Consider the following 108,298-nt stretch of genomic DNA (forward strand, 5'->3'; position numbering starts at 1 on the left):
AAGCCGCTGGCAAGGATCACCCCAGGAGGTCCTTGCCGCGCATCTGGCCGGCGCAAGCGCCGGGCGAGGATCAGAAGTCGATCGCGCTGTACGCCTGGAGCTTGGCGAGCTGGTGCTCCGAGGTCACCTTGCGGATCGTGCCCGAACGGCTGCGCATCACCAGGGAGTCGGTGACGATGGCGCCGTGGGGGAGGTACTGCACGCCCCGCATCAGGTCGCCGTCGGTGATGCCGGTGGCGACGAAGAAGCAGTCGTCGCCGGTGACCAGGTCGTCGGTGTGCAGCACGAAGTCGGGGTCGAGGTTGTGGCCGGCGTCGAGGGCACGCTGGCGCTCCTCGTCGTCCTTGGGCCACAGCCGGCCCTGGATGGTGCCGCCGAGCGCCTTCATCGCGCACGCGGCGACGATGCCCTCGGGAGTGCCGCCGATGCCCATCAGCAGGTCGGCGCCGGAGCCGGCCCGGGCGGCCGAGATCGCGCCGGCGACGTCGCCGTCGACGATGAACTTGATCCGGGCGCCGGTCTCGCGGATCTCCTCGACCAGCTTGTCGTGGCGCGGCCGGTCGAGCACGATCACGGTGATGTCGGAGGCCTTGGTGTCCTTCGCCTTGGCCACCGCGGCGATGTTCTCGGCGACGGGGAGGCGGATGTCGACGACGTCGGCGGCCTCGGGGCCGGTGACCAGCTTCTCCATGTAGAAGACGGCGCTGGGGTCGTACATGCTGCCGCGCGGGGCGACCGCCATCACCGCGACGGCGTTGCTCATGCCCTTGGCGCACAGGGTGGTGCCGTCGATCGGGTCGACGGCGACGTCGCAGTCGGGGCCGGTGCCGTCGCCGACGTCCTCGCCGTTGTAGAGCATCGGGGCGTTGTCCTTCTCGCCCTCGCCGATCACGACGGTGCCGTTCATGGCGACGGTGGAGATCATCGTGCGCATCGCGTTGACCGCGACGCCGTCGGCGCCGTTCTTGTCGCCGCGACCCACCCAGCGGCCGGCGGCCATCGCCGCCGCCTCCGTCACGCGCACGAGCTCCAGGGCCAGGTTGCGGTCAGGAGCGGTGGGGGCGACGCCGAGCGGCTGGGTGTCGTTCATAGGGGTCAATCTATCCGCCGGGCGCGGTGGAGCGGCCACGGTGTCACTTGATCGATCCAGAGACAAGCCTCACAGCAAAACCCGACTGCGGGTCGTTCAGAACCTGCTCGGTGGGGCCGTCCTCGACGATGCGACCGTGCTCGATCACCACCACCCGGTCGGCGAGCGCACGGGCGTCAGCAGCGTCGTGGGTGACGATGATCGCGGTCCGGTCCTCGAGGGCGGTACGCAGCGTCTGCCGCAGCGCGGGACGTACGTCGACGTCGAGCGAGGCCATCGGCTCGTCGAGCAGGAGCAGCTCGGGGTCGGCCGCGAGGGCTCGGGCCACCGCCACCCGCTGGGCCTGACCGCCGGAGATCTGCGTGGGTCTGCGCCCGGCGAGCATCTCGGCGCCGACCTCGGTGAGGTGGCGGGTGGCGAGCTCGTTGGCCTGGCGGCGGTGTAAGCCACGGGCCCGGGGTGCGAAGGCGACGTTGGCCAGCACCGACAGGTGCGGGAAGAGCAGGGGGTCCTGGGCGAGGAGCGCGATCCCGCGGGCGTGCGGGGGAGTGCGGTCGAGGATGCGGTCCCCGAGGCGTACCTCTCCTTCGTCGGGACGCAGGAGACCGGCGATCACGCCGAGGATGCTCGACTTCCCGGCGCCGTTGGGGCCGGTGAGCGCGACCGTCTCGCCGGCGGCCACGTCGAGGGTGACGTCGATGCCGCGCTGGGGGATCACCGCACGCAGATGAAGTTTGCTCATAGGGCTCTCCCATGGCGGGCGAAGCCGATCACGGCGACGGCGACGACGACCAGCACCAGCGAGAGGGCGACCGCCGCGTCCGGGTCGTCGACGCGGAGCAGGTAGACCTGCAGCGGCATCGTGCTGGTGACCCCGGGCAGGTTGCCGGCGAAGGTGATGGTGGCGCCGAACTCGCCCAGGCAGCGAGCGAAGGCCAGGACAGACCCGGAGAGCAGGCCGGGGCCGACCAGAGGGAGGGTGACGCGCCGGAAGACGGTGGTCGGGCGGGCGCCGAGGGTCGCCGCGACCGCCTCGTAGCGGGTGCCACTGGTGCGCAGCGCGCCCTCGAGGCTGATCACCAGGAACGGCAGCGCGACGAACGTCTGCGCCATCACCACGGCGAGGGTGGTGAACGGGATCTGGATGCCGACCAGGTCCAGCGACTGTCCCAGCAGCCCACGGCGGCCGAAGGTGTAGAGCAGAGCCAGCCCGCTGACGACCGGGGGCAGCACGAGCGGAAGGAGCACCAGCGAGCGCACCAGCCCCTGACCCCGGAAGCTGGTGCGGGCGAGGACGGTGGAGAGAGGTACGCCGAGGAGGATGCACAGCGCGGTGCTCGCCACCGAGGTGCGCAGGCTGAGCCAGAGCGCCTCCAGCGCGGACGGCGAGGTGATCAGCGCCGGGAAGCTCGCGAGGTCGACGCGGAGGATGATCGCGGCGAGCGGAAGGATGATGAATGCCGCTGCCAGGGCCGCCGGGAACCACAGCCAGCGTGGCATGCCGACGGACGGACCGACCCCCCTCTGCCGGTCCGTCCGCCTGGCGGTCCCGAGAAGATCAGGGCTGGCTGAAGCCGGCATCGGTCAGGACCTTCTGTCCGGTCGCGCTCAGCACCAGGTCGACGAACTCCTGCGCGAGGTCGGCGTCATCGGAGCCGTCGATGGTGCTGATCGGGTAGGTGTTCACGACCTGGTCGGACTCCTCGAACTCGACGCCCGTCACGGTGTCGCCGGCGGCGGTCACGTCGGTGACGTACACGACCCCGGCATCGGCGTCACCGGAGGTGACCTTGGCGAGTACGTCGCTGACCGACTGCTCCTCGCTGACCGGCTCGATGTCGACGCCGGTCTCCTCCTCCATCTGCGCGGTCGCGTTGCCGCAGGGGACCTCGGCCGCGCAGACGACGACCTTGGTCCCGGCCTTGGCGAGATCCTGGAACCCGGTGATCTTGGCCGGGTTGCCCGGCGGCGTAGCGATCTCCAGCGTGTTGGCGGCGAAGTCCTGCGGGTCGGCGGCCAGGTCGCCGAGCTTGTCCATGTTCTTGGTGTCGGCCGAGGCGAAGACGTCCGCCGGGGCGCCGTCCTCGATCTGGGCCACCAGGTCGGAGGAGCCGCCGAAGCTGGTGGTCACCTTCACGCCGGGGTGGTCATTCTCGAACTGCTCGGCCAGCTCGGTGAACGTGTCGGTCAGCGAGGCCGCCGCGAAGACGGTCAGCTCGCGGTCCTCCGAGCCTTCGCTCGAGCTCCCGCAGCCGGCGAGCGCGAGGGTGGCCGCCACCGCGACGGCAGCACCGATTCCAGGGTTCTTGATCATGGGCGCTCCACGACGACGTTGGTCGACTTGATGGATGCGACCGCGCTGACGCCGGGCTCGAGACCCAGCTCGATGGCGGCCTCGGCGCTCATCAGCGAGACGATCCGGTAGGGCCCGCAGACCATCTCCACCTGGGCCATCACGGTGTCCAAGGTGGTCTTGGTGACGATCCCGAGCATCCGGTTGCGGGCACTGACCGCCTTCGCCCGGTCCGGGTCCGGGGCATCGGCCAGCTCCGAGGCCAGCTCGGCCAGAACGATGCCGTCGATGACCGCCCGGCCGTTCTCCGTGCTCGCCTCGATCCGTCCCGCGTCGATCCAGCGGCGCACGGTGTCGTCGCTGACGCCGAGAAGGCCGGCGGCTTCGGCGATACGGTAGGTGGTCACGAGAGGAGTATCGCATCTGCGGCGAAATCCTGCGCGAAGTGTCCTCATCTGCGGAACGCGTGGACCCGGTGGTCGAGCTTGTCGAGACCACGATTCGAGGGAACATCGACCGAGTGGGACCATGGAGGGCGTGAGCGACACCGATCAGCAGCAGCCCGCCCAGCCGTCGAATCAGCCGGCGGGCGAGCAGCCGGAGACCCCGGCGCGCAGCTACCCACGCACGTTCGGTGCCCTGATCGGGTCGATGATCTTCCTGCTCGTCCTCGTCGTCCCGATCGTGCTGATCGTGCAGTGGCGCGGCAACCTCGAGCGCGAGGTCAGCGGAGCCAACGAGACCTACAAGGCCGACTGGGCCGAGGCCGTACGCAGCGCTCAGGTCGCCGACCTCGACGTCGTCTACCCGCGCGAGCTGCCCTCGGGCTGGTACGCCAACACCGACCCGTCCTACAAGGGCGGCGAGGAGCCGTCGTGGACCATGTCGTTCGTCAAGGGCGAGACGTCCTACGTCGGCCTGGAGCTCTCGACCCGCTCGGCGCAGGCGCTGGCTCAGAAGAACGTCGACACCCAGGCCAAGGAGGGCGACGAGGTCAGCATCGACACCGACGTCGCCGACACCTGGACCGAATGGTCCGACTCCGACGGCGACACCGGCTACTCCGCCGAGGTCGACGGCCAGACCCTGATGCTCTGGGGCCCCAAGGACGGCGACGTACGCGACTACCTCGCCCTCATCACCACCGAGCCCCTGAAGTAGGGCCCGCCGCTGGTCGAGCCGCGAGCGCCAGCGAGCGTGTCGAGACCAACACGGTCCCATCGAGCGCCGAGGGGACCGTGTTGGTCTCGACACGCCTCCGCGTAGCGGCTCCGGCGGCTCGACCAGCGAGGTCAGTCCTGGATGGCGGCGTCGATCTTCTTCCGTGCGCCGTCGAGCCACTCCTGGCACAGCGTGGCCAGCTTCTCGCCGCGCTCCCACAGGGCCAGGGACTCCTCGAGGGTGATGCCGCCGGCCTCGAGCTTGCGGACGACCTCGACCAGCTCCTCGCGGGCCTGCTCGTAGGACAGGTTCTTGTCGTCGTCAGTCATCGGCTACGTCCTTCGTGGGCTCAGTCTTCTCGATCGAGGTGATGGTCGTTGTCAGGCGGCCGTCGGCGAGGCGGATGCTGACCGCCTCGCCCTCGGCGGCGTCGGCGACGCTGGTGAGGACGTGTCCGTCGGCATCCTGGGCGACGGCGTACCCCCGTCTCAGCGTCTCCAGGGGTGAGAGCGCGCGGGCGCGGGCGCGATGGTGGCCGATGTCGTCGGCGGCCCGGTCGAGGGCATGCCCGACGGTGCGGCGGGCACGGTCGCGCAGCGAGGTGACCTCGTCGCGCCGGGCGTCGATCAGGGAGCGCGGGTCGGCCAGCACCGGCCGCGAGCGCAACGCGTCCAGGAGCGTCAGCTCGCGGTGGATCAGCGCGGCGATCCCGCCGCGGAGCCGGTCGCGTCCGGTCGCCACGATCCGCTGCTCCTCGACCACGTCGGGTACGACGAGCTTGGCGGCATCGGTCGGCGTCGAGGCACGTACGTCGGCGGCCAGGTCCAGCAGCGGCGAGTCGGGCTCGTGGCCGATCGCGGAGACGACCGGGGTGCGGGCGGCGTGCACCGCACGGATCAGGTGCTCGTCGGAGAACGGCAGCAGGTCCTCGACCGAACCGCCGCCGCGGGCGATGACGATCACGTCGACCTCGGGGTCGCGGTCGAGCCGTTGCAGCTTCTCGACGACGTCGGCAGCGCTGCGCGCCCCCTGCATCGCGGCGTACGCCACCTCGAACCGCACCTGCGGCCACCGCCGCTTCGCGTTCTCGAGCACGTCCCGCTCGGCCGCGGAGTTCGCGGCGGTGAGCAGCCCGACCTTGGTCGGCAGGAAGGGGAGCGGGCGCTTCAGCTCGGCAGCGAAGAGCCCCTCGGCCGCCAGCAGCTGCCGGCGCTGCTCGAGCCGGGCGAGCAGCTCACCGAGCCCGACCGGACGGATGTCGCGGGCCTGCAGCGACAGGGTGCCGCGGTTGGCGTAGTAGGACGGCTTCGCATGGATGATCACCGAGGCGCCCTCGACCAGCGGCGGATTCAGGCTGTCGAGCAGGAACCGCGTGCACGTCACCGGCACCGAGATGTCGGCCACCGAGTCGCGCAGGGTCAGGAAGACGGTCTGCATCCCCGGCCGCCGGCTCATCTGGGCCACCTGCCCCTCCACCCAGACCGCACCGAGCCTGTCGATCCAGCCGCCGATCGCGTTCGCGATCTGCCGCACCGGGGCGGGCGACTCGGGGGAGGTGTCCAACGCCATGCCGCCAACCCTAGAGCGGGCCACCGACATTAGAGGTGTCACGCCACGGTCTCTAGACTGGAGCCATGAGCATCGACCTCGGCACCCCACGCCTGATCTCCGACGACGAGAAGGCTGTCCTCCTCGCGGAGCCGCGCGGCTATTGCGCCGGGGTGGACCGGGCTGTGATCACCGTCGAGGAGGCGCTGGACCTCTACGGCGCGCCGGTCTACGTGCGCAAGGAGATCGTGCACAACAAGCACGTCGTCGACGATCTGCGCAACCGCGGCGCGATCTTCGTCAACGAGCTCGACGAGGTGCCCTCGGGCGCGACCGTCGTCTTCTCCGCCCACGGTGTCTCCCCGGCGGTCCACGCCGACGCCGCCGTGCGTGAGCTGAAGACGATCGACGCGACCTGCCCGCTGGTGACCAAGGTCCACCTGGAGGCCAAGCGGTTCGCGCGCGAGGGCTACAGCATCCTGCTGATCGGCCACGCCGGTCACGAGGAGGTCGAGGGCACCATGGGCGAGGCGCCGGAGGCGACCACGCTCGTCGAGGGTCCCGGTGACGTACCCGGCCTCGAGGTCGCCGACCCCTCCAAGGTCGTCTGGCTCTCCCAGACCACCCTCTCGGTCGACGAGACCATGGAGACGGTCGCCGCGCTCCGGGCGAAGTTCCCCGAGCTGCTCGACCCGCCCAGCGACGACATCTGCTACGCCACCCAGAACCGCCAGCAGGCGGTCAAGGAGATCGGCGGGGCCAGCGACCTGGTCATCGTCGTCGGCTCCGGCAACTCCTCCAACTCGGTCCGCCTGGTCGAGGTCGCCCTCGAGGCCGGCGCCAAGGCCGCCTACCGCGTCGACGACGCCAGTGAGATCGACGAGTCCTGGCTCGAGGGCGTACGCAGCGTCTCGGTCACCTCCGGTGCCAGCGTGCCCGAGAAGCTGGTCGAGGGTGTCGTCGAGTTCCTCAAGGAGCGCGGCTTCCCCGACGCCCTGGCACACAAGAGCGCCGAGGAGTCGTTGATCTTCGCGCTGCCCACGGAACTCCGCAAGGACCTGAAAGCCGCTGCCGCGAGGGGTTGATCCCCGACCCATGATGGGCGTTAGGGTCGAGGGGTGGCCCGATTTCTCGACGTACACCCTGACAACCCGCAGTCCCGTCTGATCAGCCAGGTCGTCGATGCCCTGCGTGACGACCAGCTGATCGCGTACCCGACCGACTCCGGCTACGCGCTCGGCTCGCGGATCGGCAACAAGGAGGGTCGCGACCGGATCCTGCGGATCCGCGGTCTCGACGACCGCCACCACTTCACGTTGATCTGCAAGGACTTCGCACAGCTCGGCACGATGGTCCACGTCGACAACAGCGCCTTCCGGGCGATCAAGCACGCGACGCCGGGGCCATACACGTTCATCCTCCCGGCGACCCCCGAGGTGCCGCGACGGCTGATGCACCCGAAGAAGAAGACCGTCGGCGTACGCATCCCCGAGCACGCCGTCGTGCAGGCGCTGCTCGAGGAGCTCGGTGAGCCGCTGCTGTCCTCGACGCTGATCCTGCCCGGCGAGACCGAGCCGGAGGTCTTCGGATGGAACGTCAAGGAGGCGCTCGACCACCAGGTCGACATCGTCATCGAGGCCGGTGAGACCCCGGCCGAGCCGACCACGGTCATCGACTGGTCCGACGGCGAGCCCGAGGTCATCCGTGAGGGTGCCGGCGACGTCTCCGGGTTCTTGGCGCTGGACTGACCGGGCGTGTCTCCTAAAGACACGGCGGCCGCGAGCGGCGTTTCGGGCCGATCTGGCAAGGCGGCGCTGCGAAGGCATCCTGGAGGCTGTCGAGCGGCGCCAACGCTGCCAGATCGGATGCGAAACGCCGCGTAGCGGGCGTGGATTTGGGAGACACGCCCTAGGAGGCGAGCGCGCGTTCGCGCTCGACCTCGTCGCGGGTCTCGATGCGCTGTTTCAGAACCCGGCGGCGCATCACCAGGCAGCCCAGGCACAGGGCGTAGCCGATGAAGAGGCTGATCGCGTGGTGCCCGAGGCCGCTGACCACGGCTTGGACGAAGCCGTCCCCGGCGTCGGCGATCGACCCGGGCTGGGTCGCGGCCAGCAGGATGAAGATGCCGAGCATGATCAGCGGCGGGAGCACGCCGACCACGAAGAAGTCGCTGGGTCTGACGATCAGCGCGAGCGTCAGCGCGATCGCCACGAAGGTGAAGTCGAAGAGCAGGCCGATCTGGTCATCGATGAGCAGATCGACGAAGGTGACCGTCAGCGAGGTGGCGGATCCGAGCGCGACAACATGGCGGCCGGACTCGCGTCCTTCCTCCCAGATGGTGCGCTGACTCATGCCGCCGCCTCCGTCGCGCAAGCGCCATGATACGGACGCGACGGCCTGAGGCTTATGGTCGCTCGCTGGCGCTCGCTCATGGGGTCACGATCTCTCGAATGCAGCCTGTGTATCAGAACCCACGGTAGGGCCCGGCACACCGTCATTTTCGGCGGCGCGCCGATCATCCTCCCTTACGCTGCTCAGCCTTTCCACAGCGCGTATCTCCACCGGTCGCGGCGTCTCGAGTTCATCGTCGGTTACCGATAATTCATTGAAACGACGGGCGGCCACCAGGACCCGGTTGTCGAGGGATCCGATCGCCTGGTTGTAGCGGGTCACCGCGGTGTTGAGGGAGCGCCCGATCCCGTCCAGGTGGCCGGACATCGTGGACAGCCGCTGGTGCAGGTCACGGCCGAGTCGGTGGATCTCCCGGGCCTGCTCGGCGAGCGCCTCGTGGGACCATCCGTGCGCCACCGTGCGCAGCAGCGCGATCAGCGTGGTCGGTGAGGCCAGCACGACCCGGCGCTCCGCGGCGTACTCGATCAGGCCGGGCTCGGTCTCCAGCGCCGCCGAGAGGAACGACTCCGCCGGCACGAAGAGCACGACGAACTCGGGCGACTCCTCCAGGAAGCGCCAGTAGGACTTCGAGGCCAGCTGGTCCACATGCGTGCGCAGCTGGGCGGTGTGTCTGCGCAGGTGAGCTCGGTAGTCGTCCTCGTTGTCCGCGGACGCGGCGTCGAGGTAGGCGTCCAAGGGGACCTTGGAGTCGACGACCAGCTCCTTGTTGCCGGACAGATGCACCACCAGGTCGGGGCGCAGCCGCCCGTCCTCGAGATGGACCTGCTCGGAGAAGTCGCACTTGTCCACCAGGCCGGCGAGCTCCACCGCGCGGCGCAGGTGCATCTCGCCCCAGCGGCCCCTGACCTGGGGCTTCCGCAGCGCCGTCGACAGCGACCGGGTCTCGGTCTGGAGCCGCCCGACCTCCGTCTCGAACTGGCCCTGCCAGCGGGCCCGCTCCCGGTCGAGATGCTGCATCTGGTCGCTGAGCCGGTCGAGCCCCTGCATCACCTCGGCCTGGTCCACCATCCCCGCCGCGACCGTCCCCACGCTCCGCGACCGCGCCCACAGCACGCCGACCACGACGCCCAGGGCAAGACCGATCACCAGTCCGAGCACGAGGATCCAGATCTCCATGACATCGATACTCGCAGGGACCACCGACAATTTGTTCGGATGGGCACGGTCGGCGGTTCGTGGTTCCATGGAGGTATGGCGTACAACGTCGAGCTGGCCGAACGAGTGCGGGACCTGATGCCCGCCGGCACCACCGAGGTGAAGATGTTCGGTGGGCTGGCGTTCATGGTGAACGGCAACATGGCGTGCGCGGTCGGTGCCGACGACCTGCTCGTACGCACCGGCAAGTCGGCCTACGAGATCGCCCTCGCGGCGGGAGCCGAGCCGATGATCATGGGTGCTCGGACGATGTCCGGCTACGTCAACGTCGCCGCCGACCTGCTCAGCGGCGATGCCCTCGCCAGCTGGGTCGAGCGCGGCGTCGCCACCGCCGAGTCACTGCCACCGAAGTAGCGCGACGACGGGAAGGTGATCGCTCCCGGTCCGGTCCAACGGTCGTACGTCCTCGACCTCGGCACCACGGGCGAAGACGTGGTCGATGCGGATGGCCGGGAGGGCTGCCGGGAAGGTGAACCCGAAGCGGTCCTGCGGTTCGCTGACCTGGGAGATGACCGGACGTAGCGCGCGGTCACCCGCGTCTGCGTTGAAGTCGCCGGAGACGATCACGACCTCGGCGTCGTCGGCCCGCAATGCCTCGGCGAGAAGCCCGATGCTCCCGTTGCGCGCGGTGACATCCAGGCCTCGGACGCCCAGCCGGATCGAGGGCAGGTGCACCGCATAGACCGCGACGACCGGGGCGTCGTCGGCAGGCCTCGTCTCGACCCGCAGCCCGCGTCTCCACGACGCGTCCACGCCCGCCGGGCGCAGATCGAGAGGTGTCGCGTTCTCCAGAGGTCGTGCCGACCACACCCCGACGGTGCCGTACGTCTCGTGGTGCGGCAGGACATCTCCGAACGCCCGGCTGTAGTCGTCGACCCGCTCGGGAACCACCTCGTTCAGCGTCACGATGTCGGGCGAGGCAGCGAGGATCTCGCGGACGGTCCCGCTGATGTCCGTGTTCGTGTCGCTGACGTTGTGCTGGACGACGACCAGGTCGTGGCGCGAAGCGGGTGCGTCGGAGAGCTTGGTCTGGAACGTCCAGCCCCAGGCCACGGCGGGGACGATGAACGCGATGACGGCGACGGCCGACCGTCGCGCCAGCCCGACGAGCAGGAGCAGCACCGCGACCGCACCGAGCCACGGCAGGAACGTCTCCACCAGGCTGCCGATCCCGAACGCCGACGGGAGATGGGCGTGGAAGACGATCGCGCCGGCGGTGACGAGGAGCAGGACCGCGCACACCGTTCCACGGGACCAGACCGTGCTCCGGTCCTCCCGTTTCGCGGCATCGGGGTCAGTCGGCGAGATCGACGATCACCGGGGCGTGGTCGGAGGGGGAGCCGGCGCCGATCGCGGGGTTGCGTTCGTCGAGATCGACGAACGCGCCCGTCACCCGCGAGGCGAACGTCGGGGAGCCAAGGACGAAATCGATGCGCAGGCCGCGGTTACGCTCGAAGCGCTGCCGGTAGTAGTCGAAGTAGGTGTATGCCTCCGGACCGGGCACGAAGGGGCGTACGACGTCCTTGAAGTCCTTCTCGATGGCGAAGAAGGCGTCGCGCTCGGCGGGGGTGAGGTGGGTCTTGCCGACGAACTGCTTGGGGTCGAAGCAGTCCTCGTCGAACGGGCAGACGTTCCAGTCGCCGACCATGGCCGAGGGGCCGTCGTGCCAGGCCTGCGATGCCTTCTGCAGCGCCGCCAGCCACTCCAGCTTGTAGGCGTAGTGGGGGTCGTCCGGCTTGCGGCCGTTGGGGACGTAGACCGAGGTCACGCGTACGTCGCCGCACGTCGCGGTGATCGCCCGGGCCTCGGCGACGTCCTTGAACGACGGCATCCCCTCGAACCCGACCTGGATGTCGCTCAGCCCGACCCGGGAGATCAGCGCGACGCCGTTCCACTGGTCGTAGCCCACCGAGGCGACCTCGTAGCCACGGGCCTCCAGCCCCATCGTCGGGATCTGGTCGGGCTTGGCCTTGGTCTCCTGCAGGGCGAGCACGTCGATCGAGTGTCGCTCGACGAAGGCCTCGACGCGGTCGATGCGGGAGCGGATGGAGTTGATGTTCCAGGTGGCGATACGCACGCCCGTCAGACTATCCAGAAGACGTATTGGACTACCGTTTGAGGCGTGGGCAGCGCGACGATCGAGATGCACGGGGTCCGTCGTCTCTATGAGCAGGCAGATCTCGCCGAGCTGATCGCGCTCGACGACATCGATCTGACCATCGAGCCCGGCACGTTCGTGAGCATCATCGGGCCCTCGGGCTGCGGCAAGTCGACGCTGTTGCGGCTGATCAGCGGGCAGGAGTCGGCCGACGCCGGGAAGATCACCGTGTGCGGTCTGACGCCGAAGGAGGCGGCCGAGGCGAAGGCCTTCGGGTTCGTGCCGCAGTCTCCCGCGCTGCTGCCTTGGCTGAGCGTGCTGGGCAACGTGACCCTGCCCCACAAGGTCAATCGACGCGGGGCGAATCGCCGCAGCGACCGCGGCCGCCCCGACCTCGAGGCGATGCTGCGCGAGGTCGGCCTGGGGGAGTCGCTCCACAAGCTCCCCGCCGAGCTGTCGGGCGGCATGAAGCAGCGGACCGCGATCGTACGCGCCTTCGGGCTGCGCCCCGACGTACTCCTTCTGGACGAGCCCTTCGGTGCGCTCGACGAGTTCACCCGCGAGGCGCTCCAGGAGCAGCTGCTGGAGCTATGGGAGCAGACCCGCGCGACGGTCGTCTTCGTCACCCACTCGATCTCCGAGGCGGTCAGGCTGTCCGACAAGGTCGTGGTGATGGCCCCGCGACCGGGCCGGATCACCGACGTCATCGACATCGACCTGCCCCGCCCTCGTCACCAAGAGCTCCTCACCTCGCCCGAGTTCCACGCCTACGAGCTCGCCCTCCGGGGCAGCCTGAGGGACGCCTTCAGCCACGGAGAGGTCGTCTCGTGACCCTGGACTCAGGTACGCAGCCGGCCCCTCGGCAGCGGCCACATCTGGTCGTACCCACCCCCGAGCAGCTCGCCGCGCGTCGCCTGCGCCGCCGCACGCGACTGCTCCGCCCGCGCTACTGGCTCCCGTTCGTCCTCCTCGTCGTGGTGCTCGGGCTCGCCTGGGAGCTGGGCGCGCGGCGGATGCCCTACCTGTTCGCGCCGCTCGGCGACATCGCGAGCGTGCTGACCGAGGACCCCGGCTACTTCCTGAGCAACACTCTGGTCACCCTCAGCGAGGCGCTGGTGGGGCTCGGGATCGGTTTCGTCGCCGCCTTCGCCCTCGCCGTCGTGGTGAGCGAGATCGCGGTGGTGCGGCGTGCGGTGATGCCGGTGGCCGTCGTGCTCTCGGTGACGCCGCTGGTGGCGATCGCGCCGCTGCTCGTGGTCGCGCTCGGGTTCGGGATGGGGCCGAAGGTCGTCCTGACCGCGCTGGTCTGCTTCTTCCCGATCCTGATCAACGTGGCGACCGGGCTGCGGGCGGTGCCCTCGCCGGTGCTGCAGGTCTACCGCACCGTCGCGGCGAGTCGGCTGGAGGTGCTGCGCCACCTGCGGGTGCCGGCCTCGCTGCCGTACGTCTTCGCGTCCCTGCGGATCGTCTTCCCGCTGTCCATGATCGGCGCCGTCGTGGCCGAGCTCTCCGCCGCGGGGTCGGCCGACGGCCTCGGCAGCGTGATACAGGTGGCCAGCTCGCAGAACAGACTGGCTACGGTGTGGGCAGCGATCTTCGTCCTCGCGGCGCTCGGGTCGTTGCTGTTCTGGCTCGTGACGCTCGCCGAGCGTCGAGTGCTCCACTGGCACGAGTCCTGACCTGAGTTGAAGGAGCCTTCATGCCTCGCGTACGTCCGATCGCCGCTGCCCTCGTGTCGGCGGTCGTCCTGGTGGGTGCGCTGACCGCCTGCGGTTCGTCGCAGGACTCCGCCGGCGAGCAGGGCAGCGCGGTCTCGTCCGAGCGCTGCGAGCAGAACGAGAAGGCCGGCAGGATCACCTACATGTCGGGCTACTACTGGCAGGCGTCGGCATCGATCATGGAGGCCATCGCCGCAGGTCAGCTGGGCTACTTCAAAGATCTCTGCCTCGACGTCGAGCTCCAGCCGGGCTCGGGCGACGTCTCCCAGAACGCCAAGCTGATCGCCGCCGGGAAGGTGCAGGTCGGGCCGCTCTCCGAGCAGGACATCATGACCTCCAACGCGAGCGGCCTGAAGGTGCTCGGCGTCTCGTCCTACTCCAACGCCGGTCTCGACGTGCTGATGACCGGCACCGAGATCACCGACCTGAAGCAGCTCGAGGGCAAGACCCTCGGCCACAAGGGCTGGGTCCCGGTCGGCGTGCAGGCGATGCTCGCCGAGGCCGGCGTCGACATGGCGAAGGTGAAGCAGGTCAAGGTCGGCTACGACCCCGGCGTACTTCCTCGAGGTCAGGTCGACGCGCTGGTCGGGTTCGTCTCCAACGAGCCCAACCAGCTGAAGGAGGCCGGCGAGGAGGTCGCCGTCTGGGAGCCGACCGACTTCGAGGTGCCCGGTTCGCTCGGCGCCTACTCCGTCAACCCCGCCTGGGCCGAGAAGCACCCCACTGCCGTCGAGGACTTCCTGCGGGCCGTCTTCAAGGCCTACACCTACTGTGCCGCCCCCGACCACGTCGAGGAGTGCATCGGCTACCAGCACGACCTGGCCGGCGCCGAGTCCGACGAGAAGCACGAGACGGCCATCTGGCGCACCGAGGTCGAGGTCGCGGCCGACAACCCGCTCCCCGGCGGGTTCGGCTCGGTCGACCCCGACAACGTCGCGGCCCTGGCCGGGGTCGTGACGGCGTACGCAGGTCAGAAGGTCACGCCCGAGCAGGCCGCATCCTGGTTCGACACGTCCTTCGCAGAGGCCGTCGTCGACGACAACGACAAGGTGATCTGGCCCGCTCCGTGACGCTGCCGGTGGCAAACACAGGAATTCGTCTCGAAAGTTTTGCCTGTTCAACGGCAATTTCACCGAAGTTTCTATAGCCCATCCCTAGTCGCAACGCTTGAATCTCCTGTGGCCGCCGGCGTCAATCGCCGGCGGTCGTTCACAAATCCAGGAGGAAGAGCTATGCGAGTTCGTATTCCCATGATGATCGCCGCGGCTGCGGGTGCCGCGGCGCTGACTGCGTCGATGGTTCCCGCATTCGCCGAGGAGGCACCGAGCTACCAGGAGTTCGAGGCGTCCACGTACGTCGACGTCGACGGTCAGTACATCGTCAACGGCGACGAGGTCGTGTCCAACCAGGGCGACCTGCACAAGTTCTACGAGTCGATGGTCTCGACGCCGAAGCACGTCCCGGAGGACGGCCTCATCGTCAACACCGTCAGCGGTAAGGACGACAAGTGGTCGGCCTCCCAGGCGCTCAACCTGACCTACTGTGTCTCGAACAAGTTCGGTACCAACAAGGCCGGCATCGTCACCGCGATGGAGCAGGGCGCAGGCCTGTGGGAGGCGGCGAGCTCGGCGGTCGAGTTCACCTACGTCCCCGCCCAGGACGGCTCGTGCAACACCCGTAACTCCAACGTGCTCTTCTCGGTCGAGCCGGTCAGCACCTCGCAGTACATCGCGCGGGCGTTCTTCCCCTCGACCTCGAAGCGCTCGCGCAACGTGCTCATCGACGACTCGATCTTCTCGTCGGGCAACTGGGAGCCGGGTGACATCCTCGCGCACGAGCTCGGTCACGCCCTCGGGTTCCGCCACGAGCACACCCGCCCGGAGGCGGCGACCTGCTTCGAGGACAACAATTGGCGTGCGCTGACCCCGTACGACTCCTCCTCGATCATGCACTACCCGCAGTGCAACGGTGGCTCGGAGGACCTGGAGTTCCAGGCCTCCGACGCGGCCGGGATCCGGGCGCTGTACGGCTCCTGATCCACCAACAGCACGAGAGCGGCCCTCCCGGTTCACCGGGAGGGCCGCTCTCATGGGGTTCCTAGTAGGACAGCCCGTGGCCGAGCGGGAAGAGATCCGGGATCTCGACCGGGAGCTTGCCGCTCGGGTTCACCTCGCCGTAGAGCACCCGCACCAGCGACTCGAGCTGGTGGGAGGTGTAGCCGTAGGTGTCGAGAACCGTCGCGGCCTCGGGGAAGGACGTGACGTCGTAGGGGTTGCGCATCGCGGTCACGATCACCGGGACGTCGGTGGCGAGCAGCGCCTTGACCAGCTTGGTCTGGGCCACAGACGCCGGGGTCGGCTGGCCGGTCGCCGGGTTGATCTGCCAGGCGTTGTTGGTCGGCACCACCACCAGATCCTTGCCTGCCGCAGCCGCGACCGCGGCATCGATCTGGGCGTCGGTCGGAGTGGTGCCCGACTGCAGCACCTGGGTCGTCGCGCCGCGCTTCTGGAGCCCGGCCGCGATGCCCGCCGTCGTGTCCACGCCCCAGCCCGCGACCAGGACGTTCTTCGCCCCGGGCGCCAGCGGCAGCAGGTCGTCGTCGTTCTTCACCAACGTGGTGGTGCGGTCGGAGATCGCCTGGGCGTCGGCCTTGTGCGCCGGGTTGCTGAAGACCGCCGGAGCGGCCGCCGGGTCGACGTATGGGCTCTCGAAGATCTTGTTCTCGAGCTTGTGCTCGAGGATCCGATAGACCGACTCGTCGAGCCGCTTGCGCGAGATGGTGCCGTTCTTGACGGCGTCGAGGACCGCGGCGTACGCCGTGTCCATCTGCGGCGGGATGAGCAGCTGGTCGGCGCCGGCGAGGAACGCCTCGACCGGGGCGACGTCGGGCGGGTACGTCGCGCTCGCGCCCTGCATGTCGAGGGCGTCGGTCACGATCAGGCCGTCGAAGCCCATCTCCTCGCGGAGCAGGCCGGTGAGGATCGGCTCGGACATGGTGGCCGGCTCGCCGCTCGGGTCGATCGCGGGCACGGTCACGTGGGCCGTCATGATCGCGTCGATCCCGGCGTCGATCGCGGCCTCGAACGGCGGCAGGTCGATCGCCTCGAGCTCCTCGCGGCTGTGGGTCACCTCGGGCAGGCCGTAGTGGCTGTCGGTGCCGGTGTCGCCGTGGCCCGGGAAGTGCTTGGCGATCGAGGAGAGGTCACCGTCGTCGAAACCGCCGACCTCGGCCGCGACGATCTCGGAGACCGCGGCGGAGTCGGCTCCGGCGCTGCGGATGCCGATGACCGGGTTGTTGGGGTTGAGGTTGACGTCAGCGACGGGCGCGTAGTCCTGAGTGACCCCGACGGCGGCCAGCTCGGTGCCGATCACCTCGGCGGACCGGGCTGCGTCATCCGTCGAGCCACCGGCGCCCAGCGCCATCTGGCCGGGCATCTGGGTCGCGCCGCTGGCCGGACCGAAGCGGGCCACGAGCGCGCCGCCCTCCTGGTCGACCGCGATGTTGAGCGGGATCTTGGGCCGCTGCTGCAGCGCGGCGCGCTGGAGACCGTTGGAGAGCGTCGCCACCTGGGCCGCGTCGCCGATGTTGTCGGGGCCTCGGGTGGTGAAGTAGATGACCCCGCCGGGCTGGTACTTGGCGATCGCCTGGGCCGGGGTGTCCACCCCGTAGAGCCTCTGGTTGCCGGCCTTCGCCGTGTCGCTGACGTTGTTGGCGTCGCGTCCGTAGACCTCGATCACGAAGAGCTGGCCGACCTTCTGCTGCAGCGACATGTGGCGCATCAGCGAAACGATCTGGCCGTGCTGCGTCGGTGCCCTGCCCAAGGTGGACTGCGTGGCGGTCGTCGCGGGCGGATCCGGCTCTGCGGCGTGGGTTGCTGCGTACGGCGTCGCAACCGCCACCGCGGCCGCGAGTCCCGCAGCCGCCAACCTTCCGCGTCTGGTCAGTGTCGTTCTGCTCATGACAACCTCCCCATCTGCACCGCTGATACGCGGCACGGCGATTCACTCTAGGGGCTACCAACCGGTCACGGAAGAAAATTCCCGAGTCCGCACATCTGGCCCGTCGAATCTGGACTTGTGGAGGACGAAACTCGACCTTCGTCGCCCACAACTGCAGATTCGCCTGCCATTGCCACCGATTCGGCGGACGAGTTTTGCCGGATCGGTGGACAGAACGGTTTCGCAGGGCCAGGGTGAACCTTCGTGCGCATCGTTGTCGGAGCCGCAGCGGCGGCCACTCTCGCTCTCACCACCCTCACGTTCGCGCCGGCGGCGCAGGCTGTGCAGTCAGTGCAGTCAGGGGGTGCGTACGACTGGACGTCTGTGAACGTGGACACGACACAGGGGTTCCGGGCGCTGGACGCCGTCGACGCGAAGACCGCGTGGGTCGGCGGGGACGGCGGGGGAGTGTTCCGTACGACCGATGGCGGCCGGACCTGGGACGAGGTCTCGCCGCCGGGATCCGACGGGCTTCTCTTCCGCGACGTCGAGGCACGCTCGGCGAGCGAGGCGGTGGCGCTCTCCATCGGCGAGGGTGAGGCGAGCCGGATCTACAAGACCGTCGACGGCGGAGCGACCTGGACCGAGACGTTCCGGTCCGCGGAGACGGCCGCGTTCTACAACTGCGTCGACTTCTGGCCCGGCGGCAAGCGCGGGATCGCGATGAGCGACCCGGTCGACGGCGAGTGGCGCATCATCACGACCTCCGACGGCGGCGACACCTGGACGATCGCCGACACCCGCGGCCTGGAGGCGCCGGGCGAGTTCGGTTACTCGGCCAGCGGGACCTGCCTGGTCACCGCGGGGGCGCGCGACGCCTGGATCGGCGGTGGCGGCGCCGCCGCGAAGATCTACGCCACCCACGACGGTGGTCGTTCCTGGTCTTCCGCCGATTCCACGATCGCGACCGGCGAGGCCGCCGGCGTCTTCGGGCTCGGCTTCCGCAACCCTCGCCAGGGGATCGCGGTCGGTGGCGACTTCGGCCTCGAGGACGACGGCGTCGACCGCGCCGCCTACTCCACCGACGGTGGCCGCACCTGGACCAACTCCGACTCCGACCTGGGCGGATACCGCGAAGCGGTCGCCTGGATCGGCGGCCGCACCGCGATCGCCGTCGGCCCCAACGGCAGCGACATCAGCCACGACAACGGCCGTTCCTGGAAGCCGTTCGGCGCCACCCAGACCCGCTTCCACACCGTCGACTGCGCCCGAGGTGTCTGCTGGGCCGCCGGTGCGGGCGGACGGGTCGGGGTGCTCGCCCGCTGAGGTCAGATCTTGAGGCCGATCGTCATCGGTCCGCTCGAGGTCATCTCGTGCTCGCCGCGCTCGATGCAGAACTCGTTGCCCTCGGGGTCGCGGAGCGCGACGAAGCCGGTCCCGTCGTCCTTGCGGTGGTCACCGAAGATGGTCGCGCCGAGCGAGAGCGCGCGCTCGACGAGCTCGTCGCGGGTGGTGTCCTCGGGCTTGATGTCGATGTGGACCCGGTTCTTCGCGGACTTCGCCTCGGGCACCGGGACGAAGAGGAACATCAGCTCCTTCGACGGGAAGCTGCGGGCGACGATCACCTCGGGGTCCTCGTCGTAGAAGAGGTGCCAGCCGGTGACGGCCGACCAGAACTCCCCGAGCTTGCGGGGGTCGGCGCAGTCGAAGGTGAAGTGGCGGATCTGGATAGTCATGGCCGGATCATCCACCGAAGCCTGTCTGTAGCGGAACGGGTTATTCGACGAACTCCGAGACCGTACGCGGCGTGGCCGCCGTCGCGAGGGCCACGGCCGTCTCGAGCGGCACGTCCGGGATGTCGACGTGCTCCTGGCCGGCCGCGGTCATCGCGGTGACCTGGGCCAGGCCGATGCGGCGGTCGAAGAAGGTCTGCCGGACCCGCCAGCCGATGATGCCGTCGGTCTGCAGGGCGGTGCGCACGGCGGTGTAGGAGCCGGAGCGAACCACGAGGTAGCGGTCGGTGACCGCGTGGCCGAGGTGGCGGTGACGCAGCTCGGCACCGAGCAGCCCGAGAACGAGGGCCAGCACCAGCATCGCGACCGGGACCCACCAGAGCCAGGTGTCGCCGAAGACGCCGATCAGCACGGTCGGGACCAGCGCGACGAGCGTCCATACGACGGTGGCGACGACCGCCCGGAACCAGTAGCGCCTTCGTGGCCGCGGGCCATGGCCGGTGAGCGCCGCCGAGAACGCGTCCTCGCCGAGGATGTCGGTGCCGACCTCGGAGACGACCTGCTCCGGGGCCGTCGGCAACACCGCGGGGGAGTTGTCGTCGAGCCCGGTCGTCAGCAGGTTGAGGTCGGCGCCGCCGGCCATGCCGATCAGCGGGCCGACGGTGGAGGTGGCGCCGCGTACCTTCGCCTCTTCCACCGTCGTCGCGCGGGTGCTGGTCAGGCCGAAGCTGTGCCGCAGCGTGGTGCCCTCCCGGCCCTGCTCGCGCACAACCTGGAGGTCCCACCACCGCACCGCGTAGCCGACGCACGACCCGATCGCCCACACCGCGGCCGCCCCGACGATCGCGATCGGGATGGCGATGAACAGCATGCGTACGACCTCGTCGACCGGGACGCCGTTGACCTCGCCGTTGGTGACCCGGACTCCGAAGGACCCCCACGGGATCAGGTCGGAGAAGGCACCGAAGACCGCACCCAGACCGCCGACCGCGATCGCAAGGTTCTTGAGGTTGAGCGGGGCGTACCTGATCCAGGACCAGTCGAGGTTGGCGATGATCTCGCCTTCGGGCGAGGCCGCGACGGGCTCGATCTCTGGCGAGGAGCCTTCAGCTGAGGACATCTCGGCCGCCGATGGCGCGGGGGCCGCGTGCAGGAGCTCGCGCCGCAGCCGGGCGGCCGCGTCCTTGGTCAGTGAGTCGAGGGTGATCTGGCCCTCGTCGACCCCGGTGCCGACGCTGACCTTGGTGACCCCGAGGGCGCGGTGGATGAGGGTCGAGCTCAGGTCGACGCTACGCACCCGGTCGAGCCGGGCGGTCAGGGTGGTGCGGTTGAGCAGACCCTTGCGTACCTCCAGGTGCGTCGGCGTCACCCGATAGCTCGTGGTCAGCCACGGGACCATGCCGGCCAGGGCAGCGACCACCGCGATGCCGGCCGCGACCAGCAGACCGATGAACACGTTCGCCTGCCCGGCGCCGAAGGCACCGATCGCGGCCGGGATGATCGCCTGGCGCAGCGTCGAGAGCGGGCTGACGACCGCGGTCCAGCCGGCCAGCCGCTGCCACTCCGCGTCCGGGACGGCAGGAGGGTCAGGGACCTCGGAAACCTCAGGGACGTCAGGGACCTCGGGCGTGCTCACGTCGCGTCCTCAGGCGTCGCCGCGGTGATCGCCACCAGCTTCGCGACGACCTCGAGCGCCAGCGCGTCGTCGAGGCAGGCGATCTGGACGATGCCGGCGGAGGAGGCGGTGGAGACCTTGACCGTACGCAGCCCGAACCGCCTCATCAGCGGCCCCTGGGTCGAGTCGACCGTCTGCACTCGGGAGAGCGGCACGATCTCGTCGACGACGGTGAGCCATCCGTGGCGCACGTGGACGGCGATGTCGGTCACCTCCCACCGGTGGATCCGGAACCGGATCGAGGGCACGAAGGTCAGCCCAGGCACCGGTGCCAGGACGAAGATCACGGCGACGAGCCAGAGGATCCACGTCCAGAAGCCCTCCGGGACGAGGACCGCCGCCACGATCGCTCCCACCGCGAGGGCCAGCCAGATCACGGCGCCGATCGCCTCCGCCGTACGCCAGTACGCCGGTGCGCGCTCGGAGACCTGATGTGCGGGTTCGCGCAGTCGCTGTGGTGTGTCGGGGGCGTTCACGGGCGCGAGCCTATTGGGTGGGGTCCCTTTACCGTCGGAATTCGTGGTCGGCGATTACGCACCAGGGTGTGCACCAACCCCGTCCGCGTTTCGTTCGTGGTCGGCGTACGACCATAGGATTGTCGATCGTGGCACTCACCATCGGCATCGTGGGACTTCCCAACGCGGGCAAGTCGACCCTCTTCAACGCTCTGACCAAGAACGACGTACTCGCGGCGAACTACCCGTTCGCCACCATCGAGCCCAACGTCGGTGTCGTCGGGGTGCCCGACGAGCGGCTGGCCGAGCTGGCGAAGATCTACGGGTCCCAGAAGCTGCTGCCGGCCACGGTGCAGTTCGTCGACATCGCCGGCATCGTGCGCGGCGCCTCGCAGGGTGAGGGCCTGGGCAACAAGTTCCTCTCCCACATCCGTGAGTCCGACGCGATCTGCCAGGTCACCCGGGTCTTCCGCGACGATGACGTCACCCACGTCGACGGCAAGGTCGAGCCCGCCAACGACATCTCCACCATCCAGACCGAGCTGATCCTCGCCGACCTGGAGACGGTCGACAAGGCGATCCCGCGGCTGGAGAAGGAGTCGCGCAAGGCTCCCGACCTCAAGGCGAACCTCGCGGCCGCGGTCGAGGCCAAGGAGGCCCTCGAGGCCGGCACCCCGATCATTGCCACGAAGATCGACCGTGCGCTGATCCGCGACCTGATGCTGCTCACCGCCAAGCCCTACATCTTCGTCTTCAACTGCGACTCCGACGAGCTCGCCGACGAGGCATTGAAGGACTCGATGCGTGAGCTGGTCGCCCCCGCCGAGGCGATCTTCCTGGACGCGAAGTTCGAGTCCGAGCTCGTCGAGCTCGACGAGGACGAGGCCCGCGAGTTCTTGGCCGACGCCGGCGTAGAGGAGCCCGGCCTGGACATCCTCGCCCGCGTCGGCTTCGACACCCTCGGCCTGCAGACCTACCTCACCGCCGGCCCCAAGGAAGTCCGCGCCTGGGAGATCCCCAAGGGCGCCACCGCCCCCGAGGCCGCCGGTGTCATCCACACCGACTTCCAGAAGGGCTTCATCAAGGCCGAGATCGTCTCCTACGACGACCTCATCTCCGCCGGCTCCGTGGCCAAGGCCCGCGACCTCGGCAAGGTGCGCATGGAGGGCAAGGACTACGTCATGGCTGACGGCGACGTGGTCGAGTTCCGACACGGAGCAACGTCTAGCGGGAAGAAGTGACGTGCCGTTCTGGCAGGTTCTCGTGATTGCCGCTGTTCCGTCAGCGGCCGCTGTACTCACCGCTGCACTTGGATTCCGTGACCTTGGAATGCGTCGCCGCCTTGAAACCTCCAAGCAGTTCCTGAGCCTCTTCGCGACGGCACACGGTCGGCCCATAGACGGACGCGACGGAGTTGGGGTTGGCGAACAAGTCGCAACGATCCACCTGATTGCTGACTTTGCAGCGTCTGAATCTCTCCTGCGGAACGCGGCCCGTGAGGGTTTGACGGATTTCGCGACCTGGGGAGATGGCATCGAAGCCACGCGCGTGGACCTTGCTCCGTTGCTGGCGACGCTCCCAGAGGACAAGGCGGAAGAGGCTGCCGCGCAAGCGATTGCGCTCCTAAAGCGCAGTAGTTCCAATCAGCGGAAGATCGCTGATGCTGCCAAGGAAGCGCTTAAACGCCTGCAATGAGGCGTGGTGAGAGTCGCGCGAGCGCCCCCGGGCCAGACCGTCCCGGGGGCGCTCGCATTCGCCAGATTGCTAGGGGATCTACGGCGTCTCGGGCGCGGCGACGGCGACCGCCACGACGCCCCCTGCCTGCCGGATGCTGAATCCGGAAATCAGCTCGGTCATCACGTTGATGACGTTTGTCTTCGGCGTGAGCGTGGTCGTGGTGGTGGTCGGCAGCGCGACGCCGTAGCGTCCCACGGCTGCCAGGGCAGCCACGAGAACCGTTCCGGGAGTGGCGGAGACAGACGGGTAGAGACGCGCTCCGCTGAATGTGGCGACGCGAGAGGAAACGTCGTCAGCGTTGGCCGGGACCGTTTCGGCGAGCGCGGCGAAGTCGACGGGGGCGCACACGATCACGTCAGCCGGGGCGGCAACGGTGGCTTCCACCTCGGCGACGGCGCCCCGGACGGATGCGGCGATGTCGTCGCCGACAGCGACCGGCGGACCTGCCGCCAGGGTAAGCGCGTCGATCACGAAAGCGTCTTCGTCTAGCGCGATGCCCATCGCGTGCCAGCGGGCCACGTCGAGCAGATCCATCGCCAGCGATGCCTGCACCGTGACGTCGGTCCAGCGGGCGAAGGTCTGCGGCTCAAGCTGGTAGGGGTCGATGGCGTCGGCCTCCGGCTTGGTCCCTCCCTCCGGCGTCGGCGCGGTCGGCGTCATCTTGCCGTAGCGGGGACCGGACGCCCCGCCGATCTCGACCGGCTCAGCCTTGAGCCCGGCGACCGTGACCAGACGACGCGGCTCGCGGAGGTTGGAGGTCTTCCAGCTCGTGACGCCCTTGCCAGAGTCGGCGGTCGTGATCAGGGCGCGCGTCTCGACGCTCGCGAACGGCTGACGCTGCCGCATGGCGGTAGCCAGCTCGGCAAGCTGATCCTCAGACGGGATCAGCCCGGGCAGCCCGCGCGACTGGCCCGCGCTCTGACCGGCTCGCGTCTGCTCGGCGCGGTGGAGTACGCCGTTCATTTCGTCGGCGGCTCGCTGAGCCTCCTGCACCTTGGTCAGCCGCTCGATACGGGAATCGAGATCGGCGGCGCGATTTTCGGCTTCGGCGAGATCGGGGTTCTTCGGGTCGAAGTCGTCGGCTTCCAGCAGACCACGGGCGGTTGCTCGGTGACCGTCTCGCTCGGCGCGGAGCTTGGTCAGCATTTCTGCGGTAGACATTGGGATTTCCTCCATCGGAGAGATTCGTTAATCCCGGTCACTCGCGGAGCACATAGCGCGGCAGATAAAGCGCGAAAGGGGTACGCCGGGCGTTCAACGCGAGGTCACGGTTAACGGGGGAGATCTCCCGGATGCTGCTAGCGGCTACCTACTGCAATTCGGGCTCACGCTGGCAGGGGTCGGATCTAAACCGTTCTGCGAGATTGATTCTACGCGGATTGATGGATGGATGCATCGGTGGGTAAGCCGACACCGGAGACGTCCGGAGAGATTCGGCGATATCCGCCGAGATCGGGAGATATCCGGGCTTACTCGGGCGATATCCGGGCTTATCCGTCCTAGATAGGGAGAGGTCGGGCGTCCAGATGGAAAGTCCGCTACATCGGATACATAGGTTTCGTATGTGTGTTTCAGGCAGGCGGGACGCTGCTTGAGAGGGGGCGCCCCCCGAAAAACGGCGGCGCCCGCTGCCAACAGAAACGCAAAGCGGAGCCACTGAACGGAAGCGTTCAGCAGCTCCGCTAGAGGCCAGCAGATCAGCCGAGAGGGCAGCCCGCCCGGTGCTGAACCGTGGCGCGAGAGTAGTCCGGCTCCCCGCTCTCGTCGCTCGGCACATCCAGCGCCCGGCAGCCGCACGGCTGAGGGTTGAGCACACCGCGCCGGGCTAGCTCATCGATGGCGCGCTGCTTCCTCGGTCGCGTCAGCAGATCCTCAGCGTGGGCCACAAGCCCGGGCGCGGCATCGGTCGCCATCGTGTCGAGCAGGTCGGAGAGCGCGCGTTCCTGGTCGTTGAACCGCTGCTCAAGTTCGCGCATCCGGTCGGCTTGGTCGTCCCCGTAATCGTCGTGGTCAGTCATGGGTCTTGGTCCTTTCGGCGTGGTCGGCGGAAAGCGTGGTCAGCCTTCCGAGCTGCTCATGCGGCGCGCATTCCGGGCAGCAGCAACCCATCGTTGCGACGGTCGGCGCGCGGTCGGTCAAGGTCGCCAGCCATACGCCCTCGTCGCCGTTGGCGTAGGTGACGAATCCGAGCCAGGTTCCCCCGCCGAGATCGATAGCGGAATCGCCATCCATCCTCAGCCGCGCGCTGCCGTAGAGCTGCTCCGGGCCCGGGTGGTAACGGTTCATCGTCTCTCTCCCAATCCATGGATTAGCGCGGCTCGGCGGCTGGCTCGGCGGCTGGCTCGGTCATCTCGAATTCTCCCACCAAGTCGCTGTCCGATCCGACATGCTCGCGCCATTCGCGTAGGTCTTCCTCGGTTGGCCGGGCGGCATCGTTAGCTACCAGCTCTGCAATCAAGCTCTCAAGGCGCGTCTTCCACTGCACGGCGGTTTGCGGCGGCACCATGATGACCGCACCGAAACCCACGCCGAGAAAGTCTCCATCTCGAAACAGGCTGTCGAAGATGGCGCCGGGATCGGTAATGCCGTCGCCGCCTTCGTCGTACGGCAACGGCAGCCGGTAATCGATTCCGCATTCATCGATCTTTCCGCACTTGTGGCGCGGGCTCGAATCCGCAAGCTCGCCAGCTAAAGCGATGCAGGCGCGCGCAATTAATCCGGCTGCCCACTGGAGGCCGCTTACCAGCGCGCGCGGGTCATAATGCCGGGCCATATTGGGGGAAAGGTCGCGGGTAATTGTCGGAGCAATTTCGAGCCCGCTATGCCGGTCGCCATATTCGGAATGCAGGTAAACGCTAATAGCCCAAGGCGAGACGGGGGTTTTGGTTGGAATCGTCTTCTTACTCATTCTTCACTCATTCTCCGTATTAACGACAATGCCACGGGCAACCATTTCGGCGGGTGGCCCATAGCGCCAGGCGGACGATTCGACGGGTGGAGCCCCAGCGGAACCCGGCGAAGCCGGACGCCCCGGCGCTCTCCCCTCCTCCTCACCTCCCCTCCCTAGGGGTCGGGTCGGGTCGGATCGGGTCGGGTAGGTAGGCCGTGACTCACGGTCGGAGTCACGGGGAGAGTCACGCGTGACACCATCGGTCCACCGATGATCGCCACACTGTGAGTGATCGCCGTTGGCGTGAGCTTTAACCACGGTGCAGCGGTCACACATTGAATGATTCCCCTCGCTATGGAGCTGCGCTCTTTTGGCATTATCGCGGGAGATCCTCTGTCGCGTCTTCCATTGGTCGCGCTGCTTTTCTACATAAGCGGAGGTGAGAATGAATTCCTCCCAATGGATAATCAGGAATTCATCTTCTCCGTATTCGATTAGCTCGCCAGCTTTCGTCAGCCGAGTGACTACCTCCGGATTATCAATCGCTGGCCAAAGACGGCGCAGACGCGTTCCGGAAATGCGACCGTCGCTGGATTGGGTCGCGCTATAGGCAAGCGCGGCGAGCAATAGCACGACGCCATCGGTTCCGAGATTCTCGGTGGAGTCGAGATCGAACCATGGTGCATCGATCTTCACGCTAGGGCCGGGCATTCGGTTATCCTTGATCTCGTTGAATGTTGTTATTGCCGTGGTCGGGCATGGTTCCCTTGAGCGCCGCGCTTGTGATTAGTCACCACAAGCGCGGCGCTCGCCGTTACGGGACGGTAGGGGATTGATGGGTACGTAGTCAGCGGAGAGAATCTCCCGCACGCGGGCGCATTCATCAGGCGTCATGGGCGGCTGTTTCGCCGTCTCGGCGCGCGCCATAGCGGCGTAGCGGCGACGGTCGGACGGGCCATAGCGATAATCAAGGTCTCCGCGCATTTTTCAGACGCCGGGCAGGATCGGGCGCATGTTGCGCTCAAGTTCCTCTAGGTCGATCCGGATTGCGCGACCGATCCGGTATCCGGTGAGTTGACCAGATGCGATGTGACGGCGAATGGTCTTGATATCGACCGACACGTAAGCGGCGGCATCTTTCACCGTGACATACCGGCGCGCCGGGACATGATCGGGGATGGGCATAGGAAAGCCACCTTTGCAGACAAAGGAATTAGGCGGGCCTTCCCGCAATCCTTGACGCTAGGGCTTTCGGGATCCGCGCTTCCGCTCATGGGAGTGGAAGGGGTCTGCCGTAGACATTAGAGACCCCGAATGCCCATCGCAAGGCATCCGGGGTACGATTTCGCGTCGTGCAATTATGGTTGCGTCGGTGCAACTGGCTTCATGCCAAAGCGCGGCGTGCAACCCTCACGGTCTCAGGACCAAAGGTGCGCGAATAGCGTGTGCCCTTCCGGAGTCGCACCACGAAGAGCGCGTCAATGATCGCGCGCTGACGCATGAGTCCGGCCTCATCGAATGCCGCCACGGGGTCCGGGGACGCGAGAATCTCGGCAAGCCCGGAAGAATTCGGGATAGCGGCAAGCCTTGCTTCTGCGGCGCGCATGTCCGACTCGATCTTGGCTTTCTTGATCTTGTAACGGCGACCGTCGATCAGGTCATCGTCGTAATCCGCCTCTACCGCCTCTAGGCGCTTCTGCTGGCGCGAGATCTCCGCCAGGACCGGCCCCGAGTCGGCTTCCGTCTCAGCGATCAGGTCAGCCGGGCTAGCGGTCTCCAGTAGCCCGGCGACACGTGCTAGGACGTAGCCATCGACGGGGCCACGGGCACGGTTGACGTGCGCGCCGTCACGGCAGCGGTAGCGACCGCCGGACCAGCCCGACACGGGCACCTCGCATTCGTCGCAGAGGTAGAGCCCGGAACCGAGGTGCTTCCGCTCGGTGCCCTGTCTGCTGGTCTTCCGGCGCGCGTCAGAGAGCCGAGCTTGGACGGCATCGAATGTCGCGTCATCCACGATGGCTTCCCATACGCCGCGCTTCCCGGTCGGCTTGCCCTGATAGACGGCGCGTCCGGCGTAGCGCGGGTTGACCAGGATTCCCCGCACGGTCGACGGGTTCCACGGCTTCCCGTGGCGCGTCGTGACGGCCTCCTCGTTGAACGTACGGGCAATCCCGCGCAGGGAGTCACCCGCGTGAAACATCTTGAAAGTTCGTGCCACCAGCGCGGCCTCATCGGGCACTAGGTCGCCCTTGGCGCTGTACCCAGTGAGCCGGACGCCGAGCGGCGGACGTCCGTTGTCGGCACGCTGGACGGCTGCCGACTTCTGACGGGCGCTCTTGCGCTCGATCTCCCCCCGGGCGACGGCTGCTTTGATCCGGGCGTACATACGTCCGCCATCGGTGGTCAGGTCTGCCTCACCGTTAGCGGTGACCAGCGCCAGTCCGCGACCCTCGGCGGCATCGATCCAATCCTCAAGCTGGCGCGGCTGACGGGTGAGTCGGTCCAGGTCGTAACAGACCAGCGCGTCGAACGCGCCAGCGGCGTAAGCCTTAGCCAGCGCGTCATAGCCGGGACGCTGCTTGCGGGCGTCCGACGCCGAGACGCTGTTATCGACGTACTCACCCGGTCCGTGCCCGGCACCGCTGCCGCCATCGGCAAGCGTCCAGCCACGGGACTTGACGATTCGTAGACATTCCTCGCGCTGGCGCTGGATGGCCAGCTCTTCGCCGGTGAAGTCACGCGAGATGCGGAGGTAGATCGCTGCTCTGGTCTTGCTCATACCTAAGTGTTGCACGATGTCGTAATGTGGTCGAGTTCCGCTTCAACAACTAGCCTCTCGCGGCTCACACGGGCGTGCGGCGTCCATGTCTTCGCAGGGCACGAGTCGCGAAGGGAGCGCATGTACGAGGAACATCATCCCGACTCGCCCGTACTGGAGTGCGTGTGGCAGGCGCGCGCGACGCGAGATGAGCGCTATCTCGTCCCTGCGGTCGAGTACTGGGATCTGTGGTTCGCCCGCGAACCGGACGGAAAGCTGCGTGCGGGACTGGCGGGCCCGACCCTGGGGCACCGCTGGATCCGGTCGACGATCGGGGAGCACAGCTGGGGCATCCAGCTGAAGGCTCACGCCGTCCTGCCCGGAGTCAGCAAACAGCTCCTGCTCGGTGGGGAGCAGCAGCTCGTCGTCGAAGCTGGGCACGTCATACTCGCGCAGCATGCAGTGTCGTTCCCGGAATTCGACGACCTCGAGAGCTTTACCGATCGGCTTCTGGAGCTCGACGTGCTGCGCGGCGACAACGATGTCCGGCGGATGCTCTCCGGCGATGACGCGGGTTACTCGGAGAGGCAGCGGCAGCGCCGGGTCCGCGCCGCAACGGGGCTCACGCGTAAGCAGATCGAGCAACTGTCCAGGGCGCGTGAAGCGTTTGCTCTGCTGCTGCAGGGCGTGCCGCCGATCGAGTGCGCTGCACGCTGCGGTTTCGCGGACCAGGCTCACCTGATTCGTTCTCTGAGAGTTTTCCACGGCCAGACGCCGGCCCAGGTGCTGTCCGGTCGATGATGGCGGAATTGTTCAATACAGTGATCTTCGCTCGGTGATGGACTGAAGACATCGCATCCACCACCAGCACAGGAGCAAACGATGTCTGCACCCGCCGCCCCCGAGGGCTACGCCACGGTCAACCCCTTCATCATCACGGCAGACGCCGTTGAACTGACCCGGTTCGTGATCGAGGTCTTTGATGGCGAGGAGCGCGCAGAGGCCCGCACCATCGATGAGGACGGGCTCCTGCTGCAGGCTGAGGTGCGCGTCGGCACGACCACCATCATGCTCGCCGAGCGCAAGCCGGGCTGGCCTTTCACGCCGAGCATGCTCCAGGTCTACGTCGATGACCTCGACGCGGTGCTCGAGCGCGCCCTCGCGCGTGGGGCGCGTCTGGTCACGAAGCCGACCGACTTCTTCGGCACCCAGTTCGCCCGCGTGCAGGACGCGAGCGCGAACCTGTGGTGGATCTGGCAGCACGGTGATGCGGTCTGGGATGCCCAGGACGGTGAGAACGAGTGGGCAGCCGAGGGCACCGATGAGGGATGGGATGATGAGTCGCCCGAGCTCGCCTATATCCACGACACGCTGCTGGAAGCGATGACCGACTTGCGTGACCCGAAGGGCTCGCAGCGCTGAACCGGGCCGATCGGCCAGAGGTTGCTCCGTGCCGCAACATGGTGAACTGTAGCCAGCCACGTGGTGGAGTTCCGCTGCAACATGTGAACGCCCGGGCCTCTGCGGAGATACTCGGATCATGACGATCGACGGTCAGATTGCGTCGGGGCTGTTGCCGACCGACGACGCGGAGTGGTCGCCGGTCGTCGGCGGAGAATCCGGTGCCACCGTGCTTCACGACCACGAGGCGGCGCGCTATGCGAAAGTCGTTCCTGCTGCGGCGGCGCAGGACCTGGCTGCGGAACGAGAGCGGATCACCTGGCTCGGCGAGGCCGGTCTCCCCGTCGCCGCCGTGCTCGACTGGCGCGTGACGGATGATGGCGCGTGCCTGATCACCAGTGCGGTGGCCGGAGTCTCTGCCGATCAGCTGGATGCTGTTGCGCTTCGACGCGCCTGGCCGAGCATCGCCGAGATCATTCGTACGCTGCACGGCCTTCCTGCGGAGAAGTGTCCCTTCGACCGGGGTCTTGGGGCGATGATGCCGCTCGCCCGTGAGGTGGTGGTCGCGGGTCGAGTCCAGACTGAGTTCCTGCCAGTAGAGCTGCAGCAGGTGCCGCCGGCGATGATTCTCGACGGGATCGAGGACGAGCTGCCACGGCGTACGGTTCAAGAACGCAGCTCACCTGTCGTGTGCCACGGCGACCTCTGCCTTCCGAACATCCTCGTGGACCCGGACACGATGCGCGTATCCGGATTGATCGATCTGGGGCGGCTCGGTCGTGCGGACCCGTACGCTGATATTGCCCTGTTGCTGGAGAACGCTCGTGAAACGTGGCGTGATGAGGCCACCGCTTCCCAGGCCGATCGTGAGTTCGCCGAGCTGTACGGGATCCGTCTCGACGCCGAGCGTCGGAGCTTCTATCTGCGTCTCGACCCACTGACCTGGCCTGGCTGAACGGGCAGGCGACAGCGGTACGTCCCTCGGCTCCTACCCCATCCGCAGCCTCGCCCACTGCTCACTACCCAGCGCGGGGCCGAGTACGAGTGGAACGTCCGCGTATCCGTGTACGGCGGGCGAGCCGCGTTCACGAAGGAAGATCGCGTCCCTGGTGTCCGGCAGCACGGAAGACCCGTGCTGGACGCCACCGAACCCGGTTTGGCTCGGTTCGGGGAATACCGCACCTCATGAACAGAGGCCGTCGGCGTGGTCCGCATAGGTGATACTGAGCGGGCAGAACACGCCGCCGCCTCAATCCAACACTGGAGGTTCCATGCCCAAGGGCTACTGGGTCAGCGCCTATCGCACCATCTCAGATCCCGAGAAGCTGGCCGCTTACAACAAGCTGGCCCCGCAGGCAGTCAAGGCCGGGGGCGGTCGGGTCCTCAGTCGTGGCAGTCGGGTCGTGGCGCATGACGCCGGGATCGCCGAGCGTACGGTCCTGATCGAGTTCGACAGCTTCGAGCAGGCCGTCGCGGCGCACGAGAGCGCCGCCTACCAGGAGGCGCTGGCCGCCCTCGCCGACGGCGTCGAGCGCGACTTCCGCATCATCGAAGGCCTCGACTGACGTGGTGGAGTTCAAGTTCAACGTCTAGCCCTGATGGCGCGCTGCGCCCTCCTGATGGCTTCGTCCGTGTTCGGTCAGGCCGCGACGGAGCGGAGAACTGCGCGGATGTAGGCCTCCGATCGGTCTGATCCGATGATGCCCGGGCCCATCTTGTTCATGACGTACGAGACCGTCATCTTCTGCAGCGGGAACATGATCGTCATGGACCCGCCCCATCCGCCCCAGAAGCAGATTCGCTCGTCCGGGATGTACGGCAAGGTCGTCGGCTCGGGCAGACCGAAACCGATCCCCCAGCGCAGCGGGATGCCGAGGACGAGGTCATCCCCGTGAACCTGCTCGTCGAAGATGCGGTCGATCGTCTTCTCCGACAGCAAGCGGATTCCTCCCACCTCCCCGCCGCGGGAGATGGCCGACATGGTCCGCGCCAGGGCACGCGCGTTCGTGTGGCCGTTCAGCGCGCCCATGTCGGCGCGCCGCCACGCAGGCGTGTTGGCCGCGGCGGGGTTGGCCGCGGGCCCGGTCATGGTCTTGACCATCACCGAGTCCGCCGGGATCGACCCGAGGTCGAACTGCAGCGGGGGCGGCGGAACGATCTCCGCGATCCGGTCATCGTCTTTTGCCTCTGCGCCGATCTGCAGGTCGACGCCCAGCGGTTCCGCGATCTCCTCGGCCACGAATTGCTTGAGCGTCTTTCCGCTCACTCGGCGCACGATTTCCCCGAGGAGGTGGCCCTGGTTCTGAGCGTGGTAGCCCGACGCGGTGCCCGGCTCCCACCACGGAGCCTGGGCGGCGAGGCGCGCCACCGATGTCTCCCAGTCGTACATCTCCTCGACGGTGAAGGGCTGCTCCCAGCCCGAGACCCCGGAGGTGTGGGCCATCAGGTGACGGACCTCGATCGCTTGCTTGCCAGCCTGGCCGAACTCCGGCCAGTACGTCGCGACAGGAGTGTCCAGGTCCACCAGGCCGCGGTCGACGAGCATCAGGACCGCGAGCGCGGTGATCTCTTTCGTGGTCGACCAGACGTTGACGATCGTGTCTCGTTCCCACGGGAGGGTGCGTGCGACGTCGCGGTAGCCGCCCCACAGATCGACGACCAGGTCACCGTCGATGTCGATGGCGACTGCTGCGCCGAGCTCTTCACCGGACTCGAGATTCGCGGCGAGCTCGTCCCGCAATCGGGCGAAGCGCTCATCGTTGTGGCCGTTGAGTTCCATGTGTTCTCCTCTAGTTCCCGTGCCTGCTCAGCAGTGCGACGAAGACGGTATGGGCAGCGTCGGCGTCCGGATCTGCGCCGGCGATGATGTCCGCATAGATGTACGTCTCGGCGACGCGCACAAGCAGTCGAGCGAGATCCAGGCGGCTCAAGGCGATCGCCGGTGCCGGCTCTGTCGCGAGCAGGCTCTCCACGCGTTCGACCATGCGCGTCTGGTTCGGTGCCGCGTTCGCCGTCAGGATCCGCAGGGCGCGTTGCGGATCGCGGTGCAAGAACGCGCGGAAGTACGGCGCTTCGATGAGATACCGAACGAATGCCGACAGCGCCTCGGCAGTGCGATCCGGAGTGCCCTCGGGCACCTCCCGAAGGCAGCGTGCCCAGGTGTCCTCGCCAAGGGTCCAGAGCGCCTCGGCGAGAAGCACGTCACGACGCCCGACGCGACGGAAGACCGTGACGCGGTCAACCCCGGCCGCGGCGGCGACCTTGCCCACGTCGACCGGCTCACCTGCCAGCAACATGCGGCGCGTCTCGGCGATGATCCGCGCCGTTGTGTGACCTTCATCACTCACGGATGGGAGCATACGCACGGCCTGCAACATTCTCAATATTTGTTGCAGATCTCAGGTCTGTGGTGAAGGCGTGAGCATTCGTTCTCTTTGCCGACGCAGCAACGTGGGAGTCCTGAAGTCACCCGGTGACCTCAGGGCTCCCACGTTGCTCGCTGGTCAACGTCGCGGCAGCTTCTGCTCTTCCCGGGACCCCGGGACGATCAGGCCGTCGATGGTCAGCTCAGAGACGTACACGGTCTGGCGCTTGACCCTGGTGGGGACCAGGAGAAGTCTGGAGAGATGACCAACCGTGCGATCGATGACTCGCGTTCGCTGCTGACTCTCGGCCGGGTGGACTCGGTGCGGGTCCAGGTCGGCTATCGGGCCAGCCCGGACGAGCAGGTGGATCGGCAGTACTTGCTCGACCTGTCGGTCCCAGAGCCGGACGGCGGGGGAGGCGAGGATGTCCTCGACGAGCGGGGGATCCTCGCCGCACTGGAGCCAGTCTTGTACGCCGGGGCCGACGCGCGGCGGCACTACTCGCTGCACCAGCACCGATGGCACACCAGTTGGGGCGCCAGTCCGGGCGCGCTCGAGATCGGGCTGCTGGTGAACACCGGGCCCCGGACCACGGCCGTCTCGGAGGCGTCGTACGACGGTGTGTCGCGCGCCTTTCGTGACGTGATGGAGGTGGTCGGCCAGCCGGAGCGGACGCCGATTTCGCGGGAGTCGGCGGTCCAGCGCACCCGGCGCGCGGCGGCGACGGCGTACGCCGTGGACCCGGACGCCCTGTCGCTCCGCGCGGAGGAGCACCACGCGGCGGACAACTCCTGGACGCTCACCTTGCGCTCCACCGCGGGGGATGAGTACGACGTGGTGGTCGGCTTCGTCGAGGGGTACGCCGGTTCGGTGTCGGTGCGGCACGCACACCGGATCGAGGCGTCCGACTCCCTCGGGCCCGAGTGACCCGGAGCCATGAAGGCGCCGCGACGGCACCCGCCACCTGTCGTACCCCAAAGCTCGGACCGGACGTAGGACCGGGCTTCGGCTCGGATGAGTCGTAGGGGCAGCATCTTCGCAGTCCTCCGCGGTCAGGTGTGGGTGCCGAGGTTGATCACCCGCCCGGACGAGTCGCGGTAGAAGAATCGGCGCACGCCCCACTCTTCCGTGGACAGGGGGTGCACGATCTCAACGCCCGCAGTCACTGCCGCGGCGTGGGCAGCTTCGACATCGTCGACGAAGATCGAGACGTCCGGGTTGACCGACGCCGTTGCGTCAGTGGTCATCAATCCGATCTGGTGGCCGGTTCGAAACGTTGGTCAGCGACAGAACGGTGGAGTTCCGCTTCAACGACTGAGCGCCTCGGCAGCGCGAATGTGCGGATAGGCCGGGTCGCGGCCCTGGAAGCTCAGGATGCTCGGGTTGCTGATCACGCCCTCATTGATCTCGATCGCCCGGGAGACGGTCAGGTCGGCCGCCCAAGCGGTCGGTCCCTCCATGACCGTGCGCAGGAACGGCAGCAGCGCCTCGCTGATCTCCCAGGTGGCCGAGTTCCACAGGTACGACGGGGTGTGGTCGACCGCGTAGTAGTTGACGCCGTTGCCGACTGTGAACATCGGGTCGTCGAAGGTGGTGGGCTTCGCCCAGTCGAACCCCATCCCCTCGTCGCACGAGACGTCGACGATCAGGCTGCCCGGGGCGAACCCCGCCAGGTCCTCGGTCCGCAGATAGGTCAACGGTGCTGCGACGTCCTGGAGCGTGCAGTTGACGACGATGTCGTGCGATGCCAGAAACTCCGGGAGCAGCACGTTGCCGTCCTTCGTGAGGACCTCGCTGAGGTGGGTCTCGCCGTCGCCGGTGTGGAGTTGGGCGATGTGCGCGCCGTGGATCGGGGAGCCGACCGCCGCGGCGCCGCGCTGGGTGAGGACCTGGATGTCGTGGATGCCCTGCGCCGTGAGCGCAGTCACCGCACCCCGGGCTGTCGCACCGAAGCCGATGACGACCGCGCTGCGACGGGGCCCGTACATGCCCGTGGATCCGGTGAGGCTCAGGGCATGGAGCACCGAGCAATATCCGGCGAGCTCGTTGTTCTTGTGGAACACATGCAGGCTGAAGTCGCCGCGGCCGCTCCAGTGGTTCATCGCCTCGAATGCGATGAGTGTGAGCCGGCGGTCGATCGCCGTCTGCGTCAGGGCGGGGTCCTGCACGCAGTGCGGCCATCCCCACAGCACCCGGCCCTCGGGGATCGCGGCCACGTCTGCCATCTGCGGCTTCGGAAGCAGCAGCACGTCAGCCGTCTCGATCACCGTGGAGCGATCCGCGACCCTGCCGACCCGTGACTCGACGTAGCCGGGCTCCAGCTGGAAGTCAGCGCCGTAGCCACGCTCGACGATCATCCGCCCACGGAGATCCGGGTCGATCAGATCGAGGTGGTGAGGGTGGATCGGCAGCCGCTGCTCGTTCTCCATCGAGGAAGCCGAGAGCATTCCGAGGGTGAGCAGCGTGCTGGTCGACGAGCTGGTGGCGGTGGAAAGAGATGAAACAGCGCCGGACATCCGGTCTCCCATCATTGGGGAACCAGGGTCAGCTCCTGACTCGATCGTACGCGCACCCGGTCCTGCCTATGCGATCGTCGAACACGAGCGACGGAGCCGCAGCTACCCCGAGGGCAGCAGCGCTCGGGTGAGCTTGTGCATGCTTGTCCGCGCCGAGTCGGTCGCTGTGGGACCGAGGGCAACCAGGGCAACGATCAGCGCCGCCACCTCGTCCGGTTCGAGCGAGATGGGGTCCAGCTTCGACCGCACATCCAGGAGATAGCCACCTCCCGGGCCTCTCTGGACGCGGATGGGGATGCCGCTCTCACGCATCCGGGCGATATCGCGCTCGACGGTCCGAGCGGTCACGTCGAGAGCATGGGCCAAGGCGAGTGCCGACTTGGGTACGCTGCGCTGCCATCGCAGTTGCTCGATGAGAGCGTGCTGTCGCTCGATCCGACGCAGAGTCAGATGCGGATCGGCGGATCTGGAGAACGCCACAACACGACCCTAATGCCGACATCTGCTTGTCGGCCTCTAACCGTAGTTTGAAGCGTATGACACTTCCTCTCCTCTTCCTGTCCGGCGCCGGGCTACCCCCTTGGATCTGGGACGAGGTTCGTTCCGGGATCACCGCCCCGTCGGTGGTCGCCCCTCGCCCCGAGACAGGTTCAGGGACCGTCACTGAGTACGCTCGAGCGGCTCTCGACGCCGCTCCCGAGGGATCATTTGGCGTCGTCGCGCACTCTGCTGGAGGCGTGGTCGCCACGGAGCTGGCACGCCTCGCCGCAGGTCGAGTGGCGGCAGTGCTCGGAGTCGCCGCCGTGATCCCCGCCTCCGGTGCATCTTTCGCCTCGTCGCTACCGTTCCCCAACAAGATCGTGGTCCCTCTGATCCTCCGCGTCGCAGGAACCAGGCCACCCGAGTCAGTGATCCGTAAGGGCCTCGCCGCGGGGCTCGACGAAGAAACCGTGCAGCGGCTGATCGCCGACCTCGAACCCGAGCCGATGAAGTACTTCACCACCCGCACGACGGGGCACGAAGCGATGCGCGCAGTGCCGCTCAAGAAGTACGTCGTCACCACCGATGATGCCGAGCTGACCGCCAGCATGCAGCGAGGCTACGCAGCCCAGCTCGGAGCAAGCGGCGTAATCGAGATCGCCAGCGCGCACCTACCGATGGTCACCAACTCTGCCGACGTGATTGCCGCCGTGCAGGACCTCGCCGAGAGCCACCCAGCCGTTTGAACCGCCGTGCGTCCGCTTGCACGGGCGTCATCTCACCTCTGAACTGCCGCGGGAGGCAATCGATGAGCGTATGGGCAGAATCCGTCAAGCGTGGCTGGGCGAACCTGGTGGGACCGGAAGCCACTCGTGCGAACACCGCGATCGCCCTCGGGTCCGCAGTCGTCGGACTGGTCGGGGCAGCGATCTGGGCGAAGCGCAGCGGGGCGGGCGGCGGGTCGACAACGACCATGGCCCTACTGGCTGCCGACCTGATCGGTGGGGCGTACGTGAACAACACTCGCGCGTCCGTCCGGTGGTACGAGCGTGCCGGCCAGGACGATGCCGACCACCTCAGGTTCGCAGCGCTGCACGGACATCCTGTCGTGGTCGCCTGGGTGGATCATCGCGTGGGCGCACGCGACAATGTCGTCGCCTGGGCAGCGGCGCAATACGGCTACATGATGCTGTCCACCGCCATCATCCGACGTTCCCCGACCCATCGGCGCAGCCTGGGGCTGGCGCTGACCGCTGGCGGTCTCGTTCTCGACCGCGCGCTGGGAAGGTCGACCCTCGCGCCGTGGTTCGCCTGGTCCTACTATCCGAAGCTGCTGATGGGACACGCTGCGGGATCGCTCTGGCCAGAGACAGACATCGGCGTGCCGGAGCCTCGCTCCGAGGCCTGAGGGTCGCCGGGGAACGGGCCGTTTCGGCGGTGGTGGCACGAGCACCGATTCGAATCGGTCGCCGACGGTACGTTGATGACAGATGTCGTGGAGTTCGAGTCGCCTGCTGGACCGGTCGGGCGGCTGGTGAACGCCCTCGTGCTGACTCGATACATGACGAAGCTGTTGGAGCAGCGGAACGCGTGGTTGGTGGCCGCACTTTCCGCTCCTGATGCCTGACGGCCTTCGACCGTGTGATCGGTCTGCTCGATCACACGGTCGAAGGTTCGGGAGTCATGTCCTGCTGAGCCGGGAGGGTGCTCCTCAGTCTCGCGACATCGCGGCGTGGAAGTCGCGCTCGAGGTCGAGGTAGACGTCGTCGCCGATGTTGATCTCGACCACCCTGATCTTGGCGCCGGTGAGAGCGAAGGGTGACGAGTACTCCCGCGAGACCGGGTCGGCGCCGTCCTTGCCCACGGTTAGCCCCTCGCCACACAGCGCGAAGTGGCCGGGCTGCGTCTTCCACTCGCCCTTGGCGACCGCCTGGTCGTCGACGTACAGCGTCGCGGTTCCGATCGCTTCCTGGTGCTCGCCGTGGCCCTCCTTGGAGAACTCCACCCCGAGCACGTGCTTTCCGGGCTTCAGCTCGTCCGCTGAGACCAGCTGCTGCTCGGGCGGGATGCCGAGGAAGTTGGATGCGTACCAGAGCTTTCGCTCCTTGATGAAGAGCGTGTGGCCGCCGAACCGGGCGCCGTTCGCGATGATCACGCCCTCGGCATCGGCCTCGAGCTCCACCTGGGCAAGGATCTTGAACGACCGGCCGCGAATCTCCGCTGCAGCGAACTCCGGGACCGGCGAGGTGTTGGGGTAGTAGCGATAGACGCCGCCCTCCGGGATGTCAGCGACCGGCATCTCCTTGACCAGGTCGGCGATGGACCGGTTGTCGAGCGGCAGTACGTCGTACTTGCCGGCCTCGACGTACCAGAGGTTGACCAGCTCCTTGACCTTTTCGGGATGCTCCGCGGCGAGGTCGTGCGCCTCTGACCGGTCGGCCTCGGAGTGGTAGAGCTCCCAGGTGTCGTTGACCAGGTCGGCCGCGGTGCCGCCGGCGTTCGGTGCGCGCCGGGCAACGACGTGCCAGCCGTCGTGCCACAGCGCTCGGGTCCCGAACATCTCGTAGTACTGGATGACCTTCTGAGTCGGTCCGTCCTCGTCGAAGCTGTACTTCATCGAGACGCCCGGCAGCGGCGACTGAGCGTACCCGAGCACCTCCTCCGGCATCTGCAGCCCGATGCATTCCAGGAGCGTGGGCACGATGTCGACGGCGTGGTGGTACTGGTTGCGCACCTCGCCGCGCGCGGCGATGGCCTTCGGCCACGAGATGACCAGCGGGTCGGCGACGCCGCCCTGGTAGGTGTAGCGCTTGAACATCTTGAACGGCGTGGAGAACGCCGTCGCCCAGCCGGTCGGATAGTGGTTGTAGGTGTCCGGGGAGCCAAGCTGGTCGAGCATCGAGAGGTTCTGTTCGAGGTCCTCGGGGTAGGCGTTGAAGAGCTTGTTCTCGTTGACGGTGCCGTCCGGGCTGCCCTCGCCGGAGGCGCCGTTGTCGGCGCAGTACATGACGATCGTGTTGTCGAGCTGGCCCGTCTCCTCGAGGTAGTCGATGATCCGGCCGACCTGGGCGTCGGTGTACTCCGAGAACCCTGCGTAGACCTCGGCGAACCGCGCGAAGAGCCGCTTCTCCTCGTCGTTGAGAGATTCCCAGGGCCGTACGTGGTCCATGGGCTGCGCGGCCTCGCCGGGCAGCGGGTTGATGTCAGTGAGCTCCGTGCCCTCCGGAAGAATGCCGCGCTCGACCATCCGTGGCAGCACCCACTCGCGGTAGGCCTCGTAGCCGTCGTCGAACTGGCCGGCGTACTTGGCGATGTACTCCTCCGGCGCGTGGTGCGGGGCGTGGTTGGCGCCGGGGCAGAACCAGAGGTACCACGGCTTCTTCGGTGCGGAGGTCTTGCTGTCGGCGATGAACGAGATCGCCTTGTCGGCAAGGTCCTTGGAGAGGTGGTAGCCGTCTTCGGGTAGGTAGGGCTGGTCGACGTAGTGGTTGTCCTCGGTCAAGGTCGGGTACCAGTTGTTGGTCTCGCCGCCGAGGAATCCGTAGAAGCGGTCGAACCCGCGTGCGAGCGGCCAGTTCCGCTTGCTCGCCCCAACCGCCCACTCGTCGAGCGGGACGTTGTGGTTCTTGCCGACCCAGAAGGTGTTGTAGCCGTTCTCGCGCAGCACCTCGCCGATGGTGGCGTTCTCCATCGGGATGTGGCCGGTGTGGCCGGGGAACCCCTGGGCACCTTCGGCGATCTGGGCGAAGCCGTTCTCGTGGTGGTTGCGTCCCGTGAGCAGGCAGGATCGGGTCGGCGAGCAGAGCGCCGTGGTGTGCCACTGGGTGTAGGTCAGGCCGTTGTCGGCGAGCCGTTGCATGGTCGGCATGTTGATGCGGCCGCCGTACGGCGACCACGCGGCCATGCCGGTGTCGTCGTAGAGAACCAGCAGTACGTTGGGAGCGCCCTCCGGAGCCGGCGGCTCGCGGAAGGGCGTCCAGTCCGGGACCGAGTCCCGCACGTCGAGATTGACGATTCCCTTGAACTGCTTGGCCATCTCGTCTCCGCCCCTAGTCGTGTGTTCCAGACACTGATCTGGTGGCGGGTCCGGTCGCATCCCCCGGTTCAGGTGAGTGCGCTGCTGCCGATCACGGGCGCGGGCGCTCCGTCAGGATGCCTCGCGCAGTACGAGCTCGAGCAGTCCGGGGAAGCGCGCCTCGAGGTCCTCGTGTCGCAGGCGGTTCATGCGGCGTACACCCACATCGTGCTGGTGGATGATGCCCGCCTCGCGCAGGGTCCGGAAGTGCCGTGTCCCCGCGGCCTTGCTCACAGGCAGCGGGAAATCGGTGCAGGGCGTGGGGTCCGTCGAGGCGGCGAGCTGGACCACGATGCCCCGTCGGATCGGGTCCACCAGCGCCGACATGACCTGGAACAGGTCTAGTTCGTCCCGCTCGGGGTGCGTGAGGGGAGTCGAGGTGCGGCTGGCCATGTTCTCAGTATCTCGCAGCCCTATGTTTAAATGAAGGTGAACATAGCAGCGGGACGTCTCCGCCCGCACAGTCCACCACCTTCTTCGGATCGAGGATCAGATTGTCCAGGCTCGGAATCATCGGCAGCGGGAACATCGGGGCGGCGATCGCCCGGCTGGCGGTGGCCGGCGGCGTACCCGTCGTCATCGCCAACTCACGGGGACCGGAGAGCCTGGCCGACCTGGTGGAGGAGCTGGGTCCGCTGGCCGTGGCGGGGACGACCGAGGAGGCGGCGACCGCGGGCGAGGTCGTGGTGCTCTCGGTGCCGCTGCCGGCCCACGCGAGCATCCCGCCGTCGCTGCTCGCCGGCAAGGTGGTGCTGGACACCGGCAACTACTACCCCTACCGGGACGGCCGCATCCGCGAGCTGGACGACGAGCAGGTCACTACGAGCGAGCTCGTGCAGCGGCACTTCGCGGGCGCGCAGCTGGTCAAGGCGTTCAACAACATCCTGGCCCACCACATCCCGCTGCTCGCCCGGCCTTCGGGGGCCGCCGACCGCACGGCCCTCCCGATCGCCGGCGATGACCAGCGGGCGAAGTCGGTCGCGGCCGCCATGATCGACCGACTGGGCTACGACGTACACGATGCGGGATCACTCGCCGAGAGCTGGCGCTTCGAGCCCGAGGCCGCCGGCTACACCCGCGTCTACCTCGCCGACCAGTCGACCCCCGTCGAGGACATGCTGACCGCGCCCGCCGCTCCGGTCGACGCCGCGCGCCTGGCCGCTGCGCTCGAGAGCGCCGAGCGCGTACGGGTCGCAGACCGTGTCCTCTGACGCCCGGATCGCCGCCGGCTACAGCCAGGGCCGGCGTCCGGGCCCGGTCGGGTGGGTGCCGGTGACGCCCATGACCACGGAGTAGAGGCTGGTCTCGGCGGTGATGAAGAGGCGGTTGCGCTTGGCGCCGCCCCAGGAGATGTTGGAGACGACTTCGGGGACGTTCAGCCGGCCGATGAGGGTGCCGTCGGGGTCGTAGCAGTGCACGCCGTCGCTCATCGCGGCGACCCAGAGCCGGCCACCGTCGTCGAAGCGGAGGTTGTCGAAACGGGCGCCATCGCGGGCTCCGGCCTCGGCGAAGACCTCGCCGTCGGAGAGGGTGCCGTTCTCGCGTACGTCGAAGACCCAGATCTTGCCGGCACGGGTGTCGGAGACGAAGAGCTGGCGCTCGTCGGGGGAGAAGACCAGCCCGTTCGGGGCGCCGAAGCAGTCCGCGACCAGGCGGACCTCGCCGGTGGCCGGGTCGATCCGGTAGACGTTGTTGGAGCCGATCTCGCTCTCGGCGCGGTAGCCCTCGTAGTCGCTGGTGATGCCGAAGTCGGGGTCGGAGAACCAGATCGAGCCGTCTGACTTCACTGTCGCGTCGTTGGGGCTGTTCAGGCGCTTGTCCTGCCAGCGCTCGGCCAGCACAGTGATCGTGCCGTCGTGCTCGGTCCTGGTGACCCGGCGGTTGCCCTGCTCGCAGGTGATCAACCGGCCCTCACGGTCGAGGGTGTTGCCGTTGGTGTGCCCGGCGGCGCGGCGGAAGACGCCGACGTTCCCGGTCTCCTCGTCCCAGCGAAGCATCCGGTCGTTGGGGATGTCGCTCCAGACCACCTGGCGCCACGAGGGCACGTAGATCGGCCCCTCGGCCCAGCGGCACCCGGTGAAGAGGACCTCCAGCGCCTCGTCACCGTTCATACACCGCCCGGTGCGGAACCGGTCGTCAAGCATCTCGTACAGCCCAGGGCGATCGCTGCTCATGGAGTCAACTCCTCAATGTCCGTTGCGCCGAACCTGAATCGGCCTGAGACGAAGACTGCAAGATCAGATATGGTCAGCGCAAGATATTTCTGAACGGAGACCCTGTGGACCACATCGATCGCGAGCTGCTGGTCGAGCTTCAGCGCGACGCCACCCAGTCCTACGCCGCGCTGGGTCAGGCGGTCGGCCTCTCCGCGGGCGCGGCTCACGAGCGCGTACGCAAGCTGCGCGAGAGTGGCGTCATCCGGCGCACCACCGCCGACGTGGACCCGGCCGCCGTGGGCAGCGGAGTCCTGGCGTACGTCATGGTCGACTCGACGTCGTGGATGGGGGACTCGGCGCAGGCGTTCGCCGAGCTTCCGGAGATCGTGGAGGCGCACATCATCGCGGGCAGCGCCTCGGTGCTGGTGAAGGTCAGGACCGCGACCACCGAGCAGCTGCAGGATGTGCTGCGCCGGATCTATGCCATCGAGGGCGTCAGTGGAACCCAGGCGACGGTGGTCCTGGAGACCTTCTTCGAGCGGCCGCTCTCGCCGCTGGGCCCGGCGTGATGCCCGACGGGTGACTCACTCAAACCGGGTGAAGCAGTGATGGCAGGGTGCGCCAAGGGTGGACGTGGCCGACCTCCCCAGGTGCAGGTTCAGTTCCTGACGTACGTCTCGTGGTGGTCGGTGGTTTCCCGGATCCGCTGAGTAGAGGACGAGTCATGGCCGACAAGGAATTCAACGGCGTCATCAACCTGGACGTCCGGGACTCGGTCCCGGACTGGTCCCCGTACGAGCTTCCGACGGCGAAGGAGGGCGCGCCCAACGTGCTCGTCGTGCTCTACGACGACACCGGTATGGCCACCTGGTCGCCGTATGGCGGTCGGGTCAACATGCCGACGCTGCAGCGCCTGGCCGACAACGGACTGACCTACACCCAGTGGCACACCACCGCGCTGTGCTCGCCGACCCGGTCCTGTCTGCTGACCGGCCGCAACCACACTACGAACCGGGTCGCCTCGATCATGGAAGGGACCAACGGGTTCCCGGGTCAGGCCGGCCAGATTCCGGAGGAGTGCGCCACCGTCGGGCACATCCTGCAGGACAACGGCTACAGCACGTTCTGGCTCGGCAAGAACCACAACGTTCCGGAGGAGGACAACTCCGCCGGCGCCAGCCGCAAGCAGTGGCCGCTGCAGCAGGGCTTCGACCGGTTCTATGGCTTCCTCGGCGGCGAGACCAACAACTGGTACCCCGACCTGGCCGAGGACAACCACTACATCGACCAGCCGTACACGCCCGAGGAGGGCTACCACCTCTCCAAGGACCTCGCCGACCGCGCGATCAAGATGCTGCGCGACCAGAACGCGTCCAACCCGTCGAAGCCCTGGTACATGTGGTTCTGCCCCGGTGCGAACCACGCGCCGCACCACGCACCCCAGGAGTACATCGACAAGTACAAGGGCGCCTTCGACGACGGCTACGACGCCTACCGCGAGTGGGTGCTCGCCCGGATGATCGAGAGGGGCATCCTTCCCGAGGGCACTGAGCTGAACCCGTGGAACCCTGTGGCTGAGGACCAGGCCAACCCGGCCGACCACGTCACGCCGTGGGACGAGCTCGGTGAGGACGAGAAGCGGCTCTTCGCCCGGATGGCCGAGGTCTTCGCCGGCTTCAGTGAGTACACCGATGCCCAGGTCGGGCGGATCATCGACTACCTGGAGGAGACCGGTCAGCTGGAGAACACGATCGTCTTCTACTGCGCCGACAACGGCGCTTCGGGCGAGGGATCGGACGCCGGCTCGGTGAACGAGAACAAGTTCTTCAACAACTACCCCGACGACCTCGCCGAGAACCTCGCGATGCTGGACCAGCTCGGTTCACCGGAGACGTACAACCACTATCCGACCGGCTGGGCGGCCGCATTCAGCACGCCGTTCCAGATGTTCAAGCGGTACAGCCAGTACTCCGGCGGCACGTGTGACCCGTTGGTCATCCACTGGCCGGCCGGCATCCAGGCGAAGGGCGAGGTCCGGCACCAGTACCACCACGTCACCGACATCGTGCCGACCATCCTGGAGCTCGCCAGCCTCGAGATGCCGGAGGTCTACCGCGGGGTGGAGCAGGAGCCGTTGCCGGGTGTTTCGATGGCGTACAGCTTCGACAGCGCCGACGCGCCGACCCTGAAGAAGCGCCAGTACTACTGCATGCTCGGCACCCGAGGCATCTGGCAGGACGGTTGGAAGGCAGCAGCGACCCACGCGCCGCTGACCGGGAAGGGTCACTTCGATCAGGATCGATGGGAGCTGTACCACGTCGACGAGGACCGGTCGGAGTCGAAGAACCTGGCCGAGCAGTATCCGGAGAAGGTGCAGGAGCTGGTCGCAGCCTGGTTCGAGGAGGCCGAGAAGTATCACGGACTCCCGCTCGACGACCGCTCCGCGCTGGAGATGATCACCGTCGAACGCCCCCAGGCCGAGCCCCCGCGCGACCGGTACGTCTATTACCCAGGCAGCGGCGCGGTGCCGGAAGGCGTGGCGGTGAACGTGCGCGGGCGTTCGTACAAGATCATCGCGGACGTCGACATCAGCGACGGCGCCGAAGGCGTGATCTTCGCGCACGGCTCCCGGTTCGGCGGGCACGCGCTGTTCCTCCAGGACGGCAAGCTGCACTACGTCTACAACTTCCTCGGTATCCCGCCGGAGCAGACCTTCGTCTCCGAGCCGCTGACGCCGGGGCCGCATGCGCTGGGCATGGAGTTCATCCGCGAAGGCGCCGGGCCGCACAAGGAGTCGGTCGGCACCACCAACCTGTACGTCGACGACCAGGTCGTGGCCAGTGGGGAGATGCGTGCTCAGATCGGCAAGTTCACCCTGTGCGGCGACGGCCTCTGTGTCGGCTTCGACAGCGCCGATGCGGTCAGCCGCAGCTACCGGGCACCGTTCACGTTCACCGGGGGAAAGATCCTCGGCGTCGCCGTCGATGTCAGCGACGAGAGCTACCTCGACCTCGAGACCGAAGCGCTCGCAGCCTTGGCCCGGGACTGAGCAGGAGGGATGCGTACGCCGGTGAGCTCCTCGGAGGCGGTCCACAGCCGCTGCTGGGTCGGCAGGTCGTAGGAGGCGGGGCTGGAGGTCACCAGCTTCGGATGTCCGCGAACCTCGCCCCGGCCGCCGGGTCCGTAGTACTGGCCGCCGATGACGGCCGGGTCAGTCGCGGCGCGCAGGGTCGGCAGGGCGCCCATCTCGGCCGGCTGGGTGATCAGCGGCGCGAGCCAGGTGAGCGGCACCCGAAGCGCGGCGGGGGTGTTGCGGGCGAGCTCGGTGTTGGACCCGCCGGGATGCGCGGCCACCGCGACCGTGGTGCCGTGCGGTGCGAGCCGGCGCTGGAGCTCGTAGGTGAACATCAGGTTGGCGAGCTTGGCCTGGCCGTACGCGGCGACGCGGCTGTAGGAGCGCTCCCACTGCAGGTCGTCGAAGTGGATGTCGGCGCGGATGCGGTGACCGATGCTGCTGACGGTGACGACCCGGGACCCGGGGACGGGGAGGAGGTGGTCCAGCAGCAGTCCGGTGAAGGCGAAGTGGCCCAGATGGTTGGTGCCGAACTGCAGCTCGAAGCCGTCCTCGGTGCTCTGCTTCGGCGTGTACATCACGCCGGCGTTGTTGATCAGGAGGTCGATCCGCGGATGGGTGGCGCGGAGGTCTGCCGCCGCCGATCGGATCGAGTCCAGGGAGGTCAGGTCGAGGACCTGGACGGAGACGTCGCCGTCGATGCGCGCGGCCGCCTGCTTCCCCTTCTCGACGTCGCGGACGGCCAGGACCACGTGGGCTCCGTGCTCCGCGAGCATCCGGGCGGTCTCGTAGCCCAGCCCGGTGTTGGCGCCGGTCACGATCGCCACCCTGCCGTGCTGATCGGGGATGTGCTGCTCAGTCCAGGTCTCGCTCATTGTCCACTCCCTAAAGAACCATCGGTCTGTTACGACCAACTTAAGAGACCGCTGGTCTGATGTCAAGGGACCGGCGGTCTTTAAGTTAGCCTGGGGGTGTGACATTCCAACGGGCGCGAAGCGACGAGCAGCGGGAGATCCGCCGCCGGGCAATCCTGGACACGGCGGCGGCGATGCTCGACGAGATGCCGGTGGCCGAGGTGAGTCTCAACGAGCTCAGCCGGCGGGTGGGGCTGGCCAAGTCGAACGTCCTGCGCTACTTCGAGTCGCGCGAGGCGGTGCTGCTCGAGCTGCTGGACGACTTCCTGGGAACCTGGCTCGACGAGCTGGCCGAGGAGCTGGCCGCGGGAGTCGAGGCCGACGCGTCGCCGGAGGTGCGGGCGGACCAGCTGGCCGAGGTGCTCAGCCGGTCGCTGTCGGAGCGGATGGTGCTCTGCGACCTCTTCGGTGCGCAGGGCGGCGTCCTCGAGCACAACGTCTCGGTCGAGGTCGTCAAGCGCCACAAGCGCTCCTCCCACGCGAAGCTCGTGACCATGGTCGAGCTCGTGCGCCGTCACCTGCCCGAGCTAGGTGACGGCGCCCAGACGTTCTGCCTGATGAGCCTGATCTCGGCGGGCGCCCTGGCGGCGTACGTTCCGCCACCGCCGAGCCTGCTCGCCGCCTATGCGGACGAGCCCGACCTCGGCGTGCTCCACCTGGATCTGCGCGACGCCCTGCGGACCTCGTGCAGTGCCGCACTCGTGGGCGTGCTGCCACGCGCCTGATCTCAGGCGGGAACCTTGTCGAGGAAGCCGCGTACGTCACGGATCCGCTGGTCCTCGTCGACCACGACCACGTCGAAGCCGATGATGACCGGCTCCTCGCCGGCCGGGCCCAGACCCCACTGGAACCGGGCCTGCTGGTGGTGGAAGTCGACCGTGCCTACGGGGGTGAACACGAAGTCCGGGAACTGCGCGCGTACGGCCTGGATGGTCGCCCCGACGGCCTCGCGACCCTTGACGTCTGCGAGCGGGTCCACGTAGACGCAGTCGTCGGACCAGTGCTTGGCCAGCAGCTCGGTGAGCACCGACTCGTCGGTGGCGTTCCAGGTGTCGAGGTAGCGCGTCACGATGTCGTTCATGGTGTCTTCCTTCTCTCGGATCGGGTTACCACGAGAAGGTTCGCCGCTGGTCGGTGCGCCGGTCGATAACCTCTGAGGTCATGGTCGTTGCTATGCCGGGTTGGCTAGCCTCGGGCCGTGATCTCAACCGCGACGTCACCGTCAGCGTCTCCGTCATCGTCCGTCGGCAGCGAGCTTCGCCGCTGGCGCGAGCTGCGGTCGCTGAGCCAGCTCGCGCTCGCCACTCAGGCCGAGGTGAGCACGCGGCACGTGAGCTACGTCGAGAACGGGCGCTCCCAGCCGACGCCGGAGATGATCGTCCGGCTGGCCGAGGTGATGCGGGTGCCCATGGCCGAGCAGAACCGGCTCCTGCTCGCCGGAGGGTTCGCCCCTCGTTATCCGCACCGCGCCACGGACGACGACGCGCTCGCGCCGGTGATGGCCGGCCTCCGCAGCCTGTTGGACGCCCACGCGCCGTACCCAGCTCTGCTCCTCGACGACCACTGGGACATCGTCGATGCCAACCAGCCCGTCGACGGGCTGCTCGATGGCTGTGATCCCAGCCTTCTCGAGCCCCCGCTGAACGTGATCCGGCTCTGCCTGCATCCGCGAGGACTCGCCCCGCGGATCCGCAACCTTCCCGTCTGGCGTGCCCACCTGCTCCACCAGCTCGGCCGGCGCATCACGCACACCGGCGGTGACCCGGCCCTGGTCGCGCTCCGCGACGAGGTCACCGCCTACCCCGCCGGCGACGGGCCGTCAGCCCGGCCGCTGGCGGACCCGGTCGTCCCGCTGGAGATCGACGCCGGCGGCCTCGTGCTCCGCTTCTTCAGCGTCGCCAGCCAGATCGAGAGCGCCGCCGACGTCACGCTCAGCGGCCTTCACCTGGAGACCTTCGTCCCCGCTGACGACCGAACGCGGCAGGTGCTGAGCTCCGGTCGGGAAGCGGTGGACGCGTGAGCGTCGTACTCGGCCTCGCTACGGGGCGGCCTATGTCGGCGGGTGGGCTGTGATCCGTGCCGCAGCCGATGCCGCGTCGAAGGAGTCGCGGCCGCGTCCAACCCTTTGGGGCGTCGGGCTCTGGTGCGTGGTCGCCATCCCTTCGTTGCTCCAGATCGCCTTGCCGGGGATGCTTGCCGCAGGCCAGCGCGATGCTGCCGCGATCGCAGACGGCGAGTGGTGGCGCCTTGTCACGTCGATGGGCCTGCAGGACGGCGGTTGGTTCGGCACTCTCTTCAACCTGGTCGCGCTGGCCATCTCGGTGGCGGTCGTCGGTGAGGTGTTCTCCGGGCCGATGTTGATCGTCATGTTCGTGAGCGGCGGAGTGATCGGGAACCTGCTGACGCTTGCCGTCCTCGGAGACTCAGGCGCAGGCAACTCGATGGCGACGATGTTCATGGTCGCTGCCGCTGCGGTCGTTGCCACGTACGGCCGACGACGTAGTCACCGCTTGCAGGCCCCGATGGTCGTCCTGATCGCGACGACCGTGGTCCTGTGTGCGCTGCGCGACCAGCACGGGTTCGCCCTTGCGTCCGGCTTGGTCGTGGGCCTCGGGCTCGCCCGCTTCGAGCCGGATTCGATCAGCCCTTGATCAGCCGCATGGTCTGATGCGAGAGCAGCCTGTTCACCGCGGGCAGCCGAGAGATCGTCCCGACGATGAGGGCCTCGTACGCATCGGGGTCGGCGACCTGGACGCGCAGGTAGTAGTCGGGCTGGCCGAGCATGCGACGCATCTCGGTGACCTCGGGGACGGCGACGGCGGCGGTCTCGAAGTCCTCGATGGTCTTGCCGTCGTTGACGGCGATGTCGATGGCCACGATGACCTCGAAACCGCGTCCGCCGCTCTTCGGGTCGATGCTGGCGTGGTAGCCCTTGATCACGCCGTCGCGCTCCAGGCGCTGTACGCGGCGCAGGCATGGCGCCGGGGTGAGCCCGACCCGTCGGGCCAGCTCGGCGTTGCTCAGTCGGGCGTCATCCTCGAGCTCGGCAATGATTGCTCGATCCAGGTCATCGATCGCATGATCATTGCGCATTGGGGCACTTTAGCATCGCCAATGGGCAACCCAAGGACGTCAGAACTTTCCTAGGCTTGCGGCATGCAAGTGTTGGAGTCGGAGGCAGTTCCCCAGGCGCGCGACGAGGCGCGCAGCGAGGTCGCGGCGGGATGGCGCATCGTGCTTCCCGCCTGTGTCGCGGTCGTCCCGCTGGGGCTCGCGCTCGGCGTACTGGTGGTCCAGTCCGGGCTCGCCTGGTGGTGGGCGCCGGTGCTCGGCGCGGTCGTGTTCGCCGGCTCCATGGAGTTCCTGCTGGTCGGCCTCCTGGCCGCCGCCGCTCCGCTGGCGCAGATCGCGGTCAGCACACTGCTGGTGAACTTCCGGCACGTCTTCTACGCCATCTCGTTCCCGATGCACCGGGTGCATGGCCGCGCGTGGAGGGCCTACAGCACCTTCGCCCTGACCGACGAGGCGTACGCGCTCACCGCGACGCCGGAGGCGGCCGGGTGGTCGCGGACCAGGATCGTCAGCATCCAGGCCTTCTTCCATCTGGCGTGGGTGCTCTGCGTGGCCGCCGGCGCCGGGCTGGGCTCGCTGATCCCGCCGCAGGTGGTCGGCCTCGACTTCGCCGTCACCGCGCTGTTCGTGGTGCTCGGGATCGAGGCGTACAAGGTCCGTCGGTCTCTGCCGATCTCGGCTCTCGCTCTGGGCTGCGCGATCGTCGCGGCGCTGATCTCGCGGGACAACATGCTGCTGATCGCGATGGGCATGTTATGTGCCGCGCTGGTCTGCTCTTACGTCCTGGCCGCCCGTAGGGGCAGGCGTGACTGATCCCTGGTACGTCCTGTCCGCAGTCCTCGTCTCCGCGGCCGTCACCTGGACCCTTCGCGCGGCTCCGTTCGCGATGCTCGCCCCGCTGCGGCACAGCGCGCTGCTGGCCTACATCGGCGACCGGATGCCCGTCGGCGTGATGGTCATCCTCGCCGCCTACACCCTCCGCGACACCGACCCTGTCGTCCTGACCTCTGCCGGACCGGCTGCCTTGGCCCTCGCGATCACGATCGGGCTGCACCTGTGGCGAGGCAGCATGACGCTGAGCATCTTCGCCGGCACGGCGGCGTACGTCCTGGTCACCTCGGTTATCGGGGCCTGAGCGGCGGCGATCGGGACTACGGTGTGCGCATGACCGTAGAGAACAAGGCCAGGAAGTCTCGTCAGCGAGGCGACGGACGGAACGGGTTCGAGCGCTTCGTGGAGGTGGTCACCTCTGTGGTCAGCCATGCTCCTTTCTTCTATGTGATCGTAGGCGTCCTGCTGTTGTGGGCGGTGAGCTTCCCCTTCTGGTCCTCGAGCACCAAGTGGGAGCTGGCAGTGCACACGGGCTCCTCGGTCCTCTCGCTGCTGTTGCTGGTGCTGCTCCAGAACGCCGGGCGGCGCTCGGAGGAGGCTTCCCACGAGAAGCTCAACGTGATCGCCTCGGCCCTTTCTGATCTCATGGAGTCCCGGGCCCGTGACGACGAGGAACTCGCCGACTCGGTACGCATCCTGCGTGAGGCCGTGGGGCTCGAGGAGCGACACTGAATACTCGCGACACCCGCTGAGAAGGAGTGCACATGACAGAGCAGACGATCCCTGAGCCGGTCGCGGCCTTCATCGAGGCCGTCAACCGGCACGACGAGTCCGCGTTCCTCGGCGCCTTCACCGAGGGTGGCGCCGTCGACGACTGGGGCCGTGTCTTCACCGGCCGCGAGCAGATCAAGGGGTGGAGCGACAACGAGTTCATCGGCGCGCACGGCACCCTCGCTGTCGAGGAGGTCGAGGCCGCGGGGACCAGCGTGACTGTGATCGGCGACTGGCGCTCCGCCCACGCCAACGGCCGCTCGAAGTTCGTCTTCGACATCGACGGCGACCGGCTCACCAAGATGACCATTCGCGAGGGCTGACCCGCCTGTGACCTCGATCCGCTGGGGGAGTGGGCGCTGGACCCATCCACCCGTCGCCGCTGTCGAGCGCGGCTCCGACCTGCTCGTCACCGCCGCCGAGGGGAGCGACGCGTGGCGTACGACCTCCTACGGGTTCGTCCACGACAGCGAGCACGCCCTGCTGACTCCCTTCGACCAGGACACCGCGGTCGAGGTCGAGTTCACGGCCGCGTTCTCGCAGCAGTTCGACCAGGCTGGGATCTTCGTACGCGTCAGCGAGACGCACTGGGTCAAGGCAGGCGTCGAGTACGCCGACGGCCGGCCGCAGCTCGGCGCCGTCGTCACCGACGGCAGGTCCGACTGGTCATTGGCGCCGGTGCCCGACTGGCACGACCGCAACGTCCTCATGCGGGTCAGCCGATCCGGTGACGCGCTCACCATCCGGGCCGCGGTCGACGGCGGGACTCTTCAGCTCGTCCGACTCGTTCCCTTCGCTCCGGACCTCGTCGCCGAGGCCGGGCCGTTCACCTGCGCTCCGACGCGGGCCGGGCTCACGATCGCCTTCCATGCCTGGCGTACGACTTCGGCCGACGCCGCGCTGCACTGACCGGCTAGTTGATGATCTCGGCCCGGTCGTCCGTCCGGATGGCAGCGAGGCGGTCTCGCCACATCTGCAACGCTTCGGGGGTCAGTCGAGTCCAGTCGTGGACCTCGGAGACGATCCGGAGCGGGGCCTTGCTGCGGTAGGAACGGGTCGGGTTGCCGGGGAACTTCTTGTCGGTGACGTTGGGGTCGTTCTCGTACTCGCCGGTCGGCTCGACGAGGTAGACCCGTGGCTCTCCGGCGCCGGGGGCGATCTCGGCGGCCAGGCCTGCGCCGTCGGGGAGCGCGGTGAAGTAGATGTGGTTCATCACGACATCGGGCTTGTAGTTGGAGCGGAACCCGGCGGTGAGTAGATCTCCTTCGCGAAGGTCGGCCTTTGTGCCGTGGTAGAACGGCCCGTCGTCCAGCGGCTTACTCATGGCTGCAGGTTATTCGACGGGTCGGGTACTTGTGTTTGGGTTCCAGCGTGGGTGGGGCCAATACGTTGTCTGGGTTGGGAGATTTAGAAGCAGGGTGTCTGGGTTGGGTGCCATTTGGGTGTCTTAGGGGCTTCCAGCAGCGGTCTGGCTTTGGCTTGGGATATCTGTCCCTGAGTGGGTTCGCTTGTTTTGCTTTGTGTGGTAGGCTCGGCGCAGGCGTAAATGTGAAGGCCGACCACCTCGAAAGAGGCGTGCTCCGTCTCCCGGGAGATAACGGGTGTGGGGTAGTCCAGGGGAACCAGGGGCGTGAACGCTGAGCTGCGAGGGTAAGTAATAGCCCGTACTGCCGGGCCTCCGAGACCAGCGAACAGAACACATCCGCGCGGGCGGGTGTGAAGAGTTCGTACGTCTGGAGGTGACCGGTTCGATGACCACGCTGCAACAACCCCAACACCCTGTGCTGGGGGCCGTGGTCGCGGTTACCGCCTCGCTTGGCGGGGTCTCTGAGGCGAATCCGTCGTTCATGGCCACCGATCAGAAGGCCGCCACCCTGCTCGAGATCGCCCGCGCCAAGTCCCAGCTGGCCGAGCTCGAACTCCGCGTGCTCGCCTCTGCCGGTGACGTGGCGGCCGAGAGCGCGGCGCGTGATGTGGCGGCGTGGTTGCATCACCACACCCACCAGCGCCCCGAGACCCTGCGCGCCGACCTCCGGCTCGCCTACGCCCTGGACCGGACCTACGGACGGGTCGCGGCCGCGATGCGCGCCGGGGACTGCAACTCCGCCCAGGCCCAGGTGATCGTCGACGCCCTCAACGACCTCCCTGTTGACCTCGATCCCGAGATCAGGACGAAGGCCGAAGAAGCGTTGGTCGCCTATGCGACCGAGTTCGACCCCACCCAGCTGCGCCGTCTCGGGCGGCGGATCCTGGATGTGATCGCGCCTGAGATCGCCGAGGCCGAGGAAGCCAAACGGCTCGCTGCCGAGGAAGCCCACGCGAGGAAGAAGACCCGTTTGGCGATGCGGCGGCTCGGGGACGGCACCACCCGGATCTCCGCGGTGGTCCCGGATGCGGCCGCGGACCGGCTGGCCACCAACCTGGAAGCCTTCGCCTCACCCCGCCGCGACGACGGCACCCGCACCGAGACCGGCGAGTACCTGCCCTACGACCGACGCCTGGGCCGCGCGTTCTGCCAGCTCCTCGAGACCCTCGACCCGACCCGGCTCCCGATCCATGGCGGCGATGCCACCACCGTGATCGTCACGATCGATATCGACCAGCTCCGCAAGGAAGCCGGCATCGCCCAGATCGTTGGCGGGACTCCGATCACCGCGGCCGAGGCACGACGCCTGGCCTGCACCGCCAACATCATCCCCGCCGTCCTCGGCGGCGAATCCGAAGTCCTCGACCTCGGCCGCAAGGAACGTTTCTTCACCGCCGCTCAACGCCGCGCCCTCCTGCTCCGGTCGGCGACCTGTGAGGCCGAGGGGTGCGACATCCCCGGCACCTGGGCCGAGGCCCACCACTGGATCGAATGGGCACAAGGCGGCACCACCGACCTCGACAACGCCGCCCTGCTCTGCAGCCATCACCACCACCGCGCCCACGACACCGCCTACCTCCACGAACGCCTCCCCAGCGGCGACATCCGCTTCACCAGACGCACATAGTCCTCGGCCGTGCGTCGTACGGTTGCCACCATGAGCGCCATCCCGATCAGGCCGGCGGAGCCGGCGGACGCGCCGAGGCTGAGGGAGATCGCGCTGGCGGCGTACGCGAAGTACGTGGATCGGATCGGGCTCGAGCCGGGGCCGATGGGGGCGGATTACGAGGAGGCGATCGAGTCCGGCGAGGTCTGGGTGGCGATGGCTGATGACGTCGTTGCCGGATACGCGGTCACCAGGCACCTAGGGGACGCATGCGTGCTGTTGGAGAACCTTGCGGTGGCGCCTGACCATCAGGGGCGGGGGATCGGCCGGGCGCTGATCGCTCATGTCGAGACTCGCGCGACGGCCAGCGGCGCGGCGTACGTCGAGCTCTTCACGCATGAGGCGATGACCGAGAATCGGCGACTCTACGCGCGGTTGGGGTATGAGGAGACCGGCTACTTGGTCGAGAGCGGATACCGTCGCGTGCTCATGAAGAAGACACTCTGATGCGGGTGTCGGTGGTCGGATCGTCGGGTTCGGGCAAGTCGACGGTCGCCAGGAGACTGGCCGACATCCTTGACGTGCCGTACGTCGAGCTCGACGCGATCCACTGGCGGCCAGGGTGGGTCGAGGAAGAGCCGGACGTGTTCGTGGACAGGGTCCGCGAGGCGACCCGCGGCGATGCCTGGGTCATCGACGGGAACTACCAGAGCAAGGTAGGGACCCTGGTGCGGGGGCCGGCGGAGCTCGTCGTGTGGGTGAACCCGCCGCGGTGGCGGGTGATGGTGCAGGTCATTCTGCGTACGTTGCGGAGAGCCGCGAGGCGTGAGGAGCTCTGGAACGGCAATCGCGAGGGTTGGGGCGGGCTTCGTCTCTGGAGCCCCAGTGACTCGGTGATCCGCTGGGCGTGGGATTCGTATGGTCCGCAGGTGAAGCGGTACGAGGCGGCGATGGCCGATCCGCGCCGCTCCCACCTGCGGTTCGTGCGGCTTCGTTCGAAGCGGGAGGTCGAACGGTTCCTAGAACGCGTCGTCGCCGGCGTGCAGGATCTCGATGTCGACTGCTGACAGCTGCTTGATCACGTCATCGGTCGGGGCGGCGTCGGTGATGATGCCGGTGATCTGACCCCAGGGGAGCACCCGGTAGCGGGAGGCGGTGCCGATCTTCTCCGAGGAGGCGAGGACATAGGTCTCGGCCGCACGCGCGGCCAGCGCCCGCTTCATCGCGGCGTCCTCGGCGTCGCCGGTGGTGAGCCCGGCTTCGGGATGGACGCCGGTGACGCCGATGAGGCAGAGGTCGGCGGAGACGTTCTGGGCTGCTTCGACGGCCGCGGCGCCACAGGCGACGGCGGAGTGCTTGAAGACCCGGCCGCCGAGGAGGAACAGGTCGGCGCCCGGGTGCTGCAGGAGGGCCGAGGCGACGGTCGGGCTGTTGGTGATGACGGTGCACTCCAGGTCCCTGGGAAGTGCCTCCGCGACGGCGAGGGCCGTGGTGCCTCCGTCCAGGATGAGCGTGCTTCCGGGGCGTACGAGGCCGGCGGCCGTGGCCGCTACCGCGCGCTTTCCTCCGGGCTCGACGGTGCGACGGGTGGCGTAGTCGACCACCGCTGGGGAGACGGGAAGCGCGCCACCGTAGACGCGCTGGCACAGCCCCTCGGCGGCCAGATCGCGCAGATCGCGACGGATGCTGTCCTCGGAGATGCCCAGGTCTGTGGCGACGTCCTTGGCCACGATCTTGCCTGTTTCGTCCAGAATGCGCAGGAGATGGGCGCGGCGCTGTCCGACAAGCATGCACGTTCCTTTCTGTTCTTGCACAGTATTGCATGTAATCTGCCGCCATGACGACAGCCGAAGCCGACGCACGCCCTGGCATCGAGGTTCCCGATAATCGAGGCCGCACCGGTCTCGACCGCGCCGGACGGGAGCTGACCCGCAATCCCGACGTCGTGGTCCGAGACGTCGAGCTGACCTCGCAGGGGTGGCACGTGCTCAGGCGCACCACGTTCGACTACCGCCGGCGCGACGGGCGCTGGGAGACACAGCAGCGCGAGACGTACGACCGCGGGAACGGCGCCGTGCTCCTTCCCTACGACGTCGAGCGTGGCACGGTCCTGCTGACGCGGCAGTTCAGATATCCGGTCTACGTCAACGACCATCCTGACGGGCTCCTGATCGAGGCGGCCGCGGGGCTGCTGGATGCCGACGACCCGGTCACCGCGATCCGCAGGGAGAGCGCCGAGGAGCTCGGCATCAGTCTCGACCATGTCGACCACGTCTTCGACGCGTACATGAGCCCCGGGTCGGTGACCGAACGGCTCCACTTCTTCGCGGCGGCCTACTCGCCGGCGAGCCGCACCGGAGACGGGGGAGGGGTCGCCGAGGAGGGCGAGGACATCGAGGTGCTCGAGCTCGACTTCGCCGAGGCGCTCGCGATGACGCGGGACGGCCGGATCATCGACGGCAAGACGGTCATGCTCCTGCAGTGGGCCGCCCTCGACGGACCGTTCGCCAGCGTCAGGAGTCGGCAGGCTTGCGGGTGAAGGTCAGATGGGTGACGCCGCTGGGCGTCGAGACGGCCTCGATGTCGTAGTCGTTCTCGGTGCCCTCCAGGCCGTCCCAGACGCGTACGCCACGACCGAGGACGATCGGCACCTGGACCAGGTGCATCAGATCGACGAGCCCGGCGGCGACGAAGTCGCGCACCACCGTCGCGCCGCCCCCGAGGCGTACGTCCTGACCGTCGGCTGCCTCGAACGCGGCCGCCAAGGCCTCGGCCGGGGTCGCATCCAGGAAGTAGAAGGTGGTGCCGCCCTCCATCTCCACGGGCGGACGCGGCCGGTGGGTGAGGATGAAGGTCGGCGAGTGGAACGGCGGGTTGGGGCCCCACCAGCCCTTCCAGTCGGGGTCGTCCTGCCATCCCGGCGGACCGAACTTGTTCGCGCCCATGATCTCGGCGCCGATGCCCTGGCTGTGCCGCTGCGCGAAGGCGTCGTCCGCGCCCGCGCCGCCGGACGAGTCCCAGTAGCGGGTGGCGAACATCCATTCGTGAAGGCGCTCGCCGGCATGGCCGAACGGGGCCTCGGCCGACTGCGGTTCCCCGGTCGCGAAGCCGTCGAGCGAGATCGAAAGATTGTGGACTCTGGTGAGTGGCATGGGTTCCTCCGTGAACCATGACGTCGAGGTCCGCTCGCCGTCTGATCGAGCGTACTGCTCGAGGATCAGCCGCGGAGGTGATCGAACAGGATCTCCATGGACGCCTCGAGGTGCCCGATCTCGCCCGTCGAGCGCAGCACCAGCACGCCGCCCTGGATCCCGGCGATCATCGCGGCCGCGCACCGCGCCGGGTCGAGACCGGTGCGGATCAGGCCGGAGGCCTGCATGCTGCGGATCCCACGCTCGACCTCGGCCCGCCACCGCTCGATGAGGGCCGAGATGACCTCGGGTGCGCCGGGCGTCTCCGCGAGCTGGCTCATCAGCGATCCCAGCGGACACTGCTGTCCCTGGGCTCGGTAGCGAGCGAGGACGGTCTCGCGCCATCGCTCCCAGTCGGCCCAGGTGTCGAGAGCCGAGAGGTAGGGCTGCTGGTCCTCGATCACCTGGTCGGCCTCGTGGCGGGCGACCTCGAGGAACAGCTCCTCCTTCCCGCCGGGGAAGTAGTGGAAGATCTGGCTGTTGCTCGTTCGGGTGACGGCTCTGATGTCCTCGAGCGTGATACCGCCGGGATCCTGGGTGCGCAGGTGGGCGGCGGTGCCCTCGATGATCTGTGCGCGTCTCCGCATGCCTTTCGGCGTGAGGCCCATGCCGCTCCCGCTTCTCGAAAAACTGGACTTGTGAGTCCATTTTACGCTCTCTACCGTCGCAGACATGACACACAGATTCTCTGGGAAGACGGCTCTCGTCACCGGCTCGACCAGCAACATCGGACGCTCGATCGCTCAGCGCCTCGCCGCCGAGGGCGCGCACGTGATCGTGTCCGGCCGCAACGAACAGCGCGGGGCGGCGGTCGTCGAGGCGATCCGTACGAACGGCGGCCGCGCCGACTTCGTCGTCGCGGACCTCGACGGCAGCCCCGAAACGAGCCGGACCCTCGCCGAGCAGGCCCTCGCCGCGCTCGGCGGGCGGCTCGACATCCTCGTCAACAACGCCGGGATCTTCCCGGCGGCCACCACCCTCACGGCCGACGCCACCATGTTCGACCAGGTGTACGGCGTCAACGTGAAGGCGCCGTTCTTCCTGACCCAGGCGCTCGCGCCGCAGATGCAGGCGGCCGGCGGAGGCGTCATCATCAACCTCGGCAGCTGGGTCGCGCGGCTGAGCCTCCCGCTCGGTGCTTTGTACGCCTCGACGAAGGCGGCCATGGAGACCCTCACCCGCGCCTGGTCCGCGGAGTTCGCCGACAGCGGGATCAGGGTCAACGCGGTCTCGCCCGGCGTGATCCGCGACCCCGCTCTGGACGGCCCTTGGGCCGCCGACGGACTCATGGCCGGCACCCCGGCGGGTGGCTCGGGCGGTCCGGACGCGATCGCCGCGGCGGTCGCGTACCTAGCCTCCGATGAGGCCGAGTTCGTCCACGGCGCCGTGCTGGACGTCGACGGGGGACGTACGGGCGTGGCGGTCGTCGCAGCCTGACCGTCCGGCCCGCGGTGGCGCCGTGATGGAATTCGGGCGTGCGGCGCCACCACGGAGCGCCGCGTGGCTCGGAGGGTGAGGATGACCGGTTCGTTCTGGTGGGACCTGGCGATCGGCGTCGTCGCGGCCCTGTTGCTCACCTGGTTGTGCCTCATCGTCGCGCTGCTCGTCGTCCGCCCACGCGGTGACCTGCTGCGCGAGGCACTGCGGATCCTGCCCGATGTGGTGCGGCTGCTGCGTCGGCTCGCGGCTGACGGGTCGATGCCTCGCGGCGTACGGATCAGGCTCGGGCTGCTGATGGTCTACCTCGCCCTGCCGATCGATCTGGTGCCCGACTTCATCCCGGTGCTGGGCTATGCCGACGACGCGATCATCGTCGCGGCCGTCCTGCGTGGTGTCGTACGCCGCGCCGGGATCGACGCGGTTCGAGCCCAATGGCCGGGCACCGACGACGGTTTCGCGGCTCTCGTGCTGATCGCCGGACTGGATCGGAAGTAGCACGCGAACGGCATCCTTGACTCCGTTCCAAGAACAGGGTTTGGGATGTCGGCATGGCTATCGAAACCGTCACCAAGACACTCAGCGGCCCGCTGGCGCTCATCCGGCAGCACGTGCGGGCCTACGCATACCTCAACCTCATGGCGTACGGCCTGGTCATCGCCGGGATGTTGCTCGGCGTGCTCCGTCCCGAGCTCAACGCGATGCTCACCGGCTCGATGGACGAGTCCGGTGAGACCGAGCTCGTCGTCTCGCTGCTCGCCCGGCCGTGGCTCTTCGCCCTGGTGATCCTGGGCGTGAACCTCGGCAAGGTGGCTCTCGGGTTCATCACGCTCCCGTCGATGATCGTGCCCTTCGCCGGGATCCCGGTCTTCGCCTACTGGGCGTTCACCACCGGGATCGTCCTGGCTCCCGTCGACCACCTCACCGCGATGACGCTGATCCCGCACTCGGTGACAATGGTCATCGAGCTGCAGGCGTACGTGCTCCTGCTGCTGGGGGCGTACGTCCTCGGGCTCGCGTGGATCCGGCCGGCGAGCGTCGGCGCGACCACGCGGGGGCGGGCCTGGGTCCGGGGGATGCGACTCTTCGGGAGGATGTGGGTCCCGGCGCTGGTGCTGTTCGTCGTCGGGGCGGTCTACGAGGCGTACTCGCTGCGCTACTTCCTGCCGCTGCTGATCAACCCATGACACTGGCATGATGCGACGCATGGCGTGGAGCACTCGGGAGCTGGCGCGGATCGCGGGGACGACGGAGAACTCGGTGCGCTACTACCACCGGGTCGGACTTCTCGCGCATCCCGAGCGTGCGACGAACGGCTACAAACGCTACGAGGTGGCGCATCTCGTCCAGCTCCTGCGGATCAGGCGGCTGCGGGAGCTCGGCGTCCCGGTGAAACGGATCGCCGCGCTGGGGCCCGACGATCCGGACGCGAAGGAGAGCATCCGAGCGCTCGACGCCGAGCTCGAGGCGCGGATCGAGCAGCTCACGCGCATGCGGGAGGACCTCGCGCAGCTCACGTCCCACAGCGCCCCGCTCGAGACCCCGGCCGGATTCGCTGCGTTCGCGTCCCGGCTCTCCCCGACGCAGCAGGCCCTCCTGGCGATCTACGCGCAGGTCTTCGACGCTCGGACGCTGGCGGCATTCCGGCAGGCGCTCCTGCACCAGGAGGACACCGACGTCGAGTTCGATCGTCTCGCTGCCGGTGCCGACGACGCGACCGTCGAAGACCTCGCCCGGAGGATGGTCGGGACCACCCGACGCCAACGCGAGCATGCTCCTGAGCTGGCCGAGGCGCTGGACCGTGCGCCGCTCGGTCGGTCCACGGCCGGCCTCGTTCTCGCTCACGCGCTCGTCGATCTCTACAACCCCGCACAGCAGAAGGTGCTGCGACGCCTCGACGCGCTCATGGCGCGACAGGACTGAGAACCCGTTCGGGAGATCGGGGACACATTTTTTACACATACGAAACAGGTCGTATCGTATTGTTTTGGGCATGGCATCTGACGAGAAGCTCGGCCGGCCCACGGATGAGGACCTCACGCGTCGCATCCTGGAGTCGGCGGGACGTCTGCTCGGCGAGAACGGTTACGCCGGGCTGAGCGTGGAGAAGGTCGCCAAGGCCGTCGGTTGCGGCAAGACCGCGATCTACCGTCGCTATGCCGACAAAGGCGCGTTGGTCGCTGCAGTGCTTCGGTCACGGGTGGAGCTCGGGGCGACACCTGACAGTGGCGACGTACGCACCGACCTGCTCGAGCACGCTCGTCAGAACCAGCGCAACCAGGAGCTCTCTCCCGAACGGGTGCACGGCATGCGGGCGATGTTCGAGCCCGATGTCTTCCCCGCCCTGTGGGAGGGGTTCTTCAAGCACCGCCGCGAGCAGGGGATCGAGATCATCGACCGGGCCATCGCCCGAGGTGAGCTCCCTGCCGATGTCCACCACGACATCATTCTCGACACGATCGCCGGGCTCACCCTCTATCGGCAGTCGGTCAAGCGCATCCACATCGACGAGCGCCACTACGTCGACATCATCGACGCTCTCGTCACTCGACCGCCGCGCCGCCTCGACGGCTCCGACGAAACAGGCCAACCATGACCACTAACGCCCCCACCCAGTCCCCATCGAAGATCAACGCTCGCGCGATCGTCGGCTTCCTCGTCTTCTGCGAGCTCGCCAGCGGCTTCGTCCAAGGCTTCTACGCCCCGCTGCTCGGTGAGATCGCCGATCACCTCCGGGTCTCGGACTCGGACATCACCTGGTTCCTCACCGTGCAGACGCTCGCCGCCGCCGTCTGCGTACCTCTGCTCTCGAAGCTCGGCGACATCTACGGGCATCGCCGGATGCTGCGCATCGGCGTCGTCTCCGTGCTCATCGGCACGGTCGTCACGGCGTTCCTGCCCAGCTATCCGCTCGTGCTCGCCGCGCGCATCCTCGTCGGGCCGCTCGCGGTGTGGCTGCCGCTGGAGATCGCGCTGGTGCACAACCGGATCAAGGGCGACACCGCGCGCACCTCGATCGGACTGCTCGTCTCCTGTCTCACCGGCGGCGCGATCCTCGGCACGATCTCGGCCGGCGTCTTCTCCGCGCTGCTGCCGAGCCTGACCCTGACGCTGCTGGTGCCGGTGCTGTTCGTGCTGGTCAGCGTGTACGCGGTCTTCGTCAAGGTGCCCGAGTCCACGACCCGCACCCGGACCAGGATCGACGTGCTCGGGTTCGTCGGCATCGGCCTCGCGATGGTCGTGCTGCTCTTCGGGCTGCGGCTGGCCTCCAGCGAGGGATTCGCCTCCGCCACGACCCTCGGCACGCTCGCTGTCGCCCTGGTGATCTTCGCGCTCTGGGTCGCGTGGGAGCTGCGCGCGGAGGCGCCGGCGATCGACGTACGCCTCATCGTCTCCGGGCGGATGGGGCCGGTCTACCTCACCGCGTTCCTCTTCGGCATGGTCATGTTCGGTGCGCAGTCGCCGTCGACGACGTTCCTGACCGCCGACCCGGCCGAGGCCGGCTACGGGTTCGCCGCCACGGCCGGCACAGCATCTGCGGTCACCGCCGTGGTGACCATCCTGGCCACGGTCGGCGCCGCCGTCTTCGCGCCGATCGCCCGCCGGGTCGGCATCCGCGCGGTCCTGGTCACCGGGGCCGTGCTGCCGGCCTGCGGGTTCCTCGTCCAGATCGCGTTCCACTCCGAGCTGTGGCAGATCTTCCTCGTCTCCGCGGTCAACGGCATCGGGATGGGGCTGCTCCTCGGAGCCCTTCCCGCCTTGGTCGCCGAGCTCGCGCCCAGCGACCAGACGGGCATCGCGGCCGGCGTCTACAACTCGCTGCGCACGCTCGGCGGATCGGCCGCCGGGGCCGTGTTCGCCGTCGTGCTCGCCGCGTTCACCGCTTCGGGTTCGCTGAGCTCCTCGATCGGCGGGTACGTCTCGGTCTGGAGCGTCTGCGCCGCCGCGTTCGTCCTCTCCGCCCTCGCGCTCGCCTTCATGCGGATGCCGCGCGAGAGCACCGCCGCTGCCGATCCCGTCATCACCCCTGCCCCCACCGCCGTCACCCCGGAAGGCTGATCCATGACCATCCCCGACTTCGTCGCCGACGCCGAAGCCCTCCTGCCCGACCTCGTCGCCCTCCGCCGGGCGATCCACGCCGACCCGGAACTGGGCCTCGACGTGCCGCGTACGCAGCAGCGGGTCCTCGCCGCCCTGGAGGGTCTGCCGCTCGAGATCACCACCGGCACCCGCACGACCTCCGTCGTCGCCGTGCTGCGCGGCGCGCTTCCGGGACCAACGGTGCTCCTGCGCGGTGACATGGACGCGCTGCCCATCGAGGAGGCGACCGGGCTCGACTTCGCCTCGACCAACGGCGCGATGCACGCGTGCGGCCACGACCTGCACACCGCCGGCCTCGTCGGCGCCGCCAAGCTCCTCTCGGCCCGCCGAGACGAGCTGCACGGCTCGGTGATCTTCATGTTCCAGCCCGGCGAGGAGGGCCACGGCGGCGCCAAGGTCATGCTCGAGGAGGGGCTGCTCGATGTCGCGGGGGAGCGGCCGGTCGCTGCGTACGCGATCCACGTCGGTCCCGGTCCGCGGGGCGTCTTCGCCACCCGGCCCGGCGCGATGGCCGCCGGCTCCAATCATCTCTTCGTCACGGTCAAGGGACGCGGCGGCCACGGCTCCCAGCCGCATCAGACCCTCGACCCGGTGCCTGCCGCCGCCGAGATGGTGCTCGCCCTGCAGAGCTTCGTGACCAGGCGGTTCGATGCGTTCGACCCGGTCGTGCTCTCGGTGACCCGACTGTCCACGGGTGACGGCGCGATCAACGTCATCCCCGAGACGGTGGAGCTCGCCGCGACGGTACGCACCATGTCGCCCGCCTCGCTCGCGCTTCTCCAGGAGGGTCTGCCGCGGGTGATCGAGGGGGTCGCTTCTGCTCATGGGCTGACGGCCGAGGTGCAGTTCGACGTGATGTATCCAGTCACCGTCAACGCCGATGCCGAGACCGCCGACACGGTCGACGTGCTCCGCGGCGTCTTCGGCGAGCAGCGCGTCATGATCATGCCGTCGCCGATGATGGGCTCGGAGGACTTCGCCTTCGTCGTCGACGAGGTCCCCGGCACGTTCATCGGCATGCTCACCTCGCCCGCGGACGCCGACCTCGCCACCGTGGAGTGGAACCACTCTCCGCGCGTGATCTTCGACGACGCCCTGCTCGGAGACCAGGCAGCCGCCCTCGCGGCCATCGCCTTCGCCCGCACGTCGCCGTGAGCCTCGGTCGCGGGTGAGGGCGGGCCGTACGCTGGGCCGATGGTCGAGCGTATCGAGCGGGCGAACGTGGTCGCGTTCCGGCTGGCGTCGCACCATCTCGACGTCCGGCTCGGCGAGCGGGACCTGCTGACGGCCGCCGGGCGGTGCGGCATCCAGAACACTCCACCAGGGTCGGCGCTGCTGGCGTTCCACGCGCGGGTCGAAGGTGTCTCGGCCGACGTCGTCGCCGGGGCGGTGGAGGACAGGAGCATGCTGCTGACCTGGAGCATGCGGGGTGCCCCGTACTACGTCCCCACCGCCGAAGCCGACGTCTACACGACGGGGGTGCTCCCTGTGACCGAGGAGGCGCGGCGACACTTCGTGCTGGGTGTCGAGCAGGCCGTCGACCGGCTCGGGCTGAGTCTCACGGAGATGGTCGAGATGGTCACGGCGGCCACGTGCGACGTCCTGCCGGGACGGCAGCTCGCGATCGACGAGCTCGGAGCCGAGGTGGCCGTACGCATCGCGCCCGAGCTGACGGCCCAGCAGCGCGGGATCTGGAACGAGGAGGGGCCCTACGCCGAAGGGCAGCCCATCGGCGAGGCGGTGGTGCACTTCTGCGTCCGCCTGCTCGCACTGCAGCGGACCGTCTGTTTCGCGCCGCGCACCGGGAACAGGGCCCCGTTCGTCCTGACCGAGGAATGGCTCGGGCGTCCCGTCGCGGAGGCGGATCCCGTGGCGTGCCGCCGCGAGCTGCTCCGGCGCTACCTACGCTGCTACGGCCCGTCGACCCGAAGCGACTTCGCGACGTGGCTCGGTGTGCGAGCCGGGGATGTTGATCCGTGGTGGAGCAATCTCGACGATGAGCTCGTCGAGATGGACTTCGGTGGCCGGGCCTGGGCCCTCGCTGGAGACCTCGACGCACTTCGAACGGCAACGATGCCCACCGGCGTGCGGCTGCTTCCGCCTCGGGATGCCTACACCCAGCTTCGTGATCGAGGGACCATCGTGGACAAGGCCCATCACCGGGCCGTGTGGAGGACCAGCGGTGACCCCGGGACGATGCTCGCCGACGGCGAGATCGTCGGCACCTGGCGCGCACGCAAGAGCGGCCGGAGGCTGCACGTCGAGCTCAAGGCATTCGAGGCTCTGAGCAGACGTCATCAGGAGGCCCTGGTCGCAGAGGCGGAAAGCATCGCGCCGCTGCGGGACGCGTCGTCGGTGTCGGTCGACGTCAGCACCTACTGAACCTACTGACCGCGACGGTGCTGGAATAGGGCGATGTCGTCCACCCCTCACGTTGTCGTCTGCGGCCCCGCGTCCTGGAACCAGCTGATCGAGCTCGACCGGCTGCCCGAGCCGGTGCCGCACATGCAGTTCGCGCGGCGGGCGTGGCACACGGTCGGCGGCACCTCCGCGGGCAAGGCGCTCCATCTGGCCGGGCTCGGCATCGACGTACGTCTGTGGGCGGCTGTCGGCGACGACGAGGACGGTGCGCGACTGCGGGAGCGGCTCGAGCAGGCGGGCGTCGCCGTGGAGGCGATCGCGAGCGAGCAGACCGAACGGCACGTCAACCTGATGGCCGAGGGCGGGGGCCGGGTCTCGTTGTACGTCTCGACCCCCTCGACCCCGCCCGCCGAAGCGGTCGAGGCGGCGGTGAGCGCGGTCGCCGCCGCGGACCTCGCGGTGATCGACCTGAGCGAGCTCGGCCGGCTGGTGCTCGAGGCGATGCCCGCCCGACGGGCGCCGCTGTGGATGGACCTGCACGACTACGACGGCGCCTCGGCGTTCCACGACCCCTTCCTACGCGCCGCCGAAGGCGTGTTCATGAACGACGACGGCACCGACGACCCCTGGAAGCTGATGGCCTCGTGCCTCGACCGCGGCCCTCGCCTCGCGGTGTGCACCCTCGGCGCCAAGGGTGCGATCGCGCTCGAGGCCGACGGGACCCGCCACGAGGTCGCCGCGGTGCCGGCCACCGTCGTCGACACGAACGGCGCCGGGGACGCGTTCATGGCCGGCTTCCTGGCCGCGCGGCTGCGTACGGAACCGGTCGAAGGCGCGCTCCGTGCCGCCGCCGAGCAGGCCCGGGTCGCCATCGAGACCGAGCACCTCCACCCTGCGCTCGACTGCCCACCAGGCGAGGACGACTTCGTCCGTCCCAGCGGGTCCACCGCTCAGAACGGGTAGCGGGCGGGCTCGCCGCGCATCGTGATCCACCGGGTCTCGGTGAACGCCTCGATGTTGGCCTCGGCGCCGCCGAAGCGAGACCCCGTGCCCGAGGCGCGGACGCCACCGAACGGCGCGTTGGCCTCGTCGTTGACGGTCTGATCGTTGATGTGGACGATGCCGGTCGGGATCTGCTCGGCGACGGCGAGGCCACGCATGACGTCCTTGGTGACGATGCCCAGTGACAGGCCGTACTCGCTGGCGCCCGCGAGGTTGATCGCGTCCTCGACGGAGCTGACCTTGGTGACCGGCGCGACGGGACCGAAGACCTCTTCCACATACGCCGGCGCGGTGAGCGGAACGTCGGCCAGGACGGTCGGACGGTAGAAGAGGTCCTCGTAGGTCCCTCCGGCTGCGATGGTGGCACCGGCATCTGCCGACGCCGTGACCAGACCGTGGATCTTGTCGCGCTGGCCGGCGTCGATGACCGGGCCGAGAGCGACCTCGTCGGTGGCCGGGTTGCCGACCGGCAGCTGGCTCGCCTTCGCGGCGAGGGCCTCGACGAAGTCGTCGTAGATGCCGGCGGCGACCAGGTGGCGACCGGTCGTCATGCAGATCTGACCCTGATGGAAGAACGAGCCCCAAGCGGCCAGGTTGACGGCGGCCTCGACATCGGCGTCGTCGAGGACCAGCAGCGCGGAGTTGCCGCCGAGCTCGAGGTGAGCACGCTTGAGATGCCTTCCGGCGAGCTCGCCGATGCGGCGACCGACACCGGTGGAGCCGGTGAACGAGATGACCCGGATGTGCGGGTCGGTGACCAGCGCCTCTCCCACATCGGCGCCGCCGGGCAGCATCTGGAGCACACCGCTAGGTAGGCCCGCCTCCTCGAAGATGCGGGCCATCAGCGTGCCGCCGGTCACGGCGGTGCGCGGGTCCGGCTTGAGGATGACGGCGTTGCCGAGGGCGAGGGCAGGGGCGACCGAGCGGATGCCGAGGATGATCGGCACGTTGAAGGGAGCGATGACGGTGACCACCCCGGCGGGCATGCGGCGTGCCATCGACAGACGCGGCTGTTCGGACGGGATGACTGCGCCGATCGGACGGCTCGGGAGGCTGGCCGCCTCGTAGCACTCCTCGGCCGCGACGTGGAGTGCGAACCCGGCCATACCGGGCACGGCGCCGACCTCACGGACGTTCCAACCGGTGATCTCCTCGGCATGCCGCTGCCACAGGTCGCCGGCACGACGCAGGACGGCGGCGCGTTCCGGGTGCGGAAGCGCGGCCCACTTGAGCTGGGCGTCGGCGGCCGCTGTTGCGGCATCCGCCACGTCGGCCGCGGTGGCCAGACCCATCCTGCCCAGTTCGGCGCCGGTCGCGGGCTCGACGACCGCATAGTCGCCGCCTCGCCCGGGTTGCCAGGCGCCGGCCTTGAGGATGTTTCCGGACCAGTCGACGGAGTCGAGAACGGACATGGTGTGCTCCTGGATGTCGGGTGGCTAGTTGTTGGGATGCGCCGGCACGGTCAGCAGAGCCAGCATGGCGATCACGGCCGCGCCGGCGAAGGCGTAGAAGCCCCACGGATAGGCGATGCCGGCGGTGAGGAGCGCGCCGCCGAGGAACGGCCCGACGATGGCACCGACTCGGCCGATGCCGGCGGACATGCCGAGGGCCGTGCCGCGGATCCGGGCGGGGTAGAGGTGGCTGACGAACGCGTAGACCAGCACCTGTGCGCTGAAGACGAAGATGCCGGCGGCCAGCACCGCTGCGTAGACCAAGAAGCTGCTCTCCATCTTGATCGACAGCAGGGCCAGCATCAGCGCAGCGACACCGAACCAGGTCACCACCGTCGGCTTGTTGCCCTTGGCGTCGGAGATCAGGCCCGCCAGGACGAGTCCGATGACTGCGCCGACGTTCAGCGTGAGGAGCAGGCCGAGCCCGGCGTCGAGGGAGTAACCCGCCTCGCCCATGATCGTCGGCAGCCAGGTGTTGAGGCCGTAGACCAGCAGGAGTCCACAGAACGACGCCGCCCACAGGCCCAGGCTGACCCACAGCAGGCGGCCGCGGACGACCTCGGAGGGTCGTACCTTCTCGGCCTCGACGGTCTCCAGGTAGGCCTGCGACTCCGGGAGCTTCGCCCACATGACCGGGACCGTCAGCAGGCCCGCGATGCCGCCGATCACGAACATCGCCTCCCAGCCCAGGTTCGGGATCACCCACAGAGCCAGCAGAGCGGTGAGTACGGCTCCCACGTGGTAGCCGGTCATCATCCGCGTCATGGCCGTGCCTGAACGTCCCTGGCGGGCGTGCTCGCTCATGAACGCCAGGGCCGTCGGCAGGCAGGCGCCCAGACCCAGACCTGCCAGGAAGCGCAGCACGATGAACACCGTCGCGTTCGGAGCGAAGGCGACGGCCAGGGTGAGCAACGAGAACAGCGCGATGCTGCTGATCAGCGTCTTGCGACGGCCGAACCGGTCGGCGAGCGGACCGATGGCCACGGCGCCGATGCCGACTCCGATCAGGCCGACAGTGGCCGCCGTGGTCAGTGACGCTTCTGTGAACCCGAGCGCGCCGGTCCCGGCCAAGGTGGGGATGACCGCTCCAAGAACGACGAGGTCATAGCCATCGAGAGCGACAGCGAGCCAGCAGAGGACGACCGGCCAGAGGCTCCGGGTATCGCCACTGACGGTGGACGATGTGGTTGCGGACACATTCATGGGACGAACCTAAGAGCAGTCACCCCTGTGAACATCGACACAGCTTCCACTCAGCGGAAGTCTCGCCAAAATTTTCCAGAGCCGAAGTTCTTCAGAGCCGCCGCCCGATCGACTGAGCGGCGACGCGGAGTGCGCCGTACAACCGCTGTTCGCTGCCCTTGAGGGTTGCGACCACCAGGCCCAGAGAGGCGATCACCTCGTCGCGCCGGTGGATCGGGACGGCGATCGAGCAAGCGCCGAGGCTCATCTCCTCGCGGGTGGTGGCGTACCCCTTGTCGAGCACCTGCCGCAGCTGTCTGCGGAGGACGCCCGGTTGGGTGATCGTGTAGGGGGTGATCCGGGTGAGTGCGCCCAGCGCCGCGACCTGGATTTCGTCCGGAGCGTGAGCGAGGAGGACCTTGCCCACCCCGGTGGTGTGCAGCGGCAGGCGTCCGCCGACCTTGCTCACGACCGGGACGGACTGGTTGCCGCGCAGCCGGTCGAGGTAGACGACCTCGAGTCCCTCACGCACAGCGAGATGCACGGTGGCCAGGGTTGCGCCGTAGAGGTCGTGGAGGAACGGTTCGGCGACCTGGCGCAACCCGGTCTCGGCAGGGGCCAGGTGGCCGATGTCCCAGATCTTCCGGCCGATGACGTAGTCACCGGAAGGCAGACGCTCCAGAGCACCCCACCGGAAGAGCTCACCCAGGAGCCGATGGGTGGTGGCGAGCGGAAGGTCCGCGCGTGCGGCGATGTCGCTGAGCGACATCGACCGGTGCTGCTCGTCGAACGCGTCCAGGATCGCAAGTGCCCGGCTGGTCACGCTCGCGCCAGTCTGTCGGGTGTTCCCTGCCATTGCTGCGGAGATTACTACCTCAACCGCCGAAGGCGGGGTGGAGCGGTTTGCCGGACCCGCCGGAACGGGTGGTCGCGCCGGACTCGATCGGGTCGAAGGTCCACAGCGCGTACGCCCCCGGGCCGACGTGAAGCGTCGAGTTGCCGATCGTCTCGGTGTGAGGCTCCTCGGCCGCCTCATTGAGGGCGAGGATGATGTGGCGTACGCCTGCCTCCTCGGCCGGGACCGGGAGCAGGCGGATCGTGGTCATGCCGTCGAAGGCGAGGACGCCGCCGTCCTTGAGGACCCGGATGGTGATCCCGGCGGCGCGCCACAGCGGCACCATCTTCTCGATGTCGGCGGCGGTCGTGGCGATCTGGATGCCGATGACGTCGCGCATCTGGTGGTCGAGATAGCGGTCGCGGTTGTAGCGGTCGCGGCTGACGTCGCCCTCGAAGGCGGCGGGCGGGAAGGAGAGCCGCGGGTCATCGAGGAACTCGTCGCGATACTCCATCGCCCAGGAGAAGAAGGTGTCGTAGGTCGAGGTCGTGTAGGCGACGTCGAACCATGGGATCAGGTTGCCGTCGCCGAGGTCGGTCACCTGGGTGAACTCGACCGGGTCGGCGCCGAGGTCGCGCAGGTTGGCGGCCGCGATGGCCAGATCGCCGTCGTTGTCCGCCGAGACGGCGAGCCCGGTGTCACCGGCGACCGCGTCGGGAGCGTCGCCCGGACCGAAGAACTCCAGGTAGGTCTCCTTGCCGAGCAGGTAGCGACCCGTCCAGGTCGAGGTCCCGTCGTTGCCGGTGTTGATCCGGCGGTCGGCGAACTCGCCCAGGTAGTCGGAGTGCTCGATCGCATCGGCCGTCTCCCGGTCGACCATCGCCCAGGCGTGGTTGAAGGCCAGGAGCGGGTCCGGGCGCCCCGCCTCAGCGTGGGCAGCCTCCGTGGCGTCGGCGGGAGTCGCCAAGGCCCCCGAGGTGATGGCGAGTGAGGCGAGCGCGGCCGCGACGAGGCCCGAGAGTGGAGTCCGCATGTGTCCCAGTCTGGGTGACCGAGGCGCTCCTGTCTTCGGAATTCGGCGGCTGGCGGCCGGTTGCCAGCGTTCGCGTCGGGCCGGTCAGGCGCCGTGCGAAGCGGTCGCCATGGTGGCGCCGAGGCCGATCATGACGACGCCGCCACCGGCTCCGAGACTGTCGAGGCGCTTGGGCTTGCGGGCGAACCAGGCCTTGGCCCGGCTGGCCGCGAGGACCCACCCGGAGTCGCAGGTGAACGCCATCGCCGAGAAGATCGCGCCGAGCAGAAGGATCTGGGGCACCGCCGGGGCGGAGGTGTTGATGAACTGGGGCAGGAAGGCCAGGTGGAAGACGATCGTCTTCGGGTTGGTCGCCCCGACGATCATCCCGGTGCGGATCGCGCCCCATGCGGTCGTCCGCGCCACGTCCTCGCCGTGGAGAGCCGCCCGGGCGTCGGCACGGTGGCGGATCGCCTGGATGCCGAGATAGATGACGTACGCCGCACCGACCAGCTTCACGACGGTGAACGCCGTCGCCGAGGCAGCCACCAGCGCGCCGAGCCCGACGGCGACCGCCAGGACCTGACCGAACTGACCCAGCGCGTTGCCGCCGACGGCGAGCACCGCCTCGCGGCGGCCCGCGGTCAGAGCCCGGCCGAGGGCGAAGAGCACGCTCGGGCCGGGGATCAGGATGAAGATGACGGACGCGAGCGCGAAGGCGGCGAACTGGCTCAGGGTGGGCACGTCGATCATTCTGCGGCAGGGTCGTGGTGGCGTACGAATGATTTCTGGTGGGCGAGACGCGGCGGGGATCTGGCCTAGCCGGCATCCATCTCGGCCAGGGAGGTGGCGACCTTTCTGAGCTCAGCGAGGGCACAGGCGATCTCGGGCTGGCGCGAGGTGCCGCTGCGTACGCTGGTCCGGACGTGCCGGACCGGGCTCGCCTCGCCACGCAGCGGGATCCGGACCAGGCCGGCGGCGTTCGGGATCCGGGCGAGGCGGGGGACCAGGGCGACACCGAAGCCGGCGCTGACCAGGGCGGCGCCGGTGTCCCACTCGACGACCTCGTGGGCGTGCTCGGGGGTGAACCCGGCCGCGGCGCAGGCGGAGGTCACCAGCTGGTGGTACGGGCGGCCGGGATGCTCCATGATCCAGTGCTCCTCGGCAGCGTCGGCGAGCCTGACCCGGGATCGTGAGGCGAGCGGGCTGTCGGCGTTGACCAGCAGGTCGAGCGCGTCCTCCATCAGCCGCTCCTGCTCGAACCGCGGGTCGGCGGTCGGCGGCAGCTCCGACATGTTGACCACCACGGCGACGTCGACCTGGTCGGCCAGCAGCATGTCGAAGCAGACCTCTGGATCGGCCTCGATGATCTTGATCGTGGACTGCGGGAACTCCCGCGCGACCGCCACCGCGGCCGGCGGCAGGAGCGCCGAGGCGGCGGTCGAGAAGCCGGCCATCCGCAGGTAGCCGCGGGAGGTGCCCGAGGCCTGCTGTACGTCGGCGCGGATCTCCTCCCACTGCGTGAACAGGTCGTGGCTGCGCTCGAGCAGGGTGAGCGCGGCCCCGGTGAGGCGTACGCCGCGGCCCTCCGGCACCAGCAGCTCAGCGCCCACGTCGCGGGCCAGCGTGCGCAGCTGGTGGGAGATGGCCGAGGGGGTATAGCCGAGATCGGCTGCGGCGGCCGAGACGGTGCCGCGCTCGGCGAGCACCCGCAGCACGTGGAGCCGCTGGTCGATCATGGTTCGATTGTGCAACGGAATCGCACGGTAAATAGCGGAAACGTGCGCTTTTCTTGAACAGTGCCGAGGCGCCACGCTGGTCCTGTGTCCCCCAGCGCCGATCCCCTTCTGGCGAGCTTCCGGCTCCGGAGCCTCACCCTGCGCAACCGCGTGGTGAGCACCTCCCACGAGCCCGCCTACACCGAGGACGGGATGCCGAAGGACCGCTACCGCCTCTACCACCTGGAGAAGGCGCGCGGTGGGGTCGGGCTCACCATGATCGGCGGGTCCGCGGTGGTCTCGCCCGACAGCCCGCCGGCCTTCGGCAACATGCTGCTCTACCGGGACGAGGTCGTGCCCTGGCTGCGGCGGCTCGCCGACGACGTCCACGAAGCAGGCGCGGCGGTGATGTGCCAGATCACCCACCTCGGCCGCCGCACCAGCAACTTCGCCGGTGACTGGCTGCCGCTCGTCTACCCCTCCCGGCTGCGCGAGCCGCAGCACCGGTCGTTCCCGAAGGTCGCCGAGGCGTGGGACGTCGACCGGATCGTGCGTCACTATGCCGAGGCGGCTTCGCGCTGCCAGGCGGCGGGCCTGGACGGGATCGAGATCGAGTCCTACGGCCATCTCTTCGACGCCTGGGTCTCGCCTGCCACCAACCTCCGCTCCGATGAGTTCGGGGGCGACCCGGAGGCCCGGCTCGCCTTTCCTCTGCGGGTGCTCGACGCGATCCGGGCCGCCGTCGGACCTGACTTCATCGTCGGGGTCAGGATGGCGATGGACGAGGACCTGCCTTCCGGCCTGGGCCTGGACGAGACCGAGCAGGTGATGCGCCGCTACGTCGGCGCCGGAGTCGACTTCCTCTCCGTCATCAAGGGAGGTCTCGACACCGACGCCCGCCTCGCCGCGGTGATCCCGTCGATGGGTACGCCCTCGGCCCCGTTCCTCGACTTCGTCGGAGAGGTACGCCGCCGGGTGGATGTCCCGGTCATGCACGCTGCTCGGATCAGCGATGTCGCCACCGCACGATACGCGCTCCGCGAAGGGCTGCTCGACCTCGTCGGGATGACCCGTCCCCAGCTCGCGGACCCGCACCTGGTCGCCAAGGTCGCCCGTGGCGAGGAGGACCGGATCCGGCCGTGCGTGGGGGCGAGCTACTGCCTGGACGCGATCTACGAGTCCGGCGACGCCAAGTGCATCCACAACCCGGCGACCGGACGTGAGCAGTCACTGCCCCACCTCACGCCGCCGGCCCCTCGAACCCGCCGGGCCGTCGTCGTCGGCGCAGGCCCCGCCGGCCTCGAGGCCGCTCGCGTCCTGGGCGAGCGCGGTCACGCCGTGACCGTCCTGGAGGCCGCCGACCGGCCTGGTGGTCAGCTCCTGCTGGCCTCCTCGACCAGCCACCGCCGCGACCTGATCGGCATCGTCGACTGGCGCGTCGCCGAGGCGAAGCACGCCCGTGTTGACTTCCGGTTCGGCACCTATGCCGACGCCGACCTCGTCCAAGGCCTCGATCCGGATGTCGTGGTCGTCGCCACCGGCGGGGTGCCCGACCGCTCCTGCGTACCGGTGGGCGCCGAGCTGGTCAACGACACCTGGGACGTGCTCGACGGGACCCTGACCCCCGGCAACGGCACCGTCCTCGTCTACGACGACAACGGCGCCGAGCCCGCGCTCGACGCCGCCGAGCACCTGGCGACGCTGGGCGCTCAGGTCGAGCTGGTCACCCCGGAGCGTACGGTCGGCATCTCGGTCGGCTCGATGAACAGCCCGGCCTATCTGGGGGTCTTCGCTGCGCACGACGTGACCCTGACCGTGGCCCGGAAGCTGGTCGCGGTGCGTCGGGCCCCGGCAGGCTCCGAACACCGGCTCATCGCCACTCTGACCAGCGAATACGCAGCATGTGCCGAGGTCGAGAGACACGTCGACCATGTCGTGGTCGAACACGGGACCGCCCCCAACGACGAGCTCTACCACGACCTCGTCCCCGGCTCGATCAACCTCGGTGAGGTCGACCAAGCGGCGCTGCTGACCGGCGCGCCGCAGACGGTGTCCCGCAATGCGGCGGGCAGCTACCAGCTGTTCCGGATCGGCGACGCGGTCGCCAGCCGGAACGTCCATGCCGCGGTCTACGACGCGCTGCGGCTGTGCCTGACGATCTGACCCCCACTGAACGTTTCTGAATCTGCCTGGGAGCGATGGATGACAGACCAACTCGTCGGCGAACCATTCGCCGGCCGACGTACCAGAATCCTCGACCACCTCGACCGCAGGACCCCCGGCCACTCGCTGCCGGGTGCTCTCTACACCGACCCCGACGTCTTCGCGAGCGAGGTCGACCTGCTCTGGCGGCGCCGCTGGCTCTTCGTCGGCACCGTCGCCGAGGTGCCCGAGCCCGGTGACTACTTCTCCTTCGACGTCGCCGGCTCCTCGGTGCTGGTGATCCGCGACGACGACGAGCAGGTTCGCGCCTTCCACAACGTCTGCCGCCACCGCGGCTCCCGGCTGGTCGCGCCGGGACACGGCAGCGTCGGCAACCTGGTGTGCGGCTACCACAGCTGGACGTACGCCACCGACGGCACGCTCCGCTACGCGCCCCAGCTCTCGCCGGCCATCGACACCGCCTGCCTCGGCCTGCGCCCGGTCGCGCTGCGCGAGGTCGGCGGGCTGCTCTACTGCTCGCTCGCCGCCGAGCCCGACGGCGACCTGGACGTGGTCGCCGAGCAGGTCCGTGACTACCTGATCCCGCACCGTCTGGACCGGGCCAAGGTGGCCGCGCAGGTCGACCTGGTCGAGGAGGGCAACTGGAAGCTGGTCATGGAGAACAACCGGGAGTGCTACCACTGCGAGGGCGGTCACCCCGAGCTGATCTGCACCTTCTTCCCGACCTGGGGATTGCGCGAGGACCAGATCCCCGACCGGCTCCGGGCAGACCATGACCGCTATCTCTTCGCCGAGGCCGATCTGGCGCGGCGCTGCGACGCTCTCGGGATGCCGTACGCGCTGATCGAGGAGCTCGCCGATCGCTCGTTCGGCTTCCGGATCCAGCGCGAGCCGCTCGACGGGGCGGGGGAGTCCTTCAGCATCGACGGGTCCCGGCTGGTGGGCCGGCTGCTGGGCGACCTCGACGACTCGCAGCTCGGCCGCTGCACCTTCCACACCCAGCCCAACGCCTGGATCCACCTGCTCGCCGACCACGTGGTGACGTTCTCGGTCACGCCGCTCTCGCCCGACCGCACCCTGGTCCGCTCCACCTGGCTCGTCCACGAGGACGCGGTCGAAGGGGTCGACTACGACGTCGAGGCCCTGACCGCGGTGTGGCGGGCCACCAACGAGCAGGACGCCGAGTTCGTACGCAACACCCAGTTCGGGGTCTCCGACCCGGCCTACGTCCCCGGCCCCTACAACGAGGCGGAGCGGCAGGTCGACGACTTCGTGCGCTGGTACGACGCCCAGATCCGATCGGAAGCGCAGAGAGGTGGAGCCGATGACTGAGCCATGGCCCGTCGAGGTGGCGCCGCTGTCGACGCCGGCGCTGCTCTTCGCGGTCCCGTCGCCGCTGGGGGCCGGGATCCTGCCCGAGGAGAGGCCGTTCGAGGGAGAGCTGCGGTGCCGGCGGGTGCGCCGGGTGACCCACGACGTGGTCGAGGTGACCCTCGAGCCGACCGGCGGCGAGAGCTTCGCCTTCGCGCCCGGGCAGTACCTGACCCTTCGGGCGTCGATCGACGGTGAGCCCGTCGAGCGGTGCTACACGATCTCCTCGCCGCCGACCCGCCCGCACCTGCTCACCATCACCGTCAAGCGGGTGCCCGACGGGCCGATGTCCGGCTGGCTCCACGATCGGCTGGCCGCCGGCGACCGGCTGTGGGGGAGCGGGCCGATGGGCGGGTTCTCGGTGCGGGAGCATCCCTCCTCGTCCTACCTGCTCCTCTCCGGAGGCAGCGGGATCACCCCGACCCTCGCGACGCTGCGCACGCTCGCCGATCTCGCCGAGACCACCGACGTGGTCGTCGTCCACCACGCGCGTACGCCGGGCGACCTCATCGAGCGGCCCGAGCTCGAGGCCCTGGCGGCCGCCCATGACGGAGTGCGCATCGTGTGGGTCGTCGACCAGCCCGATGCCTCCTGGTCCGGGCCGACCGGGCTGATGAGCGCCGGACAGCTCGCCGAATTGGTCCCTGACCTGCGTGGACGCGAGGTCTTCTGCTGCGGTCCGTCCGGCTACATGGGGGCGGCGCGGACCGCCTTCGAGGCACTGGGCGGCGAGTCCGAGCGGTGGCACGAGGAGAGCTTCGTCCTCGCTGACGCTCCTGAGGTCGAGGCGCCGGCCGCGGACGGAGCGGCCGGGGCTGCGTACCGGATCCGGCTGCAGCGCAGCGGCCGCGACCTCGAGTGTGCCCCGGACGAGACTGTCCTGGACGCCGTGAAGGCCGCCGGCGTACGCCTGCCGTCATCGTGTGTGCAGGGCATGTGTGGCACGTGCAAGTCGACCCTCGTCTCCGGCGAGGTGGGCATGAACCACGCCGGTGGGATCCGGCCGCGCGAGGTGGCCGCCGGGAAGTTCCTGCCCTGCTGCTCGAAACCGCTCGGTGACCTCGTCATCGACATCTGAGGAGACGCCGGTGCGGGCAGTGCTCGGTCAGCGCCCTGCCCGGATCTGCTCGACGAGGATGTCGCCGTGGCCGGCATGGCGGGCGAGCTCCTGGATCATGTGCGCGTAGATGAACCGAAGCGACACCGCGTTTCCGTGCCAGTCGAACTCATCGTCCAACTCGTGTCCGGCGGCGACCTCGCGGGAACGCTCGCAGGCCGCGCGGTGGGCCGCCCGGACGGACTCGACCGTGTCCTCGGGGTCCAGCAGGAAGCTCTCGTCGACGGTGTCGGGCAGCCCGATCTCCTTGCGCGGCACACCCGCCACCCTGGCGTGGAACCACACCTTCTCCACGAAAGTCGCATGCTTCACCAGCGCCAACGGCGTGGTCAGCGACGGCACCAGCCTCCTTCGCGCCTCCTCGTCATCGAGGTCCTCGAGGATGGCATTGATCTCGCCCCGCTGGGTGTCGACCATGCCATCGAGAAGCGCGCGCTCGTCCGCCTGTCCGATCTTCATGCGGGCAGGCTAGCCGGGCGTCTGCCGCTGCACGCCGCCCGGGCCGTAGCCTGTCCGCATGTCGACGACGAACGACGCGGGACCGGTCTTCGATGGCGTGAAGATCGGTCGCCCCGCGACAGGCGCGCTGCTCGCTGCGGGCTACCGGACGCTGTCGGACCTGCCGGACGACCTGGACGCGCTGCTGACGCTCCACGGCGTCGGGCCCAAGGCCGTGCGCCTGCTGCGCGAGGCGCTCAGCAGCGCTCGCTGACGTACGCCTCGGCCTGCCGGCGATCCCAGCCGCGGGACTCCTCGAGCCCGCGCACGAGCATCGAGACGTATGCAGGCGACGGCTGGGTGTGGGGGACTGCGTCGAAGCCGTGTGGGGCGGTGAAGGTGAGCATCGGGAGGCCGTTGCGGCGGCCGACCTCGATCAGGGTCTCGTAGTGCCCCGGTCCCGCCTCGTGACGGCCCTTCTCGAGCCCGTCGATGACGACCTTCTCGATCGGGTCGCCAGGGGCGGGCAGCCGGTCCATCTCCTGTGCGGCGATGTCGGCGAACTGCTCGGCGGTCATCCGGAAGGCCCGGGCAGCGGTCCACGACCCGCCCGCGTCGTGGTCGTAGAACGCCACCCCGCCGGTCCATGTCTTCGACTCACCCGCGAAGTAGAGCCGTCCGGGGAGGTCGACCGCGACGTCGTCGACCGGCATGGCCGGCGTACGTGCCCCGACGTACGAGCGCCGCGCACCCTCCGGTTGGCCACCGAGGAGATAGGCGCCGAGACGGTCGCGGCACATGTTCGATCCATAGCTGACGTACCAGACCTCTGAACTCATCGCACGGCAGCGTACCGGCCTCGACCCTTGGACGTATCACGGGTTCCCCAGACCGGCGGAGCCGCTGGCTGCCATCATGACCGGCGACCGGTGCGTGCGGATGGAGAGTGTGGTCGCTTGGGTGCTGATATGAGAACCGCAGTGCTGCTGTGTCTGGGTGCGGGACTGATTTTCGGCGCAGGCATGGGAAGCGAGGCGATCGTCGACGCTGTGTCGGTCCACGGTCGCGCAAGAGAGTCGGCGCAAGTTTTGTCGGTCACGGAGAACGACCTAGGTTGCGCGGGCTTCAAGCAGATATCGGACTCCTACGACATCCGCTGGCGGTCCCTGAACGGACCGGACGCTCGTCCTACCATCTTCGAGACCACCGACGGCTGCGACCTGTACCGGGAGGGTGATGTCGTGGAGGTCGTTCGCGTCTACGACGAGGCCGGTGCCGTCGAGGTACATGTCGATCCGCCAGCGTCCGAGGCTGAGGCGATCTTGGTTGGCCTACTCGGGGGTGCCGTGGGTGCGATCGGTATGGGCGTCTTCGTCCTTGTGGTGGCTGCCGTCAGGTTCTTGGGTCAAGGTCAGCGCCGTAGGCGTGTGCGCCGGCATGGCTCCGCGGTCTGACCGCTCTGTCCATGATCGGACGGTGATCTAGACCGAAGGTGCCTCTCGTTTCACCCCTGTCCGACGAGACGGGCTCACGCGGTGAGCGCCGCGAGCACGCCGTCGGCGTACTTCTCAAGCTTCGCCTCGCCGATCCCGCTGATCGTGCCGAGCTCGTCGCGGCTGGCCGGCAGCCGGGTGGCGATCTCGCGGAGCGTGGCGTCGTGGAAGACGACGTAGGCGGGCACGCCCTGTTCCTTGGCGACCTCGCCGCGCCAGGCCCGCAGCCGCTCGAAGACCTCGGCGGCCTCGGGCGAGAGGTCGGCGGCGGCCACCTTCGGCTTCCGCTCCCCGGAGCCGCTGCGACGAGCCTGTCGCGGCGGCTCCTTACGGAGCATCAGCTGCTGCTCCGAGCGCAGCACCGGCCCGGCGGCCTCGGCCACCGAGAAGACGCCGTAGCGGGTGTCGACGGCGAGCATCTCCCGGGCCAGCAGCTGCCGGATCACGGAGTGCCAGTCGCTCTCGGCGATGTCGGTGCCGATCCCGAAGACCGAGAGCTCGTGGTGGCGGAACTGGCGGACCTTCTCGGTCTCCTTGCCCCGCAGGATGTCGACGATCTGCCCGGCCCCGAAGCGCTGCCCGTTGCGCTCGCGGTCGAGCCGGATGACGGTGGAGAGCACCTTCTGGGCCGGCACGGTGCCGTCCCAGGACTCCGGCGTGGCCAGGCAGGTGTCGCAGTTGCCGCACGGCTCGGCTGCCTGGCCGAAGTAGCGCAGCAGCTGCACGCGCCGGCAGTCGACGGTCTCGCACAGTGCCAGCATCGCGTTGAGGTGCTGGCCGAGCCGGTGCTTGTGGGCCCGGTCGCCCTCGGAGGTCTCGATCATCTGCCGCTGCTGGACGACATCGGCCAGCCCGTAGGCCAGCCACGCGGTCGACGGCTGCCCGTCACGCCCGGCCCGGCCAGTCTCCTGGTAGTAGCCTTCGACCGACTTGGGCAGGTCGAGATGGGCCACGAAGCGTACGTCCGGCTTGTCGATCCCCATCCCGAAGGCGATCGTGGCGACCATGACGATGCCGTCCTCGCGCAGGAAGCGGGACTGGTTCTGCGCACGGGTCCTGGCGTCGAGACCCGCGTGGTAGGGGAGCGCGGGGATCCCGGCGCCGACCAGGGTCGCGGCGGTCCGCTCGACGGAGTTGCGCGAGAGGCAGTAGACGATGCCGGCCTCGCCCGGGTGCTCGGTGCGGATCAGGTCGAGGAGCTGCTTGGCGGGCTTGTCCTTCGGGGCGATCCGGTACTGGATGTTGGGCCGGTCGAAGGAGGCCACGAAGTGGCGGGCGTCCTCGAGGTTGAGCCGGGTGGCGATCTCGCGCCGGGTCTCGGCGGTGGCGGTCGCGGTCAGCGCGATCCGCGGCACCTCCGGCCAGCGCTCGTGCAGGTGGGAGAGCTGCAGGTAGTCGGGGCGGAAGTCGTGACCCCACTGGGAGACACAGTGGGCCTCGTCGATCGCGAAGAGCGAGATCTTGGCCTGGTCGAGCAGCCGGCCGGTCTCGGGCACCCGCAGCCGCTCCGGGGCCAGATAGAGCATGTCGAGCTCGCCGGCGAGCAGCGCCTTCTCCACCTGCTGCCGCTCGTGGGGCATCTGGGTGGAGTTGAGGAATCCGGCGCGCACCCCGAGCGCGGAGAGCGCGTCGACCTGGTCCTGCATCAGCGCGATCAGCGGCGAGATGACCACCCCGGTCCCGGCCCTCACCAGGGACGGGATCTGGTAGCACAGCGACTTCCCGCCACCGGTCGGCATCAGGACGAGCGCATCGCCGCCGCCGGCGACGTGCCCGATGATCTCGGCCTGGTCGCCGCGGAACTCGTCGTAGCCGAAGACGCGGCGCAGTACATCCAGCTCCGGGGTCAGCTCACTCACGCGGGTGAGCCTATCGGCCGCCACCGACGGTCCTCCTCAGACCGAGATCGTCTCCCGCTTGACCGTGGCCTCGCCGACGGCGGTGGCGCCGTGGGCGCGCTCGAGCCCGGCACCCTCGACGTCCACGTTCGGCAGGATGCGGTCGAGCCACTTCGGCAGCCACCAGGCGGAGCGGCCGAGCAGGTGCATCAGCGCGGGCATCAACAGCATCCGGACGATGAACGCGTCCAGCAGCACCCCGAGCGCGAGCCCGAAGCCCATCGAGCGGATCATCACCGACTCGGCGAAGATGAACCCGCCGAAGACGGAGACCATGATCAGGCCGGCCGCGATCACGACCGAACGCCCGGCACGGAAGCCCTGGGCGACGGCGATGCGGGCCGGGGCGCCGTGGACGTACGCCTCACGCATGCCGGAGGCCAGGAACAGCTGGTAGTCCATCGCCAGGCCGAAGAGGATCCCGACCAGCAGGATCGGCAGGAAGCTCAGGATGGGGCCTGTGCTGTCCAGGCCGATCCACTCCGCGCCGATGCCCTTCTGGAAGACCGCGACCACGACGCCGTACGTCGCCAGCAGCGAGAGCACGAAGCCGCCGGTCGCGATGAGCGGGACCAGGATCGAGCGGAAGACCAGGATCAGGATCAGCAGCGAGAGGCCCACGACGACGGCGAGGTAGGGGAGGAGTACGTCGTTGAGCCCCTGCGACACGTCGATCGCGACCGCGGTGGCGCCGGCGACGCCGAGCGTGATGTCGCCGTTGACCGCCGGCATCTCCCGGATCGCGTTGACCAGCTCGTTGGTCGAGACGCTGTTGGGGCCTTCCTCGGGGACGACCTGGAAGGCCGCCGTGCGACCGTCCTCGGAGACCGCGGCCGGAGCCACGGCGCGTACGTCATCGAGGTCTGCCAGCGCCTTGGCGACCGTCAGCTGCGATCGCTGGATGCCGGCCTCGTTGAGGCCGTCGGGCAGCTCGGCGGCGACCAGCAGCGGGCCGTTGGCGCCGGCGCCGAAGCTGTCCTCGGTGATCGTGTAGGCGGTCTTGGCCAGCGAGCCCTCGGGCTCCGAGCCACCGTCGGGCAGGCCGAGGCGCATGTCGAGGGCGGGGACCGCGAGGGCGAGCAGGGCGACCACCGAGGCGACGACCGTGACCAGCGCGCGCCAGGTGGGCATCGGCTTGGCGTGGGCCTCGGCCGCGTCCTGCTTGGCGACCTTCTTCCGGGCGCGCTTGGAGACGATGCGGCCACCGACGAGGCCGAGGATGGCCGGGGTCAGGGTGATCGCGACCAGGACGGCGATGGCGACGCAGGCCGCGCCGACCGAGCCCATCAGGCCGAGGAACGGGATCCCGGTCATGTTGAGGGCGACCAGCGCGACGATCACGGTGGAGCCGGCGAAGACGACCGCCGTGCCGGCGGTGCCGTTGGCGAGCGCGATCGACTCCCTCACGTCGGCGCCGTGGAGCAGCTGTTTGCGATGCCGGTTGAGGATGAAGAGCGAGTAGTCGATGCCGACGGCCAGGCCGAGCATCAGGCCCAGGATCGGGGTCATCGAGGCCATCTGCACGACGCCGGAGAGGGAGAGCGCGCCGAGCGCGCCGATGCCGACTCCGGTCAGCGCGGTGACCAGCGGGACGCCGGCGCCGATGATCGTGCCGAGCATGACCAGGAGGACGATCGCGGCGACGCCGACGCCGACGATCTCACCGGGACCCATCGGGTTGGGCGCCTCCTGGGAGATGTCGGAGGAGACGCCGATCTCGACGCCGTCGATCGGGTTGTCGGTGAAGTGGTCGACCGTGGCCTTCTTGGTCTCCTCGGACATCTCCAGACGACCGACGGAGTAGGCGACGTTGACCAGGGCGGCCGAACCGTCCGCGGAGACCATCCGGATCTCCTCGGAGAGCTCGAGCAGCTCGGCGCCGTTCTCGGCCTTGGCGGTGTTGGCCTCGAGGTCGGCGGCGCTGTCGTCGAGCTTGGACTGCTGCTTGTCGAGGGCGGCCTGCTGGGCGTCGATCTGGGTGGTCGGCATCCCGGCGGCCTGCAGCTGGGCGCGGGCCTTGTCGATGTCGGCCTGCGCCTTGTCGAGCCTGGCCTGGGCGGTGTCGAGCTGGGTCCGGCCGGCCTCCAGCCTGGCCTGGCCCTCGGTGACCTTCTCGGCCTGCGCCTTGCGCTGGGCCTCGGTCTGGAACGGGTCGGTGACCGCGGCGACGTCGGGGAGGTCCTCGGCGCTGGTGATCAACGCCCGGATCTCCTGCTTCTGGGTCGCGCTGAGCGGGGTGCCGTCCTCGGTCTGGAAGGCGATCGTGCCGGAGCCGCCGGCCAGGTCGGGCAGCCCCTCCTGGAGCTCGTCGACCACCTCGGACGAGGGCAGCCCCGGGATGTCGAAGCTGGTGGTGAGCTCGCCGGACCAGGCGACGTACGCCCCGGCGGCGCCGGACAGCGCCAGCACCCAGGCAAGGATCACAAGCCAGGCGCGGCGCGCGGCCGACTTGCCCAATCGGTACAACAGCTCCGCCATGACGGCATCCCTCCGGTAATACGCAACGGTGCGTCCAGTTAATCACCTGTACGCCGACGGACAAGGGTTGCTGAGCGAGTGATGTGTCACACCTGTGCCGTGGCCAGGAGATGCCACGGGCTCTTAGGATGCCGTTCATGCCAGCGTCAGCAGGAGTGCGCCGAAGGGGTGCCGTACGCAGCGAGGAGGCTCGCATGGCGGTCCTCGACGCGACCGGGCGGCTCTTCGCCACCCAGGGCTACGACCACCTCACCATCGAGGGAATCGCGGCCGAGGCCGGTGTCTCCAAGCAGACGATCTACCGCTGGTGGCCCTCGAAGAGCGCGGTCGTCGCCGACGCCCTGATCGAGGACCTGCTGCTGCCGGACCACCCGGTCGTACCGGACACCGGGGACATCCGCGCCGACCTGATCGCCTGGATGCAGAGCCTCATCGACCTCGTCGCCCAGCCCGGCAACGACGGCCTCGTCCGCTCGCTCGTCGCGGCTGCCTGCGAGAACCCCGACATCGGCACCCGCCTCAACGACGCGCTCGGCATCACCGCCACCGTCTCCACCCGGATCGAGGCGGCCGTCGAGGCCGGCCAGCTGCCCGCCGACCTGCCGGTCAAGGAGTTCGTACGCGCCCTGGTCGGTGGCTTCGTGCTCTACTCCCTCGAGCGCACCGAGCCCGCTCCGGACGTCGCGGAGCGGCTGGTCCGCGCGCTCTTGCACTGAGCTTCTCTTTACCCAAGAAAGAGGGGGTGCGTGTCCCTGGGCGGCACTACGGTGAAGGCATGCCGAAGGTGCCGCCGCCCGTCTACGTCGCCGCGGGCCTGGTCGCCCAGCATCTGCTCGCTCGGGGCCGCCGACCGACGGTCGTGCGGTCCGTCGCGGCCGGTCTCCTCGCGGCCGGCTCGGTCTGTGTCGCGGGCGGAGCCGCCCGTGCGTTCAAGCACAAGGACACCACGTTCAACCCGCTCGAGCCCGAGGGCGCGACCGCGGTCGTCACCGACGGGCCGTTCCGCTACACCCGCAACCCGATGTACGTCGGCATGGCAGGTCTCCTCACCGCCCACGCCGTCCTCCGCGGTGGCTGGCTTCCGCTCGTCCCTGTCGCGGCCTTCGTCGCCGTCATCGACCGCACCCAGATCCCCGCCGAGGAGCGCGCCCTGTCGTGGAGCTTCGGCGACGCGTACGACTCCTACCGGAGCGCCACGCCCCGCTGGCTCGGCCCGGTCCGGGGCGTCCCGCGTGGCTGAGCTCCTCCACACCGTCCTCGACACCACCGACGTACGCCGCCTCGCCGAGTTCTACCGCCAGCTCCTCGGCCTCGTCTACCGGCCGGGCGACGAGGAGCCTGGGGACGACGACTGGCTGGTGCTCACCTGGCCCGACGGGCGTCGGGCTCTTGCGTTCAACCGGGTCGACGAGTCCGAGATGGCGCCATCCGACTGGCCTGCTCCTGGGGCGGTCAAGCACATGCATCTCGACACGGTCGTCGGGTCTGTCTCGGAGCTCGATGCTGAGCATGTTCGTGTGCTCGGGTTGGGGGCTTCGCTGCGTCTCGATCGGTCTGAGGATCGTGATGAGCCGTTGCGTGCTTATGCCGATCCTGACGGGCATATTTTCTGCATCTTTGTCGGCTGATCTTCTTCGGGGTTGGGGTGGGCCGCCGACCCGTTCTTGAGGGTCTTCTCGACGGTCCCCGGAGTCAAGGACGGCCTTCGGCCGCCGGCTTCGCCGGCCGCTTCGCGGTCCTTGACACCGGCGCCCGTCGAGAAAGATTTGGCTGGCTATCGGGGCGGCGGCCCGGGTGTGGCGCAGCGGATTCTTGTTTGGGACGGGTGATGTTGGTGGGGTGAAAGGGTGGCCCTTCGGGCCACTTACCATCCACAGATTCCAGGCCGTTCGCTCACCGCGAAAGTGCTCGCTGACCAGGGGAAATAGGTGGTCAAGCGCGCGTCGGGAGGGTAAAATCAGACCCATCACAGCACGCCTCTAAAGGGGAGGATGGCGATGAGTCTCGGCCGCGACATCGACCACTGGGGCACCAACCCCGGCGACGCGATCGACGCTGCCTTGAAGGCCATCGAGACCGCCCTCCAAGACCTGCTGGCCACCGATCCCGCCTACTGGCGCGCCGAGCAGAAGAAGGACCTCCTCGAGCGGTTTGAGAAGCTCCAGGCCCAGCAGGCCGCATTGAAACTCCGAGTGCTCGCGTCTGCCGGAGATATCGCCGAAGAGACCGGCGCCAAGGATGCGTCCGGGTGGATGCGCGCCGAGCTGTTGGTCGACAAGGCCATGGCCCGCTCGCAGATCAAACTCGCAGCAGGGATGGCGAAGTACGTCCTCGTGGCTGCTGGTCTCGCAGATGGTGTCGTGTCCCTGGACAAGGCGAGGGTGATCACCAAGGCGCTCGACAAGATCGACACCAACCCGATCGCGAGTGCTGAAGACCTGGTGCTCGCCGAGAAGCTGCTGGTCGACTACGCCACCCGGTTGACCGTGAACGAGCTCCGCGTCGTCGGCAAACGGATCTTGGCCGAGGTCGACCCGGCCCGGTTCGAGGACGCCGAAGCCAAGGCACTCCTTGCTGAGGAGGAACGCGCTCACCAGAAGACCGCGTTGCGGGTGTGGGACAACCACGATGGCACCATCGGGTTCGAGGGTGTGTTGCCGGTCTCGATCGGGATGCGGTTCAAACGGCTGGTGGAGGCCTATGCCCAGCCCCGCAAGCAGCAGCTGGTCGGCAAGGGTGCGCCGCTGCCTCCGTGGGAGCGGTTGATGGGCCAAGGCTTCGCCCGGCTGCTCGAGACCGTCGACCCGGCGGCGTTGCCTCGCCATGGCGGCGACGCGACTACGGTCAACGTGGTGATCAGTCTCGACGAGCTCCGCAAGGACCTCGGCATCGCGACCCTGGGCTATGACGAGACCAACGGCACCACCATCTCCGCGGCCGAGGCCCGGCGGATGGCCTGCAACGCGACCATCATCCCCTGGGTGTTGGGCGGCGACGGTGAGGTTCTCGATGCCGGTCGGGGCAGTCGGTTCTTCCAGCCCATCCAACGCAAGGCCATGCGACTCCAGCAGAAATGCTGCCAAGCCGAAGGCTGCGACATGCCACCCGAATGGTGCGACGCCCACCATCTAGACCCTTGGGCCGCAGGCGGAAAGACCAACCTCAAGGACGGCGCCCTGTTGTGCCCGCATCATCACCGTCTCGCGCACAACCCTGCCTACACACATGAGCGACTACCGGATGGCACCATCCGGTTCACCCGCCGCCCCTAACCGGCTGCGCTGGGACCCTCTCGACTCCGCGCTCGCCGCTTCCCTGCTGGCGGGGACATCTCCCCACTGTGGTGAAGGTTCCCCACGCTCCGGACGGTGGGGAAGCTCCGCATACGTGGGGAACTCTCCGGACCAGGGGGGGAACTCGTGACCCGGCCGCACCGAACCCGACCCTGTCGAAGCCACGGCTCACTTGTGAACGGTTCACAAGGTTGCGCCCACTGACGTAGGCGCCGACGAGGCGTGAGCCGCCGGGCGCGCAGCCGGCCACTGATCCCAAGCCCGTACGCAACTGAATCTGCTGCGCCAAACAGTCCCACGAGACACAGCACGCAAGCGACAGTGAGACCCCGCGTACGCCCTCAGCGGGTAGGTGAGAATGGGGGCGTGAGCGAGATCGAGTACGTAGACAACCCGGCCAGGCATCGCTACGAGATCCGTGACGGCGAGACCGTCGCGGGGTTGGCGGTTTACCGGCTGCCCGACGACGAGCATGTGGACTTCCTGCACACGGAGGTCAAGGAGGCCTACAACGGGCAGGGGCTCGCCTCGAAGCTGGTGGCGTTCGCGCTGGCGGATGTGAAGGCGAAGGGGAAGCGGATCATCCCGCATTGCCCGTACGTCGCGAGGTGGCTGAAGCGGCACGGCGACGAGTACGCCGACATCACCGACTGGCCGGCCTGATCAGAGGGAGTCTGCCGACTTCCGCGGCTCCAGGCCGAGCTTGGCCAGGGGAGTGCAGGTCATGTGGGCCGAGGGCCAGGTCTGGCCCCGGGAGGAGCCGCGGGAGTAGGGCCTGGCGCCCGACTGGTAGGTCACGAAGAACTCGTCCCCGACCTCGGCGATACCCTCGGCCAGGTTCGGGAGCCACTGCAGAGCGCGGGGCCGGATCGTGACCCGGTCCTGCACGATCAGCTGGCTGCGTTTGGCCGGGCCGCGGTTGACGCTGAAGACGTACTCCTCCTCCCGGACCACGACGCCCTGGGTGCCGACGGGGGTGCGTACGCCGATCGGGGTCTTGATCTGCCAGGTGTCGTCCTTGCGGATGTACTTGTAGAGGCGGTTGTTCGCGTGCGACCCGACGTAGAGCAGGTCCTTCGCGGCGGCGAGGTAGGAGCCGGCGGCGAGCGCGACCAGGGGGGAGACGGTCGAGACGGTCGAGAGCGGTTCGGCGTGGACGATCTGGGTCAGTGAGTAGCGGTAGAGGCGGGGCGGGTTGCCCTCGCGGCACACGTAGACCTCGTCTCCGATGACCGCGACGCCCCCGGCGTTGACCGGGCCGCTGACGCTGCCCTTCGGCCCGCCCAGGTAGACGGCGTTGATGAGCTCGCCCGATGGCTTGTCGACCAGAGCCAGCGCGGAGCCGAGCTTGTCGCCGTAGTAGCCCTGCAGGAGGAGCTCGGCCTCGGGGGAGTAGGCCAGGCCCTGAGGGATCCAGCCGTGGTCCTCGTCCCCGGTGAGCACCCCGGCGGTGGCGATGTGCGGGATCAGCGGACCGAGTCTGCTGCCACTACGGCCCAGCCAGGTCTCGGTGCGGTCGATGCCGCGTTGGACCCACTTCTGCTGCCTCTTGGCCATCACCTTGGGGTCGATCACGATCAAAAAATCTATCCGCTCGGACACCGATCGGCGATCGCTTCGGGGCGCGAGTCCGACAACTGTCCACCTGACGGAACGGTCGGGCGACAGGTTCCATGTACTCGCGGGTAGATATGGTGGCAGGATCTGCCGACATGACGAAGCACGCCGACGTGATCGTGGTAGGAGCCGGCCTCGCCGGCCTGGCAGCAGCGGCCGAGGTCGCCGACGCGGGAAAGAGCGTTCTCCTGGTCGACCAGGAGCCGGAGCAGTCGCTGGGCGGTCAGGCCTTCTGGAGCCTCGGCGGGCTCTTCCTCGTCGACAGCCCCGAGCAGCGCCGGATGGGGATCAAGGACTCACCCGAGCTGGCGCTCCAGGACTGGATGGGATCCGCACAGTTCGACCGTGACGAGGACCTGTGGCCGCGACGCTGGGCCGAGGCGTACCTCGATTTCGCGGCGGGCGAGAAGCGGTCCTGGCTGCGCCAGATGGGCCACCGGATCTTCCCGGTCGTCGGCTGGGCCGAGCGTGGCGACGGCCGCGCCGACGGTCACGGCAACTCCGTGCCGCGCTTCCACATCACCTGGGGGACCGGGCCGGGCGTGGTCGAGCCGTTCGAGCGGCGGGTTCGCGCTCACGCCGACACCGGCCGGATCACCTTCGCCTTCCGGCACCGCGTGGACCATCTCGTGGTCGAGGACGGGGCGGTCGTCGGCGTACGCGGCAAGGTGCTCGAACCCAGCGACATCGAGCGTGGGCACGCTTCCTCGCGCACGGAGGTCGAGGACTTCGAGCTCAGCGGCCAGGCCGTGATCGTCACCTCCGGCGGCATCGGCGGTGACCACGACCTCGTCCGCAAGCACTGGCCCGCCCGCCTCGGCACTCCGCCGAAGTCGATGGTCTCCGGCGTCCCGGCGCACGTGGACGGCCGGATGCTCGCCATCACCGGAGCGACCGGCGCCAAGATCATCAACGACGACCGGATGTGGCACTACGTCGAGGGCATCCGCAACTGGGACTCGATCTGGGCCAACCACGGCATCCGGATCCTGCCCGGCCCCTCCTCGCTGTGGCTGGACGCGACCGGCAAGCGGCTCCCGGCGCCGTTCTTCCCCGGGTTCGACACCCTCGGCACGCTCAAGCACCTGCGCCAGACCGGCTATGACTACTCCTGGTTCGTGCTGACCGAGAAGATCATCAAGAAGGAGTTCGCGCTCTCCGGCTCGGAGCAGAACCCTGACCTGACCGGCAAGGACATCAAGCTGCTCGCCGAGCGGGCGCGCAAGGGTCCCGGCCCGGTGAAGAGCTTCATGGAGCACGGCGAGGACTTCGTGGTCGCCGAGAACCTCACCGCGCTGGTCCACGGCATGAACGGCCTCGCCGAGAAGGACCCGACCGGCCCCCAGATCAACGAGAGCGAGCTGCGCCGGATCCTCGAGGCCCGCGACCGCGAGATCGCCAACAACTTCACCAAGGACGCCCAGATCACCGCGCTGTACGCCGCCCGCCACTACCGCGGCGACAAGCTGCAGCGCACCGCCAAGCCCCACCGGATCCTCGACCCCGAGGCCGGCCCGCTGATCGCGGTCAAGCTGCACATCCTCTCCCGCAAGACCCTCGGCGGGCTCGAGACGGACCTGTCCGGCCGTTGCCTGACCGCCGCCGGCACCCCGCTTCCGGGGCTCTACGCGGCCGGCGAGGTCGCGGGCTTCGGCGGCGGCGGGATGATGGGCTACAACGCGCTCGAGGGCACGTTCCTCGGCGGCTGCCTGTTCTCAGGACGTACGGCTGGCCGAGCGGCGGCTGCCGCTCTGTGAACACAGTTTCCACGGAGGATGCGCTGTTCCTGGTCGCAATAGCTGCCGCGCCGCTGATCAGCGGAGTCTCGCTCTGGAAGTTCTGGCACGGGCCTGGATGGATCACCAGGCGGGCGGGGCTTCGAGAGGTGCTGACACATCGTGGCGGTGTCTATGTTTGGTACCCGTTCACCGCTCTTTCTGGCTCTTTGGCGATAGGTGGTTTGGTGCTCGTTCTCTTCGCCGAGGAGGGAACTCCGCTCAATGATCCCGTTGGATTCACCATGAGTGCTGCGATCGGCGTTTCGTTCTGTTGGTTCATCAAAGAGCTCTGCTACCCGACGATGCGACTGACCCCGCCGTGGGTCCTGGACGAACTGCGAAAGGACCGCTTCCTGGCCACTCTCGTTTTCGGTGAGCGCCGAGCCGAAGCGCTCGGACACTGGCTCAGTGGGCGCCGGAGAGGTTGAGCCCGACCACGCCGACGACGATCATCGCCAAGAAGCCGGCCTTGGCGGCGGTGAGGTGCTCACCGAGGAACATCACGCCGATGCCGGCGACCAGTGCGGTGCCGAGGCCTGACCAGATGGCGTACGCCACCGAGACCGGCATCCGCTCCACGACCACCGAGAGCAGCCAGATCGAGGCGCCGTAGCCGGCCAGGACGGCGACCGACCAGCCGAGGTTGCGGAAGCCCTCGGTGCGGGGGAGCAGCGCGGTGCTGACGACCTCGATCGCGATGGCGGCGACGAGCAGAATGGCGGCGTACATCTTCGGGTCCTCCTGGGGCGCATGTAGCGACTGCTACATCATGCCAAATGTAGCAGTCGCTACATGTTGGGCATAATGCTTTTCATGGACCGCAAGGAGGAGCTCCTCGGGCAGGTGGTCGACCACGTGCTCGAGCACGGGCTGATCGGGCTGACCCTGCGTCCGCTGGCGGCGGCGATCGGCACCAGCGACCGGATGCTGATCTACCACTTCGGCGGTCGCGACGAGCTCGTCGCCGCGGTGGTGGCACGCACCAACGAGCTCTCGGTCGCGGCGGTCGCGGCGCTGGAGCCGGCCGATGACGTACGTGCCGGGGTGGGTGCCCTGTGGCGGGCCTACCGCACCGAGCCGCTGCACAGCTGTCTGCAGATCTACCTCCAGGCGGCCGCGACCGGGCTGATCGGGATGGAGCCCTATCGCTCGGTCGTCCGGGAGACCAACGAGCTGTGGTACGCCGCGCTGCGCGACTACATCACCGCCTGTGGCGCGCCGCCCGAGCGTGCCGGCCGGATCGTCACGCTCGTCGACTCGTCGCTGTTCGGCTTCCACCTGGACCTGGCCACCGACCGGCCGGACGAGCTCGCCGCCGGTGTGGCCGATCTCGCCGCGGCCGCGGGAGCGATTGCCGAGGGCTGATCGGGGGTCCGGCACAATGCGCGGGTGAACTCGCTGCTGAAGACCATCCCCGCCGACCGCATGCATCTGTGGCTGATGCTCGTGCTCACCTTCACCACAGGCATCAACGACGCTGTCGGCTACCTCGGTCTGGACAAGGTGTTCACCGGCAACATGACCGGCAACGTGGTCATCCTCGGCATGGCGCTGGTCGGCGACACCGGCCTGCCGGTCATCGGGCCGGCGCTGGCGCTGGTCGGGTTCATGGCCGGCGCCGCGCTGGGCGGGCGGGTGCTGAAGGCCGACAAGCAGGCCTGGAGCGCGCGTACGACCATGCTGTTCTCGCTGGTCGCAGTGGTGATGCTGGCGCTGGCCGGGCTGCTCTTCGTCACCGGGGACGAGCCCTCGAGCGCGGTGATGATCACGACCACCACGCTCGCCGCGGCCGCCATGGGGACCCAGGCGGCGGCCGCTCGCCACATCGCGGTCAAGGACGTGACCACCGTCGTCGTCACCAGCACGATCACCGGCCTCGCGGCCGACTCACCGATCGGCTCCGGCAAGGCGTCCTTCCGTGGCGGCGGCACCGCGCGGCGCGTGATCACCATCCTGCTGATCCTGCTCGGCGCCTCCGCCGGCGCCGGGATGCTGCTGTGGCACACCGGCGGCGGCCTGCTGCTCGCCGGCATCCTGATCGGGCTCGCCACCATCCTCGGCGCCTGGCACGCCCGGGTGCACCGCTCGATCATCTAGGGTCTGCCACGTGGAGTGCCCCAAGTTCGCCGTGAGCGTCGATCTCGTCGTGCTCACCGTTCGTGACGACGCGCTCTGCGCCCTGGTCGTACGCCGTGGCATCGAGCCGTTCGAGGGCGACTGGGCGCTGCCGGGCGGGTTCGTCCTCGACGACGAGGGCCTCGAGGAGGCGGCGGCGCGCGAGCTCGCGGAGGAGACCGGCATGCGGCCGGGCAGCGTGCATGTCGAGCAGCTGGCGACGTACGGCTCTCCGGGGCGGGACCCGCGGACGCGGGTCGTGACCGTGGCCTACCTCGCCCTGGCGCCCGACCTGCCGGTGCCCGCGGCGGGTTCGGACGCGGCGGACGCGCAGTGGTGGCCGGTCGACTCGCTCCTGGCCGGCGGCGGCCTCGCCTTCGACCACGCCGCGATCCTGCGTGACGGCGTCGAGCGCGCCCGCTCCAAGCTGGAGTACTCGCCGCTGGGCGCGGCGTTCTGCGCCGAGGAGTTCACCGTCGCGGAGCTGCGCCGGGTCTACGAGATCGTCTGGGGCGAGCGCCTCGACCCCCGCAACTTCCATCGCAAGGTCACCAAGACCGAGGCCTTCCTCGAGCCCACAGGCACCACGACGACCCGGGACGGGGGCCGGCCGGCGCAGCTCTTCCGCCGGGGCTCCGCCGAGCATCTGCACCCGCCGCTGCTGCGTCGTACGACCTGACGGTTTGGTCACCGAACGGTCTCGGGCTGATCACGAACCGATAACGGCGAACCCGGTGTGGCAGACGGCACACGCGACGCGTCCGAGCGCGTCGGGTAACTAGACAACAGCCACGGCATCCTTGTCCAGCGGACGCCGTGTCTCGGGACCGTACGCCCTGGTCGAGAGTTTCGTCTTGAAAGGGTCGTTACAACGCCGAAACGCCAGTGCCAGCCCCTGAAACCTCCGCTCGCTACGGTCCCCGAAACCTATGCGTGACACTCCTCGAAGGGAACTCGTTTCGATGTCTACCCCCGCCTCTCGGACCTCGCGACGTAAGTCTGTACACCGCCGATATCTGCACCGTCGGGCCGCCGCGGCCCTCCTGGCCCTGGTCGCCGCCACCACCCTGGCCGCCTGCGGCTCCGACTCCGAAGAAGGCAGCAGCGAGGAGGGCTTCGGCACCATCTCGATGCAGTACTCCTGGATCAAGAACGAGGAGTTCGCCGGCGAGTTCTACGCCGAGGACAAGGGCTACTACGAGGAAGCCGGCTTCGACGCGGTCAACGGCATCTCCGGCCCCGACACCGGCGTGGCCAAGCTGCTCTCCGGCAAGGTCCAGGTCGCCATCAACGACGCGGCCTCGGTCGGCTCCGCGATCGCCGAGCAGGAGGCGCCGCTGAAGATCATCGGCGCCACCTTCCAGAAGAACCCGTTCACCATCCTCTCGCTCAAGGACGGCGGCAACATCGCGACGCCGGCCGACCTCAAGGGCAAGAAGATCGGCGTCCAGGACTCCAACGTCAACGTCTTCAAGGCGATCCTCGCGGCCAACGGCCTGGAGGAGAAGAAGGACGACATCACGGTCGTCCCGGTCGAGTTCGACCCGACGCCGCTGATGAAGGGCCAGGTCGACGGCTTCATGGCCTACCTGACCAACGAGGCCATCACCGTCGAGATGGCCGGCCACGAGATCACCAACCTGCCCTACGCCGAGAACGGCGTGCCGTACGTCGCCGAGACCTACACCGTCACCGACCAGTACCTCGCCGAGAACCGCGACCTCCTCAAGGCGCTGCTGACTGCCGAGATCAAGGGCTGGACCGAGACCTTCAAGAACCCCAGCGACGAGGTGGTCAAGGTCGTCACGACCCACTACAACCAGGCGGCCAGCGACTCCGACGGTCTCGAGGCCAGCTTCGGTGAGCTCGACCCGGTCAAGACCAAGCGTGGTCTCGAGGAGTCGCAGAAGCTGATCTCGACGCCGGAGACCGAGAAGAACGGCCTCTTCACCATCTCCGAGGAGCTCCAGCAGCAGACCGTCGACTCGCTCGCCGCCGCCGGCTGGGAGGTCTCGGTCGAGGACCTGTTCGACACCTCGATCATCGACGAGATCTACGAGGAGAACCCCGAGCTCAAGGACTACCAGAAGTAGTCATGGCCGAGAACAAGCTCATGGATGCCGGTGCTCCCGCTGCGGAGACCGGTGGCGGCACCGGCATCCACATCTCCGGAATCAGCAAGGTCTTCGGCTCCGGATCGAAGGCCGTCACCGCGCTCAAGGACACCGAGCTCCACACCGACCAGGGCTCGTTCCTGGCTCTGCTGGGGCCCTCCGGCTGCGGCAAGTCGACGATCCTGCGGATCCTCGCGGGCCTGGAGACGCCGACGAGCGGAGAGGCGTACGTCGACGGCAAGGCTCCCGCCGAGCTGCGGCGTGACTCCGAGCTGGGGATCGCGTTCCAGGACCACGCACTGCTGCCGTGGCGCTCGGTGGTCGGCAACATCAAGCTCGTCTTCGAGGTCGCCGGGCGGCGTCCCGACATGTCCTACATCCACGAGCTGATCAAGCTCGTAGGGCTGGAGGGCTTCGAGAAGGCCCGCCCCGCGCAGCTCTCCGGCGGGATGCGGCAGCGGGTCTCGATCGCCCGGGCGCTCGCGCTCAAGCCTTCGGTGCTCCTGCTCGATGAGCCGTTCGGTGCGCTGGACGACATGACCCGGCAGAACCTCAACCTGGAGCTGCTGCGGATCTGGACCGAGAAGCCGGCGACCACGCTGCTGGTCACTCACGGCGTGAACGAGGCGATCTTCCTCTCCGACCGGGTCGCGGTGATGTCGCCGCGACCGGGCCGGATCAAGGAGATCATCGAGGTCGACCTTCCCCGGCCGCGTACGCCGGACATGATGCGTACGCCGGAGTTCCACGCATTGGCCGACCGGGCTTCCGAGCTGCTCTTCGGTGACGACGGGCGCGCCGAGGCGGAATCTTGAACAAGCAGAGTTTGATGCGACCGAGTCAACAGCTGGCCGGCTGGGTGGCCGGTCTGATCGGCGTGGTCACCCTCTTCGTGCTGTGGGCGGTCGTGGCCGTGGCCGGGTTCCCGCCCGACCCCGGGACCGGGTTCACGCCGGTGCCGCCGCCATGGACGGTCCTCTCCGAGATGGCCGCCGCGGGTCCGTCGGCGTTCTGGGACGGCGTGCTCCGGGAGACGCTGATGGAGGCGTCGATCGGGTTCCTCTGGGGCAACCTGATCGCCCTGCTGCTGGCCTCGCTGGTGCTGCTGGTGCCGTGGCTGGAGCCGATGATCATGCAGATCGCGGTGACGACGTACTGCCTGCCCGTGGTCGCCGTGGGCGGCATCTCGATCGTGGTCCTCGGCGGCGCCGAGCAGCCCGGTGACCCGTCCAAGACGTCGATCTTCCTGGCCGCGCTGATGGTCTTCTTCACGACCGTCGTCGGGGCCGTGCTGGGGTTCAAGTCGGCCGATCGCGCCTCGCTCGACGTGGTGCGGGTCTACGGCGGGTCGGTGTGGACGCAGCTGGTGAAGGTACGCCTCGTCGCGGCCGTGCCGGCGATCCTCAACGCGCTGCAGATCGCGGTGCCGACCGCGATCCTCGGTGCCGTGCTCGGCGAGTACCTCGGCTCCACGGACCGTGGCGTCGGGCGCACGCTGATCGTGCTGCAGGGCAAGCCCGACCCGGAGCGGCTCTGGGCCGTCTTCCTGGTCTGCGCCCTGGTCGCCCTGGCCGGCTACCTGCTGCTGGGGCTGGTTTCGCGTCTGGTGACGCCGTGGGTCGCTGGGAGGTCGGGATGAGGTCAGGTGCCATGGGTCTGTCGCGGGCGGTCCTGGGGCCGGTGCTGCACACCGTCGCCGCGCTGGCGATCGTGGTCGTGCTCTGGCAGGCCTTCGTGTCGTTCTCCAGCGTCTCGGAGTTCGTCGCGAAGGGGCCGCTGGACGTCCTCGACCATCTCTTCACCGGGCCGGACGCGGCTGCCCACCGGGCGGAGCTGTTCCCGCTGACGTGGGTGACCCTGAGGGACGCCGCGCTCGGCTTCCTCGCCGGGATGGCGCTCGCGGTGGTGGCGGCGGTGCTGTTCAACCTGTCGCGTACGGTCGAGGCCGGCGTGATGCCGCTGGCGCTGCTGCTGCGCTCGATCCCGCTGGTCGCGATCGCTCCGGTGGTCATGCTGATCACCGGCCGCGCGTCGACCGCGTCGGTCGTGGTGCTCGGGATCATCGTGGTGCTGTTCCCGGCGCTTGCCGCGGTCCTGTTCGGGCTCTCTCAGGCCTCGCCGCAGTCGCTGGACCTGGTCGCCGTCTACGGCGGATCGCGGCTCACCGCGATCCGGAAGGTGTCGCTGCCGGGAGCGCTCCCGTCGATCTTCGCCGCCGCCCGGGTCTCGGTGCCCGGCGCCGTGACCGGCGCGCTGCTGGCCGAGTGGCTCTCGACCGGCAAGGGCATCGGCGGCAACATCCAGAAGTTCCCCGCCGCTGCCCGGTTCGACGACCTGTGGGCAGCCGTCGCGATCATCACCGTGGTCACGCTGGTGCTCTACAACCTCGTCCAGCTCCTGGAGTCGGTCGCGCTGGAACGGATGGGGATGACGACCCGGTAGCGCCGAGGCGTCACGTACGTCGCGCGAAGCGTCACTCCCGTCGGCTGAGTGGGCAATCTGATGCCAACTCGGCCGACGTACGTGACGCCTCGGCCGACGGGGGTGACGCCTCGGCAGGTCAGTAGTCGGTGCGGTCCTGCTTCGCGAGCCAGGCGTCGAACGGGTCGTACGCCTGCGGGATCCGCAGCTCGTCGACCTTGGTCGGCCAGTCGTGGTGCTCGTTGGCGCGGCCGGTCCCGAACAGGTCGTAGAAGGCGCGGTCGTCGAACCCGCCCTTGGCCGCGTCGTCACGGTCGGCCGCGTAGACGACGCGGTCCAGACGCGCCCACAGCCCGGTCGCCAGACACATCGGGCAGGGTTCGCACGAGGTGTAGAGCGTGCAGCCGGCCAGCGAGAAGCTGTCGGCCTCCTTGCAGGCGGCACGGATCGCGACGACCTCGGCGTGGGCGCTCGGATCCAGGTCGCGCGTGACCCGGTTCTGGCCGGTGCCGAGCAGGATGCCCTCGCGCAGGATGATGGCCCCGAACGGGCCACCGCCGTTGTCGACGTTGCGCACGGCGAGTGCGATCGCCTGCTCCAACCACATGATGTCGCTCATGAGATCCCCCCGGATCGATGTCCTACTGCCATTCTGCTCCCAGGCATCACTCGACCTCGTGGAGCCGGTCGTAGGTGGCACTGATGGTCGAGACGCGGTCGCGTCCGGCCCGTCCCCGCTCGTGGAGTACGCCGTCGGCGAGGACGCTCGCCAGCGACATCGGCGCGGCCAGGGAGTCGAAGGCGAGAGCGCCCTGGACCGGGCACTCCAGCGCGATGTCGGCACGGCCGAGGTGGACCGTTCCGGTCGGGTCGGCGATCACGATCACCGTGCTCCCGGAGGCCGCGGCGGCGTCGACGAACTCGCCGAAGCCCGGCGGCCGGCGCCGCAGCCCGACCGCGACCACCACCGATCCCTCGCCGAGCTCGGCCAGCTCCTCGCCGATGACCTGGCCGGGAGCAGGCGCGAGCGTGACCCGCTCGCGGGTCTGGGTGAGCTGCTGGCGCAGATGGAGCGCGACCGGGTAGGAGTTGCGCCAGCCCGCGACCATCACGTCGCTCGCCCCGGCGATGGCCTCGATCGCCTCGGCGATGCCCGCCTGTTCCACGACCCGCGCGATCGCGGCCGCCTCGCCCTCGGCGTGGGCGCTCAGGTCCGGAGCGCCCTCGACCCGTCGCGGCTCGCCGGCCGTACGCAGTCCACGCAGGTGGTCGCGTACCTCATCGAAGCCGTCGAATCCCAGCGACCGGAAGAGCCGGCTCATCGTCGCCTTGGACACCTCCGCGAGCGAGGCCAGCTCGGCCGCGCGATAGGTCGCCAGGTCGTCGAGATGCTCCAGCAGCGTGTCGGCCGCCTTGCGCTCCTGGGGCGAGAGCTTCTGGTAGTTCGCGGCGATCCGCCGGTCGATCCGCTGGTCCACCCGAGCTGTGCTCACGGTCATGCGGGTCACGCGAACCCAGGTACTGAGGCCCAGGCGTCCGGCTCGGTCGATCCGTCGCGCTGCAGGGTCGCCTCGATGAGCCCGTAGGGGCGGTCGGCGGCGAAGAAGACCTCGTTCGGGTTCCCGAGGTCGAAGGGGGAGAGGTCGACGAGGAAGTGGTGCTTGTTGGGACAGGAGATCTTGAACTCCGCGATCCCGTCGAAGGCCTCCATCACGGCCCTGCCCATCTCGTAGATGGTCTGCTGCAGGGCGAGCGAGTGCACCTCGGCGAAGGTGTCGAGCATGATCGCGCGGATCCGGTCGTAGGCGTCGTTCCAGTCCTCCGGGTGGCTCTCCCACCGCCACCACGCGGTGACCTCGGTCGCCAGGATCCGGTCGGTCGTCTCGGCGAGGGTGGTGTAGCGGTCGCGCGGGAAGCCGTGGAACTCCGACCCGGTCGACTTGAGCACCACTAGGTCGGTCAGTCCCGACAGAACGAATTTTCGTTCGCCATAGCTGTTGACCACGGCCGTACGCGTCTCCTGACCGCGCCGGGCGAACGAAAATTCGTTCGCCGGGATGCGGTCCCAGGAGTAGGACTCCGCCTTCATCACCGACCCGGTCACCCACGGCTGCTCGGCCCAGTACGCGGTGAGGTCGAGCAGGAACGCCTCCGGCGAGGTGATGCCGAGCTCCTTGGCCTTCGCGTAGACCACGTTCTTCTGGGTGTCGGTGGCGTGCACGTGCACGTTGTCACCCTCGGTGAAGGCAGTCGCGAAGTCGCCTCTGAGCTGGGTGGACACGTTCAGGTCGTGGATGGTGTGCCGCGCGCCCTCCCGGTCGACCTTGACCAGGCGTACCTCCGCCTTGCCGTGCTGGTTGGGGCCAAGAGTGATCGACATCAGCTTCCTCGATAGGTCGTGTAGGAGAACGGGCTGAGCAGAAGGGCCACATGGTGGTGCTCGCCGGCGGTGACGGTGAACCCGATGGTCACCTCGGGGAAGAAGGTCTCGCGATCCTGCTCGGCGAACCACGGCCCGGTCGCGAAGGTCAGCATGTGCGGCCCGGGCGGCACCTCGCCGTCGAACCGGACCCGCCCGTCGGCGTCGGTGGTCGCGGTGCGCGCGCTGTCGTCGGGAAGAGTGAGGTAGAGCGCGAGCCCGGCGGCGGGCCGGCCGAGGGCGGCATCGAGGACGTGCGTGGAGACGGTGGTCATACCAAAACCTGTCATGCCAGCAAGCCTCGCAGCCGGAGCAACGCGATCTCGGCGAGCTGGCCCTTGGTCACCGTGATTTCGGTAGCCGGGTCGTTCTCCAGCCGCTCCTCGAGGAGCGCGAGCATCTCCTCGGCGCTGCGTCCCGCAGCCCGCACCAGGTAGATCCGCCCGAACCGCTCCTCGTAGGCCGCGTTCCCCGCCCTCAGCCGCGCCTGCACCTCGGCGTCGGCCGGGTCGACCCCGGCCTGCTCACGGGCGGAGAGTGCCGCGCTCTCCCCGTCCCCGGAGTGCCGCTCCCCGATCCGGGGGTGGTCGGCCAGAGCTGCCTCGACCTCCTCGTCCGTCCAGGCCGCGGCCAGCCGCCTCGCGGCGGCGAGCAGGTCCGGGATGTCCGTATAGGGCCGCCCCGCGACCAGCCCGGCCGCCCACGAAGGGATCGCGACGCAGGGTGCGACGACCCTCTCCGCCTCGTCGGCGGGCAGGGCATTGAACTCGGCGAGCGTCATGGTCACCACTGCAGCCTATGAAACGAGCGTTTCGGCGTCCGTAACGCAGGTTGCCTTTGTGTAACGCGCGGACGGCTACCCCGCGAAGCTCTGGGCCAGGGCGAGGAGGTCGCGATCGCGGCCGGGTGCGGCGACCAGGCAGAGCCCTGCCGGGAGGCTGGTGGGGGTGCGGACCGGGATCGAGACCGCGGGGAGGCCAGCGATTCCGGCGATGCAGGTGAGGCGCATGGTGTCGTCGCGCACCCCGGCAGCGTCGGCCGCCGTCGGTGCCACCGAGGAGGCGCTGGGGTAGGCGAGGATGCGGTCGCCGACGACGTCGAGGATCTCCGTACGGGCCTGCGCGAGCACGGCGCGCGCCTCGGCGGCCTGTTCCCGGGTCACCGACCGGGCCATCTCGAACCGCCCGCGCACCGCCTCGCCGAGCGTGTCGAGCCGGGTCTCGAGCCAGGCCCCGTGGGCCTGCCACGCCTGGTAGGCCTGACCGATGACGAAGGCCTGGCGCCACTCGTCCAGCCTGGCCGCCTCCCAGGCCAGCGGCTTGGCTTCAGGCAGCGCCTCGTTCACCGCGGTGGCGACGTCCTCCGTGGCGAGCCCGACCAGTGACGGCACCAGGTGGATCTCGTCCAAGGAGGGCGACGCCGCCGGCGCCTCCGGCAGCAGTACGTCACCCACCGCCTGCAGCAGGAACGCCGAACGTGTCATCCACCCGACGGTGTCGAAGGCCTTGGCGAGCGGGAGCAGGCCCTCGCGCGAGACGGCCCCGTGCGACGTACGGATCCCGTAGAGGCCCTGATAGGTGGACGGGACCCGGATCGAGCCGCCGGTGTCGGTGCCGAGGCCGATCGAGGCCTGGCCGAGGGCGACCGCGGTCGCCGAACCGGATGACGAGCCGCCGGGGATCCGGCCAGGAGCCTTCGGGTTCGGCGGCGCCCCGTAGTGGGCGTTGAGCCCCGACAGGGAGTAGGCGAACTCCTCGGTGCGCGCGATCCCGCGCACCGACGCCCCGGCGTCGAGCAGCGCGGCGACGGCGGCGGCGTGCGACGGTTCCGTCGGCGCCTGCTCCAGCCAGTCCGGGCTCCCGGCGCCGACCGCGAAACCGGCGACCGCGAAGAGGTCCTTGACCGCGACGGTCTCTCCCGAGAGCGCGCCGTCGGCGGTGTGCGAGGAGACCAGCGGGTCCCCGACGACCCGCCAGATCCGGGTGTCGAAGGCCGGTGCGGGCGCCGAGACATGGGCCGCGGTGACCTGCCAGCCGCCGTACTCGATCCGCACCGGGTCCCGCGCCCACAGCTGCGTCTGCAGCCCCCGCCCGCCGCGGTCGAGTTCGGTGACGGCCACGATCAGCGCGTGGTCGTCGTCGATCACCTGCACATGGGTCTGCACGATGCGCCGCTTCGGCGCGCCGCCGCGCGACCCACGAAAGGCCGAGATCTGCTCGTGCCCGACGAGCAACCCGGCGGCGTCGCCGCGCAGGGTGGTCGGTGAGTCGGCGAAGAGCGCGTCCAGAGCGGCGACGTCGTCGGACATCAGCGCGCTCTCGTACGCCCGGAAGGCCTGCAGCAGCCCGTGCGGGACCGGTTTGAGCTGGGCGCCGGCATGTCGAGGGGTCATAGGGCGAAGTCTGCCTTGCGGATCGTGGCGTGTACGCCTTTGACGACGTCGACGACCTGAGAGATCCGGAAGTCGGTGGCCGCCGAGAGATAGGCGTACGCAGCCTCCGGCTCCATCCCGAAGCGCGCGCTGAGCAGGGCGATCGCCGCCCGGACACAGTTCTGCGTGGCCACGTCGAGGGACTCGTCGAGCCCGGTGGGGATCAGGAATTCCGAGGTCTCCGCCAGCGGACCGGCGAGCTCGCCGAACCGCGTGGCGGCCTCCTCGCGAGCGACCAGGTCGAAGCGGAGCGTCGCCCGGAGCGAGGCCTCCAAGGCGGTCAGCGAGACCTCGCCGTCACCCTGCGCGAAGTGCGGGTCGCCGACGTACGCCAGCGCCCCGGCGACCTGGACGGGCAGGTAGAGGGTCGCCCCGGCCGTGAGCAGCCGGATGTCGATGTTGCCGCCGTGCGACCCGGGCGGGACCGAGTGCGGCCGCTCAGACCCCGGCACGGCGACCCCCATGATCCCGAGGAACGGGTCGAGGGCGAACGACGCCGGCCCGATCACCCCGCGACCGTCGACGACGGGGGTGAAGACGCTGTGCACTGGCGAGTCGCCACGCGGGAACTCGTCCGGCAGCGCGCCGCGCCCGTGCCGGTTCGACACCACCCCGTAGGGCACCCGCGGCAGCGTCTCCAGCACCGTGATCGCGAGCAGGTCTCCCACCTCGGCACCCTCGACCTCGATCGGCCGCGAGACCACGTGCGGACCGTCGACGCCGAAGGTCCGCTCGTAGCCCGACGCCGCGAGAGCGACCGCGTCGGAGAGGACCTCCGAGACGCCGTGGGCCGAGAAGAACCTCTCCGGGTCCCGCCCCTGGTCCTCGAGGATGCCCTCGTGGGAGATCGTGTCCACGGTCACCGAGGTCCCGGGCGCGACGCTCAGCACGGGGGAGTCCGTCGCGCAGGGCAGCCGCCCCCACAGCACGTTGTCGACCTCGGCCGGGAGGTACGTCGAGGAGCTGATCGGTCCGGTTCCCGGCTGCAGTGCCGTCACGGTGGGGGCAGTCATGGCCGAAACCGTATGGAACCGATGTTTCACGCTCGTGACGCGCGGATCAGCCGGTGGTTCAGAAGACGAGCGCGACGCCGAGGAGCACCGCGATGAGCAGCAGCGCCCCGGCGAGGATGAACCCGGTGGAGAAGGCCGGCAGCGGGCGGCGCTCCCGCATCGCGCGCTCGACCCGCGCCCAGCGGACCATCGCGAGGACCGTGCACAGGATCGCGGTGAGCACCAGCAGGGCGACCACCCCGATGCGTACGCCCTCCGCGGTCGGCACCTGGAACGAGTGCAGCGCGACCGCACCGGCGAGCAGGCCGAGCACGGTGCGTGCCCAGGCCAGGAAGGTGCGCTCGTTGGCCAGCGTGAACCGCGGGTCCGGCTCGGAGCCGTGGTGGTAGACCCAGTGCGGGTGCCGCGGGTCCTCCTTCGATGGCGTCTCGGTCATGCCCCCATCGTCCACCACATCGCGTCCCGATCTAGATTATTACCCATGGGTAATAGGGAACCGGCCGAGTTCGACCGTGACATCGCGGTCCGTGAGGTCGACGAGAAGACGTACGCGGCCGACCTGGCGCCCGGCTGGGTGGTCGGCGGCGGGGTGAACGGCGGCTACCTGCTCGCGGTGATCGCCAACGCCCTGCGGGCTCACCTGCCGAACCACCCGGACCCGATCGTGCTGAGCGCGTTCTACGCCGGCGCGAGCACCCCGGGGCCGGCGGAGGTCCGTATCGAGACCAAGCGGGACAAGGGCTCGCTGGCCATCGCGACCGCCGAGCTGTGGCAGGGCGAGGAGCTGCGGATCACCACCACCGCGACGTACGCGGACCTCGACGGTCTCCACGCCAAGAGCAGCGGCTTCGAGCGGGTCACCGCGACCGAGCCGGAGCTGCCGCCGCTCGATGAGTGCCTCTCCTCGACCACGGCGCCCGAGGAGATGAAGAAGTTCGTACCGATGCTGGACCGCTACGAGCTCTGCGTGCCGAAGGAGCAGTTCGTCTGGGGCGGCGCCGCGCCTACCGGCGAGGCGGTCTTCACCGGCTGGTTCCGTCACCACGAGCGCGAGCCCGACCCGATCTCGCTGCTGCAGGTGCTCGACGCGCTCCCGCCGGTCACCTTCGGGCTCGAGCTGCCGGGCTGGGCGCCGACCCTCGAGCTCACCTGCCACATCCGCCACAAGCCGGCGCCGGGCTGGCTCAAGGTCACCCACTTCTCCCGCAACCTCTCGGGCGGCATGTTCGAGGAGGACTGCGAGGTCTGGGACTCCGAGGGCAAGCTGGTCGCGCAGGCGCGTCAGCTGGCTCGGCTGCCGCGCGGCTGACGGCAGCGCGAGAATCACCACGCTAGGAAAGCCGTAACCAACCTCGTAGAGGCCGAATCCGACGTTGCTGCCCACTCGCTAAGCCTCGACACGCCGCTAACATATGTCGGTGTGCTAGGTGGCGGGACAACAATTAAGCAGGAACCAGGATGGTAGCCACGATATGACCGCCGATATCGATACAGTTCTCAACTGCTGGACCAGTAAAGTGGCTTTTCTTGCTACTGGAGACCCGAAAGAAGCGAGCGAGGTACGCGAAGGACTTGAAACTTCGCTAGCCAATAGCGATCCTAGACTGTATCGGGAAACTGTCGACAGGCTGGCAGGGCTGCAATTCAACAAGACATTCGTCGTCTTGGTTGTCGGAGTTGTGCTTGTTGGAGTTCTTGTTCGAGCACTCGATTTGCCGGGGTACGGATTAGGCCTGAGTCTTGCGACGAGTGGCGCAATATTTATGGGACTTCTCAGCGGTCTCAGGCTCACCGCATTGAGGCGGCTGGGAAGTCTTCAGATAGTCGCCTATCGTTCGATCATCTTCATTGCCGCTTTCCCTGCAGCTGCAAGTTTAGTCGTGTTTCTTGTGCGCCTCGTGTGAGAACTTGTGCCTGACCGCTTTCGAGCAGGTCAGGCACCGTCGACATTAAACGCTGGACGAAGGGTGGCGCCAGTGCTGTTCTGGACGTGGTGGGATCGACTGCCGTCGCTAGTTTCGGGGCATCGCTCGGAGCATTGTGCGGGCCCCTGTCGAGGTATGTGCACCGGTCGGAGGTGTCCTTGGGGGTGGGCTGGTGGTATGGCCGCCGACGAGATTAATAGTGGTGCTAAAGGAGGAGCCACATGATAGACAATGGCGACCCTTTCGTAGACGGGTTATTCACTGCGGGTTCGACTGTACTTGCCTTGCTGACTTTCATTTGGCATTGGGCGTTCCGCAGAGGAAGCCCGGTGGTTCGCCAGGCCATCAACCAAGAAACCGGCCAATTCGTCAAAGGGTGCTTCGCTGCCCTTCCGGGTGGACTCATGTTCGTTGGCGGATCCCTCATGGGTGCTGCTGATCTGCTATTCGACGCGCCGGACACCCTTGCTGCTGCGGTCGCTGTGTTCTGGGTGTTGATGGTCGTGTGGGTCGTGAAGGAGTTGCGCTGGCCAACGTTGCGGAGGACGCCTGACTGGCTTCGAGTAGAACTTCGAAGGAACACCGTGCTGCGGGATCAGCTTGTCGGTAAACGGATCAAGTTCGCTGACCGCGGACGTCTCGAGTAGCAGTCGCATGGTTCAGGTGTCGTTGGGCTACAGTTGGCTTCCGGAGGGCATAGGTTGATCGGAATTGGCGTCCGTAAAGGGCTAAGAAATACCAGCGGCTGGGTATCAGGGAAACCAATACTGAGGGCACGGTTGCGGCACAGCGGTGCGCCTATGTGGGGAACTAGTCGACTTGCGATGGTCGGCGGAAACTTGTGGATTTTCCTGGTAATTGCATTCATGCTGGCGGTCACGCGCGATGCGTGGACGATTGAGTGGGTTGTCGGGTTTATCGCCGTAGGCGCCTCGGCGTCGTGGCTGTTCATTCTTCGCCCTTGGGTCGGCATCGACGGCGATGACCTGATTGTGGTCAATCCCCTCGGAGGATGGCGAGTCAGTCTGACCGATGTAGCTTGGGTCGAACCGGCGTCCACAGGATTAGAAATAGTACGACGTGATGCGTCGTCTGTGACGGCTTGGGCGATCCAACAGGGTAACTTGACGACTGCGTTTGGGCGTCCGTCTAGAAGCAAAGAGATAGCATCAGAAATACAGGAAGAAGCCACCGCGGCGAAGGTTCGTTTGCAGGCGTCGAGCGACGAATGAACCCGCAGATCGCTATCCGGCGGGGATTTCCCCTCTTGGTTCAAGTGGCATTGACAGTAGGTTCATCGACGCTCGTTTACATGGACCCTCTGACGTGAAGGGCCACGCTGAGTCGACGCTTGGACCATTTCGAACGGGACGCTGATGATGCTGGGACGAGAGACCCAAACCTGTCCCGAGATTCAGAGCCCATACAGCGGTGGTCGTCAGGATCCCGACTGCCATGGACAAACTGAACGGTGACTTGGCTACAGTTGGTGGTCGTCCGTGCGCGTCACATCGGGGCGCAGCGGTCCTTCCCGCCGTACGCGTCCCAGTGCCACGCCTCGGGCGCGTACTGCTTCAGTCCGACACTCAGCGCCGTCTTGTTCAGGAACCGCCACACCGCGCTGGCCGGCTCCGAGGCCCGCGTCGCGCAGGTCTTGCCGCCGGTCGCGCTGGGCTGCTCGAAGTCGATGGCGATGCCGAGCTGGTGGGATGAGTGGCCGGGCTGCGCGGTGAGCGTGTAATCACCGGTCGGGCAGCCGCCGGTGGCGTCCTCCTGGCACAGCGCCTTCTGCTTCTTCATCGTCCGGAACGAGCTGCCCGCGACCAGGTCGATGCCCTGCTTCGAGGCCTTCTTGACCAGCGCCGCCGCGGCCCCGGAGATGCGTGCGTTGACGACGGTCAGGCCGTCGGAGCCGTCGATGTAGTAGGGGTCGCCCTTGGTGCTCTCGGTGCCCGTGTTGGGCAGCCCCTCGACCGCGCAGAGCCGCACCGGGATCAGCTTGCCCTCGTCATATCCCTCGCCCTCGCCGAGGTCCTTCGTCCCCGGCGAGCACACGAGCGCGGTCGAGTCGGCGCGTACGTTGCCGACCGGCCTCGTCGGTGCCGCGACCTCGAGGAGCTTGCCCTCGGCGGCGCCGGCGGCGCGCTGCTCGGAGGCCTTCACGGCCAGCTCGGCGAGGTGGCCGGTGACCCCGCCCGCGCTCGTGTCGGCGTCGGTCTGGGCGGCGTCCGGTGCCGTCTTCGGGACGTCCTCGGGGCAAGTCGTGATCGACTCGCTCAGCGGCTTCTGGGTCCCGGTCGCGAGGGTGATGTTCGCGCACACGACCGTGGTGTGGTCGCGCTTTGCGTAGGTGTCCTGCCAGGTCCGGTAGCCGGCCACCGAGAAGCTGTTCCCGGTCTCGTCCGCCTGCAGCGTACGCAGCCTCAGGCCGTCGCCGTAGGCGCCCGGCTGCTCCAGCCAGGTGCCGATGTCCGCGGCAGTGACCTCCCAGCCGACGCTGCGCAGCGACGCGACCGCCACCGACAGGTCGCTGCCGACGCCGTTCAGGTCGTCGGTCGTCGTCTGCTCCCACTTCTGCATCTGGTCGTAGAAGTCGTACGCCCCGTAGCCGCCGACACCGACCAGCGCGAGCACCAGCAGGCTCATGAGAATCTTCGGCCACCGCCGCTTCTTCGGTGGCTCTGACCCGAACCGGCCGGGGCCCAAACCCTGCGGGTAACCCGGGGGCGGCTGCTGCCCGTAGGGCTGCTCGGGGTACGGCTGCTCGGCGTAGGGCTGCTCGGGGTAGGGCTGATCCGGATAGGGCTGCTGGCCGTAGGGATCCTGCTCAGGCAGATAAGGCTGCTGCTGTGCCGGCGGGTAGGGCTGCTGCTGACCCGGGTACGGCCGCTGCTCGGAGTAGCGCTGCCCACCCGGGTAGGGCTGGTGCTGCCCCGGATGAGGCCGCTGCTGACCGGGGTGCTGCTGACCCGGGTGCGGCTGCTGAGGTCGGCCCGGCTGGGCCTGTGGTCGTTGGGGCTGCCGCGGGCCGGGGAAGGGCTGCTGCCCCCGGTAGGGCGGGCGAGGCTCGCCGGGTCGCCGCGGCGGCCATTGCTGATCGCTCATGAGCGGACCCCGGACGGGGGCAGGCAGGCGATGAGCAGAAGACGGCGGGGCACGGCGTTGGAGCGTACCCAAGAGACACCACTTTCCGGGTGTCTAGGGAACAATCTCACACGTGAACAGCCCCAAGACCGTAGTAGCCGCGGCGATCCTCAGCGCCGACGGCAAGCAGGTGCTGGCCGCTAGGCGTACGTCCCCGCCCGAGGCCGCCGGACGCTGGGAGCTCCCCGGCGGCAAGGTCGAGGAGGGGGAGACGCCCGAGGCGGCCCTCGTCCGGGAGATCGGCGAGGAGCTCGGCTGCCTGATCGAGGTGCTCGACTGGATGGAGGGCGAGTCGGCGATCGGCGGGACCACCGGCCGGCTGATCGCCGCGACCGCCCGGGTGGTCGCGGGTGAGCCGAGGCCGCGCGAGCACGACCAGGTCCTCTGGCTGGCGGCCGAGGACCTCGACTCGGTCGACTGGCTCGAGCCCGACCGTCCGTTCCTCGATGCGCTCCGCCACGTACTCGGCGTGCCCGAAGGGCCCACCCTGCG

The 108,298-nt window shown here is 68.5% G+C and carries 121 protein-coding genes and 1 pseudogene (1 of these 122 cut by a window edge); 65 read left to right on the forward strand and 57 right to left on the reverse strand.

Features of this window, described 5'->3' with window-relative positions:
- Positions 1–70: 70 nt before the first annotated feature.
- From glpX to ABZY89_RS06605, 5 genes are read right to left on the reverse strand one after another with little or no spacing between them, the layout of a single operon-like run.
- Entirely contained in the window at positions 71–1,090 is a 1,020-nt protein-coding gene (glpX, locus tag ABZY89_RS06585; RefSeq protein ID WP_355225661.1) for a class II fructose-bisphosphatase, read from the reverse strand.
- Between the two features lie 43 nt (positions 1,091–1,133).
- Positions 1,134–1,832: an ATP-binding cassette domain-containing protein gene (locus tag ABZY89_RS06590; protein ID WP_355225663.1), complete on the reverse strand. Its 699-nt coding sequence runs from the start codon at positions 1,830–1,832 to the stop codon at positions 1,134–1,136.
- Entirely contained in the window at positions 1,829–2,590 is a 762-nt protein-coding gene (locus ABZY89_RS06595) for an ABC transporter permease (protein WP_355225665.1), read from the reverse strand. Before ABZY89_RS06595 ends, ABZY89_RS06590 begins: the two co-directional genes overlap by 4 nt.
- Before the next feature lie 58 nt (positions 2,591–2,648).
- Positions 2,649–3,404 (reverse strand): molybdate ABC transporter substrate-binding protein, encoded by a 756-nt coding sequence (gene modA / locus ABZY89_RS06600; protein WP_355225667.1) that lies wholly within the window; start codon positions 3,402–3,404, stop codon positions 2,649–2,651.
- Complete coding sequence (locus tag ABZY89_RS06605; protein WP_355225669.1) at positions 3,401–3,790, reverse strand: TOBE domain-containing protein; 390 nt, start codon at positions 3,788–3,790, stop codon at positions 3,401–3,403. The genes modA and ABZY89_RS06605 overlap by 4 nt, the downstream gene beginning before the upstream one ends.
- Positions 3,791–3,920: 130 nt before the next feature.
- Between ABZY89_RS06605 and ABZY89_RS06610 the strand changes: the two genes are divergently transcribed.
- On the forward strand, positions 3,921–4,544 hold the full coding sequence (locus tag ABZY89_RS06610) for a DUF4245 family protein (protein WP_355225671.1): 624 nt from the start codon (positions 3,921–3,923) through the stop codon (positions 4,542–4,544).
- A 131-nt stretch (positions 4,545–4,675) separates the two neighbouring features.
- On the opposite strand, the gene ABZY89_RS06615 is transcribed toward ABZY89_RS06610, so the two are convergent.
- On the reverse strand, positions 4,676–4,873 hold the full coding sequence (locus ABZY89_RS06615) for an exodeoxyribonuclease VII small subunit (protein WP_350662415.1): 198 nt from the start codon (positions 4,871–4,873) through the stop codon (positions 4,676–4,678).
- A complete protein-coding gene (xseA, locus tag ABZY89_RS06620; RefSeq protein WP_355225673.1) occupies positions 4,866–6,113 on the reverse strand; it encodes an exodeoxyribonuclease VII large subunit in 1,248 nt (415 codons plus the stop codon). Before xseA ends, ABZY89_RS06615 begins: the two co-directional genes overlap by 8 nt.
- 65 nt (positions 6,114–6,178) lie before the next feature.
- Here xseA and ABZY89_RS06625 point away from each other — a divergent pair, with 65 nt between their 5' ends.
- Together ABZY89_RS06625 and ABZY89_RS06630 are read left to right on the forward strand one after the other, a co-directional pair.
- Complete coding sequence (locus ABZY89_RS06625; RefSeq protein WP_355225675.1) at positions 6,179–7,177, forward strand: 4-hydroxy-3-methylbut-2-enyl diphosphate reductase; 999 nt, start codon at positions 6,179–6,181, stop codon at positions 7,175–7,177.
- Positions 7,178–7,210: 33 nt separating this feature from the next.
- On the forward strand, positions 7,211–7,840 hold the full coding sequence (locus ABZY89_RS06630; RefSeq protein ID WP_355225677.1) for an L-threonylcarbamoyladenylate synthase: 630 nt from the start codon (positions 7,211–7,213) through the stop codon (positions 7,838–7,840).
- A 160-nt stretch (positions 7,841–8,000) separates the two neighbouring features.
- Here the strand turns inward: ABZY89_RS06630 and ABZY89_RS06635 are convergent, their stop codons facing one another.
- Entirely contained in the window at positions 8,001–8,444 is a 444-nt protein-coding gene (locus ABZY89_RS06635; RefSeq protein ID WP_355018492.1) for a DUF6542 domain-containing protein, read from the reverse strand.
- An 84-nt stretch (positions 8,445–8,528) separates the two neighbouring features.
- A complete protein-coding gene (locus tag ABZY89_RS06640; protein WP_355225679.1) occupies positions 8,529–9,620 on the reverse strand; it encodes a DNA recombination protein RmuC in 1,092 nt (363 codons plus the stop codon).
- 75 nt (positions 9,621–9,695) lie between these two features.
- Here ABZY89_RS06640 and ABZY89_RS06645 point away from each other — a divergent pair, with 75 nt between their 5' ends.
- Positions 9,696–10,013, forward strand: coding sequence for a TfoX/Sxy family protein (locus ABZY89_RS06645; protein WP_355225681.1), 318 nt, complete (start codon positions 9,696–9,698; stop codon positions 10,011–10,013).
- On the opposite strand, the gene ABZY89_RS06650 is transcribed toward ABZY89_RS06645, so the two are convergent.
- Both ABZY89_RS06650 and ABZY89_RS06655 read right to left on the reverse strand, forming a co-directional pair.
- Entirely contained in the window at positions 9,996–10,901 is a 906-nt protein-coding gene (locus tag ABZY89_RS06650) for an endonuclease/exonuclease/phosphatase family protein (RefSeq protein ID WP_355225683.1), read from the reverse strand. The genes ABZY89_RS06645 and ABZY89_RS06650 overlap by 18 nt on opposite strands.
- A 52-nt stretch (positions 10,902–10,953) precedes the next feature.
- Complete coding sequence (locus ABZY89_RS06655; protein ID WP_355225685.1) at positions 10,954–11,736, reverse strand: exodeoxyribonuclease III; 783 nt, start codon at positions 11,734–11,736, stop codon at positions 10,954–10,956.
- Between the two features lie 45 nt (positions 11,737–11,781).
- Here ABZY89_RS06655 and ABZY89_RS06660 point away from each other — a divergent pair, with 45 nt between their 5' ends.
- The 4 genes from ABZY89_RS06660 to ABZY89_RS06675 all read left to right on the forward strand — a co-directional run bounded on the left by ABZY89_RS06660 (position 11,782) and on the right by ABZY89_RS06675 (position 15,511).
- The gene (locus tag ABZY89_RS06660) at positions 11,782–12,588 is read left to right on the forward strand and encodes an ABC transporter ATP-binding protein (protein WP_355225686.1); all 807 of its coding nucleotides are present in this window, start codon (positions 11,782–11,784) and stop codon (positions 12,586–12,588) included.
- Positions 12,585–13,436, forward strand: a complete 852-nt coding sequence (locus ABZY89_RS06665) for an ABC transporter permease (protein WP_355225688.1) — start codon at positions 12,585–12,587, stop codon at positions 13,434–13,436. The genes ABZY89_RS06660 and ABZY89_RS06665 overlap by 4 nt, the downstream gene beginning before the upstream one ends.
- 20 nt (positions 13,437–13,456) lie before the next feature.
- Positions 13,457–14,545, forward strand: a complete 1,089-nt coding sequence (locus tag ABZY89_RS06670) for an ABC transporter substrate-binding protein (RefSeq protein WP_355225690.1) — start codon at positions 13,457–13,459, stop codon at positions 14,543–14,545.
- A gap of 162 nt (positions 14,546–14,707) precedes the next feature.
- Positions 14,708–15,511 (forward strand): M57 family metalloprotease, encoded by an 804-nt coding sequence (locus tag ABZY89_RS06675; protein ID WP_355225691.1) that lies wholly within the window; start codon positions 14,708–14,710, stop codon positions 15,509–15,511.
- Between the two features lie 61 nt (positions 15,512–15,572).
- Here ABZY89_RS06675 and ABZY89_RS06680 read toward each other — a convergent pair whose 3' ends face one another.
- A complete protein-coding gene (locus ABZY89_RS06680; RefSeq protein WP_355225693.1) occupies positions 15,573–17,435 on the reverse strand; it encodes a glycoside hydrolase family 3 protein in 1,863 nt (620 codons plus the stop codon).
- 243 nt (positions 17,436–17,678) lie between these two features.
- On the opposite strand from ABZY89_RS06680, the gene ABZY89_RS06685 reads away from it, so the two are divergent.
- On the forward strand, positions 17,679–18,740 hold the full coding sequence (locus tag ABZY89_RS06685; protein WP_355225695.1) for an oxidoreductase: 1,062 nt from the start codon (positions 17,679–17,681) through the stop codon (positions 18,738–18,740).
- A 2-nt stretch (positions 18,741–18,742) separates the two neighbouring features.
- Here the strand turns inward: ABZY89_RS06685 and ABZY89_RS06690 are convergent, their stop codons facing one another.
- The 3 genes from ABZY89_RS06690 to ABZY89_RS06700 are packed head-to-tail and all read right to left on the reverse strand — an operon-like array spanning position 18,743 to position 21,298.
- Positions 18,743–19,150: a VOC family protein gene (locus ABZY89_RS06690; protein WP_355225697.1), complete on the reverse strand. Its 408-nt coding sequence runs from the start codon at positions 19,148–19,150 to the stop codon at positions 18,743–18,745.
- A gap of 40 nt (positions 19,151–19,190) precedes the next feature.
- Entirely contained in the window at positions 19,191–20,783 is a 1,593-nt protein-coding gene (locus ABZY89_RS06695; RefSeq protein ID WP_355225699.1) for a PH domain-containing protein, read from the reverse strand.
- Positions 20,780–21,298 carry a PH domain-containing protein gene (locus ABZY89_RS06700; protein WP_355225701.1) on the reverse strand — a complete coding sequence of 173 codons (519 nt, stop codon included), beginning with the start codon at positions 21,296–21,298 and terminating at the stop codon, positions 20,780–20,782. Before ABZY89_RS06700 ends, ABZY89_RS06695 begins: the two co-directional genes overlap by 4 nt.
- Positions 21,299–21,426: 128 nt before the next feature.
- Here ABZY89_RS06700 and ychF point away from each other — a divergent pair, with 128 nt between their 5' ends.
- On the forward strand, positions 21,427–22,518 hold the full coding sequence (gene ychF / locus ABZY89_RS06705; RefSeq protein ID WP_355225703.1) for a redox-regulated ATPase YchF: 1,092 nt from the start codon (positions 21,427–21,429) through the stop codon (positions 22,516–22,518).
- A gap of 1 nt (position 22,519) precedes the next feature.
- Positions 22,520–22,972, forward strand: coding sequence for a hypothetical protein (locus ABZY89_RS06710; protein WP_355225704.1), 453 nt, complete (start codon positions 22,520–22,522; stop codon positions 22,970–22,972).
- Positions 22,973–23,050: 78 nt separating this feature from the next.
- On the opposite strand, the gene ABZY89_RS06715 is transcribed toward ABZY89_RS06710, so the two are convergent.
- From ABZY89_RS06715 to ABZY89_RS06740, 6 genes are all read right to left on the reverse strand, one after another.
- Complete coding sequence (locus ABZY89_RS06715; RefSeq protein WP_355225706.1) at positions 23,051–24,160, reverse strand: hypothetical protein; 1,110 nt, start codon at positions 24,158–24,160, stop codon at positions 23,051–23,053.
- 551 nt (positions 24,161–24,711) lie between these two features.
- Entirely contained in the window at positions 24,712–25,032 is a 321-nt protein-coding gene (locus tag ABZY89_RS06720; protein ID WP_355225707.1) for a hypothetical protein, read from the reverse strand.
- Positions 25,025–25,300 (reverse strand): hypothetical protein, encoded by a 276-nt coding sequence (locus tag ABZY89_RS06725; RefSeq protein ID WP_355225709.1) that lies wholly within the window; start codon positions 25,298–25,300, stop codon positions 25,025–25,027. Before ABZY89_RS06725 ends, ABZY89_RS06720 begins: the two co-directional genes overlap by 8 nt.
- A gap of 22 nt (positions 25,301–25,322) precedes the next feature.
- Positions 25,323–25,922 (reverse strand): hypothetical protein, encoded by a 600-nt coding sequence (locus ABZY89_RS06730; RefSeq protein ID WP_355225710.1) that lies wholly within the window; start codon positions 25,920–25,922, stop codon positions 25,323–25,325.
- A gap of 969 nt (positions 25,923–26,891) precedes the next feature.
- Entirely contained in the window at positions 26,892–27,089 is a 198-nt protein-coding gene (locus tag ABZY89_RS06735; RefSeq protein WP_355225712.1) for a helix-turn-helix domain-containing protein, read from the reverse strand.
- Between the two features lie 199 nt (positions 27,090–27,288).
- Positions 27,289–28,683 (reverse strand): recombinase family protein, encoded by a 1,395-nt coding sequence (locus tag ABZY89_RS06740; protein ID WP_355225714.1) that lies wholly within the window; start codon positions 28,681–28,683, stop codon positions 27,289–27,291.
- 120 nt (positions 28,684–28,803) lie between these two features.
- Here ABZY89_RS06740 and ABZY89_RS06745 point away from each other — a divergent pair, with 120 nt between their 5' ends.
- The 4 genes from ABZY89_RS06745 (at position 28,804) to ABZY89_RS06760 (ending at position 31,628) form a co-directional block, all read left to right on the forward strand.
- Complete coding sequence (locus ABZY89_RS06745; protein WP_355225716.1) at positions 28,804–29,463, forward strand: AraC family transcriptional regulator; 660 nt, start codon at positions 28,804–28,806, stop codon at positions 29,461–29,463.
- Positions 29,464–29,544: 81 nt separating this feature from the next.
- Positions 29,545–30,084 (forward strand): VOC family protein, encoded by a 540-nt coding sequence (locus ABZY89_RS06750; RefSeq protein WP_355225717.1) that lies wholly within the window; start codon positions 29,545–29,547, stop codon positions 30,082–30,084.
- 118 nt (positions 30,085–30,202) lie between these two features.
- Complete coding sequence (locus tag ABZY89_RS06755; protein ID WP_355225719.1) at positions 30,203–31,018, forward strand: APH(3'') family aminoglycoside O-phosphotransferase; 816 nt, start codon at positions 30,203–30,205, stop codon at positions 31,016–31,018.
- Positions 31,019–31,334: 316 nt separating this feature from the next.
- Positions 31,335–31,628, forward strand: a complete 294-nt coding sequence (locus tag ABZY89_RS06760; RefSeq protein ID WP_355225721.1) for a DUF1330 domain-containing protein — start codon at positions 31,335–31,337, stop codon at positions 31,626–31,628.
- A 74-nt stretch (positions 31,629–31,702) separates the two neighbouring features.
- Here the strand turns inward: ABZY89_RS06760 and ABZY89_RS06765 are convergent, their stop codons facing one another.
- Together ABZY89_RS06765 and ABZY89_RS06770 are read right to left on the reverse strand one after the other, a co-directional pair.
- Positions 31,703–32,842 carry a serine hydrolase domain-containing protein gene (locus ABZY89_RS06765; protein WP_355225723.1) on the reverse strand — a complete coding sequence of 380 codons (1,140 nt, stop codon included), beginning with the start codon at positions 32,840–32,842 and terminating at the stop codon, positions 31,703–31,705.
- Between the two features lie 10 nt (positions 32,843–32,852).
- Positions 32,853–33,410: a QsdR family transcriptional regulator gene (locus ABZY89_RS06770; protein ID WP_355225725.1), complete on the reverse strand. Its 558-nt coding sequence runs from the start codon at positions 33,408–33,410 to the stop codon at positions 32,853–32,855.
- A gap of 279 nt (positions 33,411–33,689) precedes the next feature.
- Here ABZY89_RS06770 and ABZY89_RS06775 point away from each other — a divergent pair, with 279 nt between their 5' ends.
- Positions 33,690–34,355: a hypothetical protein gene (locus ABZY89_RS06775; protein WP_355225727.1), complete on the forward strand. Its 666-nt coding sequence runs from the start codon at positions 33,690–33,692 to the stop codon at positions 34,353–34,355.
- Between the two features lie 125 nt (positions 34,356–34,480).
- Here ABZY89_RS06775 and ABZY89_RS06780 read toward each other — a convergent pair whose 3' ends face one another.
- The 3 genes from ABZY89_RS06780 to ABZY89_RS06790 all read right to left on the reverse strand — a co-directional run bounded on the left by ABZY89_RS06780 (position 34,481) and on the right by ABZY89_RS06790 (position 36,424).
- Positions 34,481–34,675 carry a VOC family protein gene (locus ABZY89_RS06780; protein ID WP_355225729.1) on the reverse strand — a complete coding sequence of 65 codons (195 nt, stop codon included), beginning with the start codon at positions 34,673–34,675 and terminating at the stop codon, positions 34,481–34,483.
- 60 nt (positions 34,676–34,735) lie between these two features.
- Positions 34,736–35,944 carry a N(5)-(carboxyethyl)ornithine synthase gene (locus tag ABZY89_RS06785; protein WP_355225731.1) on the reverse strand — a complete coding sequence of 403 codons (1,209 nt, stop codon included), beginning with the start codon at positions 35,942–35,944 and terminating at the stop codon, positions 34,736–34,738.
- A gap of 102 nt (positions 35,945–36,046) precedes the next feature.
- On the reverse strand, positions 36,047–36,424 hold the full coding sequence (locus ABZY89_RS06790; protein ID WP_355225732.1) for an HTH domain-containing protein: 378 nt from the start codon (positions 36,422–36,424) through the stop codon (positions 36,047–36,049).
- Between the two features lie 56 nt (positions 36,425–36,480).
- Between ABZY89_RS06790 and ABZY89_RS06795 the strand changes: the two genes are divergently transcribed.
- Both ABZY89_RS06795 and ABZY89_RS06800 read left to right on the forward strand, forming a co-directional pair.
- On the forward strand, positions 36,481–37,170 hold the full coding sequence (locus ABZY89_RS06795; protein WP_355225734.1) for an alpha/beta hydrolase: 690 nt from the start codon (positions 36,481–36,483) through the stop codon (positions 37,168–37,170).
- Between the two features lie 62 nt (positions 37,171–37,232).
- On the forward strand, positions 37,233–37,832 hold the full coding sequence (locus tag ABZY89_RS06800) for a hypothetical protein (RefSeq protein ID WP_355225735.1): 600 nt from the start codon (positions 37,233–37,235) through the stop codon (positions 37,830–37,832).
- A gap of 303 nt (positions 37,833–38,135) precedes the next feature.
- Here ABZY89_RS06800 and ABZY89_RS06805 read toward each other — a convergent pair whose 3' ends face one another.
- Positions 38,136–40,460 carry an arylsulfatase gene (locus tag ABZY89_RS06805; RefSeq protein WP_355225737.1) on the reverse strand — a complete coding sequence of 775 codons (2,325 nt, stop codon included), beginning with the start codon at positions 40,458–40,460 and terminating at the stop codon, positions 38,136–38,138.
- 111 nt (positions 40,461–40,571) lie between these two features.
- Entirely contained in the window at positions 40,572–40,892 is a 321-nt protein-coding gene (locus ABZY89_RS06810) for a helix-turn-helix domain-containing protein (protein WP_355225739.1), read from the reverse strand.
- Between the two features lie 80 nt (positions 40,893–40,972).
- Between ABZY89_RS06810 and ABZY89_RS06815 the strand changes: the two are divergent.
- Positions 40,973–41,710 (forward strand): annotated as a pseudogene (locus tag ABZY89_RS06815) (NADPH-dependent F420 reductase); the annotation flags it as partial.
- Between the two features lie 18 nt (positions 41,711–41,728).
- On the opposite strand, the gene ABZY89_RS06820 reads toward ABZY89_RS06815, so the two are convergent.
- A complete protein-coding gene (locus ABZY89_RS06820; RefSeq protein WP_355225740.1) occupies positions 41,729–42,673 on the reverse strand; it encodes an SMP-30/gluconolactonase/LRE family protein in 945 nt (314 codons plus the stop codon).
- Between the two features lie 104 nt (positions 42,674–42,777).
- On the opposite strand from ABZY89_RS06820, the gene ABZY89_RS06825 reads away from it, so the two are divergent.
- Both ABZY89_RS06825 and ABZY89_RS06830 read left to right on the forward strand, forming a co-directional pair.
- Positions 42,778–43,224, forward strand: a complete 447-nt coding sequence (locus ABZY89_RS06825) for an Lrp/AsnC family transcriptional regulator (RefSeq protein ID WP_355225742.1) — start codon at positions 42,778–42,780, stop codon at positions 43,222–43,224.
- A gap of 155 nt (positions 43,225–43,379) precedes the next feature.
- Positions 43,380–45,704, forward strand: coding sequence for an arylsulfatase (locus tag ABZY89_RS06830; RefSeq protein WP_355225743.1), 2,325 nt, complete (start codon positions 43,380–43,382; stop codon positions 45,702–45,704).
- Here the strand turns inward: ABZY89_RS06830 and ABZY89_RS06835 are convergent.
- Positions 45,656–46,603, reverse strand: coding sequence for an SDR family NAD(P)-dependent oxidoreductase (locus ABZY89_RS06835; RefSeq protein WP_355225744.1), 948 nt, complete (start codon positions 46,601–46,603; stop codon positions 45,656–45,658). The two genes, ABZY89_RS06830 and ABZY89_RS06835, sit on opposite strands and share 49 nt — an antisense overlap.
- Before the next feature lie 98 nt (positions 46,604–46,701).
- Here ABZY89_RS06835 and ABZY89_RS06840 point away from each other — a divergent pair, with 98 nt between their 5' ends.
- On the forward strand, positions 46,702–47,367 hold the full coding sequence (locus ABZY89_RS06840) for a TetR family transcriptional regulator (RefSeq protein WP_355225746.1): 666 nt from the start codon (positions 46,702–46,704) through the stop codon (positions 47,365–47,367).
- A 2-nt stretch (positions 47,368–47,369) separates the two neighbouring features.
- Here the strand turns inward: ABZY89_RS06840 and ABZY89_RS06845 are convergent, their stop codons facing one another.
- Complete coding sequence (locus ABZY89_RS06845; protein ID WP_355225747.1) at positions 47,370–47,723, reverse strand: nuclear transport factor 2 family protein; 354 nt, start codon at positions 47,721–47,723, stop codon at positions 47,370–47,372.
- A gap of 117 nt (positions 47,724–47,840) precedes the next feature.
- Between ABZY89_RS06845 and ABZY89_RS06850 the strand changes: the two genes are divergently transcribed.
- Positions 47,841–48,662: a helix-turn-helix transcriptional regulator gene (locus ABZY89_RS06850; RefSeq protein ID WP_355225748.1), complete on the forward strand. Its 822-nt coding sequence runs from the start codon at positions 47,841–47,843 to the stop codon at positions 48,660–48,662.
- Between the two features lie 127 nt (positions 48,663–48,789).
- On the forward strand, positions 48,790–49,293 hold the full coding sequence (locus ABZY89_RS06855; RefSeq protein WP_355225750.1) for a rhomboid family intramembrane serine protease: 504 nt from the start codon (positions 48,790–48,792) through the stop codon (positions 49,291–49,293).
- Here the strand turns inward: ABZY89_RS06855 and ABZY89_RS06860 are convergent.
- Positions 49,283–49,735 (reverse strand): Lrp/AsnC family transcriptional regulator, encoded by a 453-nt coding sequence (locus ABZY89_RS06860; protein WP_350838185.1) that lies wholly within the window; start codon positions 49,733–49,735, stop codon positions 49,283–49,285. The genes ABZY89_RS06855 and ABZY89_RS06860 overlap by 11 nt on opposite strands.
- 63 nt (positions 49,736–49,798) lie before the next feature.
- On the opposite strand from ABZY89_RS06860, the gene ABZY89_RS06865 reads away from it, so the two are divergent.
- Genes ABZY89_RS06865 through ABZY89_RS06885 form a run of 5 tightly spaced genes read left to right on the forward strand, consistent with a single transcriptional unit; the run spans position 49,799 to position 52,225 of the window.
- On the forward strand, positions 49,799–50,527 hold the full coding sequence (locus ABZY89_RS06865; RefSeq protein ID WP_355225752.1) for an AzlC family ABC transporter permease: 729 nt from the start codon (positions 49,799–49,801) through the stop codon (positions 50,525–50,527).
- Positions 50,520–50,849, forward strand: a complete 330-nt coding sequence (locus tag ABZY89_RS06870) for an AzlD domain-containing protein (RefSeq protein ID WP_355225754.1) — start codon at positions 50,520–50,522, stop codon at positions 50,847–50,849. Before ABZY89_RS06865 ends, ABZY89_RS06870 begins: the two co-directional genes overlap by 8 nt.
- Positions 50,850–50,878: 29 nt before the next feature.
- Positions 50,879–51,277 (forward strand): low affinity iron permease family protein, encoded by a 399-nt coding sequence (locus tag ABZY89_RS06875; RefSeq protein WP_355225756.1) that lies wholly within the window; start codon positions 50,879–50,881, stop codon positions 51,275–51,277.
- 32 nt (positions 51,278–51,309) lie between these two features.
- On the forward strand, positions 51,310–51,639 hold the full coding sequence (locus tag ABZY89_RS06880; RefSeq protein ID WP_355225757.1) for a nuclear transport factor 2 family protein: 330 nt from the start codon (positions 51,310–51,312) through the stop codon (positions 51,637–51,639).
- A 7-nt stretch (positions 51,640–51,646) separates the two neighbouring features.
- Positions 51,647–52,225: a DUF1349 domain-containing protein gene (locus ABZY89_RS06885; protein WP_355225759.1), complete on the forward strand. Its 579-nt coding sequence runs from the start codon at positions 51,647–51,649 to the stop codon at positions 52,223–52,225.
- 4 nt (positions 52,226–52,229) lie between these two features.
- On the opposite strand, the gene arr is transcribed toward ABZY89_RS06885, so the two are convergent.
- On the reverse strand, positions 52,230–52,640 hold the full coding sequence (gene arr / locus ABZY89_RS06890) for an NAD(+)--rifampin ADP-ribosyltransferase (protein WP_355225760.1): 411 nt from the start codon (positions 52,638–52,640) through the stop codon (positions 52,230–52,232).
- A 523-nt stretch (positions 52,641–53,163) separates the two neighbouring features.
- Here arr and ABZY89_RS06895 point away from each other — a divergent pair.
- Genes ABZY89_RS06895 through ABZY89_RS06905 form a run of 3 tightly spaced genes read left to right on the forward strand, consistent with a single transcriptional unit; the run spans position 53,164 to position 55,355 of the window.
- On the forward strand, positions 53,164–54,309 hold the full coding sequence (locus ABZY89_RS06895; RefSeq protein WP_355225762.1) for a DUF222 domain-containing protein: 1,146 nt from the start codon (positions 53,164–53,166) through the stop codon (positions 54,307–54,309).
- Between the two features lie 30 nt (positions 54,310–54,339).
- Positions 54,340–54,795: a GNAT family N-acetyltransferase gene (locus tag ABZY89_RS06900; RefSeq protein WP_355225764.1), complete on the forward strand. Its 456-nt coding sequence runs from the start codon at positions 54,340–54,342 to the stop codon at positions 54,793–54,795.
- Complete coding sequence (locus tag ABZY89_RS06905) at positions 54,795–55,355, forward strand: hypothetical protein (RefSeq protein ID WP_355225765.1); 561 nt, start codon at positions 54,795–54,797, stop codon at positions 55,353–55,355. The genes ABZY89_RS06900 and ABZY89_RS06905 overlap by 1 nt, the downstream gene beginning before the upstream one ends.
- Here the strand turns inward: ABZY89_RS06905 and ABZY89_RS06910 are convergent.
- A complete protein-coding gene (locus ABZY89_RS06910; RefSeq protein WP_355225767.1) occupies positions 55,308–56,078 on the reverse strand; it encodes a DeoR/GlpR family DNA-binding transcription regulator in 771 nt (256 codons plus the stop codon). The two genes, ABZY89_RS06905 and ABZY89_RS06910, sit on opposite strands and share 48 nt — an antisense overlap.
- Positions 56,079–56,125: 47 nt before the next feature.
- Here ABZY89_RS06910 and ABZY89_RS06915 point away from each other — a divergent pair, with 47 nt between their 5' ends.
- A complete protein-coding gene (locus ABZY89_RS06915; protein WP_355225768.1) occupies positions 56,126–56,827 on the forward strand; it encodes an NUDIX domain-containing protein in 702 nt (233 codons plus the stop codon).
- Here the strand turns inward: ABZY89_RS06915 and ABZY89_RS06920 are convergent.
- On the reverse strand, positions 56,802–57,440 hold the full coding sequence (locus ABZY89_RS06920) for a dihydrofolate reductase family protein (protein ID WP_355225770.1): 639 nt from the start codon (positions 57,438–57,440) through the stop codon (positions 56,802–56,804). The genes ABZY89_RS06915 and ABZY89_RS06920 overlap by 26 nt on opposite strands.
- A 65-nt stretch (positions 57,441–57,505) precedes the next feature.
- The gene (locus ABZY89_RS06925) at positions 57,506–58,066 is read right to left on the reverse strand and encodes a TetR/AcrR family transcriptional regulator (protein WP_355225772.1); all 561 of its coding nucleotides are present in this window, start codon (positions 58,064–58,066) and stop codon (positions 57,506–57,508) included.
- An 85-nt stretch (positions 58,067–58,151) separates the two neighbouring features.
- Here ABZY89_RS06925 and ABZY89_RS06930 point away from each other — a divergent pair, with 85 nt between their 5' ends.
- The 9 genes from ABZY89_RS06930 (at position 58,152) to ABZY89_RS06970 (ending at position 66,341) form a co-directional block, all read left to right on the forward strand.
- Positions 58,152–58,916 (forward strand): SDR family oxidoreductase, encoded by a 765-nt coding sequence (locus ABZY89_RS06930; RefSeq protein ID WP_355225774.1) that lies wholly within the window; start codon positions 58,152–58,154, stop codon positions 58,914–58,916.
- An 81-nt stretch (positions 58,917–58,997) separates the two neighbouring features.
- Complete coding sequence (locus ABZY89_RS06935; protein WP_355225776.1) at positions 58,998–59,414, forward strand: DUF1232 domain-containing protein; 417 nt, start codon at positions 58,998–59,000, stop codon at positions 59,412–59,414.
- 53 nt (positions 59,415–59,467) lie between these two features.
- A complete protein-coding gene (locus tag ABZY89_RS06940; RefSeq protein WP_355225778.1) occupies positions 59,468–60,103 on the forward strand; it encodes a hypothetical protein in 636 nt (211 codons plus the stop codon).
- A 19-nt stretch (positions 60,104–60,122) separates the two neighbouring features.
- Positions 60,123–60,839 carry a MerR family transcriptional regulator gene (locus ABZY89_RS06945; protein WP_355225780.1) on the forward strand — a complete coding sequence of 239 codons (717 nt, stop codon included), beginning with the start codon at positions 60,123–60,125 and terminating at the stop codon, positions 60,837–60,839.
- Between the two features lie 70 nt (positions 60,840–60,909).
- Positions 60,910–61,512 (forward strand): TetR/AcrR family transcriptional regulator, encoded by a 603-nt coding sequence (locus ABZY89_RS06950; RefSeq protein WP_355225782.1) that lies wholly within the window; start codon positions 60,910–60,912, stop codon positions 61,510–61,512.
- Positions 61,509–62,975, forward strand: a complete 1,467-nt coding sequence (locus tag ABZY89_RS06955) for an MFS transporter (protein WP_355225784.1) — start codon at positions 61,509–61,511, stop codon at positions 62,973–62,975. Before ABZY89_RS06950 ends, ABZY89_RS06955 begins: the two co-directional genes overlap by 4 nt.
- 3 nt (positions 62,976–62,978) lie before the next feature.
- The gene (locus tag ABZY89_RS06960; protein WP_355225786.1) at positions 62,979–64,172 is read left to right on the forward strand and encodes a M20 family metallopeptidase; all 1,194 of its coding nucleotides are present in this window, start codon (positions 62,979–62,981) and stop codon (positions 64,170–64,172) included.
- Between the two features lie 39 nt (positions 64,173–64,211).
- Complete coding sequence (locus tag ABZY89_RS06965; protein ID WP_355225787.1) at positions 64,212–65,399, forward strand: winged helix DNA-binding domain-containing protein; 1,188 nt, start codon at positions 64,212–64,214, stop codon at positions 65,397–65,399.
- Positions 65,400–65,432: 33 nt separating this feature from the next.
- The gene (locus ABZY89_RS06970; RefSeq protein WP_355225789.1) at positions 65,433–66,341 is read left to right on the forward strand and encodes a carbohydrate kinase family protein; all 909 of its coding nucleotides are present in this window, start codon (positions 65,433–65,435) and stop codon (positions 66,339–66,341) included.
- Here the strand turns inward: ABZY89_RS06970 and ABZY89_RS06975 are convergent.
- From ABZY89_RS06975 to ABZY89_RS07000, 6 genes are all read right to left on the reverse strand, one after another.
- A complete protein-coding gene (locus tag ABZY89_RS06975; protein WP_355225791.1) occupies positions 66,329–67,792 on the reverse strand; it encodes a benzaldehyde dehydrogenase in 1,464 nt (487 codons plus the stop codon). The genes ABZY89_RS06970 and ABZY89_RS06975 overlap by 13 nt on opposite strands.
- 24 nt (positions 67,793–67,816) lie before the next feature.
- Positions 67,817–69,034, reverse strand: a complete 1,218-nt coding sequence (locus ABZY89_RS06980; protein WP_355225793.1) for an aromatic acid/H+ symport family MFS transporter — start codon at positions 69,032–69,034, stop codon at positions 67,817–67,819.
- Between the two features lie 91 nt (positions 69,035–69,125).
- Positions 69,126–69,836, reverse strand: coding sequence for an IclR family transcriptional regulator (locus ABZY89_RS06985; protein WP_355225795.1), 711 nt, complete (start codon positions 69,834–69,836; stop codon positions 69,126–69,128).
- Positions 69,837–69,888: 52 nt separating this feature from the next.
- A complete protein-coding gene (locus ABZY89_RS06990; protein WP_355225797.1) occupies positions 69,889–70,881 on the reverse strand; it encodes a DUF5829 family protein in 993 nt (330 codons plus the stop codon).
- Positions 70,882–70,965: 84 nt separating this feature from the next.
- Positions 70,966–71,604, reverse strand: coding sequence for a LysE family translocator (locus tag ABZY89_RS06995; RefSeq protein ID WP_355225799.1), 639 nt, complete (start codon positions 71,602–71,604; stop codon positions 70,966–70,968).
- Between the two features lie 74 nt (positions 71,605–71,678).
- Positions 71,679–72,599 carry a LysR family transcriptional regulator gene (locus ABZY89_RS07000; protein WP_355225801.1) on the reverse strand — a complete coding sequence of 307 codons (921 nt, stop codon included), beginning with the start codon at positions 72,597–72,599 and terminating at the stop codon, positions 71,679–71,681.
- Positions 72,600–72,683: 84 nt separating this feature from the next.
- Between ABZY89_RS07000 and ABZY89_RS07005 the strand changes: the two genes are divergently transcribed.
- From ABZY89_RS07005 to ABZY89_RS07015, 3 genes are read left to right on the forward strand one after another with little or no spacing between them, the layout of a single operon-like run.
- On the forward strand, positions 72,684–74,741 hold the full coding sequence (locus ABZY89_RS07005) for an NADH:flavin oxidoreductase (protein WP_355225803.1): 2,058 nt from the start codon (positions 72,684–72,686) through the stop codon (positions 74,739–74,741).
- A 39-nt stretch (positions 74,742–74,780) separates the two neighbouring features.
- Positions 74,781–76,073, forward strand: coding sequence for an aromatic ring-hydroxylating dioxygenase subunit alpha (locus ABZY89_RS07010; protein WP_355225805.1), 1,293 nt, complete (start codon positions 74,781–74,783; stop codon positions 76,071–76,073).
- Complete coding sequence (locus tag ABZY89_RS07015) at positions 76,066–77,190, forward strand: 2Fe-2S iron-sulfur cluster-binding protein (RefSeq protein WP_355225807.1); 1,125 nt, start codon at positions 76,066–76,068, stop codon at positions 77,188–77,190. Before ABZY89_RS07010 ends, ABZY89_RS07015 begins: the two co-directional genes overlap by 8 nt.
- Positions 77,191–77,217: 27 nt before the next feature.
- On the opposite strand, the gene ABZY89_RS07020 is transcribed toward ABZY89_RS07015, so the two are convergent.
- Positions 77,218–77,688, reverse strand: a complete 471-nt coding sequence (locus ABZY89_RS07020; protein WP_355225808.1) for a DinB family protein — start codon at positions 77,686–77,688, stop codon at positions 77,218–77,220.
- A gap of 58 nt (positions 77,689–77,746) precedes the next feature.
- On the opposite strand from ABZY89_RS07020, the gene ABZY89_RS07025 reads away from it, so the two are divergent.
- Positions 77,747–77,941, forward strand: a complete 195-nt coding sequence (locus tag ABZY89_RS07025) for a helix-hairpin-helix domain-containing protein (RefSeq protein ID WP_355225810.1) — start codon at positions 77,747–77,749, stop codon at positions 77,939–77,941.
- On the opposite strand, the gene ABZY89_RS07030 is transcribed toward ABZY89_RS07025, so the two are convergent.
- On the reverse strand, positions 77,925–78,506 hold the full coding sequence (locus tag ABZY89_RS07030) for a histone deacetylase (RefSeq protein ID WP_355225812.1): 582 nt from the start codon (positions 78,504–78,506) through the stop codon (positions 77,925–77,927). The genes ABZY89_RS07025 and ABZY89_RS07030 overlap by 17 nt on opposite strands.
- Before the next feature lie 129 nt (positions 78,507–78,635).
- On the opposite strand from ABZY89_RS07030, the gene ABZY89_RS07035 reads away from it, so the two are divergent.
- Positions 78,636–79,121: a hypothetical protein gene (locus ABZY89_RS07035; RefSeq protein ID WP_355225813.1), complete on the forward strand. Its 486-nt coding sequence runs from the start codon at positions 78,636–78,638 to the stop codon at positions 79,119–79,121.
- A gap of 74 nt (positions 79,122–79,195) precedes the next feature.
- Here the strand turns inward: ABZY89_RS07035 and recQ are convergent, their stop codons facing one another.
- Positions 79,196–81,019 carry a DNA helicase RecQ gene (gene recQ / locus ABZY89_RS07040; protein WP_355225816.1) on the reverse strand — a complete coding sequence of 608 codons (1,824 nt, stop codon included), beginning with the start codon at positions 81,017–81,019 and terminating at the stop codon, positions 79,196–79,198.
- 36 nt (positions 81,020–81,055) lie between these two features.
- The gene (locus ABZY89_RS07045; RefSeq protein ID WP_355225818.1) at positions 81,056–83,536 is read right to left on the reverse strand and encodes an MMPL family transporter; all 2,481 of its coding nucleotides are present in this window, start codon (positions 83,534–83,536) and stop codon (positions 81,056–81,058) included.
- Positions 83,537–83,673: 137 nt separating this feature from the next.
- Here ABZY89_RS07045 and ABZY89_RS07050 point away from each other — a divergent pair, with 137 nt between their 5' ends.
- The 5 genes from ABZY89_RS07050 to ABZY89_RS07070 all read left to right on the forward strand — a co-directional run bounded on the left by ABZY89_RS07050 (position 83,674) and on the right by ABZY89_RS07070 (position 87,492).
- Positions 83,674–84,252 carry a TetR/AcrR family transcriptional regulator gene (locus ABZY89_RS07050; RefSeq protein ID WP_355225819.1) on the forward strand — a complete coding sequence of 193 codons (579 nt, stop codon included), beginning with the start codon at positions 83,674–83,676 and terminating at the stop codon, positions 84,250–84,252.
- A gap of 59 nt (positions 84,253–84,311) precedes the next feature.
- On the forward strand, positions 84,312–84,776 hold the full coding sequence (locus ABZY89_RS07055; protein WP_355225821.1) for an isoprenylcysteine carboxylmethyltransferase family protein: 465 nt from the start codon (positions 84,312–84,314) through the stop codon (positions 84,774–84,776).
- Positions 84,769–85,164 carry a VOC family protein gene (locus tag ABZY89_RS07060; protein ID WP_355225823.1) on the forward strand — a complete coding sequence of 132 codons (396 nt, stop codon included), beginning with the start codon at positions 84,769–84,771 and terminating at the stop codon, positions 85,162–85,164. Before ABZY89_RS07055 ends, ABZY89_RS07060 begins: the two co-directional genes overlap by 8 nt.
- A gap of 369 nt (positions 85,165–85,533) precedes the next feature.
- A complete protein-coding gene (locus ABZY89_RS07065; RefSeq protein WP_355225825.1) occupies positions 85,534–86,808 on the forward strand; it encodes a DUF222 domain-containing protein in 1,275 nt (424 codons plus the stop codon).
- 387 nt (positions 86,809–87,195) lie between these two features.
- Positions 87,196–87,492, forward strand: a complete 297-nt coding sequence (locus tag ABZY89_RS07070) for a GNAT family N-acetyltransferase (protein WP_355225827.1) — start codon at positions 87,196–87,198, stop codon at positions 87,490–87,492.
- Here ABZY89_RS07070 and ABZY89_RS07075 read toward each other — a convergent pair whose 3' ends face one another.
- The gene (locus ABZY89_RS07075; protein WP_355225829.1) at positions 87,493–88,404 is read right to left on the reverse strand and encodes a hypothetical protein; all 912 of its coding nucleotides are present in this window, start codon (positions 88,402–88,404) and stop codon (positions 87,493–87,495) included.
- 137 nt (positions 88,405–88,541) lie between these two features.
- Here ABZY89_RS07075 and ABZY89_RS07080 point away from each other — a divergent pair, with 137 nt between their 5' ends.
- Positions 88,542–90,203, forward strand: a complete 1,662-nt coding sequence (locus ABZY89_RS07080; RefSeq protein WP_355225831.1) for an FAD-binding dehydrogenase — start codon at positions 88,542–88,544, stop codon at positions 90,201–90,203.
- 426 nt (positions 90,204–90,629) lie between these two features.
- Here the strand turns inward: ABZY89_RS07080 and ABZY89_RS07085 are convergent, their stop codons facing one another.
- On the reverse strand, positions 90,630–90,953 hold the full coding sequence (locus ABZY89_RS07085) for a multidrug efflux SMR transporter (RefSeq protein ID WP_160024812.1): 324 nt from the start codon (positions 90,951–90,953) through the stop codon (positions 90,630–90,632).
- A gap of 84 nt (positions 90,954–91,037) precedes the next feature.
- On the opposite strand from ABZY89_RS07085, the gene ABZY89_RS07090 reads away from it, so the two are divergent.
- The 7 genes from ABZY89_RS07090 to ABZY89_RS07120 all read left to right on the forward strand — a co-directional run bounded on the left by ABZY89_RS07090 (position 91,038) and on the right by ABZY89_RS07120 (position 96,895).
- On the forward strand, positions 91,038–91,589 hold the full coding sequence (locus ABZY89_RS07090; RefSeq protein ID WP_355225833.1) for a TetR/AcrR family transcriptional regulator: 552 nt from the start codon (positions 91,038–91,040) through the stop codon (positions 91,587–91,589).
- 24 nt (positions 91,590–91,613) lie between these two features.
- On the forward strand, positions 91,614–92,321 hold the full coding sequence (locus ABZY89_RS07095; protein ID WP_355225835.1) for a YoaK family protein: 708 nt from the start codon (positions 91,614–91,616) through the stop codon (positions 92,319–92,321).
- Positions 92,322–92,331: 10 nt separating this feature from the next.
- Complete coding sequence (locus ABZY89_RS07100; protein ID WP_355225837.1) at positions 92,332–93,018, forward strand: NUDIX domain-containing protein; 687 nt, start codon at positions 92,332–92,334, stop codon at positions 93,016–93,018.
- A gap of 283 nt (positions 93,019–93,301) precedes the next feature.
- Positions 93,302–94,432, forward strand: a complete 1,131-nt coding sequence (locus ABZY89_RS07105; RefSeq protein WP_355225839.1) for an ABC transporter substrate-binding protein — start codon at positions 93,302–93,304, stop codon at positions 94,430–94,432.
- Between the two features lie 2 nt (positions 94,433–94,434).
- Positions 94,435–95,268: an ABC transporter ATP-binding protein gene (locus ABZY89_RS07110; RefSeq protein ID WP_350720500.1), complete on the forward strand. Its 834-nt coding sequence runs from the start codon at positions 94,435–94,437 to the stop codon at positions 95,266–95,268.
- Between the two features lie 14 nt (positions 95,269–95,282).
- Positions 95,283–96,092 (forward strand): ABC transporter permease subunit, encoded by an 810-nt coding sequence (locus ABZY89_RS07115; protein ID WP_355225841.1) that lies wholly within the window; start codon positions 95,283–95,285, stop codon positions 96,090–96,092.
- An 11-nt stretch (positions 96,093–96,103) separates the two neighbouring features.
- The gene (locus tag ABZY89_RS07120; protein ID WP_355225843.1) at positions 96,104–96,895 is read left to right on the forward strand and encodes an ABC transporter permease subunit; all 792 of its coding nucleotides are present in this window, start codon (positions 96,104–96,106) and stop codon (positions 96,893–96,895) included.
- Between the two features lie 118 nt (positions 96,896–97,013).
- Here ABZY89_RS07120 and ABZY89_RS07125 read toward each other — a convergent pair whose 3' ends face one another.
- The 8 genes from ABZY89_RS07125 to ABZY89_RS07160 all read right to left on the reverse strand — a co-directional run bounded on the left by ABZY89_RS07125 (position 97,014) and on the right by ABZY89_RS07160 (position 103,173).
- Positions 97,014–97,493, reverse strand: coding sequence for a nucleoside deaminase (locus ABZY89_RS07125; protein WP_355225845.1), 480 nt, complete (start codon positions 97,491–97,493; stop codon positions 97,014–97,016).
- A 46-nt stretch (positions 97,494–97,539) separates the two neighbouring features.
- Positions 97,540–98,373, reverse strand: a complete 834-nt coding sequence (locus ABZY89_RS07130) for a MurR/RpiR family transcriptional regulator (protein ID WP_355225847.1) — start codon at positions 98,371–98,373, stop codon at positions 97,540–97,542.
- Between the two features lie 5 nt (positions 98,374–98,378).
- Positions 98,379–99,254 (reverse strand): factor-independent urate hydroxylase, encoded by an 876-nt coding sequence (gene pucL, locus ABZY89_RS07135; protein ID WP_355225849.1) that lies wholly within the window; start codon positions 99,252–99,254, stop codon positions 98,379–98,381.
- Complete coding sequence (gene uraH, locus ABZY89_RS07140) at positions 99,254–99,568, reverse strand: hydroxyisourate hydrolase (protein ID WP_355225851.1); 315 nt, start codon at positions 99,566–99,568, stop codon at positions 99,254–99,256. Before uraH ends, pucL begins: the two co-directional genes overlap by 1 nt.
- A gap of 11 nt (positions 99,569–99,579) precedes the next feature.
- Positions 99,580–100,074 carry a 2-oxo-4-hydroxy-4-carboxy-5-ureidoimidazoline decarboxylase gene (gene uraD, locus ABZY89_RS07145; RefSeq protein WP_355226024.1) on the reverse strand — a complete coding sequence of 165 codons (495 nt, stop codon included), beginning with the start codon at positions 100,072–100,074 and terminating at the stop codon, positions 99,580–99,582.
- Between the two features lie 75 nt (positions 100,075–100,149).
- Positions 100,150–101,685 carry an AtzH-like domain-containing protein gene (locus ABZY89_RS07150; RefSeq protein WP_355225853.1) on the reverse strand — a complete coding sequence of 512 codons (1,536 nt, stop codon included), beginning with the start codon at positions 101,683–101,685 and terminating at the stop codon, positions 100,150–100,152.
- Positions 101,682–102,737 (reverse strand): acetamidase/formamidase family protein, encoded by a 1,056-nt coding sequence (locus ABZY89_RS07155; RefSeq protein ID WP_355225855.1) that lies wholly within the window; start codon positions 102,735–102,737, stop codon positions 101,682–101,684. Before ABZY89_RS07155 ends, ABZY89_RS07150 begins: the two co-directional genes overlap by 4 nt.
- Before the next feature lie 58 nt (positions 102,738–102,795).
- On the reverse strand, positions 102,796–103,173 hold the full coding sequence (locus ABZY89_RS07160; protein ID WP_355225857.1) for a DUF202 domain-containing protein: 378 nt from the start codon (positions 103,171–103,173) through the stop codon (positions 102,796–102,798).
- Between the two features lie 45 nt (positions 103,174–103,218).
- On the opposite strand from ABZY89_RS07160, the gene ABZY89_RS07165 reads away from it, so the two are divergent.
- The 4 genes from ABZY89_RS07165 (at position 103,219) to ABZY89_RS07180 (ending at position 105,894) form a co-directional block, all read left to right on the forward strand.
- The gene (locus ABZY89_RS07165) at positions 103,219–104,046 is read left to right on the forward strand and encodes a thioesterase family protein (protein WP_355225859.1); all 828 of its coding nucleotides are present in this window, start codon (positions 103,219–103,221) and stop codon (positions 104,044–104,046) included.
- A gap of 163 nt (positions 104,047–104,209) precedes the next feature.
- Positions 104,210–104,641 (forward strand): hypothetical protein, encoded by a 432-nt coding sequence (locus tag ABZY89_RS07170; protein ID WP_355225861.1) that lies wholly within the window; start codon positions 104,210–104,212, stop codon positions 104,639–104,641.
- Positions 104,642–104,991: 350 nt separating this feature from the next.
- Entirely contained in the window at positions 104,992–105,309 is a 318-nt protein-coding gene (locus ABZY89_RS07175) for a hypothetical protein (protein WP_355225863.1), read from the forward strand.
- Between the two features lie 177 nt (positions 105,310–105,486).
- Positions 105,487–105,894, forward strand: coding sequence for a hypothetical protein (locus ABZY89_RS07180; protein WP_355225865.1), 408 nt, complete (start codon positions 105,487–105,489; stop codon positions 105,892–105,894).
- Between the two features lie 274 nt (positions 105,895–106,168).
- On the opposite strand, the gene ABZY89_RS07185 is transcribed toward ABZY89_RS07180, so the two are convergent.
- The gene (locus ABZY89_RS07185; protein WP_355225867.1) at positions 106,169–107,767 is read right to left on the reverse strand and encodes a D-alanyl-D-alanine carboxypeptidase family protein; all 1,599 of its coding nucleotides are present in this window, start codon (positions 107,765–107,767) and stop codon (positions 106,169–106,171) included.
- Between the two features lie 112 nt (positions 107,768–107,879).
- On the opposite strand from ABZY89_RS07185, the gene ABZY89_RS07190 reads away from it, so the two are divergent.
- Positions 107,880–108,298 carry the 5' portion of a (deoxy)nucleoside triphosphate pyrophosphohydrolase gene (locus ABZY89_RS07190; protein ID WP_355225869.1) on the forward strand. 295 nt of this gene lie beyond the right edge of the window, so only the first 419 of its 714 coding nucleotides appear in the window; its start codon is at positions 107,880–107,882; the stop codon falls past the right edge of the window.

The sequence above is a fragment of the Nocardioides sp. NPDC006303 genome (genome assembly GCF_040613175.1).
Lineage (GTDB): Bacteria > Actinomycetota > Actinomycetes > Propionibacteriales > Nocardioidaceae > Nocardioides.

What these genes read in the sequence shown, in the direction of transcription:
- ABZY89_RS07015 (WP_355225807.1), top strand. Translation starts at nt 76,066, where the DNA reads ATGACTGAGCCATGGCCCGTCGAGGTGGCGCCGCTGTCGACGCCGGCG.
- ABZY89_RS07180 (WP_355225865.1), top strand. Translation starts at nt 105,487, where the DNA reads ATGGTCGGCGGAAACTTGTGGATTTTCCTGGTAATTGCATTCATGCTG.
- ABZY89_RS06965 (WP_355225787.1), top strand. Translation starts at nt 64,212, where the DNA reads ATGGTCGAGCGTATCGAGCGGGCGAACGTGGTCGCGTTCCGGCTGGCG.
- ABZY89_RS06795 (WP_355225734.1), top strand. Translation starts at nt 36,481, where the DNA reads ATGACACTTCCTCTCCTCTTCCTGTCCGGCGCCGGGCTACCCCCTTGG.
- ABZY89_RS06595 (WP_355225665.1), bottom strand. Translation starts at nt 2,590, where the DNA reads ATGCCACGCTGGCTGTGGTTCCCGGCGGCCCTGGCAGCGGCATTCATC.
- ABZY89_RS06720 (WP_355225707.1), bottom strand. Translation starts at nt 25,032, where the DNA reads ATGACTGACCACGACGATTACGGGGACGACCAAGCCGACCGGATGCGC.
- ABZY89_RS07030 (WP_355225812.1), bottom strand. Translation starts at nt 78,506, where the DNA reads ATGAGTTCAGAGGTCTGGTACGTCAGCTATGGATCGAACATGTGCCGC.
- ABZY89_RS07050 (WP_355225819.1), top strand. Translation starts at nt 83,674, where the DNA reads ATGCCAGCGTCAGCAGGAGTGCGCCGAAGGGGTGCCGTACGCAGCGAG.
- ABZY89_RS06935 (WP_355225776.1), top strand. Translation starts at nt 58,998, where the DNA reads ATGACCGGTTCGTTCTGGTGGGACCTGGCGATCGGCGTCGTCGCGGCC.
- ABZY89_RS06970 (WP_355225789.1), top strand. Translation starts at nt 65,433, where the DNA reads ATGTCGTCCACCCCTCACGTTGTCGTCTGCGGCCCCGCGTCCTGGAAC.
- uraH (WP_355225851.1), bottom strand. Translation starts at nt 99,568, where the DNA reads ATGACCACCGTCTCCACGCACGTCCTCGATGCCGCCCTCGGCCGGCCC.
- ABZY89_RS06755 (WP_355225719.1), top strand. Translation starts at nt 30,203, where the DNA reads ATGACGATCGACGGTCAGATTGCGTCGGGGCTGTTGCCGACCGACGAC.
- ABZY89_RS06725 (WP_355225709.1), bottom strand. Translation starts at nt 25,300, where the DNA reads ATGAACCGTTACCACCCGGGCCCGGAGCAGCTCTACGGCAGCGCGCGG.
- ABZY89_RS06765 (WP_355225723.1), bottom strand. Translation starts at nt 32,842, where the DNA reads ATGGAACTCAACGGCCACAACGATGAGCGCTTCGCCCGATTGCGGGAC.
- ABZY89_RS07020 (WP_355225808.1), bottom strand. Translation starts at nt 77,688, where the DNA reads ATGAAGATCGGACAGGCGGACGAGCGCGCGCTTCTCGATGGCATGGTC.
- ABZY89_RS06810 (WP_355225739.1), bottom strand. Translation starts at nt 40,892, where the DNA reads ATGGCCAGCCGCACCTCGACTCCCCTCACGCACCCCGAGCGGGACGAA.
- pucL (WP_355225849.1), bottom strand. Translation starts at nt 99,254, where the DNA reads ATGTCGATCACTCTTGGCCCCAACCAGCACGGCAAGGCGGAGGTACGC.
- ABZY89_RS07000 (WP_355225801.1), bottom strand. Translation starts at nt 72,599, where the DNA reads ATGATCGACCAGCGGCTCCACGTGCTGCGGGTGCTCGCCGAGCGCGGC.
- ABZY89_RS06955 (WP_355225784.1), top strand. Translation starts at nt 61,509, where the DNA reads ATGACCACTAACGCCCCCACCCAGTCCCCATCGAAGATCAACGCTCGC.
- ABZY89_RS07055 (WP_355225821.1), top strand. Translation starts at nt 84,312, where the DNA reads ATGCCGAAGGTGCCGCCGCCCGTCTACGTCGCCGCGGGCCTGGTCGCC.
- ABZY89_RS07045 (WP_355225818.1), bottom strand. Translation starts at nt 83,536, where the DNA reads ATGGCGGAGCTGTTGTACCGATTGGGCAAGTCGGCCGCGCGCCGCGCC.
- ABZY89_RS06905 (WP_355225765.1), top strand. Translation starts at nt 54,795, where the DNA reads ATGCGGGTGTCGGTGGTCGGATCGTCGGGTTCGGGCAAGTCGACGGTC.
- ABZY89_RS06920 (WP_355225770.1), bottom strand. Translation starts at nt 57,440, where the DNA reads ATGCCACTCACCAGAGTCCACAATCTTTCGATCTCGCTCGACGGCTTC.
- ABZY89_RS06625 (WP_355225675.1), top strand. Translation starts at nt 6,179, where the DNA reads ATGAGCATCGACCTCGGCACCCCACGCCTGATCTCCGACGACGAGAAG.
- ABZY89_RS06775 (WP_355225727.1), top strand. Translation starts at nt 33,690, where the DNA reads ATGACCAACCGTGCGATCGATGACTCGCGTTCGCTGCTGACTCTCGGC.
- ABZY89_RS06590 (WP_355225663.1), bottom strand. Translation starts at nt 1,832, where the DNA reads ATGAGCAAACTTCATCTGCGTGCGGTGATCCCCCAGCGCGGCATCGAC.
- ABZY89_RS06880 (WP_355225757.1), top strand. Translation starts at nt 51,310, where the DNA reads ATGACAGAGCAGACGATCCCTGAGCCGGTCGCGGCCTTCATCGAGGCC.
- ABZY89_RS06675 (WP_355225691.1), top strand. Translation starts at nt 14,708, where the DNA reads ATGCGAGTTCGTATTCCCATGATGATCGCCGCGGCTGCGGGTGCCGCG.
- ABZY89_RS07085 (WP_160024812.1), bottom strand. Translation starts at nt 90,953, where the DNA reads ATGTACGCCGCCATTCTGCTCGTCGCCGCCATCGCGATCGAGGTCGTC.
- ABZY89_RS06615 (WP_350662415.1), bottom strand. Translation starts at nt 4,873, where the DNA reads ATGACTGACGACGACAAGAACCTGTCCTACGAGCAGGCCCGCGAGGAG.
- ABZY89_RS06780 (WP_355225729.1), bottom strand. Translation starts at nt 34,675, where the DNA reads ATGACCACTGACGCAACGGCGTCGGTCAACCCGGACGTCTCGATCTTC.
- ABZY89_RS06975 (WP_355225791.1), bottom strand. Translation starts at nt 67,792, where the DNA reads ATGTCCGTTCTCGACTCCGTCGACTGGTCCGGAAACATCCTCAAGGCC.
- ABZY89_RS07185 (WP_355225867.1), bottom strand. Translation starts at nt 107,767, where the DNA reads ATGAGCGATCAGCAATGGCCGCCGCGGCGACCCGGCGAGCCTCGCCCG.
- arr (WP_355225760.1), bottom strand. Translation starts at nt 52,640, where the DNA reads ATGAGTAAGCCGCTGGACGACGGGCCGTTCTACCACGGCACAAAGGCC.
- ABZY89_RS06740 (WP_355225714.1), bottom strand. Translation starts at nt 28,683, where the DNA reads ATGAGCAAGACCAGAGCAGCGATCTACCTCCGCATCTCGCGTGACTTC.
- ABZY89_RS06730 (WP_355225710.1), bottom strand. Translation starts at nt 25,922, where the DNA reads ATGAGTAAGAAGACGATTCCAACCAAAACCCCCGTCTCGCCTTGGGCT.
- ABZY89_RS06830 (WP_355225743.1), top strand. Translation starts at nt 43,380, where the DNA reads ATGGCCGACAAGGAATTCAACGGCGTCATCAACCTGGACGTCCGGGAC.
- ABZY89_RS07010 (WP_355225805.1), top strand. Translation starts at nt 74,781, where the DNA reads ATGACAGACCAACTCGTCGGCGAACCATTCGCCGGCCGACGTACCAGA.
- ABZY89_RS06910 (WP_355225767.1), bottom strand. Translation starts at nt 56,078, where the DNA reads ATGCTTGTCGGACAGCGCCGCGCCCATCTCCTGCGCATTCTGGACGAA.
- ABZY89_RS06715 (WP_355225706.1), bottom strand. Translation starts at nt 24,160, where the DNA reads ATGCTGACCAAGCTCCGCGCCGAGCGAGACGGTCACCGAGCAACCGCC.
- ABZY89_RS07155 (WP_355225855.1), bottom strand. Translation starts at nt 102,737, where the DNA reads ATGACTGCCCCCACCGTGACGGCACTGCAGCCGGGAACCGGACCGATC.
- ABZY89_RS06895 (WP_355225762.1), top strand. Translation starts at nt 53,164, where the DNA reads ATGGCCACCGATCAGAAGGCCGCCACCCTGCTCGAGATCGCCCGCGCC.
- ABZY89_RS06785 (WP_355225731.1), bottom strand. Translation starts at nt 35,944, where the DNA reads ATGTCCGGCGCTGTTTCATCTCTTTCCACCGCCACCAGCTCGTCGACC.
- ABZY89_RS07125 (WP_355225845.1), bottom strand. Translation starts at nt 97,493, where the DNA reads ATGAGCGACATCATGTGGTTGGAGCAGGCGATCGCACTCGCCGTGCGC.
- ABZY89_RS06915 (WP_355225768.1), top strand. Translation starts at nt 56,126, where the DNA reads ATGACGACAGCCGAAGCCGACGCACGCCCTGGCATCGAGGTTCCCGAT.
- ABZY89_RS06990 (WP_355225797.1), bottom strand. Translation starts at nt 70,881, where the DNA reads ATGCGGACTCCACTCTCGGGCCTCGTCGCGGCCGCGCTCGCCTCACTC.
- ABZY89_RS06950 (WP_355225782.1), top strand. Translation starts at nt 60,910, where the DNA reads ATGGCATCTGACGAGAAGCTCGGCCGGCCCACGGATGAGGACCTCACG.
- ABZY89_RS06750 (WP_355225717.1), top strand. Translation starts at nt 29,545, where the DNA reads ATGTCTGCACCCGCCGCCCCCGAGGGCTACGCCACGGTCAACCCCTTC.
- ABZY89_RS06960 (WP_355225786.1), top strand. Translation starts at nt 62,979, where the DNA reads ATGACCATCCCCGACTTCGTCGCCGACGCCGAAGCCCTCCTGCCCGAC.
- ABZY89_RS06640 (WP_355225679.1), bottom strand. Translation starts at nt 9,620, where the DNA reads ATGGAGATCTGGATCCTCGTGCTCGGACTGGTGATCGGTCTTGCCCTG.
- ABZY89_RS07110 (WP_350720500.1), top strand. Translation starts at nt 94,435, where the DNA reads ATGGCCGAGAACAAGCTCATGGATGCCGGTGCTCCCGCTGCGGAGACC.
- glpX (WP_355225661.1), bottom strand. Translation starts at nt 1,090, where the DNA reads ATGAACGACACCCAGCCGCTCGGCGTCGCCCCCACCGCTCCTGACCGC.
- ABZY89_RS07165 (WP_355225859.1), top strand. Translation starts at nt 103,219, where the DNA reads ATGGGTAATAGGGAACCGGCCGAGTTCGACCGTGACATCGCGGTCCGT.
- ABZY89_RS06930 (WP_355225774.1), top strand. Translation starts at nt 58,152, where the DNA reads ATGACACACAGATTCTCTGGGAAGACGGCTCTCGTCACCGGCTCGACC.
- ABZY89_RS07170 (WP_355225861.1), top strand. Translation starts at nt 104,210, where the DNA reads ATGACCGCCGATATCGATACAGTTCTCAACTGCTGGACCAGTAAAGTG.
- ABZY89_RS06645 (WP_355225681.1), top strand. Translation starts at nt 9,696, where the DNA reads ATGGCGTACAACGTCGAGCTGGCCGAACGAGTGCGGGACCTGATGCCC.
- ABZY89_RS07065 (WP_355225825.1), top strand. Translation starts at nt 85,534, where the DNA reads ATGAGTCTCGGCCGCGACATCGACCACTGGGGCACCAACCCCGGCGAC.
- ABZY89_RS06900 (WP_355225764.1), top strand. Translation starts at nt 54,340, where the DNA reads ATGAGCGCCATCCCGATCAGGCCGGCGGAGCCGGCGGACGCGCCGAGG.
- ABZY89_RS07120 (WP_355225843.1), top strand. Translation starts at nt 96,104, where the DNA reads ATGGGTCTGTCGCGGGCGGTCCTGGGGCCGGTGCTGCACACCGTCGCC.
- ABZY89_RS06875 (WP_355225756.1), top strand. Translation starts at nt 50,879, where the DNA reads ATGACCGTAGAGAACAAGGCCAGGAAGTCTCGTCAGCGAGGCGACGGA.
- ABZY89_RS06670 (WP_355225690.1), top strand. Translation starts at nt 13,457, where the DNA reads ATGCCTCGCGTACGTCCGATCGCCGCTGCCCTCGTGTCGGCGGTCGTC.
- ABZY89_RS07090 (WP_355225833.1), top strand. Translation starts at nt 91,038, where the DNA reads ATGGACCGCAAGGAGGAGCTCCTCGGGCAGGTGGTCGACCACGTGCTC.
- ABZY89_RS06635 (WP_355018492.1), bottom strand. Translation starts at nt 8,444, where the DNA reads ATGAGTCAGCGCACCATCTGGGAGGAAGGACGCGAGTCCGGCCGCCAT.
- ABZY89_RS07150 (WP_355225853.1), bottom strand. Translation starts at nt 101,685, where the DNA reads ATGACCCCTCGACATGCCGGCGCCCAGCTCAAACCGGTCCCGCACGGG.
- ABZY89_RS06860 (WP_350838185.1), bottom strand. Translation starts at nt 49,735, where the DNA reads ATGCGCAATGATCATGCGATCGATGACCTGGATCGAGCAATCATTGCC.
- ABZY89_RS06735 (WP_355225712.1), bottom strand. Translation starts at nt 27,089, where the DNA reads ATGCCCATCCCCGATCATGTCCCGGCGCGCCGGTATGTCACGGTGAAA.
- ABZY89_RS06865 (WP_355225752.1), top strand. Translation starts at nt 49,799, where the DNA reads ATGCAAGTGTTGGAGTCGGAGGCAGTTCCCCAGGCGCGCGACGAGGCG.
- ABZY89_RS06820 (WP_355225740.1), bottom strand. Translation starts at nt 42,673, where the DNA reads ATGAGCAGCGATCGCCCTGGGCTGTACGAGATGCTTGACGACCGGTTC.
- ABZY89_RS06845 (WP_355225747.1), bottom strand. Translation starts at nt 47,723, where the DNA reads ATGAACGACATCGTGACGCGCTACCTCGACACCTGGAACGCCACCGAC.
- ABZY89_RS07160 (WP_355225857.1), bottom strand. Translation starts at nt 103,173, where the DNA reads ATGACCGAGACGCCATCGAAGGAGGACCCGCGGCACCCGCACTGGGTC.
- ABZY89_RS06945 (WP_355225780.1), top strand. Translation starts at nt 60,123, where the DNA reads ATGGCGTGGAGCACTCGGGAGCTGGCGCGGATCGCGGGGACGACGGAG.
- ABZY89_RS07025 (WP_355225810.1), top strand. Translation starts at nt 77,747, where the DNA reads ATGTCGACGACGAACGACGCGGGACCGGTCTTCGATGGCGTGAAGATC.
- ABZY89_RS06680 (WP_355225693.1), bottom strand. Translation starts at nt 17,435, where the DNA reads ATGAGCAGAACGACACTGACCAGACGCGGAAGGTTGGCGGCTGCGGGA.
- ABZY89_RS06940 (WP_355225778.1), top strand. Translation starts at nt 59,468, where the DNA reads ATGGCTATCGAAACCGTCACCAAGACACTCAGCGGCCCGCTGGCGCTC.
- ABZY89_RS06980 (WP_355225793.1), bottom strand. Translation starts at nt 69,034, where the DNA reads ATGAATGTGTCCGCAACCACATCGTCCACCGTCAGTGGCGATACCCGG.
- xseA (WP_355225673.1), bottom strand. Translation starts at nt 6,113, where the DNA reads ATGGCGTTGGACACCTCCCCCGAGTCGCCCGCCCCGGTGCGGCAGATC.
- ABZY89_RS06760 (WP_355225721.1), top strand. Translation starts at nt 31,335, where the DNA reads ATGCCCAAGGGCTACTGGGTCAGCGCCTATCGCACCATCTCAGATCCC.
- ABZY89_RS06690 (WP_355225697.1), bottom strand. Translation starts at nt 19,150, where the DNA reads ATGACTATCCAGATCCGCCACTTCACCTTCGACTGCGCCGACCCCCGC.
- modA (WP_355225667.1), bottom strand. Translation starts at nt 3,404, where the DNA reads ATGATCAAGAACCCTGGAATCGGTGCTGCCGTCGCGGTGGCGGCCACC.
- uraD (WP_355226024.1), bottom strand. Translation starts at nt 100,074, where the DNA reads ATGACGCTCGCCGAGTTCAATGCCCTGCCCGCCGACGAGGCGGAGAGG.
- ABZY89_RS06805 (WP_355225737.1), bottom strand. Translation starts at nt 40,460, where the DNA reads ATGGCCAAGCAGTTCAAGGGAATCGTCAATCTCGACGTGCGGGACTCG.
- ABZY89_RS06835 (WP_355225744.1), bottom strand. Translation starts at nt 46,603, where the DNA reads ATGAGCGAGACCTGGACTGAGCAGCACATCCCCGATCAGCACGGCAGG.
- ABZY89_RS07115 (WP_355225841.1), top strand. Translation starts at nt 95,283, where the DNA reads ATGCGACCGAGTCAACAGCTGGCCGGCTGGGTGGCCGGTCTGATCGGC.
- ABZY89_RS06925 (WP_355225772.1), bottom strand. Translation starts at nt 58,066, where the DNA reads ATGCGGAGACGCGCACAGATCATCGAGGGCACCGCCGCCCACCTGCGC.
- ABZY89_RS07130 (WP_355225847.1), bottom strand. Translation starts at nt 98,373, where the DNA reads ATGACCGTGAGCACAGCTCGGGTGGACCAGCGGATCGACCGGCGGATC.
- ABZY89_RS06745 (WP_355225716.1), top strand. Translation starts at nt 28,804, where the DNA reads ATGTACGAGGAACATCATCCCGACTCGCCCGTACTGGAGTGCGTGTGG.
- ABZY89_RS06800 (WP_355225735.1), top strand. Translation starts at nt 37,233, where the DNA reads ATGAGCGTATGGGCAGAATCCGTCAAGCGTGGCTGGGCGAACCTGGTG.
- ABZY89_RS07080 (WP_355225831.1), top strand. Translation starts at nt 88,542, where the DNA reads ATGACGAAGCACGCCGACGTGATCGTGGTAGGAGCCGGCCTCGCCGGC.
- ABZY89_RS07035 (WP_355225813.1), top strand. Translation starts at nt 78,636, where the DNA reads ATGAGAACCGCAGTGCTGCTGTGTCTGGGTGCGGGACTGATTTTCGGC.
- ABZY89_RS07105 (WP_355225839.1), top strand. Translation starts at nt 93,302, where the DNA reads ATGTCTACCCCCGCCTCTCGGACCTCGCGACGTAAGTCTGTACACCGC.